Source organism: Cognatiluteimonas sedimenti, assembly GCF_022808325.1.
Lineage (GTDB): Bacteria > Pseudomonadota > Gammaproteobacteria > Xanthomonadales > Xanthomonadaceae > Cognatiluteimonas > Cognatiluteimonas sedimenti.
Genome location: NZ_JALGCL010000001.1, coordinates 1 through 101,650, shown reverse-complemented (window position 1 = coordinate 101,650; position 101,650 = coordinate 1). Strand labels below are relative to the sequence as shown.

91 protein-coding genes and 2 tRNA genes are annotated in these 101,650 nt (G+C 70.3%); 39 read left to right on the top strand and 54 right to left on the bottom strand.

Annotated features, from left to right (window positions below):
- Positions 1 to 5: 5 nt before the first annotated feature.
- Complete coding sequence (locus MQC88_RS00465) at positions 6 to 335, bottom strand: hypothetical protein (RefSeq protein WP_243318178.1); 330 nt, start codon at positions 333 to 335, stop codon at positions 6 to 8.
- Positions 336 to 558: 223 nt separating this feature from the next.
- Complete coding sequence (gene dksA, locus MQC88_RS00460; protein ID WP_243318176.1) at positions 559 to 1,593, bottom strand: RNA polymerase-binding protein DksA; 1,035 nt, start codon at positions 1,591 to 1,593, stop codon at positions 559 to 561.
- A 107-nt stretch (positions 1,594 to 1,700) separates the two neighbouring features.
- Between dksA and yidD the strand changes: the two genes are divergently transcribed.
- The 3 genes from yidD (at position 1,701) to MQC88_RS00445 (ending at position 4,346) form a co-directional block, all read left to right on the top strand.
- Positions 1,701 to 1,964 carry a membrane protein insertion efficiency factor YidD gene (gene yidD, locus MQC88_RS00455; protein ID WP_243318174.1) on the top strand — a complete coding sequence of 88 codons (264 nt, stop codon included), beginning with the start codon at positions 1,701 to 1,703 and terminating at the stop codon, positions 1,962 to 1,964.
- Entirely contained in the window at positions 1,949 to 3,295 is a 1,347-nt protein-coding gene (locus MQC88_RS00450) for a dihydroorotase (protein ID WP_243318171.1), read from the top strand. Before yidD ends, MQC88_RS00450 begins: the two co-directional genes overlap by 16 nt.
- Positions 3,296 to 3,476: 181 nt before the next feature.
- The gene (locus tag MQC88_RS00445; RefSeq protein ID WP_425491510.1) at positions 3,477 to 4,346 is read left to right on the top strand and encodes a M23 family metallopeptidase; all 870 of its coding nucleotides are present in this window, start codon (positions 3,477 to 3,479) and stop codon (positions 4,344 to 4,346) included.
- A 273-nt stretch (positions 4,347 to 4,619) separates the two neighbouring features.
- On the opposite strand, the gene folE2 is transcribed toward MQC88_RS00445, so the two are convergent.
- From folE2 to efp, 6 genes are all read right to left on the bottom strand, one after another.
- Positions 4,620 to 5,543, bottom strand: coding sequence for a GTP cyclohydrolase FolE2 (gene folE2 / locus MQC88_RS00440; RefSeq protein WP_243318170.1), 924 nt, complete (start codon positions 5,541 to 5,543; stop codon positions 4,620 to 4,622).
- A gap of 329 nt (positions 5,544 to 5,872) precedes the next feature.
- Positions 5,873 to 6,625 carry an isoprenoid biosynthesis enzyme family protein gene (locus MQC88_RS00435; RefSeq protein WP_243318168.1) on the bottom strand — a complete coding sequence of 251 codons (753 nt, stop codon included), beginning with the start codon at positions 6,623 to 6,625 and terminating at the stop codon, positions 5,873 to 5,875.
- The gene (gph, locus tag MQC88_RS00430) at positions 6,622 to 7,299 is read right to left on the bottom strand and encodes a phosphoglycolate phosphatase (protein WP_425491509.1); all 678 of its coding nucleotides are present in this window, start codon (positions 7,297 to 7,299) and stop codon (positions 6,622 to 6,624) included. The genes MQC88_RS00435 and gph overlap by 4 nt, the downstream gene beginning before the upstream one ends.
- Positions 7,296 to 8,015: a bifunctional 2-polyprenyl-6-hydroxyphenol methylase/3-demethylubiquinol 3-O-methyltransferase UbiG gene (gene ubiG / locus MQC88_RS00425; RefSeq protein WP_243318166.1), complete on the bottom strand. Its 720-nt coding sequence runs from the start codon at positions 8,013 to 8,015 to the stop codon at positions 7,296 to 7,298. The genes gph and ubiG overlap by 4 nt, the downstream gene beginning before the upstream one ends.
- A 195-nt stretch (positions 8,016 to 8,210) precedes the next feature.
- A complete protein-coding gene (locus MQC88_RS00420) occupies positions 8,211 to 9,563 on the bottom strand; it encodes a TRZ/ATZ family hydrolase (RefSeq protein ID WP_243318163.1) in 1,353 nt (450 codons plus the stop codon).
- A gap of 4 nt (positions 9,564 to 9,567) precedes the next feature.
- Entirely contained in the window at positions 9,568 to 10,134 is a 567-nt protein-coding gene (efp, locus tag MQC88_RS00415) for an elongation factor P (RefSeq protein ID WP_243318161.1), read from the bottom strand.
- A 92-nt stretch (positions 10,135 to 10,226) separates the two neighbouring features.
- Between efp and epmB the strand changes: the two genes are divergently transcribed.
- Positions 10,227 to 11,273 carry an EF-P beta-lysylation protein EpmB gene (epmB, locus tag MQC88_RS00410; RefSeq protein WP_243318160.1) on the top strand — a complete coding sequence of 349 codons (1,047 nt, stop codon included), beginning with the start codon at positions 10,227 to 10,229 and terminating at the stop codon, positions 11,271 to 11,273.
- A gap of 65 nt (positions 11,274 to 11,338) precedes the next feature.
- The gene (locus MQC88_RS00405; RefSeq protein WP_243318158.1) at positions 11,339 to 13,414 is read left to right on the top strand and encodes an EAL domain-containing response regulator; all 2,076 of its coding nucleotides are present in this window, start codon (positions 11,339 to 11,341) and stop codon (positions 13,412 to 13,414) included.
- A gap of 65 nt (positions 13,415 to 13,479) precedes the next feature.
- Here the strand turns inward: MQC88_RS00405 and htpX are convergent, their stop codons facing one another.
- Complete coding sequence (htpX, locus tag MQC88_RS00400; protein WP_243318156.1) at positions 13,480 to 14,379, bottom strand: protease HtpX; 900 nt, start codon at positions 14,377 to 14,379, stop codon at positions 13,480 to 13,482.
- 96 nt (positions 14,380 to 14,475) lie between these two features.
- On the opposite strand from htpX, the gene gluQRS reads away from it, so the two are divergent.
- From gluQRS to phbB (MQC88_RS00380), 4 genes are all read left to right on the top strand, one after another.
- The gene (gene gluQRS / locus MQC88_RS00395) at positions 14,476 to 15,384 is read left to right on the top strand and encodes a tRNA glutamyl-Q(34) synthetase GluQRS (protein ID WP_243320175.1); all 909 of its coding nucleotides are present in this window, start codon (positions 14,476 to 14,478) and stop codon (positions 15,382 to 15,384) included.
- A gap of 60 nt (positions 15,385 to 15,444) precedes the next feature.
- Entirely contained in the window at positions 15,445 to 16,185 is a 741-nt protein-coding gene (gene phbB / locus MQC88_RS00390) for an acetoacetyl-CoA reductase (RefSeq protein WP_243318154.1), read from the top strand.
- Between the two features lie 271 nt (positions 16,186 to 16,456).
- On the top strand, positions 16,457 to 16,960 hold the full coding sequence (phaR, locus tag MQC88_RS00385) for a polyhydroxyalkanoate synthesis repressor PhaR (RefSeq protein WP_243318152.1): 504 nt from the start codon (positions 16,457 to 16,459) through the stop codon (positions 16,958 to 16,960).
- A 53-nt stretch (positions 16,961 to 17,013) separates the two neighbouring features.
- Positions 17,014 to 17,763 (top strand): acetoacetyl-CoA reductase, encoded by a 750-nt coding sequence (gene phbB / locus MQC88_RS00380; protein ID WP_243318150.1) that lies wholly within the window; start codon positions 17,014 to 17,016, stop codon positions 17,761 to 17,763.
- A gap of 500 nt (positions 17,764 to 18,263) precedes the next feature.
- Here phbB (MQC88_RS00380) and MQC88_RS00375 read toward each other — a convergent pair whose 3' ends face one another.
- Positions 18,264 to 19,178, bottom strand: a complete 915-nt coding sequence (locus MQC88_RS00375) for a M48 family metallopeptidase (protein ID WP_243318148.1) — start codon at positions 19,176 to 19,178, stop codon at positions 18,264 to 18,266.
- A 38-nt stretch (positions 19,179 to 19,216) separates the two neighbouring features.
- The gene (locus MQC88_RS00370) at positions 19,217 to 21,079 is read right to left on the bottom strand and encodes a formylglycine-generating enzyme family protein (RefSeq protein ID WP_243318146.1); all 1,863 of its coding nucleotides are present in this window, start codon (positions 21,077 to 21,079) and stop codon (positions 19,217 to 19,219) included.
- Between the two features lie 178 nt (positions 21,080 to 21,257).
- Here MQC88_RS00370 and rnd point away from each other — a divergent pair, with 178 nt between their 5' ends.
- Positions 21,258 to 22,418, top strand: coding sequence for a ribonuclease D (gene rnd, locus MQC88_RS00365; RefSeq protein ID WP_243318144.1), 1,161 nt, complete (start codon positions 21,258 to 21,260; stop codon positions 22,416 to 22,418).
- Positions 22,419 to 22,444: 26 nt separating this feature from the next.
- Positions 22,445 to 22,520: transfer RNA gene (locus tag MQC88_RS00360), tRNA-Ala, on the top strand.
- 79 nt (positions 22,521 to 22,599) lie between these two features.
- Here MQC88_RS00360 and MQC88_RS00355 read toward each other — a convergent pair.
- The 7 genes from MQC88_RS00355 to MQC88_RS00325 form a co-directional block, all read right to left on the bottom strand.
- Entirely contained in the window at positions 22,600 to 23,637 is a 1,038-nt protein-coding gene (locus tag MQC88_RS00355; protein WP_243318142.1) for a serine hydrolase domain-containing protein, read from the bottom strand.
- A gap of 131 nt (positions 23,638 to 23,768) precedes the next feature.
- Entirely contained in the window at positions 23,769 to 24,485 is a 717-nt protein-coding gene (locus tag MQC88_RS00350) for a M15 family metallopeptidase (RefSeq protein WP_425491508.1), read from the bottom strand.
- Positions 24,486 to 24,501: 16 nt separating this feature from the next.
- Positions 24,502 to 26,109: a serine hydrolase gene (locus MQC88_RS00345; RefSeq protein WP_243318140.1), complete on the bottom strand. Its 1,608-nt coding sequence runs from the start codon at positions 26,107 to 26,109 to the stop codon at positions 24,502 to 24,504.
- Positions 26,106 to 27,374 (bottom strand): dipeptidase, encoded by a 1,269-nt coding sequence (locus MQC88_RS00340; RefSeq protein WP_243318138.1) that lies wholly within the window; start codon positions 27,372 to 27,374, stop codon positions 26,106 to 26,108. Before MQC88_RS00340 ends, MQC88_RS00345 begins: the two co-directional genes overlap by 4 nt.
- A complete protein-coding gene (lysA, locus tag MQC88_RS00335; RefSeq protein ID WP_243318137.1) occupies positions 27,371 to 28,621 on the bottom strand; it encodes a diaminopimelate decarboxylase in 1,251 nt (416 codons plus the stop codon). The genes MQC88_RS00340 and lysA overlap by 4 nt, the downstream gene beginning before the upstream one ends.
- A 187-nt stretch (positions 28,622 to 28,808) precedes the next feature.
- Positions 28,809 to 31,835, bottom strand: coding sequence for a TonB-dependent receptor (locus tag MQC88_RS00330; RefSeq protein WP_243318135.1), 3,027 nt, complete (start codon positions 31,833 to 31,835; stop codon positions 28,809 to 28,811).
- A gap of 46 nt (positions 31,836 to 31,881) precedes the next feature.
- Entirely contained in the window at positions 31,882 to 33,429 is a 1,548-nt protein-coding gene (locus tag MQC88_RS00325) for a transglutaminase-like domain-containing protein (RefSeq protein WP_425491507.1), read from the bottom strand.
- A 179-nt stretch (positions 33,430 to 33,608) separates the two neighbouring features.
- On the opposite strand from MQC88_RS00325, the gene MQC88_RS00320 reads away from it, so the two are divergent.
- The 13 genes from MQC88_RS00320 to MQC88_RS00260 all read left to right on the top strand — a co-directional run bounded on the left by MQC88_RS00320 (position 33,609) and on the right by MQC88_RS00260 (position 47,577).
- Positions 33,609 to 34,763, top strand: a complete 1,155-nt coding sequence (locus MQC88_RS00320) for a DUF819 family protein (protein WP_243318133.1) — start codon at positions 33,609 to 33,611, stop codon at positions 34,761 to 34,763.
- Between the two features lie 19 nt (positions 34,764 to 34,782).
- A complete protein-coding gene (locus MQC88_RS00315) occupies positions 34,783 to 36,210 on the top strand; it encodes a C40 family peptidase (RefSeq protein WP_243318131.1) in 1,428 nt (475 codons plus the stop codon).
- A 76-nt stretch (positions 36,211 to 36,286) separates the two neighbouring features.
- Complete coding sequence (locus tag MQC88_RS00310; RefSeq protein ID WP_243318129.1) at positions 36,287 to 37,396, top strand: dipeptide epimerase; 1,110 nt, start codon at positions 36,287 to 36,289, stop codon at positions 37,394 to 37,396.
- Between the two features lie 10 nt (positions 37,397 to 37,406).
- Entirely contained in the window at positions 37,407 to 38,255 is an 849-nt protein-coding gene (locus MQC88_RS00305; RefSeq protein ID WP_243320169.1) for a MurR/RpiR family transcriptional regulator, read from the top strand.
- A gap of 40 nt (positions 38,256 to 38,295) precedes the next feature.
- Complete coding sequence (locus tag MQC88_RS00300; RefSeq protein WP_243318127.1) at positions 38,296 to 39,078, top strand: L,D-transpeptidase family protein; 783 nt, start codon at positions 38,296 to 38,298, stop codon at positions 39,076 to 39,078.
- Positions 39,079 to 39,135: 57 nt separating this feature from the next.
- Positions 39,136 to 40,410 carry a dicarboxylate/amino acid:cation symporter gene (locus MQC88_RS00295; RefSeq protein WP_243318125.1) on the top strand — a complete coding sequence of 425 codons (1,275 nt, stop codon included), beginning with the start codon at positions 39,136 to 39,138 and terminating at the stop codon, positions 40,408 to 40,410.
- A 59-nt stretch (positions 40,411 to 40,469) separates the two neighbouring features.
- Positions 40,470 to 40,546, top strand: a tRNA-Arg gene (locus tag MQC88_RS00290).
- A 126-nt stretch (positions 40,547 to 40,672) separates the two neighbouring features.
- The gene (amaB, locus tag MQC88_RS00285; protein ID WP_243318124.1) at positions 40,673 to 42,205 is read left to right on the top strand and encodes an L-piperidine-6-carboxylate dehydrogenase; all 1,533 of its coding nucleotides are present in this window, start codon (positions 40,673 to 40,675) and stop codon (positions 42,203 to 42,205) included.
- Between the two features lie 118 nt (positions 42,206 to 42,323).
- Positions 42,324 to 43,382, top strand: a complete 1,059-nt coding sequence (locus MQC88_RS00280; protein ID WP_243318122.1) for a quinone-dependent dihydroorotate dehydrogenase — start codon at positions 42,324 to 42,326, stop codon at positions 43,380 to 43,382.
- Entirely contained in the window at positions 43,375 to 44,445 is a 1,071-nt protein-coding gene (gene murB / locus MQC88_RS00275) for a UDP-N-acetylmuramate dehydrogenase (RefSeq protein ID WP_243318120.1), read from the top strand. The genes MQC88_RS00280 and murB overlap by 8 nt, the downstream gene beginning before the upstream one ends.
- Positions 44,439 to 45,371 (top strand): DMT family transporter, encoded by a 933-nt coding sequence (locus MQC88_RS00270; protein ID WP_243318119.1) that lies wholly within the window; start codon positions 44,439 to 44,441, stop codon positions 45,369 to 45,371. The genes murB and MQC88_RS00270 overlap by 7 nt, the downstream gene beginning before the upstream one ends.
- A 154-nt stretch (positions 45,372 to 45,525) precedes the next feature.
- Entirely contained in the window at positions 45,526 to 46,935 is a 1,410-nt protein-coding gene (locus MQC88_RS00265) for a pectinacetylesterase family protein (RefSeq protein ID WP_243318118.1), read from the top strand.
- A 3-nt stretch (positions 46,936 to 46,938) separates the two neighbouring features.
- Complete coding sequence (locus MQC88_RS00260) at positions 46,939 to 47,577, top strand: hypothetical protein (protein ID WP_243318117.1); 639 nt, start codon at positions 46,939 to 46,941, stop codon at positions 47,575 to 47,577.
- 108 nt (positions 47,578 to 47,685) lie between these two features.
- Here MQC88_RS00260 and MQC88_RS00255 read toward each other — a convergent pair whose 3' ends face one another.
- Both MQC88_RS00255 and ispG read right to left on the bottom strand, forming a co-directional pair.
- The gene (locus tag MQC88_RS00255; RefSeq protein ID WP_243318116.1) at positions 47,686 to 48,420 is read right to left on the bottom strand and encodes a phosphatase PAP2 family protein; all 735 of its coding nucleotides are present in this window, start codon (positions 48,418 to 48,420) and stop codon (positions 47,686 to 47,688) included.
- Positions 48,371 to 49,675: a flavodoxin-dependent (E)-4-hydroxy-3-methylbut-2-enyl-diphosphate synthase gene (gene ispG / locus MQC88_RS00250; protein WP_243318115.1), complete on the bottom strand. Its 1,305-nt coding sequence runs from the start codon at positions 49,673 to 49,675 to the stop codon at positions 48,371 to 48,373. The genes MQC88_RS00255 and ispG overlap by 50 nt, the downstream gene beginning before the upstream one ends.
- Positions 49,676 to 49,850: 175 nt before the next feature.
- Between ispG and xseA the strand changes: the two genes are divergently transcribed.
- The gene (xseA, locus tag MQC88_RS00245) at positions 49,851 to 51,200 is read left to right on the top strand and encodes an exodeoxyribonuclease VII large subunit (protein ID WP_243318114.1); all 1,350 of its coding nucleotides are present in this window, start codon (positions 49,851 to 49,853) and stop codon (positions 51,198 to 51,200) included.
- 158 nt (positions 51,201 to 51,358) lie between these two features.
- On the top strand, positions 51,359 to 52,789 hold the full coding sequence (locus MQC88_RS00240) for an aldehyde dehydrogenase family protein (RefSeq protein WP_243320167.1): 1,431 nt from the start codon (positions 51,359 to 51,361) through the stop codon (positions 52,787 to 52,789).
- Here MQC88_RS00240 and MQC88_RS00235 read toward each other — a convergent pair.
- Entirely contained in the window at positions 52,786 to 55,701 is a 2,916-nt protein-coding gene (locus MQC88_RS00235) for an EAL domain-containing protein (protein ID WP_243318112.1), read from the bottom strand. The two genes, MQC88_RS00240 and MQC88_RS00235, sit on opposite strands and share 4 nt — an antisense overlap.
- A gap of 239 nt (positions 55,702 to 55,940) precedes the next feature.
- Between MQC88_RS00235 and MQC88_RS00230 the strand changes: the two genes are divergently transcribed.
- Genes MQC88_RS00230 through MQC88_RS00215 form a run of 4 tightly spaced genes read left to right on the top strand, consistent with a single transcriptional unit; the run spans position 55,941 to position 59,872 of the window.
- Positions 55,941 to 56,510 (top strand): RNA polymerase sigma factor, encoded by a 570-nt coding sequence (locus MQC88_RS00230; RefSeq protein ID WP_243318110.1) that lies wholly within the window; start codon positions 55,941 to 55,943, stop codon positions 56,508 to 56,510.
- Positions 56,511 to 56,535: 25 nt separating this feature from the next.
- Positions 56,536 to 57,492: a hypothetical protein gene (locus MQC88_RS00225; protein WP_243318108.1), complete on the top strand. Its 957-nt coding sequence runs from the start codon at positions 56,536 to 56,538 to the stop codon at positions 57,490 to 57,492.
- Positions 57,489 to 58,073, top strand: a complete 585-nt coding sequence (locus MQC88_RS00220; RefSeq protein ID WP_243318107.1) for an IMPACT family protein — start codon at positions 57,489 to 57,491, stop codon at positions 58,071 to 58,073. The genes MQC88_RS00225 and MQC88_RS00220 overlap by 4 nt, the downstream gene beginning before the upstream one ends.
- A gap of 44 nt (positions 58,074 to 58,117) precedes the next feature.
- The gene (locus tag MQC88_RS00215; protein WP_243318104.1) at positions 58,118 to 59,872 is read left to right on the top strand and encodes an ABC transporter transmembrane domain-containing protein; all 1,755 of its coding nucleotides are present in this window, start codon (positions 58,118 to 58,120) and stop codon (positions 59,870 to 59,872) included.
- A gap of 53 nt (positions 59,873 to 59,925) precedes the next feature.
- Here MQC88_RS00215 and MQC88_RS00210 read toward each other — a convergent pair whose 3' ends face one another.
- The 10 genes from MQC88_RS00210 to MQC88_RS00165 all read right to left on the bottom strand — a co-directional run bounded on the left by MQC88_RS00210 (position 59,926) and on the right by MQC88_RS00165 (position 70,120).
- Entirely contained in the window at positions 59,926 to 61,560 is a 1,635-nt protein-coding gene (locus MQC88_RS00210; RefSeq protein WP_425491506.1) for an acyl-CoA dehydrogenase family protein, read from the bottom strand.
- 97 nt (positions 61,561 to 61,657) lie between these two features.
- Complete coding sequence (locus MQC88_RS00205) at positions 61,658 to 61,864, bottom strand: cold-shock protein (protein ID WP_243320165.1); 207 nt, start codon at positions 61,862 to 61,864, stop codon at positions 61,658 to 61,660.
- Positions 61,865 to 61,962: 98 nt separating this feature from the next.
- Entirely contained in the window at positions 61,963 to 62,742 is a 780-nt protein-coding gene (locus MQC88_RS00200; protein ID WP_243318101.1) for an S-methyl-5'-thioinosine phosphorylase, read from the bottom strand.
- Between the two features lie 37 nt (positions 62,743 to 62,779).
- Complete coding sequence (locus MQC88_RS00195) at positions 62,780 to 63,367, bottom strand: hypoxanthine-guanine phosphoribosyltransferase (RefSeq protein WP_243318099.1); 588 nt, start codon at positions 63,365 to 63,367, stop codon at positions 62,780 to 62,782.
- Positions 63,364 to 64,362: a beta-N-acetylhexosaminidase gene (gene nagZ / locus MQC88_RS00190; RefSeq protein WP_243318097.1), complete on the bottom strand. Its 999-nt coding sequence runs from the start codon at positions 64,360 to 64,362 to the stop codon at positions 63,364 to 63,366. Before nagZ ends, MQC88_RS00195 begins: the two co-directional genes overlap by 4 nt.
- A 145-nt stretch (positions 64,363 to 64,507) precedes the next feature.
- Positions 64,508 to 65,194 (bottom strand): DsbA family oxidoreductase, encoded by a 687-nt coding sequence (locus tag MQC88_RS00185; RefSeq protein ID WP_243318096.1) that lies wholly within the window; start codon positions 65,192 to 65,194, stop codon positions 64,508 to 64,510.
- A 116-nt stretch (positions 65,195 to 65,310) separates the two neighbouring features.
- Positions 65,311 to 65,823, bottom strand: coding sequence for a CYTH domain-containing protein (locus tag MQC88_RS00180; protein WP_243318094.1), 513 nt, complete (start codon positions 65,821 to 65,823; stop codon positions 65,311 to 65,313).
- Between the two features lie 108 nt (positions 65,824 to 65,931).
- Positions 65,932 to 67,269, bottom strand: a complete 1,338-nt coding sequence (gene rlmD / locus MQC88_RS00175; protein WP_243318093.1) for a 23S rRNA (uracil(1939)-C(5))-methyltransferase RlmD — start codon at positions 67,267 to 67,269, stop codon at positions 65,932 to 65,934.
- A 141-nt stretch (positions 67,270 to 67,410) separates the two neighbouring features.
- Entirely contained in the window at positions 67,411 to 68,022 is a 612-nt protein-coding gene (locus tag MQC88_RS00170) for a YdbL family probable chaperone protein (RefSeq protein WP_243318091.1), read from the bottom strand.
- A gap of 43 nt (positions 68,023 to 68,065) precedes the next feature.
- Positions 68,066 to 70,120 carry an AsmA-like C-terminal region-containing protein gene (locus MQC88_RS00165; RefSeq protein WP_243318090.1) on the bottom strand — a complete coding sequence of 685 codons (2,055 nt, stop codon included), beginning with the start codon at positions 70,118 to 70,120 and terminating at the stop codon, positions 68,066 to 68,068.
- Positions 70,121 to 70,154: 34 nt separating this feature from the next.
- Here MQC88_RS00165 and MQC88_RS00160 point away from each other — a divergent pair, with 34 nt between their 5' ends.
- Entirely contained in the window at positions 70,155 to 70,910 is a 756-nt protein-coding gene (locus MQC88_RS00160) for a response regulator (protein ID WP_243318088.1), read from the top strand.
- Between the two features lie 6 nt (positions 70,911 to 70,916).
- On the opposite strand, the gene recO is transcribed toward MQC88_RS00160, so the two are convergent.
- From recO to rpoE, 9 genes are all read right to left on the bottom strand, one after another.
- Positions 70,917 to 71,666 carry a DNA repair protein RecO gene (gene recO, locus MQC88_RS00155; RefSeq protein WP_243320164.1) on the bottom strand — a complete coding sequence of 250 codons (750 nt, stop codon included), beginning with the start codon at positions 71,664 to 71,666 and terminating at the stop codon, positions 70,917 to 70,919.
- 36 nt (positions 71,667 to 71,702) lie between these two features.
- Positions 71,703 to 72,626: a GTPase Era gene (era, locus tag MQC88_RS00150; RefSeq protein ID WP_243318086.1), complete on the bottom strand. Its 924-nt coding sequence runs from the start codon at positions 72,624 to 72,626 to the stop codon at positions 71,703 to 71,705.
- Between the two features lie 132 nt (positions 72,627 to 72,758).
- Positions 72,759 to 73,424: a ribonuclease III gene (rnc, locus tag MQC88_RS00145; protein WP_243318084.1), complete on the bottom strand. Its 666-nt coding sequence runs from the start codon at positions 73,422 to 73,424 to the stop codon at positions 72,759 to 72,761.
- A gap of 19 nt (positions 73,425 to 73,443) precedes the next feature.
- The gene (locus tag MQC88_RS00140; RefSeq protein WP_243318082.1) at positions 73,444 to 73,827 is read right to left on the bottom strand and encodes a DUF4845 domain-containing protein; all 384 of its coding nucleotides are present in this window, start codon (positions 73,825 to 73,827) and stop codon (positions 73,444 to 73,446) included.
- A 66-nt stretch (positions 73,828 to 73,893) separates the two neighbouring features.
- Positions 73,894 to 74,685: a signal peptidase I gene (lepB, locus tag MQC88_RS00135; protein ID WP_243318080.1), complete on the bottom strand. Its 792-nt coding sequence runs from the start codon at positions 74,683 to 74,685 to the stop codon at positions 73,894 to 73,896.
- A 91-nt stretch (positions 74,686 to 74,776) separates the two neighbouring features.
- A complete protein-coding gene (lepA, locus tag MQC88_RS00130) occupies positions 74,777 to 76,570 on the bottom strand; it encodes a translation elongation factor 4 (RefSeq protein ID WP_243318078.1) in 1,794 nt (597 codons plus the stop codon).
- Between the two features lie 238 nt (positions 76,571 to 76,808).
- Positions 76,809 to 78,338: a Do family serine endopeptidase gene (locus MQC88_RS00125; protein ID WP_243318076.1), complete on the bottom strand. Its 1,530-nt coding sequence runs from the start codon at positions 78,336 to 78,338 to the stop codon at positions 76,809 to 76,811.
- Between the two features lie 76 nt (positions 78,339 to 78,414).
- Positions 78,415 to 79,302, bottom strand: coding sequence for a sigma-E factor negative regulatory protein (locus MQC88_RS00120; RefSeq protein ID WP_243318075.1), 888 nt, complete (start codon positions 79,300 to 79,302; stop codon positions 78,415 to 78,417).
- On the bottom strand, positions 79,299 to 79,916 hold the full coding sequence (rpoE, locus tag MQC88_RS00115) for an RNA polymerase sigma factor RpoE (RefSeq protein WP_243318074.1): 618 nt from the start codon (positions 79,914 to 79,916) through the stop codon (positions 79,299 to 79,301). The genes MQC88_RS00120 and rpoE overlap by 4 nt, the downstream gene beginning before the upstream one ends.
- 194 nt (positions 79,917 to 80,110) lie before the next feature.
- On the opposite strand from rpoE, the gene MQC88_RS00110 reads away from it, so the two are divergent.
- Positions 80,111 to 82,165 (top strand): 3-hydroxyacyl-CoA dehydrogenase NAD-binding domain-containing protein, encoded by a 2,055-nt coding sequence (locus tag MQC88_RS00110; RefSeq protein ID WP_243320160.1) that lies wholly within the window; start codon positions 80,111 to 80,113, stop codon positions 82,163 to 82,165.
- 33 nt (positions 82,166 to 82,198) lie between these two features.
- Here the strand turns inward: MQC88_RS00110 and MQC88_RS00105 are convergent, their stop codons facing one another.
- The 13 genes from MQC88_RS00105 to MQC88_RS00045 form a co-directional block, all read right to left on the bottom strand.
- Entirely contained in the window at positions 82,199 to 82,558 is a 360-nt protein-coding gene (locus MQC88_RS00105; RefSeq protein ID WP_243318071.1) for a PilZ domain-containing protein, read from the bottom strand.
- A 28-nt stretch (positions 82,559 to 82,586) separates the two neighbouring features.
- On the bottom strand, positions 82,587 to 83,567 hold the full coding sequence (locus MQC88_RS00100) for a DNA polymerase III subunit delta' (RefSeq protein WP_243318069.1): 981 nt from the start codon (positions 83,565 to 83,567) through the stop codon (positions 82,587 to 82,589).
- Positions 83,564 to 84,220: a dTMP kinase gene (gene tmk / locus MQC88_RS00095; protein ID WP_243318067.1), complete on the bottom strand. Its 657-nt coding sequence runs from the start codon at positions 84,218 to 84,220 to the stop codon at positions 83,564 to 83,566. Before tmk ends, MQC88_RS00100 begins: the two co-directional genes overlap by 4 nt.
- Positions 84,217 to 85,272, bottom strand: coding sequence for an endolytic transglycosylase MltG (gene mltG, locus MQC88_RS00090; protein ID WP_243318065.1), 1,056 nt, complete (start codon positions 85,270 to 85,272; stop codon positions 84,217 to 84,219). The genes tmk and mltG overlap by 4 nt, the downstream gene beginning before the upstream one ends.
- On the bottom strand, positions 85,269 to 86,105 hold the full coding sequence (gene pabC / locus MQC88_RS00085) for an aminodeoxychorismate lyase (RefSeq protein WP_243318063.1): 837 nt from the start codon (positions 86,103 to 86,105) through the stop codon (positions 85,269 to 85,271). The genes mltG and pabC overlap by 4 nt, the downstream gene beginning before the upstream one ends.
- The gene (locus MQC88_RS00080; protein WP_243318061.1) at positions 86,102 to 87,472 is read right to left on the bottom strand and encodes an aminodeoxychorismate synthase component I; all 1,371 of its coding nucleotides are present in this window, start codon (positions 87,470 to 87,472) and stop codon (positions 86,102 to 86,104) included. The genes pabC and MQC88_RS00080 overlap by 4 nt, the downstream gene beginning before the upstream one ends.
- Before the next feature lie 6 nt (positions 87,473 to 87,478).
- Positions 87,479 to 88,717 carry a beta-ketoacyl-ACP synthase II gene (fabF, locus tag MQC88_RS00075; RefSeq protein ID WP_243318059.1) on the bottom strand — a complete coding sequence of 413 codons (1,239 nt, stop codon included), beginning with the start codon at positions 88,715 to 88,717 and terminating at the stop codon, positions 87,479 to 87,481.
- 92 nt (positions 88,718 to 88,809) lie between these two features.
- Positions 88,810 to 89,049 (bottom strand): acyl carrier protein, encoded by a 240-nt coding sequence (gene acpP, locus MQC88_RS00070; protein WP_243318057.1) that lies wholly within the window; start codon positions 89,047 to 89,049, stop codon positions 88,810 to 88,812.
- Between the two features lie 97 nt (positions 89,050 to 89,146).
- Entirely contained in the window at positions 89,147 to 89,881 is a 735-nt protein-coding gene (gene fabG / locus MQC88_RS00065; protein ID WP_243320157.1) for a 3-oxoacyl-ACP reductase FabG, read from the bottom strand.
- An 11-nt stretch (positions 89,882 to 89,892) separates the two neighbouring features.
- Positions 89,893 to 90,843, bottom strand: a complete 951-nt coding sequence (gene fabD / locus MQC88_RS00060) for an ACP S-malonyltransferase (RefSeq protein WP_243318056.1) — start codon at positions 90,841 to 90,843, stop codon at positions 89,893 to 89,895.
- A gap of 162 nt (positions 90,844 to 91,005) precedes the next feature.
- The gene (locus MQC88_RS00055) at positions 91,006 to 91,986 is read right to left on the bottom strand and encodes a beta-ketoacyl-ACP synthase III (protein ID WP_243318054.1); all 981 of its coding nucleotides are present in this window, start codon (positions 91,984 to 91,986) and stop codon (positions 91,006 to 91,008) included.
- A 130-nt stretch (positions 91,987 to 92,116) separates the two neighbouring features.
- The gene (rpmF, locus tag MQC88_RS00050) at positions 92,117 to 92,311 is read right to left on the bottom strand and encodes a 50S ribosomal protein L32 (RefSeq protein WP_243318052.1); all 195 of its coding nucleotides are present in this window, start codon (positions 92,309 to 92,311) and stop codon (positions 92,117 to 92,119) included.
- A 95-nt stretch (positions 92,312 to 92,406) separates the two neighbouring features.
- Positions 92,407 to 92,958, bottom strand: a complete 552-nt coding sequence (locus MQC88_RS00045; RefSeq protein ID WP_243318050.1) for a YceD family protein — start codon at positions 92,956 to 92,958, stop codon at positions 92,407 to 92,409.
- 122 nt (positions 92,959 to 93,080) lie between these two features.
- Here MQC88_RS00045 and MQC88_RS00040 point away from each other — a divergent pair, with 122 nt between their 5' ends.
- The 3 genes from MQC88_RS00040 to MQC88_RS00030 are packed head-to-tail and all read left to right on the top strand — an operon-like array spanning position 93,081 to position 94,741.
- Positions 93,081 to 93,443, top strand: coding sequence for a hypothetical protein (locus tag MQC88_RS00040; RefSeq protein WP_243318049.1), 363 nt, complete (start codon positions 93,081 to 93,083; stop codon positions 93,441 to 93,443).
- 6 nt (positions 93,444 to 93,449) lie between these two features.
- Positions 93,450 to 94,025: a Maf family protein gene (locus MQC88_RS00035; protein ID WP_243318047.1), complete on the top strand. Its 576-nt coding sequence runs from the start codon at positions 93,450 to 93,452 to the stop codon at positions 94,023 to 94,025.
- Complete coding sequence (locus tag MQC88_RS00030; protein ID WP_243318045.1) at positions 94,022 to 94,741, top strand: class I SAM-dependent methyltransferase; 720 nt, start codon at positions 94,022 to 94,024, stop codon at positions 94,739 to 94,741. The genes MQC88_RS00035 and MQC88_RS00030 overlap by 4 nt, the downstream gene beginning before the upstream one ends.
- Before the next feature lie 34 nt (positions 94,742 to 94,775).
- Here the strand turns inward: MQC88_RS00030 and MQC88_RS00025 are convergent, their stop codons facing one another.
- Positions 94,776 to 96,626, bottom strand: coding sequence for an ArnT family glycosyltransferase (locus MQC88_RS00025; protein ID WP_243318043.1), 1,851 nt, complete (start codon positions 96,624 to 96,626; stop codon positions 94,776 to 94,778).
- 163 nt (positions 96,627 to 96,789) lie between these two features.
- Here MQC88_RS00025 and MQC88_RS00020 point away from each other — a divergent pair, with 163 nt between their 5' ends.
- The 4 genes from MQC88_RS00020 to MQC88_RS00005 all read left to right on the top strand — a co-directional run bounded on the left by MQC88_RS00020 (position 96,790) and on the right by MQC88_RS00005 (position 101,278).
- Positions 96,790 to 97,743, top strand: a complete 954-nt coding sequence (locus MQC88_RS00020; protein WP_425491505.1) for an AAA family ATPase — start codon at positions 96,790 to 96,792, stop codon at positions 97,741 to 97,743.
- 72 nt (positions 97,744 to 97,815) lie between these two features.
- Positions 97,816 to 98,760, top strand: a complete 945-nt coding sequence (locus MQC88_RS00015; protein WP_425491573.1) for a DUF58 domain-containing protein — start codon at positions 97,816 to 97,818, stop codon at positions 98,758 to 98,760.
- Positions 98,757 to 100,778 carry a transglutaminase TgpA family protein gene (locus MQC88_RS00010; protein ID WP_243318038.1) on the top strand — a complete coding sequence of 674 codons (2,022 nt, stop codon included), beginning with the start codon at positions 98,757 to 98,759 and terminating at the stop codon, positions 100,776 to 100,778. Before MQC88_RS00015 ends, MQC88_RS00010 begins: the two co-directional genes overlap by 4 nt.
- On the top strand, positions 100,775 to 101,278 hold the full coding sequence (locus MQC88_RS00005; protein WP_243318035.1) for a Slp family lipoprotein: 504 nt from the start codon (positions 100,775 to 100,777) through the stop codon (positions 101,276 to 101,278). Before MQC88_RS00010 ends, MQC88_RS00005 begins: the two co-directional genes overlap by 4 nt.
- Positions 101,279 to 101,650 lie beyond the last annotated feature (372 nt).

Below are 101,650 nucleotides of genomic sequence, written 5' to 3'. Positions count from 1 at the left end.
GCCCATCACTTGATAAGCCCGGATGTGACTGCTTGCCTGGCTAGAGCGCGATCGAACATCCATGGCAGAACAAAATCTCTCAACTTGAGCAAGGCGAGTGGAAGAGCACCAGCAACCATTGCGAAAAGAAACGCTCGATGGACGAGTGTTGGATGAACGCCAGGAATGTAGTACGCAATGTACGAAGCAGCGCCAAGAAGGACTAGAACAGTTGCGAGGTTTAAGGCGTGAACCTCAGTTTTGTACTGACTCGTTGCCACCGCTAAATCAGAGAGATTCTTGAAGGTGGCATCGTCCAAAGAGTCAAGGATGCGATGCAGTGCTTCTTTGTCCATCCGTCAACTCTCCAATGGGCTCTAACTACCTAATAGACCTCAAAAGAGGCGGTATGCAACGAGTCTGCTCCTGAACGTCAAACCGGGTCAAACCCGGCACGTTCAATGGGTTGCACGGCACCGGACCTGCATATCCGCACAACCAAAGCGGTAACGGGTTTGGAGCCGCAAAAAAAAGCCCCGCAATCGCGGGGCTTTTCATTACCGATGATCCGGCCTCGGCTCAATCGCCAATCTGCTTCTGCAAGTGCTCCCAGCGCTCCTGCTCGTCGATCGTGCGCTCGGCGGTGAGGCGGGCTTCCAGGCGGTCCAGGCCGATCTCTTCGCCCGAGTCCACGCTGTAGCCGTACTCGCCGGCGTCCACGCGCTTGAGCGTGCTGTCGATCTTGCCGATCAGCTTGCGGTAGCGGTCGCGGGTGCGCAGCTCCAGCGAGTTCTCGGTTTCGCGGGTGGCGCGCTCGGCTTCGTCGCCGACGTCGCGCACTTCGTCCTTGAGGTTCTCGATGGTCTGCTTGGATTCCTCGACCAGGTCCGCGCGCCACGACAGCAGGCGCTGGCGGAAGTACTCGGTCATCAGCGGGCCCATGTACTCCTCGTCCGGGCCCGGGCGGTAGCCGTGGGGCAGGATCGGGCGGCCGGCGTCGTCGGTCTTGTACGGGATCACCTTGACCTTGCCGCGCGGCGCGGGCGCGGCCGGCTTGGCGGCCACGGCCACGGCGACCTTGCCCAGCGGGCGCGCGCGGGTCACCGGGCTGGCGGGGTTGCCGGCCAGCGCGGTCTTGACGCCGGCGGCGGTGGGCTTGGGATCGACCGGGGACTTCTTCTCCGGCCGGGCCACGGCCTTGGCGATCGGGCGCGACGGCGCCTTGGCCGCGGCCTTGGCGGCCGGGGCGGCGGCCCTGGCGACGACGGCGGGCTTGGCCGGCTTGCTGGCCGCGGCCGCCTTGGCGGGTGCGGGCTTCTTCGCCGGGGCGGCCTTCTTCGCTGCCGGCTTGCTGGCCGGGGCCTTGCTGGCGGCGGCCTTCTTCACCGGCGCCTTCTTGGCGGCGGCCTTGGGCGCGGCCTTCTTCGGCGCGGGCTTCTTCGCCACCGGCTTCTTGGCGGCGACGACCTTCTTGGCGGGTGCTTTCTTCGCCGCCGGCTTGCTGGCGGCCGGCTTTTTCGCGCTCGGCTTCTTGGCGGCGGCCTTGCTGGCAGCGGGTCTGGTGGTCTTCTTCGCGGCCTTGGCGGCCTTCTTCACTGGTTTCTTCGCTGCCACGAGCAGGTGTTCCTCTTGTTCCCTTGAGGCGGGAAAGCGCGCTGTTATACCCTGACCGGACTACAGCGGCAACCGCGCAAGCCTGCGCCTGCCCGCATTCACGCATCGTGATCGATCGCTTCCTCATCCTCTGCCTGCGCGGTTACAAACGCTGGCTCAGCCCGCTGCTGGGGCCGCGCTGTCGTTTCGTGCCCACGTGCTCGGAATACGCGATGACGGCGATCGCGCGCTTCGGTGCGCTCAGGGGCGGCTGGCTGGCGCTGCGGCGCATCGGCCGCTGCCACCCCTTCCATCCCGGCGGGCACGATCCGGTGCCCGGCGAGGATCCGGTCCCCTCCAGACAAGGAAACCCCGAATGTCCGAGACATTGATCGTCAACGCGCGACTGGTGAACGAGGGCCGCGAGTTCGACGGCGACCTGCGCATCCGCGACGGCCGCATCGCCGAGATCGGCAGTGGCCTGTCGGCGCGCGAGGGCGCGACGGTGGTGGACGCCGCCGGCCGCCGCCTGCTGCCGGGGATGATCGACGACCAGGTGCACTTCCGCGAGCCGGGGCTGGAATACAAGGCCGACATGGCCACCGAATCGGCGGCCGCGGTGGCCGGCGGCCTGACCAGCTTCATGGACATGCCCAACACCACGCCGCCGACGCTGGACGCGGCCGCGCTGCAGGACAAGTACGACCGCGCCGCCGGCCGCGTGTGGGGCAACTACGGCTTCTACATGGGGGCGAGCAACGACAACCTGGCCGCGGTGCAGGCGATCGATCCGCTGGCCACGCCGGGGCTGAAGGTGTTCATGGGCGCGTCCACCGGCAACATGCTGGTCGACAACCCGGAGACGCTGGACGCGATCTTCCGCGACGCGCCGGTGCCGATCATCACCCACTGCGAAGACACGCCCACGATCAACGCCAATCTCACCCGCTACCAGGCGCAGTACGGCGAGGACATCCCGGTGGCATGCCATCCGGACATCCGCTCGCGCGAGGCCTGCATCAAGTCGACGCGGCTGGCGCTGGAGCTGGCGCGCCGCCACGACACCCGCCTGCACGTGCTGCACATCTCCACCGCCGACGAGCTGGCGCTGTTCGAGCAGGGCCCGCTGGTCCGCGCCGACGGCTCGCGCAAGCGCATCACCGCCGAAACCTGCGTGCACTTCCTGCGCTTCGACCGCGGCGACTACGCGAAGCTCGGCAACCTGATCAAGTGCAACCCGGCGATCAAGGACGCCAGCGACCGCGAGGCGCTGGTGCGCGCGCTGGCCGAGGACCGCATCGACGTGCTCGCCACCGACCATGCCCCGCACACGCTGGAAGAGAAGTCGCGGCCCTACGCGCAGGCGCCCAGCGGGCTGCCGCTGGTGCAGTACGCGCTGCTGGCGGCGCTGGAACTGGTGCACGAAGGCCACCTCAGCAACGCCCAGGTGGTGCAGAAGTTCGCGCACGCAGCGGCGCAGCTGTTCGACGTGCGCGAGCGCGGCTACCTGCGCGAGGGTTACGCCGCCGACCTGGTGCTGGTGGAAGACGCGCCGCTGACGGTGCGGCGCGAGGACGTGCTGTCCAAGTGCGGCTGGTCGCCATTCGAGGGCATGACCTTCCATTCGCGGATCGCCTCGACCTGGGTCAACGGCGTGCAGGTGTGGGATGGCACGCGCCTGCTCGGCACGCCGCAGGGGCGGCGTCTGGAATTCTCGCGGTGAAGGGCGGGCGTGCGGTTTTCCGCGCTGGAAGCAGGTCCTTCACTGCGCCCGGGACGACAGTGGGGATTCGCGCATGCACTTGTTGAGTAAGCGCGTCACCTGGCTGCCGGGTGATCGCAATGCACCCCACGTTTGTGTCGTTCCGAGCCGCGGGCGCGGAACCTGCCTGCGCATCGCGCTGATGGCGGCCGCCCTCGCCTGCTGCGGCAACGCGTTCGCGCAGCAGGCCTCTGCGCTGGACGACTACCTGGCGGCATCGCAACCGGCGCCCCGCGTCGGCGACGGCGTCGCGCCCGTGCGCGCCACGCTGTTGCCGGCGAGCGCCTCGCAGGGGGCGCTGGTGATCGGCCGCGCCGATCCGGCGGCGACGGTCACGGTCGACGGCCGCGCGGTGCGGGTGTCGGACGATGGCGGCTTCGTGTTCGGCATCGGCCGCGACGCCACGGACGAGATCGTGGTCGTGGTGCGACCGCCCGGCACCGACGCCGTCGAGCATCGCGTCGCGGTGACGCCGCGCGACTGGCCGGTGGAGCGCATCGACGGCGTGCCGCCGAAGACCGTCAACCCGCCGCCGGCGATCGCCGCGCGGATCGCGCGCGAGCAGGCGCGCGTGGTCGCGCAGCGCGCCCGTGACGATGCCCGCGACGATTACGAGCAGGCGTTCACCTGGCCGGTGCGTGGCCGCATCAGCGGCCGCTTCGGCAACGCGCGCGTGTACAACGGCGTGCCCAAGGCAGGGCATTCGGGCATGGACATCGCCGCGCCCGCCGGCACGCCGGTGCAGGCGCCGGCCGCGGGCGTGGTGACCTTCGCCGACCCGGACCTCTACCTCACCGGCGGCACCGTGCTGCTGGACCACGGCCACGGCGTGAGCAGCAATTTCCTGCACCTGTCGCGGATCGACGTCAAGGTCGGCGAGCGGGTCGAACAGGGCCAGGTGATCGGCGCCGTCGGCGCCACGGGCCGCGCGACCGGGCCGCATTTGCATTGGGGGATGAACTGGTTCGACACCCGCGTAGATCCATTGCTGGTGCTGGAGCGCCCACGCTGAAACATCCGCGGCCGCTTGCCCGGCGTCGCGCGCGGCGGCGCGTTCATCACCATCCCAGCTTCATTTCCGCCTGGCGCGGTTCGACGTGCGCGTCGATCCGCTGCTGGTGCTGGAAGCTTCGGGCGCGCAATAGCGTTCCGAAGCCGGGAATTGTAGGAGCGGCTTCAGCCGCGACCCACGCAGCGGGTAGACCCCGTCTTTGGACGATCCGATCCCGGCCTGGTCGCGGCTGAAGCCGCTCCTACAGGTCTTCGCAGCCGCTTGGGGTGTCGATCAGCCGGCGTTGTGGCCGCTGACCCGCGCCACCGCATCGTGCGGGTGCAGGCTTTCGAAGTGGGCGACGCTGGCGTCGAAGCGCTCGATCCGCGGGTCGTCCGACAAGGTCGCGGCGACGCGGCGTGCGGCGTCCTCGCAGAACATCAGGTTGGCGGCGTTGAGTTCGGCGAAGGCCTGCTCGTCCTCGCGCTTGACCGCCGTCTGCACCGGGGTGCCGAGCGCGGCTTCCAGCGCGTCGACCAGCGCCGCCACCGGCAGTTCGTCGAACGCGTGCCGCAGTTCCACCCGCACTTCGGCGCGGCTGCGCTGGGCGTGCGGGGTCGCGGCCAGGCCGCGTTCGGACGCCAGCCATTCGCGCACGACCTCGGTGGACAACGGCCGCGCGGCGGCGAAGTCGTCGGCGAAGCGTTCGGCGTTGATCTGCCGCGACAGCGCGGCCGACGCCGGGCAGGTGCTGGAATATTCGACCGACAACGACAGCGCCAGGCGCAGGTGCCCGCCCTGCAGGGTCGCCTCGATCGTCACCGGGTAGCGCTTCCAGCCGCTGTGGGCGCTGGCCAGGGCGGCGCGCTGCAGCAGGTGGTCGTAGCGCAGCACCAGCTTCGCGGACGTCGACAGCCCCTGCTGCGATTCGACGAAGCCCTGCAGCACCCGGCGCAGGCCGGCCGGGGTGATGGTCTCGCTGGCGAACGCTTCCTGCAGGCGCAGGTACAGCCGCGACATGTGGATGCCGCGCGCCTGCGCATCGTGCAGGTCGACGGCGACGTCGACCGAGGCGGCCACCTGCATCGGCGCGCCATCGGCACCGGCGATCCGCACCGGCAGCGCGATCCGCTCCATCCCGACCCAGTCCAGCGGCCGCGCCAGCGCGGCGGCGTCGTGGGCGACGTCGGGCAGCGGCGAGGGCGAGGTCGGGGACATGGCCACGATGGCAGGGGCGTGATGCGAGGGGGCGACCATTGTAGCGGCTGGGCCGCGGGCGGCCGTCATGGGCCTGCAACGCTGCGTCGCGGCGCCAACACCTTTCGTTGCTGAAGCAGCGTCTGTGGGAGCAGCGTCTGTGGGAGCGGCGTCTGTGGGAGCGGCGTCTGTGGGAGCGGCTTCAGCCGCGAGCTCTTCCCAAATTATCGCGCCGGCCCAAGAGCTCGCGGCTGAAGCCGCTCCCACAACGGTGCCGGGTGCCGCTCCGCCGCGCCGCCCAGGAGCTCGCGGCTGAAGCCGCTCCCACAACGGCGGCGGTGCCGCTCCGCTCAGCCGCGGGCGGCCCGCCATGCGGTGGCCAGCGCCCGCCAGCGTGGCAGCGGCTGCGCCATCGGCGCGCCGGCGGCGCAGCGGCGCAGGCGTTCGCGCAGCAGCGCGGCGTGGATGCGGCCGGCGCGCGCGCCGTGGTGCGGCGGCGGCCAGCGCTGCAGCAGTTCCCGCGCCCACGCGCGTGCGGCGTCGTGCACGCTGGCGTCGGCGCCGACGCGCGCGCGCACCTGCAGCGGCACCGCGCCCTCGTCCAGCAGCAGGCGCTCGGCGAGCAGGCCGACGATCGCGCCGGTCGCCGGCGCCGGGGTGTCGCTGTCGTACAGGGTCGCCGCGATCCCGGCCACGCCTTCGGCGAAGGGTTCCAGCACCGCGATCGCCTCGTCGATGCCGGCCGCGGGTTCGCGGCTGGCCTGCAGCGCCGGCAGGCAGGCGGCGAGCAGCGTCCACGGCAACTCGAGGCGTTGCAGCACGATGCCGAGCGGGTGCCGGCGACGGCCCTGCGCCCAGCCCTGCAGTTCCTCGGCCCACCAGCCGAGCTTGGCTTCGCCCGGGCGCGGATCGGTGCCGCCCCAGGCGGCGTCGGTCAGTTCCTGGCGCAGCGCGAACCAGGCCAGCGCACGCTCGCGTTCGGCCCGCGGCACGAACACTTCGGCCACGCGCCACTCGGGCCAGCGCGCGCGCCACTTGTCGAGGAAGCTGGCGAGTTCCTCGCTGGCGCTCATCGCGAGTCCAGGGCCGGGATGGGTACTCATCGCGGCCGCGGCCATGCCGCCGGGTCAATGAGGGCGTGCGCGGAGGCCACCAGCGCGTCGCCCTGCCAGGTGGCCGGATCGTCGTGTTCGGGGCGATAGCCCCACAGCGCCACCACCGACGGCATCCCGGCGGCGCGCGCGGCGATGATGTCGCGTTCGTCGTCGCCGACGTAGGCGCAGTCGCCCGGCGCCACGCCGAGCGCCTGCGCCGCGTGCAGCAGCGGCAAAGGATCGGGCTTGCGCAGCGCCAGCGTGTCGCCGCCGACCAGCACCGCGCACCGCGCCTGCCAGCCCAGCAGCGGCAGCAGCGCGCGCGCCAGCGCCTCGGGCTTGTTGGTGACGATGCCCCAGCGGCTGCCGGAGCCCTCGATCGCGGCCAGCAGCGCTTCGACGCCTTCGAACGGCGCGCCGTGGCGCGCGAGCTGCTCGCGGTAGATCGCCAGGAACGGCGGCACCAGCGCTTCGCGCGCCGCCTGGTCGAGCCGAGGGAACGCCGCCGCCAGCATCGCCCGTGCGCCGCGCGAGACGTGCGGGCGCAGCTGGTCGGCGGCGATGGGCGCCTCGCCGCGTTGCGCGCGCAACACGTCGATGGTGGCGACGAAGTCCGGCGCGCTGTCGAGCAGGGTGCCGTCGAGGTCGAACAGCACCAGCGCCGGGAAGCCCGTCGCGCTCATGCCGGTTTCAGGGCGCAGGCGAGGTAGTTCACGTCGGTGCGCTTGCCCACCCGCGCCGCATTGCGCCACGGCTCGTACACCAGGCCGCTGACGTCCTCCAGCTCCAGCCCGGCGGCGCGCAGCCACGCGCCCAGTTCCGAGGGCTTGATGAAGTCGCGGTACTGGTGGGTGCCGGTCGGCAGCAGCCGGGCGATGTATTCGGCGCCGACGATCGCCAGCGCGAATGCCGCCGGGGTGCGGTTGAGCGTGGACACGAACAGGCGCCCGCCGGGCTTCAGCAGCGTGCCGCAGGCGGCGAGCACCGAGGCAGGATCGGGCACGTGCTCGAGCATTTCCATGCAGGTGATCGCGTCGTAGTGGCCGGGTTGCTGCGCCGCCAGGGCCTCGACCGAGCTCAGCCGGTAATCGACTTCGAGCCCGGATTCGAGCTTGTGCAGCCTGGCGATCTTCAGCAGGTCCGGGGCGAGGTCGATCGCGGTGACGCGGGCGCCCTCCCCCGCCAGCGCCTCGCTGAGCAGGCCGCCGCCGCAACCCACGTCGAGCACCGCGGCGTCGCGCAACGCCACGCGCGCGGCGACGTAGCCCAGCCGCGCCGGGTTGAGCGCATGCAACGCCTTCTGCGGGCCCTGGGGGTCCCACCAGCGGTGCGCGAGCTCGTTGAACTTGTCGAGTTCGGACTGGCTGAAATTGTCGTCGGCGGCGGATGGCTGGTTCATCGGATGTTCCGGTGGTCGTCCAGGACGCAGGGATGGACCTGTTTTCCTGGGGGCAAGCGCTCGCGGCTGAAGCCGCTCCCACAGGAGCCGCTCCCACAGGTGCCGCTCCCACAGGAGCCGCCCCCACGGAAGCCGCGCCTGCCATGAGCCGGCGCAAGGCGGCAACGGAGTCCTCGCTGCACTCGGTAAGACATGCTAGTACCCGGTCGCCGCGATCCGCGCCTGCCACTGGCGCGCGTTGGCGACCAGCGCCGCGGCGTCCATGTCCACCAGCGCGCGTTCGCGCAGCTTCGGTTTGCCGGCGATCCACACGTCGGTCACCTGCGGGCGGCCGGTGGCGTAGACCAGCTGCGAGACCACGTGGTGCAGCGGCTGGGTCTCGATCTGCGCCAGGTCGATGCAGGCCAGGTCGGCCTGCTTGCCGGGCTCGATCGAACCGACCAGGTGCTCGAAGCCCAGCGCCTTTGCGCCGCCCAGGGTGGCGGCGCGCAAGGCGCTGGCGGCATCCAGCGCGGACGCGTCGTTGGCCACGGCCTTGGCCAGCAGCGCGGCGGTGCGGGTCTCGCCGAACATGTCGAGGTCGTTGTTGCTGGCCGCGCCGTCGGTGCCGATGGCGAGGTTGACGCCGGCGCGCTGCAGGTCGGCGGCGCGGCAGAAGCCGGAGGCCAGCTTGAGGTTGGACTCCGGGCAGTGCACGACGCTGACGCCGCGCTGCGCGCACAGCGCGATCTCGGCGTCGGTGAGCTGGGTCATGTGCACCGCGATCAGGCGGTCGTTGACCAGGCCGAGCCGGTCCAGCCGCGCCAGCGGGCGCTGGCCATGCTCCTGCTGCGACTCGGCGACTTCGTGCGCGGTCTCATGCACGTGGCAATGCACCGGGATGTCGAGCTGGTCGGACAGCATCCGGATGCGCTCGAAGCTGGCGTCGGACACGGTGTACGGCGCGTGCGGCGCGAACGCGGTCGCGACCAGGCGGTCGCCGCGCCACTGGTCGTGGACTTCGGTGGCGCGGTCGAAATACTCGTCGTCGGTGCGCGCCCAGGCCGAGGGGAAATCGATGATCGGCAGCCCGACCCGCGCGCGGAATCCGTGGCGCTGGTAGGTCGCCGCCTGTACGTCGGGGAAGAAATAGTTCTCGTTGCAGCAGGTGGTGCCGCCGCGCAGCATCTCGGCGATCGCCAGGGTGATGCCGTCGGCGACGAAATCCGGCGCGATCAGCTGCGCCTCCAGCGGCCAGATGTGGCCCTGCAGCCACTCCATCAGCGGCAGGTCGTCGGCGACGCCGCGCAGCAGCGTCATCGGGTTGTGGACGTGGGCGTTGACCAGGCCGGGGATCAGCACGCCGTCGGGGCGCGACACGGTCTCGCCCGCGACGAACCGCGCGCGCGCCTCGGCGACCGGCAGCAGCGCGAGGATGGCCCCATCGCGGACCGCGACGGCATGGTCTTCCAGCACCACCCCGTGCGGCTCGACCGGGACGACCCAGCCCGCCTCGATCAGCAGGTCGCAGGCTTCCGCGCCGCGGGCTTCCGTCGTGCCGGGCGTCATCGCGTTACTTGACGCGCGAGACGTACTCGCCGGAACGGGTATCGACCTTGATCACCTCGTCCTGGGCGACGAACAGCGGCACCCGCACCACCGCGCCGGTTTCCAGCGTGGCCGGCTTGCCGCCGGTGCCGGCGGTATCGCCCTTCACGCCTGGATCGGTCTCGACGATCTTCAGCTCGACGAAGTTCGGCGGCGTCACCATGATCGGGGAACCGTTGAACAAGGTCACCACGCACTCCTCCTCGCCCTTGAGCCACTTCTCGGCGCCGCCCATGCCGGCCTTGTCGGCCTGGAACTGCTCGAAGGACTCCTGGTTCATGAAGTGCCAGTGCTCGCCGTCGGCGTACAGGTACTGCATGTCGGTATCGACCACGTCGGCCGACTCGAGCGAGTCGGTCGCCTTCATGGTGACTTCCTGCACCCGGCCCGAGCGGATCTGGCGGTACTTGACCCGGGTGAACGCCTGGCCCTTGCCCGGCTTGACGTATTCGGTGTCGGTGATGATCGCCGGCTCGTTGTTGACCAGGATCTTCTGTCCGTTCTTGACGTCGTTCATGCCCAGCGTGGCCATGGGAACTCCTGCAGGGCCGCCCCGCGAGGCGGCTAAAATGGTGGGGATCGGGGTCCGGATGCGCCTGGGCACCCCCGGAAAATGAAGCCGACATGATACCCGCTGCCTCCCCCACCCTGCAGCCAGCCTCGCAGGACACCGCCCCGCCGCCGCTCGACTGGCGGCGTGCGTGGCGCGAAGCCGTGCGCGATCCGCGCGAGCTGCTGGCGCTGCTCGGGCTGGATGCGCTGGCCGGGCGCGTGTCCGAAGCCGCGGCCGCGCAGTTCCCGCTGCGGGTGCCGCGCGGCTTCGTGGCGCGCATGCGCCATGGCGATCCGCAGGATCCCTTGCTGCGCCAGGTGCTGCCGCTGGACGACGAGGACCGCATCGTCCCCGGCTTCACCCTGGACGCGGTCGGCGATGCCGACGCCCGCGCCGGCCAGGGCGTGATCCGCAAGTACCGCGGCCGCGCGCTGCTGGTGGCGACCGGCTCGTGCGCGATCCACTGCCGCTACTGCTTCCGCCGCCACTTCCCCTACGCCGAGGAGACCGCGGCAGCGGGCCACTGGCAGGACGCGGTGGCCGCGATCGCGGCGGACCCGGGCATCGAGGAAGTGATCCTGTCCGGCGGCGATCCGCTGTCGCTGGCCACCCCCAAGCTGGCCGAACTCACCGATGCGCTGGCCGGCATCGGCCACCTCCGGCGCCTGCGCATCCACAGCCGCCTGCCGGTGGTGCTGCCCGAGCGCATCGACGCGCCGCTGCTGGCGTGGCTGCGCGGGTTGCCATGGCCGCTGGCCTTCGTCATCCACGCCAACCACGGCAACGAGTTCGACGCGGGCGTGGATGCCGCGCTGGCGCGGCTGCGCTCGGCCGGCACCGCGCGCGGCGGCATCGCGCTGCTCAACCAGGCGGTGCTGCTGCGCGGGGTCAACGATTCGGTCGAGGCGCTGGCGCAGCTCGGCGAGCGCAGCTTCCAGGCCGGCGCCCTGCCCTATTACCTGCACCAGCTGGACCGCGTCGCCGGCAGCGCCCATTTCGAGGTCAGTGATGATCGCGCCCGCGCCCTGCATGCGGCGCTTGCCGCGCGGCTGTCGGGCTACCTGGTGCCGCGACTGGTGCGCGAGGTCGCCGGCGACCCGGGAAAGCGCCCGCTGTAGCACGGCGGGCGGCGATTGGACGCGCTGCCGGGCATCGTGTAGAAAACGGTGATACGGAGACCCGAATGGCGAATGGAACCGACAGCGCACTACGCCTGATGATCGTCGACGACAGCGTCGAGGACGCCGAGGCCATCGTCAGCGCGTTGCGCAATGCCGGCATCGCGGTACGGCCGCTGCGCCCGTCCTCCATCGACGAGCTCAAGTCCATGCTCGGCGCCCAGCCCATCGACCTGGTGCTGGCCGCGCAGCATTCCAGCGGCGTGCCCCTGGACGAGGTGCTGCAGCTGGTGAAGGCCAGCGGCAAGGACCTGCCGGTGGTGGCGGTGGCCGACCGCGTCGACGACGCCAGCCTGAGCCATGCGCTGGCCGCCGGGGTGCGCGGCATCGCCCTGCGGCACAAGCCGCAGCAACTGCTGCAGTCGGTGCGCGCCGAATGGGCCGACCTGGAGGCCCGGCGCGCGCTGCGCCGGCTCGAGGCGCAGGTGCGCGAAACCGAACGCCGCTGCGACGCATTGATCCAGTCCTCGCGCGACCCGATCGCCTACGTCCACGAGGGCATGCACATCCGCGCCAATTCGGCGTACCTGGAAATGTTCGGCTACGACGACTTCGACGACATCGAGGGCATGTCGCTGCTGGACCTGGTCGCGCCGCAGCACGTCGAAGGCTTCAAGGCCCTGCTGAAGGGGCTGAGCAAGGGCGAGCCGCCGCCGCCCCGGTACGAATTGCTGGCCCACGACATCGACGGCAACAGCTTCCCCGCGGTGATGGAATTCACCTCGGCGCTGTACGAGGGCGAACCCTGCCTGCAGGTGGTGTTCCGGCGCCAGGAGCTGGACCCGGAGCTGGCGCGCGAGGTCGAGGAACTGCGCCAGCGCGACCAGGCCACCGGCCTGCTCAACCGCCCGACCTTCCTGCACGCGCTGGAAGGCGCGGTCGCGGATGCGGCGCAGCACCAGGGCCAGCACGGGCTGCTGCTGCTCGAACCCGACCACTACCAGCGCCTGCTGCACGAGATCGGCCTGGATTCGGCCGATGCGCTGCTGCAGGCGATCGCCGAGCGGCTGCGTGGGGTGATCGATGACCAGGCTGTTGCCGCCCGCTTCAGCGAGCACACGCTGGCGGTGCTGGTGCGCGGCGACCACGTCGCCACCATCGGCCTGGCCGAGCGCATCCGCGAGGCCTTCGCCTCGCACGTGTTCGAGGTCGGCCCGCGTTCGGCCGCGATCACCGCCAGCATCGGCGGCGTGCAGATAGGGGAGAAGATCGCCAGCGTCACCCAGGTGCTGGCCAAGGCCAACCAGGGGGTGCAGTCCTCGATCGGGGTCGGCGGCAACCGCGCGGAGATCTTCGACCCCAGCGCGGTCGATCGCGCCGAGGAGGAGCGCGTGCAGGCCTGGGTCGCGCGGCTGCGCGAAGCGCTCGACAACGATCGCTTCCTGTTCCACTACCAGCCGGTGATCAACCTGCAGGGCGAGCCCGGGGCGATGTACGAAACCTACATCCGCCTGGATGCCGGCGCCGGCGAGACGGTGCCGCCGATGAGCTTCCTGCAGATCGCGGAAGAACACGGGCTGTTGTGGGAGATCGACCGCTGGGTCGTCGGCCACGCCATCGACGTGGCGGCCACGCAACAGCGCGCCGGGCAGCCGGTGACGCTGCTGGTCAAGGTGACCCAGGCCTCGCTGTCGGACGACAGCCTGGCCAGGTATGTCGGCGAGCGCCTGGTCGCGGCCGGCATCAACGGCGAGCACCTGGTGCTGCAATTGCCGGAAGCGAAGGTGTTCACGCACTTGCGCGCGGCGCAGGAATTCGCCGCCGCGGTGGCCAAGCACGGTTGCCGGGTGGGGCTCGAGCAGTTCGGCGCCGGCCTGGATTCGTTCCAGTTGCTGTCGCACTTCGATCCGGCCTTCATCAAGCTCGACCGCAGCTTCACCGAGGACCTGCCGAAAAACGCCGACAACCAGCAGCGTGTCCGCGAAATCGCGCAAAAGGCGCAGAAGCTCGGCATCCGCAGCATCGCCGAGTTCGTGCAGGACGCGGCCAGCATGACGATCCTGTTCTCAAGCGGCGTCGATTACGTCGAAGGCTATTTCCTCGCCCCGGCCGGGCCGGAAATGAACTACGAGTTCGAGTAGGCCATTCCCCGCAAAAAAAAAGCCCGCCGGAAGGCGGGCTTTTCGTGACCCGTGCGATGGCGCCGTCAGACCACGACGCCCTGCCGCACCTGGCTGCCGTCGAGCTGCGCGTTGCGCAGCGCGGCGATGCGCTCGTCCAGCGGCGGATGGCTCATCAGCAGGCGGCGCAGGCCGCCGCCGTTGCCGCCGCTGATGCCGAATGCGGCGACCTGCTTGGGCAGCGTGCTCTGGCCGTGGTTCTGGGCCAGCCGCTCTAGCGCGGCGATCATCTTGTTGCGGCCCGCCAGGGTGGCGCCGCCGGCGTCGGCGCGGAACTCGCGATGCCGCGAGAACCACATCGCGATCATGCTCGCGAACAGCCCGAACACCATGTCCAGCACGAACACGATGGCGTAGTAGCCCAGGCCCGGGCCATCGCGGCCACCGTTGAGGTAACCGTCGACCACCCGGCCGACCACGCGCGCCAGCACGATCACGAAGGTGTTGAGCACGCCCTGCAGCAGCGCCATCGTCACCATGTCGCCGTTGGCGACGTGGCTGACCTCGTGGCCGAGCACGGCTTCGGCCTCGTCGCGCTCCATCGCCCGCAGCAGGCCGGTGGAGACCGCCACCAGCGCCTTGTTGCGGTTGGCGCCGGTGGCGAAGGCGTTGATCTCCGGCGCATCGTAGATCGCGACTTCGGGTATGCCGATGCCGGCCTGCTGCGCCTGCCGGCGCACGGTTGCCAGCAACCACTGCTCGGCCTCGTTGCGCGGGGTGTCGATCACGTGCGCGCCGGTGGCGCGCTTGGCCATCCACTTGGAGACCAGCAGGGAGATGATTGAACCGCCGAATCCGAACAGCGCCGCCATCACCAGCAAGCCGCCGAACTGGTTGGCGTTGACGCCCAGGATCGACATCACCACGCTGACCAGTGCCAGCACGGCCAGGTTGGTGGCCAGGAACAGTGCGACTCGCTTGAACATGCTCTATCTTCCGCGGGGCCGCGCGACGGGCGCGACTTTCGACCAAAGTGTGGCAGGCGCGGGTTAAATTCAAGTCCGATGAACGACCCTGCCCCCGTGCCGACGCCGCCGTACCGCGGCCGCTTCGCGCCCTCGCCGACCGGCCCGCTGCACCTGGGCTCGCTGCTGGCCGCGCTGGGCAGCTGGCTGCTGGCGCGCCAGGCCGGCGGCCAGTGGCTGGTTCGGATCGAGGACCTCGACCCGCCCCGCGAAATCGCCGGCGCGGCGGCGGCGCAATTGCGCACGCTGGCGGCGTTCGGGATGCAATCGGACGAGCCGGTCTGGTGGCAAGACACGCGTGGCGATGCCTACCGGGCCGCTCTGGAACGCCTGTTCGCCAGCGGCGACGCCTTCTGGTGCCATTGCAGCCGCAGCGACCTGGCCGCCGATGCCGGCGTCCATCGCCGCTGCGTGGCGATGCGGCATCGCCCGGATCCGGCGGCCCGCTTCCGGGTGCCGCCGTTCACCACACTGGCGTTCGACGACGCGATCCAGGGCCGCGTCGCCCAGGATGTCGCCACCGAAGTCGGCGATTTCGTGCTCCGGCGCGCCGACGGCTGGTGGGCCTACCAGTTGGCGGTGGTGGTCGATGACGCCGCGCAGGGCATCACCGATGTGGTCCGCGGCGCCGACCTGCTCGATTCCACGCCGCGACAGATCCTGTTGCAGCGCGCGCTGGGGCTGCCGACACCGCGTTACGCGCACCTGCCGCTGGTGGTCGATGGCGCTGGCCGCAAGCTGTCGAAGTCGCTGGCGGCATTGCCGGTCGACCCCGACGATCCACTGCCGGCCTTGCGCGCGGCGTGGGCGGCGCTGGGACAGGAGCCGCGGGCCCTGCCCGCGACCGGCTCGATCGCGAACGTGCTCCAGGGGGCGCTACGCGCGTTCGTGCCGGGGGCCATTCCGCGCCTGCCGCAGGCGCCACTCGCCGCAGTGCACAACACGGAAGTCATCGGCCGTGCCTAGAATCCACCACGACAAGACATCGACAACGCAGGCCGCGACGGCGGCGACAGGGAGAAGGCAATGAGCGCACGCGTCGCACTGGTGACCGGGGGAACGGGTGGGATCGGGACGGCGATCTGCAGGCGGCTGGCCGATCTTGGCCACAAGGTCGCCACCAATTACCGCAACGAGGACAAGGCCGGCGACTGGCAACGCCGGATGCAGGCCGACGGCTACGACATCACGATGGTCAAGGGCGACGTCGGCTCGCCCGAGGAAGCCGAGGCCCTGGTGCGCGGCGTCGAGGAAAAGCTCGGCCCGGTCGACATCCTGGTCAATAACGCCGGCATCACCCGGGACACCACCTTCCACAAGATGATGCCGCAGCAATGGAGCGAGGTCATCAACACCAACCTCAACTCGGTCTACAACATGACCCGTCCGGTCATCGAGGGCATGCGCGCGCGCAAGTGGGGCCGGGTGATCCAGATCTCATCGATCAACGGCCAGAAGGGCCAGTACGGACAGGCCAACTACGCCGCGGCCAAGGCCGGCATGCACGGCTTCACCATTTCGCTGGCGCAGGAAAACGCCAGGTTCGGCATCACCGTGAATACGGTCTCGCCCGGCTACATCGGCACCGACATGGTGATGGCGGTGCCCGAGGACGTGCGCGCCAAGATCGTCGCGCAGATCCCGACCGGGCGGCTGGGAATGCCGGAGGAAATCGCCTATGCGGTCGCCTTCTTCATCCCCGACGAAGCCAGCTGGATCACCGGCGCCAACCTGTCGGTCAACGGCGGCCAGTACATGGGTTGGTAGTTCGCGCGTTCATGTGGCGCCCTATCGGCGCCACATGCGCGGACTGCCAGGTGAGGCAAGGATGCCGAACGGTCGTTGGCCATGGATGGCAACGCGGAAGCTCCGCAGCACCGCTATCGAGTGCTGGCGGGGGACAGGTACGGCAACACGGTGCCGCTTGGCGCCAGCTGCAGTGGGCTGCCGCTCCCGTGACTTGCAGCACTCGACGGCCGTGGTTGCAACCGCTGCTGCACTGCGCCATGCTCGGGATTCCACCGGGGGGTTGCAGCGCATGGCCGTTCGCGTCATCAAGAAATATCCCAACCGTCGCCTCTACGACACCGAGATCTCCAGCTACATCACGATCGAGGATGTGCGCCAGTTGATCGTCGAGGGCGAGGACTTCGAGGTCCGCGACGCCAAGAGCGGCGACGACCTGACCCGGCAGGTGCTGCTGCAGATCATCGCCGAGCACGAGCAGGACGGCGAGCCGATGCTGTCCACGCAGCTGCTCAGCCAGATCATCCGCTTCTACGGCGATTCCCTGCAGGGCTTCATGGGCAATTACCTCGAGCGCTCGATGCAGATGTTCATGGACCAGCAGCAGCAATTCCGCCAGCAGATGGGCGGGATGCTCGGGCAGACGCCATGGACGATGATGAACCAGCTGACCGAACGCAACCTGGAGGTCTGGAAGGAATTCCAGCAGAACCTGGTCGGCGGCATGGGCCGCAGCGCCGGCGCCGGCGGGCGCACGCGCGACAAGGATAGCGCCAACAAGCCGCGCGGCAGCTGAGCGTGCCGGCGCAGGCGACCCCCAACCCCGCTTCGCTGCGGGGCGCGCGCTAGATGACGCCGGCAATACCCCGCACGGCCGTCGTCAGCGGCGGCATTGGTGGCCTGGGCACCGCGATCTGCATCGCGCTGGCACGCGCCGGTTGCCGGGTCGTCGCCGCGGACCTCGACGGCCATGGCGGTCGCATCGATGCCTTCGCTCGTGAAACCGGTGGCCTGGACATCGGCTTCGCCGCGCTGGATGTCACCGACTTCGCCGCCTGCGGCGCGCTGGTGCGCGAGGTCGAGGCCGCGCACGGCGCGCTCGACATCCTGGTCAATGCCGCCGGGATCACCCGCGACACCACCCTGCGCAAGATGGAACCGGCGCAGTGGGACGCGGTGCTCGGGGTCAACCTGGGCGGTGTGTTCAACCTCTGCCGGCACGCCGTGGATGGCATGGCCTCGCGCGGTTTCGGCCGCATCGTCAACATCAGTTCGGTCAATGGTCAGACCGGCCAGTTCGGGCAGACGAATTATTCGGCGGCCAAGGCCGGGATGCACGGTTTCACCATGGCGTTGGCGCGCGAAGTCGCGCGCAAGGGCGTGACCGTCAATTCGATCTCGCCGGGTTACTGCGAGACGGCGATGGTGCTGGCGATGCCGCAGGAGATCCGCGACGGGATCGTCGACAAGGTGCCGGTCGGCCGCCTCGGCAAGCCGGAGGAGATCGCACGCACTGTGGCCTTCCTCGCCGCCGACGACGCCAGCTTCATCACGGGCGCCAACATCCCGGTGAACGGCGGGCTGTTCATGAGTTTCTGATTGGGAAGCCGCGATCGCTTGGTCGCTTGATCGCATGCCTCACACTTCGAAACAACGCCGCGGGAAATGCGGAGCCGTCTGCCCGATCGCTTGATTGCATGCCTCGGGGCGACCTGACGGGCCCCGGCGTGACCGCCAGCCCTTGGGGGCGAATGTCCCCCGGCATCCGCCTGCGGCGAAAGCCTCCTCCTTGATTTCGCCCCCAAGGGCTGGCGGCCACACCAGAACGTCGGATCACAGGCTTGCAGAGGAGCAATCTCCCCTTTGCCTTGGCCCCCTTCCGCTCAATTGCTTCTGCAACCGCTCCGCAACCGTAACGCCGGGTGCGGATGCCCTTGGGTGCGAAATCAAGGAGGAGGCGTCGGCCGAAGGCCGGCGCCGGGGGACATTCGCACCCAAGGGCGTCCGCATGCGGCGCCCGACGAATGCCCAAACTGGCCGCCCTACGAGTGCCCGCCCGGGCGCCGAGCTGACGAGGTATCGCGGAATCCGCTATCAGCTCAATCCGCGCCGACCGCTGTCCCCGAGGCGTTGCAGAATTTGGCGCGGTACTGCATGGCCTTCGGCATCCAGGCCTGCAGGTTTTCGATGCGGGTGCCGGGATTGGGGTGGGTGGAGGCGTATTCGGGCTGTCCGCTGCCGCCGCCGGCCTGCTCCATGCGCTGCCACAACGGCACCGCTTCTTCCGGGTTGAAGCATGCCGCCGCGGCCAGCATCAGCCCCATTTCGTCGGCCTGGGTTTCCTGCTTGCGCGCATACGGCAGGGCGCGGCCATAGCCGTAGATCGCCATCACCGCCTGCATCTGCTGCTGGTCCATGCCGCTCATCGCGCCGGCCATCTGGCCGATCTGCGCCAGCTTCTGCTCGCTCATGCGCTGGGCACCATGGCGGAGCAGCGCGTGCGAGATTTCGTGGCCCATCACCACCGCCATCGCATCGGCGTTCTGCGCCACCGGCACCAGCCCGGTGTAGACCGCGATCTTGCCGCCGGGCAGGCAGAACGCGTTGACCTGGTCGGACTGGATCACGTTGACGTCCCAGTCGAAGGCCTTTTCCACGTGCGGCGCCTGCATGTTGTTCTCGGCGGCGAGCGCGTCCTCGACTTCGGGCACCTTCGCGATCAGCCGCTGCGCGATCTCGCGCACCTGCTGCGAAATCTGCGAGTTGCGATCCAGCGCCGGCTCCTGCGCCAGGATCTCCTGGTAGGCCTGCAGGCCGAGCGCCTTCTCGTCCTCCGGGGTGATGCTCTTGTCGATCAGCACGGTTTCGCCGGTGTAGGGATCGGTGCTGCGGTTGGAGAACCAGTAGAACACCGCGTAGCCGGCGAACAGCAACAGCACCCACAGGCGCAGTCCGCCGAATCCGCGCCGACGCGGCGTGCCCTGCCCCTGGTTGCCGAACGGGTCCTGCCTCATCTGCATCACTCCTTGTGCGATCACGGCCGCGACGGTTGCTACAACTCGCGCACTACCCGGAAACCGATCCGGGCGTTGGTCGTCTCCACGCCAGCCGGCGCGCGCCAGGCCGAACGCGTCTGCCCCGGCGCGCTGGCCCAGGCGCCGCCGCGCATCACCCGCGTGCGGCACCCGGGATTGAACCAGGCGACGCCTTCGTCCGGTGCGCGGCGATAGCTGTCGTGCCAGCAGTCGGCGACCCACTCGCCGACATTGCCGGCGAGGTCGTGAAGGCCGTATGCATTCGCCGAAAAACGGCCCACCGGCGCCGGCCCCCAGTAGCCGTCGCCATAGCCGGCGAACGCATTGCGCCAGGCGCGGCCGCTCGGGGATCGATCCCTGGCACCGGTGAAGTTGCCGGCACCGGCCGGCGGCCCGCCCCCGCCCCACGGGAAGCGCGTGTCGCTGCCGGCGCGCAACGCGTATTCGAATTCGGCCTCGCTGGCCAGGCGGTAGCGCTGGCCGCTCTGCGCGCTGAGCCATTCCGCGTACGCGTCGGCATCACGGGCGCTGACGTGCAGCACCGGGAGCTCGTCGCCGGCCCTGTCGCCGTCGTAGGTCGAGCGCCAGTCAATGCCGCTGCGGCGCACGAAGTTGCCGTTGCGCTCCTCGTACACCATCGAATAGCCGCGCCGGGTCGCCGTGGGCCGGTAGCCGCTGGCGGCGACGAAGCGGCGGAAATCCCCGACGGTGACCTCGGTGCGCGACATCGCGAAACCGCGGTCGAAGCGCACGTAGTGCGCGGGCCGTTCGCTGTCGCTGGCTTCGGCCTCCTCGGGCGCCGCGCCCATGCGGAAAGCACCATGCGGCACCACCACCATTTCCGGGCCGCGGGCGCCTTGCTTCAGGCCATCGGTGAATGCCTGGCCGGGATGGAACAGGCCGTAATGGGTGACCAGGTCGATGCGCTGGCGCAGCTCCGCCGCCGCGGCATCGCCCGGCTCGGCGATCCGCAGGATCTCCGCCAGCTTGCCGCGCGCCAGCGCGATGTCCTTGTCGCCGTCGCGTTGCAGCAGCGCCATCATGCCCTGGTCGCGCAGTCCCGCGATCCGCGCGCGCCGCATCCCGGCAATGCGCGCGCGGGCATCGGCGATCGTGTCGCTGCCCGGGCGCACCGTCGCCGCCAGCGCGATCCAGCGCTCGGCATTGTCGAAGTCGCCACGGGCGCCCGCCTCCTCGCCACGGCGGATCAGGCCGCTTTCCACCGCCGCCAGGCCCTGCAGCGCACGCGCCTGCCCGGGACGGATGCGCAAGGCCGCGCGCAGCCTGGGCAGCGCGCCGCTCCCGGATTCACCGAGCTTGCCGGCACGCAGATCGCGCTCGGCCTGGCGATTGAGCTCCCACAGGCGATCGGCCTCGTCCACGCGCCCCAGGAAGGCCTGCACGGCCTCGTCCCGGACCGCGATCGCGCGCGCCACCGAGGCGACGGCATGTGCCTGCCGCAGCGCGTCGAGATCGTCGTCGGCGGCCGCCAGCGCCTGGTCGCCGGTCGCCAGCAGCGCCTCGAGCGCGCGCTGCAGGCCAGCCTTGGCCGCGGCGTCGTCGGGCACCTGCTTCAGGATCGCAAGGTACAGCGGAATCGCGGCTTCGCCGTCGGCGTACAGGCGGCCCTCGGCCAGCGCCTTGGCCGCGCGCCTGTGCGCATCGGGCAGGTCGTCGGCGGCCAGCACCACCTCGGGTGCCTGCCAGGTCAGGCTTGCGGCGATGCGGTCGTCACCCTCGACACTGACCTGCCCCGGCGCCTCGTTGGCGAGGCCAGCCGCGGCACGGGCGGTCGTATCCGCTTCCTTGCGGCCACAGCCGGCCAGCACGAGCGCCAGCGCGATCGCTGCTGCAGCTGTTGCTGGCTTGCCGACGCGCAATCGCTTCTCCCGTCCGTTCAACCCGCCGATCCGTGGTTCGGACGGACCGGTTCCGGCAACTTAGGGCATTGTCGCCGCTGGCGGCAACCGCGCGCATGGCGAAACGCGAATCGATGTTTGACAGCCCCACCACCCACGCAGTTAGGCTCGTCGACCCCCTAAGGAGACCTGCCCGCCCGTGACCGTCTGGATCCGCGACCCCGCCGAGCTCACCGCCCGCCTTGCCGACGCGCCGCCGCGGGTCGGCCTGGACACCGAATTCGTGCGCGAGCGCACCTGGTGGCCGCAGCTGGCGCTGGTACAGATCGCGCTCGACGACGCCCAGGGCAGCATCCTGCTGGCCGATCCGCTGGCCCCCGGGATCACCGATGCGCTTGCGTCGATGCTCGCCGACCCGTCGGTGGTCAAGGTGATGCACAGCGCCAGCGAGGACCTGGTCGCACTCAAGCGCCATTGCGGCGTGGTGCCTTCAGTGCTGTTCGACACCCAGGTGGCGGCGGCGCTGGCCGGGGTCGGCGCCGGCGTCGGCTACCAGCGCCTGGTGCAGGACACGCTGGGCGTCACCCTGCCCAAGGGCGAAACCCGTTCCGACTGGCTGCGGCGGCCATTGTCGCCGGCGCAGCTGGAATACGCCGCCGACGACGTCCGCCACCTGTTCGCGCTGCACGACGACCTCGACGCGCGCCTGCGCACGCTCGGCCGCGAGGCGTGGCTGGCCGAGGATTGCGCGCGGATGCTGGCCAATGCGCGCAGCGTCGAACTCGAGCGCTGGCCGCACCTGTCGCTGCGCGCCGCGCAATTCCTCGACGAACCGTCCCAGCAGCGTCTGCTGCGGCTGCTGCGCTGGCGCGACGCGTATGCGCGCGAGGCCGACCGCCCGCGCAGCTGGATCCTGGACAACGAACTGGCCACTGGCCTGGCCCGCAATCCGCCCATCGACCGCGCCGGCCTGCAACGCCAGCTCGAAGCCACGCCGAAAGCGCCGCGCAGCCTCGGCGATGCGCTGTGGCAGGCCTTGCAGACGCCGCTGCCGGACGAAGCCCAGGCCCCGGCCGCGCGCGCCGACGACCGCGACAAGGCCGCATTGCGCAAGCTGCAGGACGCCGTGGCCGCGCTCAGCGCCGAACTCGGCCTGCCCGACGGCGTGCTCGCCTCGCGGCGCTGGCTGCAGTCCCTGCTCGACCTGCGCGCCGACGGCCATGGCGACGACTGGCCCGGTCCGCTCGCCGGCTGGCGCCGGACCCTGCTGGAACCGCGCCTGGCCCCGCTGCTGCCGATCGCCGGCGATGCCGCACCCGCCGGGCGCATGGCTGGCGGCGCGCGGGGCGCATCCGTATAATCCGCAACCTCCGGCGAGTCCGGAACGGGGCGGTAGCTCAGCTGGGAGAGCGTCGCGTTCGCAATGCGAAGGTCGGGAGTTCGATCCTCCTCCGCTCCACCAATTCATCCCGCGTCAGCGTCATCGAAGACCCCGCGCCCGCGGGGTTTTCTGTCTTTTCCGCCCTGCCGCAGCCGGCTTTTCAGTGATCGAGGAACAGTTCCCCGATCGCCAGCGCCGTGCGGTACGGCTCCGGCTCGTTGCGGTTGCTGAGCAGGACCACGGTCAGGCGGCGCTGCGGCCAGCGCACGATCACGTTGCGGAAGCCGATCGTCTCGCCCGAATGCCAGAGGGTGTCGCCGGTGATGCGCCAGCCGAAGCCGTAGCCGGCCTGCCAGGGCTCGCCGGTGACCTCGACCTGCGCGCTGAAGGCGCTTGCGCGCGAGGCATCGTCGAGCAGGCGGTCGTCGTACAGCGCGGCATCCCATCGCGCCAGGTCCCCGATCGAGGAATAGATGCCGCCATCGCCAAGCACGGCACTGGTGGGGCTCTGGTCGGTGCGGGTCCACCGGCCGCCGGTGGCATCGCTGGCGGCCGCGTCGGCCGGGCTGTAGCCCCAGGCACGATGCGGCACCTCCGGCCCCCCGCTGGCGTAGGCCAGGGTGTCGTGCATGCCCAGCGGCTCGAAGATCCGCCGGCGCAGGAACTGCGGGAACGTTTCACCGGACGCTTTTTCCACCACCAGCGCCAGTAGCGCGTAGCCGCTGTTGCTGTAGCGGTACGCGCTGCCGGGCGTGAAGTAGGTGCGGCCCTCGCGCTCCAGCAGCTGCAACACGCCGGCATCGCGGATCTGGCCGGGATGGTCGGGTGCCATGAGGTCTTCGTAGTCGACCAGGCCCGACGTATGGGTGAGCAGGTGGCGCAGGGTGATCGCGTCGGCGGCAGGCGGCAGCGTTGGCAGCCACTCGCGCACCGGATCGTCGATGCCGAGCCTGCCATCCTGCGCCAGCAGCAGGATCGCCGCGGCGGTGAATTGCTTGGTCAGCGAGGCCAGCCGGTAGTTGGTCGCCGGGCCGGCTTCGATGCCCGCCTCGCAATCGGAAAGGCCGTAGCCGCGCTGCACCACGGCTTCGCCGTCACGGACCACCAGCAGCGATGCGCCCGGGACGGCGCCGTCGTAGCGCTGCATCAGCTGGTCGATCCTGTCGCCGGTCGTGTCGTCGGTGGCGGGTGGTCGCATCGGATTCTCTGTGGTGGGGCAGCCTGCGAGCAGGCAGGTCGTCGCCAGGGAAATGGCGAGCAGGGCTTTGGGGGATCGCATCCGGCCGACCTCCATGTTCGCGACAACGGTGGAAAGGCCGGAGGCCCGGCCTACTGGATGGGCACGTCGTACAGCATCGGCGGCGCGGGTTCCGGGGCGAGCGTGTAATGCCACCACTCCAGCGGATAGTTGCGGAATCCCTGCGCCGCCATCGCCTCGCGCAGGCGCAGCCGATTGGCGCGCTGGGCGGGGGTGGTGTCCGGCGATTCCGTGTGCGCGCGCGGGTCGAAGAAGTCGAAGTCCGTGCCCATGTCCAGCGGCCGGCAATCGCCGCCGCCGGCGCCGCACTGCATCAGCGTCAGGTCCAGGGTCGCGCCGCGGCTGTGGCCCGACACCGGCGCGATGTAGTCCCCGAGCAGCTCCCGCTTGTCCAGGTTGGGGTAATAGCGCGGCTTGCTGCGCTGGTCGGACAGGTCGCCGGCCCAGCGCACGAACTCCGCGACGGCGCGCGCCGGGCGGTAGCAATCGAACAGCTTCAGCCGCAACTGGCGCTCTCGCAGCGACATTTCCACGCGCTGCAGCGCCTGCGCCGCCGGGCCCAGCAGCAGGCACTTCGGGGCGCGATAGCCGTCGACCGGGCCGCCGGTGAAGTTGTCGTTGCCGGCGTAGCGGATTTCCAGCGCCATGTCGGGCACCAGGGTCGTGACATCGACCAGGCCGGCGGCGGCCGCAGTGCTCGCGGCCGCGGGCGTGGGTGCCGCGGGGCCAGGTGCCGTCCCCGCCAGGCCTGCGCACGCACCCAACGACGGCACTGCGATCGCAGCCACCCACGCCTGCCAGCGCTTATTCACAGCCGCGCACCCAGGTGAACGCAAGATCCTCGTAATCGGAGCTGAAATCGCCATCCGGATCGACCTTGGCCATGCGCAAGGTGCGGGCGTTGCCCTCCCCGGCGAAGTCGAGCCACGCATCGACATCGGCCCTGGCCTCGTCCCAGTGCACCAGGTAGCGGTCGCCGAGCCGCGACACCGGCGCCTCCATCGACGGCGACTTGGCCGCCTGGAACTCGACGCCGTCGCCGGCGGGGCAGATCGCCACCTCGCCGAACCAGGGATCGCGCCAGACGCCCAGCCACCGCGCCATTTCCCTGGCGGCCACCGGCCGGCGCCCGGAGATGTCCGGCGCACGCGAACGCGAGGGCGCGGCGGCGTCGCGGGCCAGTTCGTCGGCGTACGAATCGATGTCGCGCCCCTGCCCCGGCGCGGTGAAATGCTTGAGCAGCACTTCGGCCAGCACCGTACGTGCGGCATCGCCGTCGCCATTGATCATGATCACGAAGCCGGACCTGCGGTCGGGCAGCAGCATCATCGCCGAGTACATGCCGCCTAGGGTGCCGGTGTGCGACACGGTCCACTGTCCGTCGACATCGGCCAGCCGGAAGCCGAAGGCGTAGGCGTAGTAATGGGTGTTGTCCCAGTCGCGGCGGCGCTGCGGGATCGGCATCGGCGTGCGTGCGGTCCACAGTGCGCGGCGCTGCCCGGTTCCCAGCCATTGCAGCTGTTGCGGCGTCGGGTCCAGCCAGTTGCGTGCCCAGGCGAGCATGTCGTCGAGGCTGCAGCGGATACCCCCCGCCGCGGCCATGGTGATCGCCGGCACCACCGCTTCGTCCCGGCGGATGACGACATTGCCGTCGCCCTTGCGCATGTGCGGCTGCGCGACGCTGCCGGCCTGGTCGAGGTGGAACTCGCCGACCCGGCAGCGCGACAGGCCCAGCGGCTGGAACAGCTCGCGCCGCACCAGTTCCTCGTACGGCGCACCGCCCGCCGCCGCCGCGACTTCGCCGGCGACCACGTACAGCAGGTTGTCGTAGGCGTAGCCGGCGCGGAAGCCGTAGGCCGGCTTGATGTGACGCAGCCCTCCCAGGATGTCGGCGCGGGTGAACAGGTTGGGCTCCGGCCACAGCATCAGGTCGCCGCCGCCTTCGGGCAGGCCGCTGTTGTGCACCAGCAGGTCGCGCACCAGCATGTGCCGCGTCACCCACGGATCGTGCATGGCGAAATCGGGCAGGTATCGGACCACCGGTGCGTCCCAGTCCAGCCTGCCGGCCTGCACCAGGCGCGCCAGCACGCTCGCGGTCATCGCCTTGCTGTTGGAAGCGATCTTGAACAGCGTGTCGCGGGTGACGGGGTCGCCGGAACCGGCAACGGTTTCGCCGACGGTGCGCGTGTAGACGACCTGGCCGTCCTCGATCACGCCGACCGCGATCCCCGGCAGCCGGTAGCGCGCGACGGTGGCGTCGACCATTGCATCGAACGCGGCCCTGTCGGCGGCTTGTGCATCCCGTACCGGCCCCACGGGCGTCGAAGCCTGCGCCGAAAGGCCCAGCAGCATGCCGCCCAGCAGCGCGGCCGCGCGCAACAGCCACACCCCCATGTGCGGGCGCCGGCTCATGGTGCCGCCGCACCCTCGCGCGCGGCCTCGTCGATCGCGGCCTGCCACACCCGCAGCAGGTTGCCGCCCCAGAGCTTGGCGATGTCGGCCTCGCCGAAGCCGCGCTGGCGCAGGGCCGCGGTGACGTTGCCGGTCTGCGACGCGTCCATCCAGCCGGTGATGCCGCCGCCGCCGTCGAAGTCCGAGGCGATGCCAACGTGGTCGATGCCGGCGATGCGGACCATGTACTGGATGTGGTCCATGTACTGGTCCAGGCTGGCCAGCGGATGCTCCTCCTCGATTCGCGCCATGCCTTCGGCCATCGCCGGCAGGTAGTCGTGCTTGTCGCTGTCGTACTCGGCGTCGCCGGCCTGGCGCGCGACCTCCTCCTGCAGCGCCTTCTCCGCCGCCGCGCGGGCGGGATCGCTCTTCAGGAATTCCTTGTAGGCCACGGCCTGGACCACCCCGCCGTCCTGCGCGATGGCGCGCAGCAGGTCGTCCGGCAGGTTGCGCGGCACGCCTACCAGCGCGCGCGCCGAGGAGTGCGAGGCGATCACCGGCGCCTTCGACGCCGCGATGGCGTCGCGCACGCATTGGTCGGAGGCGTGCGAGACGTCGACCATGATCCCGAGCGCGTTGGCGCGCGCGACCGCGGCGCGGCCGAAATCGCTCATGCCGGCGTCGCCGGGACCGTTGTGCGCCGGCTCGCCGCGTTCGACATCGGGATTGGCACTGCTGCACAGGTCGTTGTTGCCGACGTGCACCAGGCCGAGGTAGCGCGCGCCGTGGGCGTAGGCGGCGTCGATGCGCCCGAGGTCGTGCCCGAGCGAATAACCGTTCTCGACCCCGATCATCGCCGAAAGCAGGCCGTGGGCGTGGTTGTCGCGCACCTGCCGCGGCGTGGTCGCGGCGCGGATGCGATCCGGGTAACGCTCCAGCATCAAGGCGATCGCCGAATACTTGCGATCGGCCTGGGCCGCGGCATCCGCATAGCCTTCGGGCGTCAACGGCCCCTGCCCGACATAGATCACGAAGAACGCCGCATCCAGCCCGCCACGGCGCATCTTGTCCAGGTCCACCAGCAGCACGCTGTCGCCGCCGACATCGAACTTCGGGTCGCGCATGTAGTCCAGCGGGATGTCGACATGGGTATCGATGGTGAGCGGGCGCGGCGGGATGCCCTCGCCTGGCGCGTCGGGAACCGTTGCACAAGCGGCCAGCAGCGTCGCCAGCGCCGTCGTGGCAAGGCCTGCCGCGAGCCTGCGGATGTCGAATGCCCCGTTCATGCCGTCTCCCAGTGCGTCGCCGCCTGTTCGCCGGCGAGCATCTCGTCCAGCGTCTGCCGCCGCCGAACCACGGCGTAGCGACCATGCTCGACCAGCACTTCGGCCGCCAGCGGACGCGAGTTGTAGGTGGAGGCCATCGACGCACCATAGGCGCCGGTGGCGAGGATCGCCAGCAGGTCTCCGGCCTCGCAACGCGGCAATCCGCGCGCCACGGCGAAGGTGTCGCCGGTTTCGCACACCGGGCCCACGACGTCGTAAGTGGTCGTGGTGCGCCCGTTGTCGTCTCCGACCCGGACGATGTCGTGCCAGGCGTCGTACAGGCTGGGCCGCAGCAGGTCGTTCATGGCGGCGTCGACCACCAGGAAGGTGCGTTCGCTGCCCTGCTTGGCGTGCAGCACGCGCGCCAGCAGCAGGCCCGCCTCGGCCACGAGGTAACGCCCGGGCTCGAGCACGATGCGGCCGTCGAAGCCGGCGAGCGCATCGCGGATCGCGGCCACGTAGTCGGCGGCATCGATCGCGCGCTCGCCCTGGCGGTAGCGCACGCCCAGGCCGCCACCCACGTCGATGCTCGCGATCGCATGGCCGGCCAGCGCCAGCTCGCGCCAGAAACGGGCCAGCCGCTGCAATGCGCGCCGGATCGGCTCCAGTTCCAGGATCTGCGACCCGATGTGCATGTGCAGCCCGTCCAGGCGCACGGCCGGCCATTGCGCCTGCGCGGTGAACCATTGCCGCGCCTCCGCGACGGCAACGCCGAACTTGTTCTCCGATTTTCCCGTGGAGATCTTCGCGTGCGTACCGGCATCGACGTCCGGGTTGATCCGCACCGCGGCATGGGCCACCACGCCGCGCGCATGCGCAAGCCGCTGCAGCAGGTCCAGCTCGGCGCGCGACTCGACGTTGAAACGGGCGATCCCGGCTTCCAGGGCCTGCGCGATCTCGTCCTCGCGCTTGCCGACGCCGGAGAACACGATCTTCGACGGCGCAATGCCCGCGCGCAGCGCGCGCCTCAGTTCGCCAGCCGAGACTATGTCGGCGCCGACGCCGGACTTCGCCATCAATTGCAGGATGGCGTGGTTGCCGTTGGCCTTGACCGCGTAGCAGATCGTCGCATCGACGCCCTGCAGCGCCGATTGCAGGCCGTCGATGCGCTGCCGGATCGCGGTGGCCGAATACAGGTGCAGCGGCGTGCCTTCGCGGGCCGCCACCGACGCGAGATCGACACCGTCAAGGGCCAGGAGGTCTTGCATGCCTTCCGGAGCGGCGCCGTGGCCGCCCCGGGCTTGTTCGCCAGGACTCATCGGGTGCAGGTTCATAGCCTCGCGACGGTGCGGGCCGGGCCTGCGCATCCGCCGGCCCCGGCAACACGGGAGCGGCACGCCGGCCACGTACCCGGGGAAATGGCGGCCCGCCGCGAGGGCGGGCCGCCGACGCGCGTCAGAATTCCAGCGACAGGGTCAGCTGGCCGTAGCGTGGCGACTGCAGGTAGCGCTCCTGGCCGAAGAACTCGTCGCGGTCGCCCACGCCCGGCTCCAGGTCCTGGTAGACCCAGGTCGCCTTCTGATTGTTGAGCAGGTTGTAGACCGCCAGCTTCGCCCTGAAATTCGCCGCGCCGAACGAACGTTCGTACTCCAGGCTGGTACCCAGGTCGATGATCCACGGCATCCGGCCCGCGCCGCCGCGACGCGACAACTCGAACACGCGGTCGCTGGTGCTCCAGGTGTCGCCTTCGACCGCATTCTCCGGCAGCGTGCAGTTTTCCACGCAGATGTAGTAGCTGTGGTAGGAATCCCAGTCGAACGGGCTGCCGACACCGAACGCGGTGATCGGGCCGCCCGAGCGCGCATCCAGGGTGGCGCCCACGCGCCAGTTCTCGGCGAACGCGTAACTGCCGCGCAGCTTGATCTGGTGGCGATGGTCGTTGGCCAGCGGGCCGTAGCCATTGAGGTTCACGAACGGGTCGTCGAAGTTCTCGGTGCGACCCGTATCGCCGAAGTTGGTGTCGGTGTTGACCGGGCCCTCGGCGTTGCCTTCGCTCCAGGAAAGGGTGTACGAGGCGTTGAATGCCCACTTGTCGTCCCAGGCGCGGTCGACCTGGAACTCCAGCGCCTTGTAGGTGCGCTTGGGCTTCTCCCAGCCGACCTGCCCGTTCGGGGTGGAGTTGACGTACTCCCACTCGCCGCCGGTGAACTCGTAATGGTCGGTCTCCGTCCAGTACCCCTCCTTGGAGGTGTCGATGGTGACGTAGCCGTCGTCCTCGCCGTCGCAATCGGTGTCGCCCCAGAACGTGACGTCCTCGCCCGGGTTGGCCATGACCCACTGGGTGGAAATGCGACCGCAAGGCGTCGCGGTGATGCCCATGTCGTCGATTGCGTTGTGCAGCTTGCGGTAGACGCCGCGCACGCCCCAGGACCAGGTGGCGTCGATCTGCTGCTGGAAGCCCAGGATCAGTTCGTCCTGGTAGACCGGGTCCATGTCCGCGTCCACTTCCGAGCGCAGGTCGCCGAGCGTGCCGTCGCCCTGGCCGTTGTAGTAGCCGAACTGCTCGCCCAGGATCGGGGACGCGTAGTCCACGCCGTTGTACTGGAGGATTTCCCAGCCGTCGAAGGCGTAATAGGTGCGCTCGTCCAGCAGCGCGCCGCCCTGTTTGATGTTGATGACGTTGGCCACCGGCAGGAAGTAGCGGCCGACGTTGCCGAACACCTTGGTGCTGCCGTCGCCCTTCATGTCCCAGGAGAAGCCCAGGCGCGGCGCCCACATGTCGTCCATCTTGATGTAGCTGCGGCCGAGCTCGTCCTTGTTGTCGAAGCCCTCGTTGCGGATGCCCAGGTTGAGCACCAGGTTATCGCTCACCGACCAGTTGTCCTCCAGGTACCAGGCGCTGTTGGTGGTCTCGAAATTGCCGTTGAGCTCGTAGCGGCGCGCGCGCACGTAGGCGTAGTAGCCGTCCGGCACGATGCCGCCGCCGGAACTGCTGATGAAGGTTCCCGGCTCGGTCGAATAGACGTTGTACTGGTACTGGCCCGGGCCCGGGTAATGCTGGTCCAGCACCGAGGTGTTCTTTTCGCGGTCCAGGCCGAAGCGCAGCAGGTGGTCGCCCAGTGCCCACTCGAAATCCGCCCGCCATTGCTCGCGCTCGTCGGCGCGGTCGTAGACGGAGCTGTTGAAGTTGCAGCCGATCGCAACGCCCGGGTTCGGGACCCCCGAGCCCCTGGTGACGTAGTTGCACTCCGGGTCCGCAGGCGAGCGGCCGACGTCGTTGCGCTTGTTGTCGCCGGCCATCAGCTTCATCGACAGGTCGTCGGTGAGGTACGAGGTCCAGGTCAGGGCCCAGTTGCTGCCGCCGCTCTCCGAGAAGACGTCGCCGATCTTGGCGCCGCGCGTGCCGTTCTCCGGGTCGAAGTCGAACACCTCCGATGCCGTCGAGTTGTCGTTGGAGAACGCCATCAGGCTCAGCAGGTTGTTGTCGGTGACCTGCCAGTCAAGCGTGGTGCCCCAGAACCCATCGTCCGACTTGCCGTCGTAGAAGGGCTCGCCTTCGTCGTCGGTGCGCTGCGGGCGGATGTCGCGCCCTTCGTACATCGCGAAGAAGAACAGCTTGTCCTTCACGATCGGGCCGGACGCCCAGACGTTCAGGCGCTTGGAATCGGTCGAGTCGTAGCTGCGGGTGATGTAGCGCTCGCCCTCGAAATAGCTGTCGCGGCCCTCGGACTCCCAGTCGCGCGGCCCCCAGACGAACTTGCCGCCGTAATGGAACTCGTTGGTACCGGACTTGGCCACGGCATTGACCACGCCGCCGGTGGTGCGCCCGAACTCCACCGAGTAACCGCCGGTCTTGACCTGGAATTCGCGGTAGAAGTCGAACGGCGCTTCGGCGAAGCCGATGCGGTTGTAGAAATCGGTGACGTTGAGGCCATTGATGTAGAACGCGTTCTCGGCGACCGAGGATCCGCCGAAGGAGATGCCGCCGAAGCCGGCGCTGCCGCGGGCGACGCCCGGCGCCAGCAGCGCCACCGAGGAGACGTTGCGCTCGACCGGCATGCGCGCGATTTCCTGGGCGGTGATGTTCGTCGCCGACTCGGTGGAGCTCACGTCGATCGGCGTGACCACGCGCGAACCCACCACCTGCACCGCCGCGAGGTTGGTCGCGCCCGCGCCGACATCGACATTGGTGGCATTGCCCAGCGTCACCGCGATCGGAACCGGCTCGCTGCCTGGCGCCTCGACGTTGTAGTTGCCCACCGGGACGAAGGGGAAGCGGTAGTTGCCGTCCGCGTCCGCCGTCACGCTGCGGCTGAAACCGGTATCGGGGTTGGTGATGGTCACCTCCGAACCCGCTGCCGCATGGCCGGTGACCGAACCGGTGGCGCTCTGCGCCAGCGCCGGGACGACGGCCATGGACGAAAGGCACAGGCCCATCGCGATGCAGAGTACGGACTTGCGCAAATTCCGGGTGCTGCTCATAACCTCTCCCCAATCGGTGCTGGATCTGTGTGGATGGAAACTGCCGTCAATGCCCTTCCGCCCCCGCCGGCAGCAACTGCCAGGCGAAGTCGTAGTCCCACTGGTCGAAATAGAGGTTGCCGCCGCTCCATTCGGCTTCCCCGCGCTGCAGGTCCACCGTTTCGGAACGGAAATGCCGTTTGCGCGGCACCAACGGCCGGCTGTAGTCGTCGTTGAAGGCGATGCGGTAACCGTCGAGGCCGCCGAGGTAGAAGCCCGCGACCGCCGGATCCGGATCGTCGAGGCGGCCGAAGGTGACGTCCATCGGGACCCAGCCATAGGGCGCGATGTACAACTGGCCCCAATCGTGCAGGTTCCAGTAGGCGTCATCGGCCTGCGCGTCGTGGCCGGCGAACATCATCCCCGACTGCCAGCGCGCCGGGATGCCGTTGAGCCGCAGCAGCGTCATCAGCAGCAGGGTCTGCTGGCCGCAGTCGGCATGGCCGGCGTGCAGGGCGTAATCGCTGATGTTGCCGATCGTGGAGTACTCGCGCGCGCCGGCCCAGGGGATGCGGTCGACCGCGGCGTAGAGCTTCTGCGCGATCCGCCACGGATTGGTTTCGTCGCCCACGGCCTTGCGCGAGAACGCGCGCAGGTCGTCGCTGAAGACCACGTGCGGCGCGCGCTGCGCCACGAACGGCGCCAGCTCCGGGCTGATCTCAGCGGCCACGACCCTGGCCGGGTCGATGTCGAAATGGCGCGCGCTGATGGTGACGTCGTAGGTCACCGAAAACGTGGTCTTGCTGCCGGCGACCGCGGGCTGCTCGAAATACACGGTGCGCTGCAGCGTCGATTCCGGGGCGATCTCGTGCGCCGCCGGCACGCTGGAGACGAAGCGGATGTCCGCCTGCTGCCCCGCGATCGCCCGCGGGTACGGGATCCACGCCCGCACGGTCTCGCCCGCCGGCACCGCATCGGCGTCCACCACCAGCGACTGGGTGAAGCGCAGCCGGCGCGGCAGCACGCTGTCGGCATTCGCGGCACGCGCGGCGGCGACCACCGCGCGATGGTGCGGATGCGCCGATTCCAGCGGGCTTTCGACGAATGGCCTGGGATCGGCACGCTGTGCCCTGGCCTCCGCGCTGATCCGGAACAGGTTCGACCCGGTCCGGTTGAAATACAGGCGCCGGCCGTCGATGTCCATGCGCTCGAACAGCCCCTGCGCGTCCCAGCGCGCGAACCCGGCGTCGGTGAGATCCGGGATGTCGCGACGCACCCGCGCCTTGACCTGCTCCGCGGTCTGGTCGAAATCGAGCAGGATCCGGCGCATGCGCTCGCGCTGGTAAAGCAAGGCGTCCCGCGTGCCGGCCGATGTCGCTGGCGTCGCCAGGGCCTGGGCGATCGCCGCTTCGGCGCCCTTGAAGTCACCGGAATCGATCCTGGCGATCACGGCCAGCACGCCGGCGTCGCTCGCCACCTGCGCACCTGCCGCGACCTCGTCCGTGCCCGTATCCGTCAGGTGTTGCGCCGGCACGGCGAGGCCGCGGCCCGTCAGTGCGAGCAGCAACAGCGGCACGCACAGGCACCACCGGCGCTGCCGCGCCGTCGACGCCATGAGAGGGGCTGGAACCACATCCACTCGCCCGTTTTCCCCAGTGAAATCGCCAAGTGAAGGCTGTGTAACATGGCCCGGAGTGCTGGTCAATAATTTATTCTTTTCGTGTATGTTATGAGAATCACCTATTCCGCACTGCACAAAAAGTGGTGCGGCCGACGGGCGCTCGAGGGGACGCGATGATCCACACGGTCTGGCCCTACCTGGCTGTGATGCTGCTGGCCGCCGGCATCTTTTCGATGCTGGAACGGCGCACCGGGTGGAAGCTGTTTTCGGTGTTCCCGCCGATCGTGCTGGTGTACCTGTCGGTCACCGCGCTGGCGGTGGTCGGCCTGTGGCGGGTCACGCCCGCGATCCAGGCCGCGCAGACGCTGCTGATCGCGCAACTGATCCCGGCGCTGCTGTTCCTGCTGATGGTCAATTGCGACCTGCGCGCGATCTTCGCGCTGGGCCCGCGGGTGCTGGCGGTGTTCGCCTGCACCACGATCAGCCTGTCCACCGGCTTCGTCGTCACCTACTTCGTGTTCCGGCACTGGCTGCCGGCCGGCGACGGCTGGCAGCCGCTGGCGGCGCTCAGTGGCAGCTGGGTCGGCGGCACGGCCAACCTGGTCGCGGTCAAGCAGGCGATCGGCATGAGCGACAACAACCTCGCCCTGGCGCTGCTGACCGACGCGATCTGCTATTCGATGTGGGTGGCGATCCTGTTCTCGACGGCGCGGCTGGCGCCGGCCTTCAACCGCTTCACCCGCGCGCGCTCGAGCGCCGACCTCGTCGTCGCGCAACCGCCCGCGACCGGTCCGGTGACGGCGGACACGGTGCTGCTGTGGCTGGGCATGGCGTTGCTGGCCGCGGCGGGGTCGGCGTGGCTGGCGGCCTTGCTGCCGACCTCGGACATGGTCAGCGCCACGACCTGGAAGATCATCATCGCCACCATCGCCGGGCTGGCGGTCGCGCACACTCCGCTGGCGCGGTTTCCCGGCGCCAGCCGCATCTCCGGCGCGCTGCTGATCTTCGTGGTCGCGGTGATGGCCTCGCAGAGCAACTTCAGCGGCATTGCGACGGCGCCGCTGTACCTGCTGTGCGGCGCGTGCATCATCGCCATCCATGCACTGATCATGCTGCTGGCCGCGCGCCTGTTCCATTTCGACCTGTACCTGTGCGGGATCTCCTCGCTGGCGCACATCGGCGGTGTCGCGGCTTCGCCGATCCTTGCAGCGACCTACTCGCCGCTGCTGGTGCCGGTCGCGGTCCTGCTCGCGCTGCTCGGCTATATCCTTGGCACCGGCCTGGGCCTGTTGATGGCCACGGTGCTGTCGTCCATGGCTCCCGCCTGAGGCCAATCGAATGATCCCGATGCGATTCCCTTTGTCGACCGTCTCCGCCGCGCTGGCAATGACGCTGCTGGCCGCGGCGCCGGCGTGGGCGCGCGAACCGGTGGTGCCGATGCAGGTGCCGGCCAGCGGCGTGATCGGCGTCGAAGAGGCCTACCTGTCGCCGGAATTCTGGGTGTCGCGGCTGGCCCAGGGCGATGCGAACGCACCCGACCGCGTGCTGATGGACCGCGCCGCGATCGATGCGCAGAACGCGAAGCTGCTGCGCACGGACGATTCCATGCACGACCTGCGCGCGCTGCCCGCGACCCTGGACCGCGCGACGGTCGCCGGCTGGATCGAAGGCCTGGCATCGGCACCATCGAAGCCGCTGTACGACGAAGGCGGCAAGCCGGTGCCGCAGCCCACGCTCGACGCCATCGTCGCCGGCCGCGCCCTCGACGCGATCCCCGCCACCCAGGCCACCCGGTTCGGCATGGCGGTGCGGCGCGCCGCGCTGCGCGCCTTCCCCACCGACCTGCGCGTGTTCAGCAGCGACGACGACACCGACATCGACCGCTTCCAGGAAAGCGCACTGTTCCCGGGCACGCCGGTGGCGATCGTGCACCGCAGCGGCGATGGCGGCTGGTTGTTCGTGGTGAGCCCGCGCTACGCGGCGTGGGTCGAGGCGGGAGCCATCGCCGAAGGCAGCCGCGAGGCCGTGTTCGCGCATGCCGACAAGGCGCCCTACCGCGTCGTCACCGGCGCCAAGGTGCGCACTGTCTACAGCCACGAGCAGCCGCAACTGTCGGAGCTGCAACTGGACATGGGCGTGCGCGCCCCGCTCGCCGACGTGGCGCCGGACCGGCCGGTGAACGGTCAGCATCCCTACACCTCATGGGTGCTGGAGCTGCCGCTGCGCCACGACGACGGCAGCCTGGGTTTTGCGCCGGCGCTGCTGCAAAGGAACACCGACAGCGCCGGCGACTATTTGCCCCTGACCCCCGCCAACATCATCCGCCAGGGCTTCCGGTTCCTCGGCGAGCGCTACGGCTGGGGGCATTCCTACAACGGGCGCGACTGCAGCGGCTTCGTCTCCGAGGTCTACCGCAGCATGGGCGTGCAGCTGCCCCGCAACACCAGCGACCAGTCCGTCAGCCCGGCGCTGGATCGCACCCGATTCGAACCGGCCGATGGCCGCGACAGGCGCGTGGCCGCGGTGGCGGCGCTGCAGGTCGGCGACCTCGTCTACATCCCCGGCCACGTGATGATGGTGATCGGCCGCATCGGCGACGTGCCCTACGTGATCCACGACACCAACGGCGGCAGCTACCTCGGCGCCGACGGCCAGCTGCGGTCGATGCACCTCAACGCTGTTTCGGTGACGCCGCTGACGCCGCTGATGTTCAACGCCGCGCAGGATTACATCGACCGCATCACCAACATCGTCCGGGTGGCGCCCCGCCCATGAACGCCGCAACGGAAGGCCATGCCCGCATGTACATCCGCGAACTCCGCCGCCACGGCGGGCGCACGAAGGACCTGCCATGAAGATCAGCGACATCCAGTTCGGCATGCTGCGGGTGCCGCTGAAGACGCCGTTCAAGACCGCGCTTCGCACCGTCGAGCAGGTCGAGGACATCGTGGTGATGGTGCGCACCGACGACGGCCACGTCGGCTACGGCAGCGCCCCGGCCACCGCGGTGATCACCGGCGACACCCATGGCTCGATCATGGACGCGGTGCGCCATTACATCTCGCCGCGGCTGATCGGGCAGGACATCGCCAACCTCAACCGCGTCACCCACCTCGTGCAGGGGGCGATGGAGAAGAACTCCAGCGCCAAGGCCGCGGTCGAGATCGCGGTCTACGACCTCTGGGGCCAACTCTACGGCGCGCCGCTGTACAAGCTGCTGGGCGGCGGCGACCCGGTGGTGACCACCGACATCACCATCAGCGTGGATTACATCGACAAGATGGTGGCCGACTCGATCGATGCGGTGGAACGCGGCTTCGAATCGCTGAAGATCAAGGTCGGCAAGGACATCGGCGTCGACATCGAGCGCACCCGGGCGATCCACGCCGCGGTGGAGGGCCGCGCCCTGCTGCGCCTGGACGCCAACCAGGGCTGGACCGCCAAGCAGGCGGTCTACGCGCTGCAGACGCTGGAGGACGCGGGAGTCAAGCTGGAGCTGGTCGAACAGCCGGTCAAGGCCTACGACCTGGAAGGCCTGCGCTACGTCACCGAGCGCGTGCACACGCCGGTGATGGCCGACGAGAGCGTGTTCGGGCCGATGGAGGTGATCGAGCTGATCCGGATGCGCGCCGCCGACATCGTCAACATCAAGCTGATGAAGACCGGCGGCATCTCCAACGCCGTCCGCATTGCCGACATCTGCGGCATGCACGGGATCGAATGCATGATCGGCTGCATGCTGGAATCCAGCATCGGCGTCGCCGCCGCGGTGCACCTGGCGGTGGCCAAGGCCGACGTGATCACCAAGGTCGACCTGGACGGACCGTCGCTTTGCCAGTACGACCCGGTCACCGGCGGGGTGATCTTCAACGAATCGGAGATCACCGTCACCGATGCGCCCGGGCTCGGGATCCGCGAGATCCGCGGCCTGGTCGCGGTGGCCGACGACAAGGCCGCCTGAGGGCATGGCGATGTCGGCGCTGGTCAAGATCCGCTCCGAGCGCGACCAGATGTCGGCGATCGAGCGCCGCATCGCCGACTTCGTGCTCGAGAACGCGCAGCTGCTGCGCGACTACTCGTCGCAGCAGCTGGCCAACGCCGTGGGCATCAGCCAGTCGAGCGTGGTCAAGTTCTGCCAGAAGCTCGGATTCAAGGGCTATCCCGACCTCAAGCTGTCGATCAGCGAGGCGCTGGTGCGCGCCGACAGCGGCAACGCCGCGGTCCCGGCCGAAGCCGCGCCGCAGGACCGAAAGTCGACCCTGGCCTCGAGCCTGTGGCGGCGCAAGTCCGAAGCCGAGGAAGCCACCCGCCTGATCAACCCGCCCGATGCGATCGAAGCCGCCGCCAGGGCGATCGCCGCCGCGGGCAAGGTGTTCATCATCGGCCTGGGCGAGGACGACATCCACGCCCGCGCGTTCTCGCTGAAACTGTCGCTGCTCGGGATCCTGAGCGTGCACAACTTCGATACCGCGCACATGACCGCCAGCATGTCGGCGGCGGGCCCGGGCGACGTGCTGCTGGTGTTCTCCGAGCACGGCAAGCAGCCGGCGCTGTGCCAGATCTGCCGCTACTTCCGCGAGCAGCGCGGGCGCGTCATCACCGTCACCCGCCACACCTCCAACGCGTTGCGCGCGCATGCCGACATCGCCCTGTTGGTCTCAGCGCACGACGAGCGCGCGCACATCGAGCCGCTGCTCTACCATTCGGCGCTGCAGCACCTGCTCGACGGCCTGTTCGTGAACCTGTGCGAAGCCGACGGCGAGCGCCACGCCAGCCTGCTGGCCAACCTCGAGCGGATCCAGCCGCTGCTGGAACCCTGACGCGAAAGCCGGGCATTCCCGGCGCCATCCGAGACTGCCGATGCTCCGATCCTTGCTTGCCGCCGCCACGCTCGCCCTCGCCGCCTGCGCACACGCGCCCGTCGCTGGCGACGGCGACAGCGGCGCGCGCTGGCAACACGCGCGACAGATGGTCGTCGTCACCACCGACGGCTGGGACGACATCCACGGCCGATTGCGCACCTTCGAACGCGACCACGGCGGCACCTGGCGCGAAACCGCTGCCGCCCGGCCGGTGGTGATCGGGCGCAGCGGCGCGGCCTGGGGCATCGGCCTGCACGACATTCCCCCCGACGACGGCCGCGCCGGCGACAGCGGCCCGGTCAAGCGCGAGGGCGACGGCCGCAGCCCCGCGGGCGTGTTCGCCATCGGCCAAGCCTTCGGCTACGCCGCGAGCGGCGCAACCGCATTGCCCTACGCCGCGATGGACGCATCGGACTACTGCATCGACGTGAGCGGTTCGCCGCTCTACAACCGCATCGTCGACGCCGATGACGTCGGCGCCGACGCGGTCCGCGGATCCACCGAGCCGATGCGCCGCGACCTGCATGCCGACGGCGACCAGCGCTATCGCCTCGGCTTCGTGATCGAACACAACCCGCGGGCCCGCCCGATGGCCGGAAGCTGCATCTTCGCCCACCTGTGGAAATCGCCCGATACCGCCACCGCCGGCTGCACCGCGATGCAGGACGCAACGATGCAGGCGCTGCTGGCATGGCTGGATCCGGCGCTGCAACCGGTCTTCGTGCTGCTGCCACGGGCCGAGTACGACCGCTTGCGGGTGCCGTGGGGCCTGCCCCGGTAGCGGCCGCGACGCCCGGACTTGATCCAGACCTTTCCTGCCGACGACGGAACCCCGCGCATGTCGATGACCGCCCGCATCCTCACCGGACTGGCCTCCGGCGCCCTGATCGGCCTGCTGCTGGCCTGGCTGGACCCCGCGCTGGGCACGCGCGTGGCTGACATCGTGCAGCCGTTCGGCAAGCTCTGGCTCAACGCGCTGCAGATGACGGTGGTGCCGCTGGTGCTGGCGCTGGTGATCGTGGGTGTCAACACCGCCAGCGACGCCGCCAGCTCCGGCCGCGTGGCGCGGCGCGCGATCCTGGTGTTCCTGGCGATCCTGTCCGGCGCCGCCGCGTTCGCGGCGATCGCCGCGCCGGCCCTGCTGTCGCTGTTCACCCCGGATCCGGACCTGGCCGCCGCCCTGCACCACGCGTCGGGCGGCGCGGGCGCCACCGCGGCGGTCGCGCCGTCGAGCTGGGCCGACTCGCTCACCGCCATGGTGCCGAGCAACGCGATTGCCGCCGCCGCGGCCAGCGCGATGCTGCCGCTGGTGGTGTTCGCGCTGTTCTTCGGCTTCGCCCTGACCCGGATCGGGCCGGACCATCGCAACAAGATGGTGGATTTCTTCCAGGCCATCGCCGACGCCATGATCGTCATCGTGCGCTGGGTGCTGTGGGCCGCCCCGGCCGGCGTATTCGCGCTGATCCTGGCGGTCTGCGCGCGCTCTGGCCTGGGCATGATCAGCGCCCTTGGCATCTACATCGCCCTCGAGTGCGTGCTGTACCTGGCCGCGACCGTGCTGATGCTCCCGGTGGCGGTGCTGTGGGGCGGCGAACGCCTGCGCCGCTTCGCGACGGCGCTGCTGCCGCCGCAGGCGGTCGCCGCGAGCACCCAGTCCTCGCTGGCCTCGCTGCCGGCGATGCTGCAGAGCGTGGACCGCAACCTGGGCTATCCGCGCGAGGTCGCTTCGCTGGTGCTGCCGATGGCGGTGTCGCTGTTCCGCATCACCAGCCCGATCCAGTACATGGCCACGGCCTGTTTCATCGCCTGGGCGTTCGGCATGGACCTCACCGCAACGCAACTGGCCACCGGCGCCGCACTGTCGGTGCTGATCAGCATGGGTTCGGTGGGGCTGCCCGGCCAGGTCAGCTTCATGGCCACCAACCTGCCGGTGACCACGGCGATGGGCCTGCCGCCGGGCCCGCTGGGCCTGCTGCTGGCGGTGGACACGATCCCGGACGTGTTTGCCACGGTCGGCAACGTCAGCGCGGACATGGCCGCCACCAGCGTGGTGGTGGGGCGGACGCGCGCCGGCTACCCGGTCGTGGACGATGGCAGCGGACCACCGGCCTGACCGTGCCGGGCGGTGGATTGGCCCGCGCAGGGAGGCTCGTGCGAAAATCGCCGGGTTGTGGCCCCGTAGCTCAGCTGGATAGAGCGTCCCCCTCCTAAGGGGAAGGTCGTGCGTTCGAATCGCGCCGGGGCCGCCAGATGCATGCAGGTCCTTCTGCAAGAGCCCGCACATCCATGTGCGGGGGTTCAAATGAAACGCCCGCACGGGCAGGCATCCGTCAGTACTGGCGGTCCTGCGCGAGCGGCATCACCGGAGTTTCGACATGACCCACCCCGTCCTCACCGCCCTCGGCCTCGGCGACAACGAGTCCGGTACCTACCTCGGCAACGGCGAATGGTCGAAGACCCGCGACGCCGGCGTGCTGGAGCCGGTCAACCCGACCGACGGCCAGGTGCTGGCGCGGGTGCAGGCGTCTTCGCAGGACGATTACGACACCATCGTCGAGCGCGCCCAGGCCGCGTTCAAGGTCTGGCGCACGACCCCGGCGCCGCGCCGCGGCGAGGCGGTCCGGCTGTGCGCGGACGCGCTGCGCGCGCACAAGGACGCGCTGGGTTCGCTGGTCGCGCTGGAGATGGGCAAGTCCAAGCCCGAAGGCGACGGCGAGGTGCAGGAGATGATCGACATCGGCGACTTCGCCGTCGGCCTCTCGCGCCAGCTGTACGGCCTGACCATGCATTCCGAGCGCCCGGGCCACCGCATGTACGAGCAGTGGCAGCCGCTGGGGCTGGTGGGCATCATCTCGGCCTTCAATTTCCCGGTCGCGGTCTGGGCCTGGAATTCGTTCGTGGCCGCCGTATGCGGCGACATCTCGATCTGGAAGCCTTCGCCCAAGGTGCCGCTGTCGGCGATCGCCTCGATGCGCATCTGCAACGAGGCGCTGAAGAAGGGCGGTTTCCCCGACCTGTTCTTCCTGTTCAACGACGGCGGCACCGAGCTGGCGTCGAACTTCGTCGACGACAGGCGCATCGCGCTGGTCTCGTTCACCGGCTCGACCAAGGTCGGCCGCATGGTCGGCGAGCGCGTCGCCCGCCGCATGGGTCGCTCGCTGCTGGAGCTGGGCGGCAACAACGCGATCATCCTCGACGAAACCGCGGACCTGAAGCTGGCGATCCCGGGCATCGTGTTCGGCGCGGTCGGCACCGCCGGCCAGCGTTGCACCACCACCCGCCGCCTGTTCGTGCACGAGTCGATATACGCGGACGTACTCGGCAAGCTGGTCGCGGCGTACAAGCAGGTCGAAGGCAAGATCGGCGACCCGACCGACCCGAGGAACCTGATGGGCCCGCTCAACAGCCAGGACGCCGTACAGGCCTACCTCGACGCGATCGCCAAGGCGAAGGCGTCCGGCGGCAAGGTCGAGACCGGCGGCGCCGCGATCGAGCGTGCGGGCAACTTCGTGCTGCCGGCGATCGTCACCGGCCTGGGCAACGACGCCGAAGTGGTGCAGACCGAGACCTTCGCGCCGATCCTGTACGTGATGAAGTACAAGGACCTCGACGACGCGATCGCGATGCAGAACGACGTGCCGCAGGGCCTGTCGTCGTCGATCTTCACCAACAACCTGAAGGCGGCGGAGAAGTTCCTGTCGGCGGCCGGCTCGGATTGCGGCATCGCCAACGTCAACATCGGCACCTCGGGCGCGGAGATCGGCGGCGCATTCGGCGGCGAGAAGGAGACCGGCGGCGGTCGCGAGTCGGGTTCCGACGCGTGGCGTGCCTACATGCGCCGCCAGACCAACACCATCAACTATTCGGACTCGCTTCCGCTGGCGCAGGGCATCAAGTTCGACCTGTAAGGGCGCGGTCGTGCCTGTGCCTGCAGGCATCCGGCGTCCCTTGCGTGCAACCCAGGGCTTGAGCGACAAAGGTTTCCCGCCCCCGCGGGAATGACGACGAGGCTGCGACGAACCAACGATGTATTCCCTCGCCCGCCCGTTCCTGTTCGGCCTGGATCCCGAGCGCGCGCACGCGCTCGGGCTTTCCGCACTGGAGAGCGCGTACCGCTGCGGGCTCAATCCGCTGCTCGCGGCCCGCCCCAACCCGTTGCCGACCAAGGTACTTGGGCTGGTGTTCCCCAACCCGGTCGGCCTCGCCGCCGGGCTCGACAAGAACGGCGCCCACGTCGATGCGCTGCTCTCGCTGGGTTTCGGCTTCGTCGAGGTCGGAACGGTGACGCCGCGGCCGCAGCCGGGCAACCCGAAGCCGCGCATGTTCCGGCTGCCGCTGCACCGCGCCATCATCAACCGCCTGGGTTTCAACAACGACGGCGTCGACGCGCTGGTGCGCAACGTCGAACGCGCCAAGCGCAAGGACGGCCTGCTCGGGATCAACATCGGCAGGAACAAGGACACGCCGAACGAATCGGCGGAGTCGGATTACCTGTTCTGCCTGGAGCGGGTGTACCCGCTGGCCGACTACATCACCGTCAACATCTCCTCGCCCAATACCGCCGGCCTGCGCGAACTGCAGGAGGAGCAGGCGCTGCGGCGGCTGGTCGGTACCCTGCGCGAGGCGCAGGAGCGGCTCGGCGCGCAGCACGGCAAGCGCGTGCCGATGCTGGTCAAGGTCGCGCCGGACCTGTCCGACGACGACATCGACGCCGCCGGGCGCGTGCTCGGCGACCTGCAGGTCGATGGCGTCATCGCCACCAACACCACCGTGTCGCGGATCGCGGTGCAGGACCATCCGCTCGCGCGCACGGCCGGCGGCCTGTCCGGCGCGCCGCTGATGGACAAGTCGACCGCGGTGCTGCGGATGCTGCGCACCCGGCTTCCCGAGTCGATCCCGCTGGTCGGGGTCGGCGGCATCATGACCGGCGCCGACGCGGCCAAGAAGATGGCTGCCGGCGCGTCGCTGGTGCAGGTCTACACCGGGCTGGTCTACCGCGGCCCGGCGCTGATCGGCGAGTGCGTCGAGGCGATGCGCCGGCGCAAGGAAGCCCCCAGCCGCGGCAACCTGCCGCCGCATGACTGAACCCGCCTCCATGGCGAAATACCGGTTGATCGAGAACGCGCGCCTGGACGCGCGCAACACCTTCGGCGTGCCCGCGCGTGCGCCGTTGCTGGTGGAAGTGGCCGATGCCGCCGCGCTGCCGGAGCTGTTCGGTTACCCGATGCTGCGCGAGGGCCCGGTACTGGTGCTCGGCGGCGGCAGCAACCTGCTGTTCGCGGGCGACCCGCCGGGCGCGGTGCTGGCATTGGGCGGGCAACAGATCGGGATCGTCTCGGATGACAACGGCGTTGCGATCGTCCGCGCCGACGCCGGCGTGGAATGGCACGCGCTGGTGCTGTGGACCCTGGGCCATGGCCTGGCCGGGTTGGAGAACCTGGCCCTGATCCCGGGGACCGTCGGCGCCGCGCCGATCCAGAACATCGGCGCCTACGGCGTGGAAGTGCGCGAGCACGTACACGCGGTCGAGGCCTTCGAGCGCGCCACCGCGACGCCACGCCGGCTGTCGGCACGGGATTGCGCGTTCGGTTACCGCGACAGCTTGTTCAAGCGCGAACCGGAACGCTTCGTGGTGACTGCGGTCGAGTTCGCGTTGTCGCGCTCGCCGGTATTGCGGCTGGAGTACGCCGGCCTTGGCGACGAACTCGCGGCGATGGGCATCGACGCCTGCGCCACCGACACAGTGCGCCCGTCGCAGGTGGCCGAAGCGGTGTGCCGCATCCGCCGCCGCAAGTTGCCCGACCCGGCCGTGCTCGGCAATGCCGGCAGCTTCTTCAAGAACCCGATCGTCGCGCTCGCGCAGGCCGAGGCGCTGCACGCCGCGCACCCCGCGCTGCCGATGTTCCGCGGCTACGACGATGCCACCCGCAAGCTGTCGGCGGCGTGGATGATCGACGCCTGCGGCTGGAAGGGCCACCGCGATGGCGACGCCGGCGTCGCTGCCAGCCACGCGCTGGTGCTGGTCAACCACGGCCACGCCAGCGGCGCGCAGCTGCTGGGGCTGGCGCGGCGGATCGCGGCCTCGGTGCATGAGCGCTTCGGCGTGGCGCTGGAGCCGGAGCCGCGGATCGTCGGCGCGCCATGGTGAGCCCCCCCGTGCCGGCGGCCCCGCAACCGGCGCCGTTCGTGCGCGCCGCCGCGCTGATGCTGGCCAGCACGCTGTTCTTCGGCCTGATGGCGGTCACCATCCGCCTGGCCTCGGCGACGCTGTCCACCTTCGAGATCGCGTTCTTCCGCAACCTGTTCGGGCTGGCCGCGCTGATGCCGTTCTTGCACCGGGGCGGTGCCGCGGTGTTCCGCACCCGCCAGTTGCCCCGCTATTTCGTGCGCAGCGCGATCGGCATCGGCTCGATGCTGTGCGGCTTCTGGGCGATCGGCCACCTGCCGATGGCGCAGGCGATCTCGCTGTCCTACTCGACCCCGCTGTTCGTGACCATCGCCGCGGTGTTCTGGCTCGGCGAGGTCGTGCGCCGCCGCCGCTGGACCGCGGTGATCCTGGGCTTCATCGGCGTGCTGGTGATCGTGCGCCCGGGCACCGAGGGCTTCAGCGCGGGCTCGCTGGTGGCGGTCGCCGCGGCGGTGCTCAGCAGCATCGTGGCGATCCAGATCAAGCAGCTGTCGCGGGTCGATCCGCCGGACACGATCGTGTTCTACACCTACGTGTTCTGGGTGCCGTTGTCGCTGCTGCCGGCGTTGTTCGCGTGGACCTGGCCGCAGGGAATCGACTGGTTGTGGCTGCTGGCGATCGGCGTGTTCGGCACCGGCGGGCAGTTGTTCTGGACCCGGGCGCTGAAGCTGGGCGAAGTCTCGGCGCTGACCCCGATCAGCTTCATGCAACTGCCGCTGGTGACCGGGCTGGCGTGGCTGCTGTTCGACGAAACCATCAGCCACTGGACCATCGCCGGCGCGGCGATCATCTTCGGCGCCAATCTCTACATCGCGCACCGCGAGGCGCAACTTTCGTTGCGCGCGCAGACCACGGCGCCGGTGGAGGCCGCCAAGCCCGGGGAGTAGCCGCCGCCCGGGCTTCCCGAATCGCCCCCAACGGGCGCACTTGACCCATGCACGGCCGGGGTGTATCTGCACATCCGAAGCCCGAACGCGGCAGCGGCCCGTGCACCACCGACGGGCCGCGCCCATGCCGCGTCGACTCGACAAGGACAAGCCCATGGCCAGGCAACGCCGTCCCGTCGCAACCGCCGTCGCCCTCGCCGCCGTCGCCGCCGCGGTCTCGCTGGCATTGCATGCCGAGGCAGGCGACTACGGCTACTGGCAAACCCTGCAGAACCTGGTCAATCCGCCACCCGCGGACAGCCCGGTGACGCCCGAACAGCGCCAGGGCCCGTATCCGCTGCTGTCCAATCCCGCCGGTTTCGACGACGGCTTCGTGCCGGGCGACTACGGCGAGTGGCAGACGGTGCAGCTCGCGCCGGAAACCGGCGCCACCTGCGGCAACGGCTCGCCGTACAAGTTCTTCGTCAACCGCGTGCCCGGCACGCGCAACACCCTGGTGTACATGGAAGGCGGTGGCGCCTGCTGGGACTACGCCAGCTGCAGCGGCCGGGACGGCGTTCGCGGCGCACGCAATCCCGACGGCATACCCGACGACTACATGAGCATCGCCAATCCGGCGGCGCGGATGGTCACCCCCTTCATCACCCGCGTCACCCCGTTCGATGCGGTCAAGACGCAGCAATGGAACCTGGTGTACGTTCCCTATTGCACGGGCGACATCTACAGCGGCGACCGCGTCTCGGTGTACGACGACCCGGACGACGCGGAAGAACCCCTGGTCTGGCACCACAACGGCCTGCGCAACAACCGCGCGGTGGTGGCCTGGCTCAAGGACAACCTGCCACGGCCCACCCAGATGTTGTCCGCCGGTTGCAGCGCCGGCGGCGCCGGCAGCCTGACCAACTATGCCGTGCTGCGCCGCGACCTGGCTCCGAGCTACGGCTACCTGCTGGACGATTCCGGCCCGATTTTCGAAGCCCCGCGCGGCAGCGACCCGGAGCAATACCCGCAACTGCCCTTGCAGGAGCACATCCGCGTGGTCTGGGGCCTGGACGCGCCCTCCGGCCCGTTGCAGACGCTGGCGGCGGAAATGCCCGGGTTCGACCTCGACCAGCTGGGCTCGATCTATCCGGCGCTGTCGGCGCGGTTCCCGCGCGACCGCATGGGCCATGCCCACTTCTGGCAGGACCTCAACTACTCCGCCTATTCCTACGAGCGCTTCTTCCCGGAGATCGAAAACGCGCCCGACCAGGCGACGAGGGAAGCGCTGCTCCATGCCAAATGGGCGCAGGACACCACGCGCCTGACCGCCCTGCTCGACGGGCTTGGCAATGTAGGTGGCTACTTCCCGCAGTACCGCTCGCTCAACGAGAGCCATTGCACCACCATCGTCGATTTCCAGAACGGCGACGTGCAGGCGCAGGCACTGGAACTTTCGGATTTCATCGACAGCGTCCTCGACGGCCATGGCGACGTGCTCGACGCCAGCGAGGACAGCGACGCGCAGGACCGCGACAAGCCCTTCAACCTGCTGTACTGGCTGGTCGACCACGTGCTGGGCTGAGGCATGGCCTGCGCCTGCCCGGATCGCCATCGCCGCAGCGCAACCGCCATCGCGCTCGCGGCCGGCATGTTGCTGCTCGCCGCTGGCTGCGGCGGCCGGCACGAAGACGCCGACGTCCCGGACGCAAGCGCCGGCGCGCCGCCCGCGGCGCCCGACCGCGCGCGGGCCCGGCTGCTGCAGTCGCCGCAGGTGCGCCACTGGCAGGAACAGCAACGCTTCTCGCGGGAAGCGCGCGAATTCCTGCGCACCGCCGCGGCGCTCCCGGCGTTCGAACGCGCGCAGCGCGCGGACGTGCTGGAAACGCAGATCACCGAACGCGAACGCACGCGCGAGCTGTCCGCCGGCGAGGCGATGCTGTTGCGCGTGGCCATGGTGCAGGCAATGCCTGGCAGCGATGCGGACCAGGCGCGCCGCCTGGCCACGCTGGCCGAGGCTTACCGCAAGGACGCCGAGCGCCGGGAAGCGGCCTGGGCGGCCCGGCAGCGCGCCGATCCGCGCATGCAGCGGTACAAGGCGCGCGAACGCATCGTGGTGGCCGAGGTGCTGGCGATGGAGACGATCCCCGGCGGCCTGACCCGCGACCAGTACCTGCGCCAGCGCCTGCAGCAGGAACGCGAGCGCGCCTGGGGCAACGGCGGTTGAGGCACGGGCACGGCAACCTGGCGTCGCCCGCAGTCGATATCGCCCTGTCCCGCGCCGTGGGCGAACTGCGCAAGCGCGACGTCGGCGACCGCTGCGGCCAGGGTTTCCTCAGGCCGGACGCCAAGGCCGCGCGCCGGCGCGGAACACCAACAGGTAGACACCGACCGTCCAGGTCGACGCCGCCGCCCAGCCGGCGAGGACGTCGGACGGGTAATGCACGCCCAGGTAGACCCGCGACAACCCGACCAGTCCCGTGAACACGACGGCGGCGCCCGTCGCCGGCCAGCGCCAGCGCGTATGCCAGCACAGCAGCACCACGACCCACGCCAGCGTGATCGAGCCCATGGCGTGGCCGCTGGGGAAGCTGTAGGTGGACTCCGGCGCGATCGACGTCCACAGGTCCGGGCGCGCGCGCGCAAACACGTGCTTGGCGGTGACGTTGAGCAGCAGCGAACCGACGATGGCGATGCCCGCGAACAGGCCTTCGCGGAAGCGCCGCCGCCACGCCAGCGCCAGCACCAGCAACACGTCCACGGGCACCACGCCCCAGGCGTAGCCCAGGGCCGACATCGCCACGAACGCGTGGTCGAAGCCCGCGCTGGCCATGTCGTGGGAAAACCGCAGGATCGGCTCGTCGAAGAAGAACGCTTCGCCTTCGTGCAGGTCCTCGACCAGTGCGCCGAAAGCCCACAGGGGCAGCGCCAGGCCAACGAACACCAGCAGCAGGCGCCAGCCATGCACGCGCAGGAAGGCCGCGCCGAAGCGCGCCTCTTGGCGGATGGCCTGCCTGGCCTCAGCCGGCGTGCGTGGTGGCGTCGGCCTGCCCGTACCTGCGTTCGACATAGTCATCGATGATCGAGACGAAATCCGCCGCGATGCTATCGCCACGCAGGGTGACGGTCTTTTCACCATCGACGAACACCGGCGCCGCCGGCGCCTCGCCGGTGCCGGGCAGCGAAATGCCGATGTTGGCGTGGCGCGATTCGCCGGGGCCGTTGACCACGCAGCCCATCACCGCCAGGGTCAGGTTTTCAGCGCCGGGATGGCTGATCTTCCATTCCGGCATCTTCGCGCGCACGTGTTCCTGCACGCGTTGCGCGAGTTCCTGGAAGAACTCGGAGGTGGTGCGGCCGCAGCCCGGGCAGGCCGTCACCATCGGCGTGAACGCGCGCAGGCCCATGGTCTGCAGCAGTTCCTGCGCGACCACCACTTCCTGCGTGCGCGGCGCGCCGGGCTCCGGCGTCAGCGAGATGCGGATGGTGTCGCCGATGCCCTCCTGCAGCAGTATCGCCAGCGCCGCGCTGGAAGCGACGATGCCCTTGCTGCCGATGCCGGCTTCGGTCAGGCCAAGGTGCAGCGCGAAGTCCGAACGCCGCGCCAGGTCGCGGTAGACCGCGATCAGTTCCTGCACGCCGCTGACCTTGCACGACAGCACGATGCGGTGGGCCGGCAGCCCGAGTTCGACCGCGCGCTGCGCCGAATCCAGCGCCGAGCGGATCAGCGCCTCGCGCAGCACCCGCGCCGCCTCCCAGGGCTCGGCGCGCTGGTGGTTCTCGTCCATCAACCGCGCCGCCAGCGCCTGGTCGAGCGAGCCCCAGTTGACGCCGATCCGCACCGGCTTGGCATGGCGGACCGCGAATTCGATCATCTGCGCGAACTGCGTGTCGCGCTTCCTGCCGAAGCCGACGTTGCCGGGATTGATCCGGTACTTGGCCAGCGCCTCGGCGCAGGCCGGCTCGTTGGCCAGCAGCTGGTGGCCGTTGTAATGGAAGTCGCCGACCACCGGCACGTCCACGCCCATCATCAGCAGGCGGTCGACGATCCTGGGGACCGCGGCCGCGGCCTCCGGGGTGTTGACCGTCACCCGCACCAGTTCGGAACCGGCGCGCCACAACTCGCCGACCTGCTTCACGGTGGAAACGATGTCGGCGGTGTCGGTGTTGGTCATCGACTGCACCACCACCGGCGCGTCGCCGCCGACGCGCACGTGGCCGATGCGCACCTGGCGCGTGCGCCGCCGCGGCGCCGGGCCGAAGGCCCATTCGGTGAGGCTGCGGACGCGGTCGGGATCGTGCGGGTTGTCGGGCGCGATGCTCATGCCGATATTGTAGGGGGCCTGCGACCGGCGCTGCAGGCGCGGCGTCGCGATGCGACCATGGGTTGCCGCGGCCGGATCCAGGGCGATCGGGCCCCGGGCTGCACTGCCGGCGCCCCGTGCATTGCGCGACGGTGCAACCGGCGGGTCTCGTCGCGCCCTGCGCTATCCTGCCTCGATGAACGTGGCACCTACCGGGGAAATCCTCACCCCCAGCCAGCTCAACACCCTCGCCCGCGACCTGCTGGAAGGGGCATTCCCGCTGGTCTGGGTCGAGGGCGAGCTCGGCAACCTGTCGCGGCCGTCGTCCGGGCATCTGTACTTCACCCTCAAGGACGCGCGCGCGCAGGTCCGCTGCGCGATGTTCAAGTCCAGGAGCGGCTGGCTGAAGTTCGCGCCGCGCGAAGGCCTGCGGGTACTGGCGCGCGGCCGGCTGACGCTGTACGAGGCGCGCGGCGACTACCAGCTGGTGCTCGACCACATGGAGGAGGCTGGCGAAGGGGCGTTGCGGCGCGCATTCGAGGAACTGAAGGCGCGGCTTTCGGCCGAAGGCCTGTTCGACGCGGGACGCAAGCGCGCCCTGCCCGCCTACGTGCGCCGGCTCGGGGTCATCACCTCACCGTCCGGCGCCGCGGTGCGCGACGTGCTGAGCGTGCTGGCGCGACGTTTCCCCCTGCTCGAAGTCGAGATCCTGCCGGTCCCGGTGCAGGGCGCCGCGGCGGCGGCACAAATCACGGCCCTGCTGCGCCGGGCCGCGGCCAGCGGCCGCTTCGACGTGCTGCTGCTGACCCGTGGCGGCGGCTCGCTCGAGGACCTGTGGGCGTTCAACGACGAGCAACTGGCCCGCGCGATCGCCGCATCCGGCGTGCCGGTGGTGTCCGCCGTCGGCCACGAGACGGACTTCAGCCTTGCCGACTTCGCCGCCGACCTGCGCGCGCCGACGCCCTCGGCGGCGGCCGAACTGCTGGTCCCCAACGCCGAGGACCTCGGCCGGCGCCTGCGCAACCTCGAGGCGCGCCTGGCTGACTTGCAGCGGCAACGCCTGCGCCAGGCGATGCAGCGCGCCGATCGCGCCGCGTTGCGGCTGCATGCCTTGCGTCCGCAGGCGCGACTGCAACTGCTGCGCCAGCGCCAGGGCGAGGTGCTGCGGCGGTTGCGCGCGGCCTGGCAGCGCCGCGGCGAGCGCGACGCCGCGCGCCTGCGCCACGCCGATGCGGTGCTGCGCGCAGTGCATCCAAAGCGCCGCCTGGCGAGGCTGCACGAGCGCCTGGACGCGCTCGCGCCACGGCCGCGCGCGGCGCTCGCGCGCAAGCTCGCCAGCGACGCATTGCGCCTGCGCGGGCTGGCGCGCTCGCTGGCTGCGGTCAGCCCGCTGGCGACGGTCGCCCGCGGCTACGCGATCCTGCAACACGCGGACGGCCGCATCGTGCGCAGCGCGGCGGACGCGACCGTGGGCGACGCGCTGGATGCGCGGGTATCGGACGGGCGACTGCGGCTGCGGGTGGAAGGAGCGACCCGGGAACCGTAGGCGCGGCGCGAACCGGGTTTTCCGCGTGCCACGGTGCGTTCGCGGGCCGCGCAGCCGTTGCCGCATCGACGTGGCCGCGACCGCGGGACCGACGACCCGGCGTTAACCCGCCAACCGCAATGCTGGCGCCAAGGAGTCCGACAATGCCGAAAGCGCAGGTGCTGCAGAAGTCCTATCCGTACTACCTGGCCAACCGGCCGGTCGCGGCCAACACCGACCTGGACGTACTGGACAAGTATTCCGGCAAGCGCGCCACCCGCGTCGCCTTCGCCGATGCCGCCACCGTCCGCAAGGCGATCGTCGCCGCGCACAGGGCGCGCGGGGCGATGGCGAAGTTCCCACCCGACGCGCGCCGCGACGTGCTGGAGCATTGTGTCCGCCGCTTCGACCAGCGCCGCGAGGAGCTGGCGCTGGCGTTGTGCATCGAGGCCGGCAAGCCGATCAGCGACGCGCGCGGCGAAGTCGCCCGCCTGGTCGATACCTTCCGCATCGCCGCGGGCGGAGCCACGCGCATCGACGGCGAGGTGATCGAGCTGCAGGTCTCCGAACGCAGCCGCGGCTACCGCGGCATGGTCAAGCGGGTGCCGATCGGCGCATGCGCTTTCATCACCCCGTTCAACTTCCCGCTCAACCTGGTCGCCCACAAGGTCGCGCCGGCGATCGCGGCCGGTTGCCCGTTCGTGCTCAAACCCGCTGCGAAGACACCGGTCGGCGCCTTGATCATCGCCGAGGTGCTGGCGGAGACGGTACTGCCGAAAGGTGCGTTCTCGGTATTGCCCTGCTCCAACGAGGACGCCGGGCTGCTGGTCGAGGACGAGCGCATCGCCTTGCTGAGCTTCACCGGCGGGCTGGTCGGCTGGGAGCTCAAGGCCCGCGCCGGGCGCAAGAAGGTCGTGCTGGAACTGGGCGGCAACGCCGCCTGCATCGTCGACGCCGATCCCGGCCGGCCGCTCGACGAGGTCGTGGCGCGACTGGTTTCCGGCGCCTACTACCAGTCCGGCCAGAGTTGCATCGGCGTGCAACGCATCTACGTGCACGCCAGCCAGTACGACAGGCTGAAGAAGAAGCTCAAGGCCGCGGTCGGCAAGCTGCGCATGGGCGATCCGCGCGACGAGGACGTGTTCATCGGGCCGATGATCGACGAGGCGGCGGCAGAGCGCGTCGCGGGATGGATCGCCGCGGCGGTGAAAGGCGGCGCGAAGCTGCTTGCCGGCGGCAGCCGCCAGGGCAACCTGTTGCCGGCGACACTGCTGGAAAAGGTCGCGCACGACAGCGATCTGTATCGCCGCGAAGCCTTCGGCCCGGTCGCCTGCCTTGAACCTTTCAGCGACTTCGACGATGCCCTGGATCGCGTCAACGACAGCGACTTCGGCCTGCAGGCCGGCGTGTTCACCGGCGACCTCGCGCACGCCATGCGGGCATGGGACCGGCTCGAGGTTGGTGGCGTGATCGTCGGCGACATCCCCAGCTTCCGCGTCGACAACATGCCTTACGGCGGGGTCAAGGGATCGGGGATCGGTCGCGAAGGGGTGCGCTACGCGATCGCGGACATGACCGAACCGCGGCTGCTGGTGTTGCGCGATCCCTAGGCCTGCGCCGGCTGCGTGGTGCCCGCCGGGGGGACGACCGGGGCCGGATGCCCGTACAGGTAGCCCTGGCCGAACGGACAGCCCAGTTCGACCAGGATGTCGCGCTGCGCGGGCGTCTCGATGCCTTCGCCGATGGTGTCGATGCCCAGCGTCCCGGCCAGCGCAAGGATCGCGCGCACCAGCGCCAGGCTTTCGGCGCGGGTCTCGCCATCCAGGCCGGAGACGAAGCTGCGGTCGATCTTCAACGACTGGATCGGGAACCGGTGCAGGTACGACAGCGCCGAGAAGCCGGTCCCGAAATCGTCCAGCAAGGCCAGCACGCCGCGCCCGCGCAGGGTGTTGAGCATGCGCAGCGCGCGCGGCGCGTCGTCCAGCAGCGCGACTTCGGTGATCTCGATGCGCAGGCGGTGGGGGTCGGCGCCGGCCGCATCGAGCATCCGCAGCAGGCGCTCGGCGAAGTCGTCGGAACGGAAATGCCGCGGCGAGACGTTGATCGACACGTAGCCGTCGCGCTGGTCGCGCAGCCACGCGATCACGCGCTCGTAGATCAACCAGTCGACCTGCTCGATCAGGCCGCTGTCCTCGCCCACGCCGATGAATTCGCCCGGGGGCAGCGCGCCGTGCAGGTCGTGGTTCCAGCGCAGCAGCGCCTCGTGCCCGACCACCACGCCATCGGCCAGGCGCACGATCGGCTGGAAGTGGGGCACGAAGGCATCGCCCATGATCGCGCGCCGCAGGTCCGCCTCCAGGTCCAGCAGCCGGATCGCGTGCGCGCGCATCGCCTCGTCGAACAATGCGCTGCGGTCCCTTCCCTCGGCCTTGGCGCGGTACATCGCCGCGTCGGCGTCGCGCAGCAGTTCCTCGCCCAGGCGGTAGCGCGGCTGCCATTGCGCGATGCCGATGCTTGCGGACGGGAACAGCTCGCGCCCGCCCAGCCACAGCGGCTTGCCCAGCGCCTCGAGGATCCGCGTCGCCAGCGCGATGCTGGCCGGCCCGTCGGCGACGCCTTCGGCCAGGATCGCGAATTCGTCGCCGCCGAAGCGCGCCACGACGCCGTCGTCGCCAAGCACGCCGGCGATGCGGCGGCCGATCTCGACCAGCATCTCGTCGCCGGCGGCGTGGCCGATGCTGTCGTTGATCAGCTTGAAGCGGTCGAGGTCGAGGAACAGCACCGCGAACGCGCCCGACGCGCTGCCGCGCGCCCGCTCGATCGCCGCGTCCAGCCGCTCCAGCAGCTGCGGGCGGTTCGGCAGCCCGGTCAGGGCATCGTGCCGGGCCTGGTGGGTCAACCGCTGCTCGGCGCGCACGCGCTCGCCGATCTGCGCGCGCAGTTCGCGGTTGGCGCCGGCCAGTTCCTGGGTGCGCGCCTCGACCCGGAATTCCAGTTCCGAGTGCGCGGCCTTGAGGTGCTCCTGCGCGCGCTTGCGCCCCAGGCCGCCGCCGATGTGGTGGGCCACGAAGGTCAGCAATTCCTGGTCGCTCGGGGTGAAGGCGATGTCGGACGTATAGCTCTGCACCGCGATCGCGCCGACCACCGTGTTCTCGCGCGACAACGGCACGCCGAGCCAGCAATGCGCCAGCGCGCCGTGGCTGCGCACGTCGCCGACCGCTTCCAGTTCGGCGATGCGGGCGCGATCGGCGAGCAGGGCCACGCCATGCGTGATCACGTACTCGGTCAGGCCCTTGCCTATCTTGCGGGTGACGCGGGTGGAATCGCGCTCGTCGACCGAATACGGGAACTCGATCTGCTCGCCGTCCGGCGTCAGCAACGCGATGTAGAAGTTGCGCGCGTACAGCAGCTCGCCGACCACCTCGTGCACGTCGGCGTAGAAGTGCTCCAGGCTGCCGGCGGTCACCGAAAGCTCGGTGATCCGGTACAGCGCGCGCTGCAGCTTTTCCGCGCGCTGGCGCTCGACGATCTCGGCCTGCAGCACCAGGTTGGCCTGCTGCAGCTCCAGCGTGCGCTCGTCGACGCGGCGCTCGAGCTCGACCTGGGCGTGCTTGCGGTCGAGCGCGGTGAGGATGTGCTGGGCCACGTATTCCAGCAGTGCCCGGTCCTCGTCGCTGTAGCTGGCCGGATGGTCGTAGCTCTGCACCACGATCGCGCCGCTGACGCGGTCGTCGCGGCGCATCGGCACCCCCAGCCAGTCGGCGCTGTCGGGGCCGTGCTCGATGTCCAGGTGCACGCCCATCTCGTGCCGCAGCCGCGCCGACGGCCCCAGCAGCGGATGGCCGTGGCGCAACAGCGCGGCGGTCAGGCTGTTGGGCATCTCGTCGAGCGAGATCGCGACCTCCGGCTCGGCCACGTAGGGGTCGAGGCGATCGGCGAAGTACAGGAAGCGAACGCTCTCGCGGACGTCGTCGTAGAGCACGATGTAGAAATTCTCGGCATACATCAACCCGCCGACCACGGCGTGGATGCGCCCGAGCATTTCCTGCATCTCCAGCCCCGAGCCGGCGAGGTCGGCGATCTCGTAGAGCGCCTGCTGCAGGCGCTGGGATTTCTGCAGCGACTCGATCCGCGCCTGGGCATGCTCCGACGCCAGGGTCGCGGCGACCGTGCGCCGTGCCAGCGCCACCCAGGCCGCGCGCGAAGCCGGTGGCAGCGCTTCCGCCAGCCGCGCGGCCAGCGCGATCCGGGTGCCGCGTTCGTCCCATGACTCGTTGATCTCGGTCGCCGACAGCGGCGGGCGGCGGCCATCCAGGATCGCCTCGGCATGCGCGCGCAACCGCATCGATGCACCCGCCGCCGCCGATACCCCGTCTCCATCCGCGCCCTGCCAGCGCACGACCACGAACGACCCCGTCGGCAGGGTGTCGGTCAATGCCCCGGCGAGGCTGTCCAGCGTCGGCGCCGCGGCCGCCGTGCCAGCCACCTCCACGACGTCCGCGCTGCTATTCCCCCTGCTCATGGCCGCAGGATAACGCCACGAATGGCCGCCGCAGCAACCCCACCGGCCTGTCCTGGACGTTCGTGCGTGGCATGTGGCCGGTTTCCGGCCGGAAATGGCAGTCCGAGACGATGCAGGTGCGATGCGGCGCTTCCCCCCCGGCAACCGTCACCGCCAACCCTGGCGGCCGGCGCGGGCATGGGGCGGGCGGGCGCCCCCGGGGGTTCTCGCGGCCCCGCGCAGCGCTTACCCTGCCGGCAATGGACGGACCCCGTGCGGACGAGAGCATCGACGCCAGCGACGAGGCATTGATGCTGGGCTATGCCGGTGGCGACGTGGCCGCATTCGAACAGCTCTATGCGCGTCATCGCGGGCGCCTGTACCGGTTCCTGCTGCGTCAGCTGCGCGAGCCGGCGCTGGCCGACGAGCTGTTCCAGGACGTGTGGCAGCGGGTGGTGTCGGCGCGCGCCGGATGGCGACCGGATGCCCCGTTCGGCACCTGGCTCTACCGCATCGCCCACAACCGCCTGGCCGACCACTGGCGCGCACTGCAGCATCGCCCGCCGGCACCGGTCGACGGCGACCAGCGCACTGCCCGCATACCCGACCACGACACGCCCGAGCGCACCCTTTCGGAATTCGAGCAGCGACGCCGCCTGCAACTGGCGCTGGACGAGTTGCCGCCGGAGCAGCGCGAGGTGCTGCTGTTGCGGCTGGAGCAGGAGCTCACCCTGGAGGAGATCGGCGAAATCACCGGCGTGGGGCGCGAAACGGTGAAATCGCGGTTGCGCTATGCCATGGACAAGCTGCGCGCGCGGCTGCCGGAATGACGTTGACCCAATCGAACCAGGATCGATGACCCCACAAGACCCGACATCGCTGGATCCCCAGGAACACGCGCTGGCGCAACGCCTGTCGCGCGTGGGGCCCCATGGCGAGCCGTCGCCGGCCCTGGATTCGCGCATCCTCGCCACCGCGCATGCCGCGGTGACCGGGCATCGCGATGCCGGCCCGCGGCGGTCGCGGCGCTGGCCCCTGGGCCTCGGCGTGGCGGCGTCGCTGGCGCTGGCCCTGGGACTGGCATGGCAACTGCGGCCGCTGCCGCAGGTCGCCCCGGCCTATCGCTCCGAAGCCGACTCCGCGTTGCGCAACGCGCCAGCGGCGGCCAGTCCCGGTGGCGCCGCCACCGATGCGGCCCCGCCGCCAGCGGCGATCGCGAGTGCCGAACGCGTGCAGGGCGAAACCGCGGCAGCGGCCTTGCCGCCCCCGGCCAGCGCCGGCAAGCCCGGCACGGCCGCGGCGAAATCCGCGCGTCCGCCGGCACCGCCTCCGCCACCCGCACCCGCACCCGCGGCGCCGCCGCAGGAGGCTCCGATCGTGTTCGATGCACCCGCTTCCATGCAGGCACGGCCGGCGCCGGAGCCGGCGAACACAGCGAAGGCAGCCGCAACCGCGCAATCCCGGGCTGCGGACACCAGCGCCGCGTCCCCGTCCGCAGCCGCGCCGCAGGCGTTCGGGACCGCCCGTACCGCCGCCGAAGCCCAGGGCAGCGCAGCCGACACCGTGGCCATGCCCACCGAACCCGCGCGCCAGCAACAGCCAGCGGCAGCCGTCGTCCGCGAGGACATGCCGCTGGAGGATGTCCCGCCGGCCACGGTGGCCTCGCCCGAGGTGCGCGACGCCTGGCTGGCGCGCATCCGCGAACTGGTGGCCGGCGGCAAGCTCGAGGACGCCCGCGCCAGCCTGCGCGAATTCCAGCATCGCTATCCGGACTATCCGTTGCCGGAAGACCTGCGCACGCTGCTGCCATGAGCGACACGCTGGCCGCGCCGGCAACGTACGCGCTCGAAGCCAGGCACAGCCGCTTCCTCGCCCGCGCCGCGGCGGTCGAAAGCGCCGAAGCCGCAATTGCCTTCCTCGCGGAAGTCGCCGATCCGGCGGCCACCCACAATTGCTGGGCCTGGCGGATCGGCCCGGCCTACCGATCCAGCGACGACGGCGAACCCGCCGGCACCGCCGGGCGCCCGATCCTGGCGGCGATCGATGGCCAGGACTGCGATCGGGTGATGGTCGTGGTGACGCGCTGGTTCGGCGGCACCAAGCTCGGCGCCGGCGGCCTGGTGCGCGCCTACGGCGGCGCCGCCGCCGAGTGCCTGCGCACCGCATCGCGCGTGCCACTGGTCGCCATGCGCACGCTGCAGCTGCAAGCCGGCTTCGACGACACCGGTGCGGTGCATGCCGCGCTCACCGCCTTCGGTGCGGAGAAACTCGAGGAAGCGTTCTCCCCCGACGGCCTGCGCCTGTGGCTGACGTTGCCCGCCGATCGCGCCGAGGCACTGCAGGCGCACCTGCGCGACGCCACGCGCGACCGGGTGCGCTTCGCGCCCGCGTAGGCGTGGTGGTCGCGCCAGGCACGGCAAACCCTCATCATGGCCGCATGACCGGAACGACTCCCGCCAAGGCCCCGATCGGCACCCTGCGCGCGCTGTGGCCGTTCGTCAGGGCGCATCGCGGGCTGTTCGCCGCCTGGCTGGCGGCACTGGCCTGCTCCTCGACCGCCACCCTGAGCCTGCCGGTGGCGTTCCGTCGCATGATCGACCAGGGCTTTTCCAGCGGTGCCAACATCGACCGCGCGTTCGTATTCTTGTTCCTGGTCGCGCTGGCGCTGGCGCTGGCGACCGCGGCGCGCTTCTACTTCGTCACCCTGCTCGGCGAACGCGTGGTCGCGGACATGCGCAATCGCCTGTACGCGCACCTGCTCGGGCTGGACGCCGGCTTCTTCGATCGCAACCGCAGCGGCGAGCTGGTTTCGCGCCTGACGGCCGACGCCGAACTGCTGCGCAGCGTGGTCGGTTCGAGCATGTCGGTGGCGCTGCGCAGCCTGGTGACGGTGGTCGGTTCGATCGCGATGCTGTTCGTCACCAGCCCCCACCTCGCAAGCTACGCCCTGTTCGGGATCCCGCTGGCGGTGCTGCCGATCGTGGTCGGTGGGCGCCGGCTGCAGAAGATGTCGCGCGCCAGCCAGGATCGCGTCGCCGACGCCAACATGCTCGCCACCGAGACCCTGGGCGCGGTGCGCACGGTGCAGGCGCACGCGCGCGAGCCCTACGAGCGCGGCCGCTTCGGCAACGCGCTCGCGGTCGCGGTCGAGACCGCGCGCAGGCGCATCCGCGCGCAGGCGGTGGTGACGGCGGTGGCGATCGTGCTGATCTTCGGCGCGATCACGCTGGTGCTGTGGTCGGGCGCGCACGACGTAGTCGGCGGGCGCATGAGCGCGGGCACCCTCGGCCAGTTCGTGCTGTACGCGCTGATCGGCGGCGGCTCGGTCGGCGCGCTGGCGGAGGTGTGGAATGAACTGCAGCGCGCGGCCGGCGGCATGGGGCGCATTTCCGAACTGTTGCAGGAAACCGCAGGCATTTCCGCGCCGGCGCAGCCACGGCCGATGCCGCAACCGGTGCGCGGCGCGATCGCCTTCGACGCCGTCACCTTCCACTACCCGATGCGCCCCGACCTGCCGGCGCTGGAGGCCTTCGACCTGCACGTGCGGCCGGGCGAGACCGTGGCCCTGGTCGGCCCGTCGGGCGCCGGCAAGAGCACCGTGTTCACGCTGCTGCTGCGCTTCCACGATCCCGACAGTGGCGGCATCGCGCTCGACGGCATCGACGTGCGCACGCTCGACCCTGCCGCGCTGCGCGACGCCATCGCACTGGTGCCGCAGTCGCCCACGATCTTTGCCGCCAGCGCCGCCGACAACATCCGCTACGGCCGGCTCGAGGCGACCGATGCCGAGGTCCGCGCCGCCGCCGCCTCGGCCGAGGCCGACGAATTCCTCGACGCCCTGCCGGAGGGCTTCGCCAGCGAACTGGGCGAACGCGGCGCGCGCCTGTCCGGTGGCCAGCAGCAACGCATCGTCATCGCCCGCGCCCTGCTCAAGGACGCGCCGGTGCTGCTGCTCGACGAAGCCACCAGCGCGCTCGACGCGCAGAGCGAACGCGCGGTGCAGCACGCGCTGGAAAACCTGATGGCCGGTCGCACCACGCTGGTGATCGCGCACCGCCTGGCGACCGTGCTCAAGGCCGACCGGATCGTGGTCATGGACCGCGGCCGGATCGTCGCCGAGGGCACGCACGATGCGCTGATGGCGCAGGGTGGCCTGTACTCGGAGCTGGCGAAGCTGCAGTTCCTGGACTGACCCGTGCCAACCCGCCTACCCACCGCGCAATGCGCGCGCGGAAGCCGCGCGCCTCAATCCGCGGGCAGGACGCGCTCGAGCACGCCCTCGAAACGCGTGCCCGCCGGCAGGGTGCCGAACGCGAGCCCGCGGCAGCGATCCAGGCGACTGCGACAGAACGCGTCGGCGAGTGGATTCCCGGCGCGCAGCAGCACCGCCGCCTGCAACGCCAGCGCCAGCCGCTCCACCAGCGTGCGCGCATCCGACTCGTCCACGCCGGGTTCCGCCATCCTCTTGCCCAGCGACGCGATCGTCGCATCGAAGGCCGGGTGCAGGCCGCGGGCCACGTCGAGCCCGGCCATGAGCGCGACGCCAGTCGCGGGGTCGCGCAACGCGCGCAGCACGTCCAGGCACTGGATGTTCGCGGCCCCTTCCCAGATCGAATTGAGCGGGGCCTGGCGGTACAGCCGCGGCAACAGCGATTCCTCGATGTAGCCATTGCCCCCGAGGCATTCCTGCGCCTCGGCGACGAACGCCGTCGCGCGCTTGCACACCCAGTACTTGCCGATGGCAGTGGCGACCCGCGCGAACGCGGCTTCGCGCGGATCCTGCCGCGCCGCGTCCACCGCCCGCGCCACCCGAAGCGACAGGGCAAGCGCGGCCTCGGCTTCGATGGCCAGGTCGGTGAGCACGTTGCGCATCAGCGGCTTTTCGATCAGCCGCTTGCCGAAGGCGCGGCGATGCCGGCAATGGTGGACCGCGCACGCCAGCGCCATCCGCATCAGGCCGGCGGAGCCGAGCATGCAGTCCAGCCGGGTCAGCATCACCATCTCCAGGATGGTGGCGATGCCGTGGCCTTCCTTGCCGACGCGCCAGCCGCGGGCGCCGTTGAACTCGACCTCCGAGGAGGCGTTGGACCAGTCGCCGAGCTTGTCCTTGAGCCGTAGGAGGCGGAAGGCGTTGCGCTCGCCATCGGGCAGGCGCCGCGGCACCAGCAGGCAGGTCAGGCCGCCCGGCGCCTGCGCCAACACCAGGAAGGCGTCGGACATCGGCGCGGACAGGAACCATTTGTGCCCGGCCAGCGCGTACTCCGGGTCGCCACCGCGCAGCGGCGTCGCGGTGGTGGTGTTGCTGCGCACGTCGCTGCCGCCCTGCTTTTCCGTCATCCCCATGCCGAGCGTGACGCCGGCCTTGGCGGCGATCGGCAGTTCGCGCGGGTCGTAATGGGGTGCGGCGGCCTTGTCGGCCCATTCGCGCAAGCCGGGTTCCCGCCGCAACACCGGCACTGCGGCGTGGGTCATGGTCAGCGGGCAGCTGCTGCCGGGTTCGGCCTGGTAATGCAGGTAGCCCAGCGCCGCGCGGGCCACGTGCGCACCGGGTTGCGGTTCCCGCCAGGAGAGGCCGGCAACGCCGTGTTCGATCGCCGCCTGCATCACGGCGTGGTAGGCGGGATGGAATTCGACGCGATCGATACGCTGTCCGGCAGCGTCGAAACGCCGCAATCGGGGGCGGTCGCGGTGGGCATCGGCCGCGAGCGCCAGCAGGCGATCGCCGGCGAGCGCGCCATAGGCGGCGATCCGCGGCGCGAATCCCGCCGCGCCTTCGCGCTCGACCGCTTCGCGCAGGGCAAGGTCGTCGCGCCACAGGTCGCGCGGCGCGAACTCCGGCGGCTGGTTGTCGCCGGCAGGGCTCCTGGTCGCATGCGCCATCGGCATTGCTCCGTGCAGGCCAATCGTGATTGTGCTCCCGCGCCACAAAAAAAGCCCCGCCGGAGCGGGGCCTGCAAAGCGCGGTTTCGGGCTGCGCTCAGGCGACCGGCTGCACGCCGGCGGCTTGCGCGCCCTTCGGGCCCTGGGTGACCTCGTAGCTGACCCGCTGGCCTTCCTGCAGGCTCTTGAAGCCGTTGCTGCTGATCGCCGAATAGTGCACGAACACGTCGGCGCTGCCGTCCTCGGGTGCGATGAAACCAAAACCCTTGGCGTCGTTGAACCACTTCACGGTGCCGTACTGCATATCGCTGGTGACCTCGTCTGGATGCGGTGTGCGTGCGTCGGCGCGTGGGGCGGCCTGGCGCACCGCGCGAGTATGCTAAGCGGCCGCGCGGCTTGCAATCACCCCGCCAGCAACGCCGCCAGCAGGCGCGACACGCCGGCGCTGGCCGCGGCGACGTTGGCAAGCACCTCGTCGAGGGTGATGACCTCGTCCGGATCCGGGCCGGCACCGGCGGCCCAGTTGGCGACGATCGCCAGGCACGCGTACTCGAGCCCCAGTTCGCGCGCCAGGCCCGCTTCGGGCATGCCGGTCATGCCGACCAGGTCGCAACCATCGCGGCGCATGCGCAATATTTCGGCCTTCGTTTCCAGCCGCGGCCCCTGGGTCGCGCCGTAGCAGCCACCGTCGACCAGCGCCACCCCTGCCCCGCGTGCGGCAGCCAGCAGTTGCGCACGCAGCGACGGCGTGTACGGATCGCCGAAATCCACGTGCAGCACCGCATTGCCGCCGCCATCATCGACATCGCCTTCGCACAGCGTGGAGACGCGCCCCCAGGTGTAGTCGATCAGCTGGTCCGGGCAGCCGAGCGCACGCGGCGCGTAGGCGGCGTCGATGCCACCGACGGTGTTGAGGGCAAGCACGCGCGCGGCGCCGGCCTGTTGCAGCGCGGCCAGGTTGGCGCGGTAGTTGATGCGGTGCGGCGGCACGCTGTGTCCCTCGCCATGGCGGGCGAGGAAGGCGACGCGGTGGCCAGCCAGGGTGCCGATGCGGATGGGCCCGGACGGGGCGCCGTAGCGGGTCGCAGTGGCCACGGTTTCGACGTCGGCGAGTTCGGCCAACGCATAGACGCCGGTACCGCCGATCACGGCGAGGTCGATGGCGGGATGCGTCGGGCTCACGTCGGCTCCATTCCGGCCAATGGCCGGCTGCACGGGCTTATTCCGGAAGGGCATAGATCACGGGCAGGTTGCGGCCCTGCTCGTGGTAGTCCATGCCGTAACCGAAGACATAACGGTCGGGGACGTCGAGGCCGGCGTAGTCGGCACGCAGGCCGGGCACGCAACGGTCGTGTCGTTTCACCGCCAGCGCCGCGATGCGCACGTCGCGCGCGCCCTGCCCCAGGCACCAGGCACGCACGGCGGCGAGCGTATGCCCCTCGTCGACGATATCGTCGACCAGCAGCACGCGGCGGCCGCGCAACGGCGTTTCCGGAAGGTGCTTCCAGGCGAGCTGGCCGCCGGTGGTCGCGCCTCGATAGCGGGTGGCGTGCAGGTAGTCGAACTCCAGGTCCAGGCCGCGCGCGCCGATCTCCAGCGCCAGTTGCGCCGCGAACGGCAAGCCACCATGCATGACCGTCAGGAACACTGGCCTGGAGCTCACGCTATCGCTTGAAGCCGGCACGCTGCAGGCGTAGTCGTTGCGGATGCGCACGGCCATCCGCGCGATCGCGCGCTCGATGGTCGCGCGGTCGTGCACGACTTCGGCACGGGCCAGCGCAGTCGCGAGATCGGGAACCACGCTCATGCGATGCCCCCCGAAAGCCGCGACTGCGCATTCCCGTGGCGCGTCCCGGCCAGCAGTCCGTCCCAACCCATCGCACCCCGGCCGATGAGTCCGACCAGCGCCGCGGTGTTGAGTTTGCGGCCGGCGACGGCGGCGAGCGACTCCTCGACCAGTTCCGGATGGCACACCAGCACGACGTCGCAACCGGCATCCAGGTGCGCGTCGATGCGCGATTTCACCCCGCCGGCCGAGAACGCGGCGGCCATGCCGATGTCGTCGCTGAAGACCACGCCGCGGAACCCCATCTCCCGGCGCAGGATGTCCTCGATCCAGCGCCTCGAATAGCCGGCCGGCTCCGGCGCCACCTGCGGGTAGACCACGTGCGCCATCATCACCGCGTCGGCCCTGGCCTCGATCCCGGCGACAAATGGCACCAGGTCGAGCGCGCGGATCTGCTCGAGCGTGCGTTCGTCGACGGCATCGTCGAAGTGGGTGTCTTCCAGCACCGAGCCGTGCCCGGGGAAATGCTTCAGCGTAGCCGCCATGCCGGCCGCGTGCATGCCGCGCACGTAGGCCCTGGTGAACTCGGCGACCACCTGCGGATCGGCGGAAAACGCGCGATCGCCGATCGCGCGATTGCCGCGCCCCAGGTCGACCACCGGCGCGAAGCTCAGGTCGACGCCGCTGGCGCGGATCTCGCTGGCCATCAGCCAGGCGTGTTCCTCGGCGAGTTGCAGGGCCGCGGCCGGATACGCGGCATGCAGGCGGCCGAAACCCTCCAGCGACGGCAACGCGCTGAAGCCGTCGCGGAAGCGCTGCACCCGGCCGCCTTCCTGGTCGACGCAGACCAGTTGCGGCCTCGGCGCTGCCTCGCGGATCGCCTGCGACAGCTCGGCGACCTGCGCCCTGGACGCGAAGTTGCGGGTGAACAGGATCACTCCGGCACAGGCGTCATGCTGCAGCCAGTCGCGCTCCTGCGCGGTGAGTTCGGTACCGGCAACGCCGATCACGAGCATGCGGACAATCTCCAGTCGGTCTGAACGGGGGCGTGAACCAGGTGGCGTGAACCGGGCGACCCATTGTCGCGCACTTGCCTGCCTGGCGGCGGGCGGCAGTCGCCAATCGCCGATCCGCGCGCCGGTGGCGGTGCGCAATCCCGTGCTAGACGCTGCAGCCCTCGGGCCCGCGGGCATCGGCCGCAGGCGATGCCTGCCCCACGCGCGCCCCGGCCTGCGCGAACGCCTGCAGGAAGGCTGCCGGCGATTGCGCGCCCTGCACCAGCACGCAGCCATCGATCACGAAACTGGGCACGGCGCGGATGCCCAGTTGCCGCGCCTGGGCGAGTTGCGCCTGCACCTCGGCGCTGCCTTCGTCGCCGGCGAACAAGGCGCGCACGCGATCTTCGCCGAGCCCGCCGGCAACACCGGCATCGACCAGCGTCTGCAGGTCGGCGAGGTTGCGGCCTTCGGCGAAGTGGACGCGGAACAGCGCCTCGCCGACCGCATCGGCATCGCCTTCGCGGCCGGCCAGCCACAGCAACCGGTGGGCCTTGAACGTGCCGACGCGTACCTGGTCGCGATCGAAGTCGAACGGCAGGCCCTCGGCGCGGCCAGTGTCCTGGGTCTGGCGCAGGATCTGTTGGGTGCGCTCGGGGCCGCCGAACTTGCGTGCGTAGGCCTCGCGCAGCGGGACCGGCGCATCGCCCGCTTCCGGGTCGAGCTGGAACGCGTGCCAGTGGACCTCGGCGTCGCGGCCGGCGACGCCGGCCTGCGCCAGCGCGGCGCGCAGTCGATGCTTGCCGATCCAGCACCAGGGGCAGACCACGTCGGACCAGATATCGATGCGCATGCGTACCACATGGGGATGCGGCGAGGCCGGCTCAAGCATCGGCGTCACAGTGCGATGTGGATCGCGACGGCTTCTCCGGGCATTGACGCCGCCGGGCAACGCTCCCTGCGGCGCTGCTACGCTGCCGTTCCGCGCTCTACCGCGGTCCACTGCGCATACGGGCGCGTCGCGAGCGCGAGGTTGTAGTAGCGCACCGACTGGGTGACTTCGTCGCCCAGCCAGTCGGGACGGGCGAATGCTTCGTCCGCGGCCTGCAATTCGATTTCCGCCACCACCAGGCCGGCGTTGTCGCCGAGGAATTCGTCGACTTCCCACAGGTGGCCACCATGCTCGACGTGATGCCGGCGCTTCTCCACCAGGCCACCCACGCACATCGCCAGCAGCGCGCGCGCATCGGCGACCGGGATCGGATAGTCGAATTCCTGCCGGGTATGCCCCAGCTGGAGCGACTTGAGGTTGAGGTAGGCCGCTTCACCGGCGATGCGCACGCGCACGGAGGCACGCATCGCCCCACTGTCCATCGTCGCCAGGTCGTTGAGGTAGCCCTGCGCCATGGGCACGACCTTGCGCGCCGCCGCGCGCCAGGCGTCACTGGTGACCAGGAACTTGCGTTCGATTTCGATGGCCATGTTTGGCTTGCTCGATTCCTTGTCGCCGATACGGCATCCGTCGCCTTCCGGCACCGCAAGCGAGTATCGCAGCGCGCGGCGGCGCGTTGTGATCCATCAGAAGCGCGTTCAGTCCTTGCGCGGTTCGAACATCGCGATCGACTCGACGTGCGCGGTGTGCGGGAACATGTCCATCACCCCGGCGGCCCGCAGTTTCCAGCCGCGCTCGTTGACGAGGTAACCGGCATCGCGCGCCAGCGAGCCCGGATGGCAGCTGACGTACACGATCCGCTTCAGGCCTTTCAACGGCAGCTGCTTCAAGGCCGCGTCGGCGCCGGAGCGCGGCGGGTCGAGCAGCAAGCGATCGAATCCGGCGCGCATCCAGGTGTGCCCGCCCAGGTCCTTGGCAAGGTCGGCGGCGTGGAATTCCGCGTTGGCGATGCCGTTGTGTCGGGCATTGTCGCGCGCGCGCAGCACCAGCCCGGCATCGCCTTCCACGCCCACCACCTCGCGCACGCCGCGCGCCAACGGCAGGGTGAAGTTGCCGAGGCCACAGAACAGGTCGAGCACGCGCTCGTCGGGTTGGGCGTCCAGCAGTTCCAGCGCCCGCACGATCATCTTCTGGTTGAGGCCGGCGTTGACCTGGATGAAATCGAGCGGGCGGAACTGCAGTTCGACATCCCATTGCGGCAGGCGGAAGGCCAACTTGGGGTCCTGGGGCCACAGCGGGTGCACGGAATCGATGCCACCGGGTTGCAGGAAGATCGCGAAGCCGTGCGCCTGCGCGAAAGCCAGCAGCGCTGCGCGGTCGCCCTCGGCCAACGGCTGCAGGTGGCGGAACACCAACGCAACCGTGTCATCGCCGGCGATGAATTCGATCTGCGGGATCTCACGACGCGCCTGCAGGCCATCGACCAGCGCAGCCAGCGCATCGACCTTGAAGCCGATCTGCGGGATCACCGTGTGGCATACCGACAGGTCGGCGACGAAACGCGGATCCTGTTCGCGGAAGCCGACCAGGGTCTTGTCCTTCTTCTCCACCCTGCGCACCGAGAAGCGGCCCTTGCGGCGGTAGCCCCAGGCGGCGTCGGTCAGCGGCGGCAGCACCGCCTCCGGCGCCACGTGGCCGATGCGTTCCAGGTTCTCCAGCAGCACGCGTTGCTTGGCGTGGATCTGCCGCGATTCTTCCAGGTGCTGCAGTGCGCAGCCGCCGCAGGTGCCGAAGTGCGGGCAGCGCGGCTCGACACGGTCGGCGGAAGGCCGCAGGACCTGCAGCGTCCTGGCCTCGTCGAAGCTGCGCTGGCGGCCGGTCTGCTGCGCCAGCACGCGCTCTCCCGGCAATGCGCCGGAAACGAATACTGCCTTGCCGGGGTTGGCCTGGCCTTCGGCGCGGCGGGCGACGCCGCGGCCGTCGTGGCTCAGGTCGAGGATGTCGATCTCGAAGGGCGTCTGGTCGATGCGGGCCAACTTGGGTCACGGGGTTGCGCTGGGGGCGCGTATTGTCGCGCATGGCATCTCCCGCGGCGTGCCTGCCACCGCGTGGTGTCGGCGGAAGCCGAAACGACGACGGCCCGCCAGGGCGGGCCGTCGTCGCGGAAACCGCGCCGCCTACTTCTGCTTCCAGGCGCCGCCGGACTGGTACCACCAGCCGCTGCGGGCGCTGGCGATCCATTGCTTGGCGAACACCCCGCGGATCTGCGCTTCCCATTCCGGATGGCCGTTGGCCACCGCGACCTCGCGGTAGACCGCCTTGCGGTCGCGGTTGTCGTCGGCCACCGCCTGGTTGACGGCGACGCGATCCTTGAGGCCGAGCTTGCCGGCGTCGCGCACCACCACCAGGCCGTCGCTGGTGAATCCCAGCGCACCGGAATCGAAGCCGGCGCGCAGGCTGGCATCGAAGCGCGATTCCATCCGCGCCTGGATCGCCTGGATCGCGGGCGTCTTGATGGTGATGTCGGGCTTGCCCTGGGCGTACGCCGGGGCAATGCCGATCAGCATCAGCGGATCGAAGCGGAGCGCGGGCAACGCGCTTGCCATGCCGCCACTGTCGTTGCCGTCGTCGTTCTGGTCCGACGCCCGCGGCTGCGCCTCGTCGCCGATCACCTTCTCGACGAACTGCTTGGCCGCTTCCTTGGCCTCGGCGGCCGGGAAGTAGACGTTGATCGTCACGCACGCGGTCAGCACCAGCGCGGCGACCGGCATTCCCATCCAGCGTTTCATCTGCATTTCTCCTGTGCGGACCATGGCGGCTCGTGGATCGCGATCATTGCACGACCGGCTTGACGTCGCCCTTGCCGGCGGCCGCCAGCCGCTCCAGCAAGGTCGGCCAGTCGACCTGGCGGTTGAAGCCGACCACCGTGAGGCGCGGCAGCGATGCGCCTTCGACGATAGTAAAACCACCCGTCTCTGAACCGGGATTATCGGCGGGATCCAGGCCACCCATCTGGCAGACCTCGTTGGCGAGGCGACAGGAAATGCCGATCCGGCGATAGCCGAAGTCGTCGAACAGGCCGATCAACTGCCCCTGCAGGCTGCTGACGAAGGAACTATCGCCGACGCTGGAGATGTTCTGCACCGCACGCTGGCTGATGCGCTGGCGCACGTTGGCGGCGCGGGCGGCCGCGCGGTCGGTATGCAGCTCGGCATCGAAGGCGGTCGCGCCCCAATCGACCAGGCGCAGGCCGGAGATGCGGCCATCGAGTTTTCCGCTGATGCTGCCGAAATCGAACACCCCGGTCAGCGCCATCAGGTCGAGGTCGTCGAGCGCCAGGTCGGCGGTCAGCGACGGCGCCACCCCGAACGGCCGCTCCAGTGACAGCTTCGACACCTGCACCTGGCCGCCGAACAGCTGCACGGTCAGGCCGCCATCGAACTCCAGGCGCTCATCGGCGTAGCGCGCGGTCGGGATGCGCCCGCTGAGCTCGCCCTGGAACGCGGGCCATCCGAGCGACTGCGCCAGCTTGCCGATGTCGAGCTGGTCGAGCGCGAGGCCGAACTGCATGCGCATGCCGGCGCCGGCCGCCGGCGGCCGCAATACCAGGTCGTCGAAGCGCAGGCTGCCGCCGAAGGCGGGGACGGTGACGCTGTCGCGCAGCCGCAGTTCGCCGTCGCGGCTGTCCAGCGGCAAGGTGGCGGCGGCGAAGTCGAGCCCGTACAGCTCGCCACCGCGCCAGCGCAGCTCACCCGCCACCGGCGCCTTGGCGGAAAAGCGTGGCGTGCCATCGAGACCCTCGAAGCGGAAACGACCCTTGGCGTCGACCAGGTCGATGTCGTGCAGGTCGGCGCTGGCCGATTGCAGCCGGCCGTCGGCAACCCGCAGCTGCGCGTCGAACGCGCCGCGCATGTCGAGCTCGCCGAGCCCGGCCAGGCCGAGCCAGCCGGACAGGTAGCGATCGCGCAGCGGCGCGACGTCCCGGCTGTGCAGTTGCAGGTCCAGCGCACGCAGGCTGGCGTCGCTGGCGAAGGCGGCGCTGCCATCGGCCTGCAGTACGTTGCCGTCCCGCCAGGCGATCGTCGGCAGCTGCCAGCCGGCATCGCCGGCCTGGCGTCCGGCCAGGCGAACGCCAACCGGGGTGTCGGGCAGCGCGACATAGGCGTTGCCGGCGAGGATTTCACCGCCGTGGAGGCTGCCGTCGATCGACACCGTCGCCAGCTGCGGCGTCTTGCGCCAATCGATGGCAAAGCGGCCGTCGAGGCCCTGCCCGGCGACGCTGGCGTCCGGCGTGTCGAAGCCGGCGCCGGCGATCGCCAGCGTCCCGGCGACCTGCAGCGGCGCGGCGGTGGGCGCGTGCACGCGCAACTTGCCATCCAGGGTACCGGCCTTGATCTGCCCGGCAGGCCAGGCGCGCGCCAGCAGGGCCTGCGCCCAGGCCAGCGGAACGCGGGTGAGGTCGATGCCGGTGTCGTCGGGCGCCGCGGCCAGCCGGTGCAAGGCCAGGGTCGAGCGGCCGCGCGAAAGGACCGCGTCGGTGCTGGCGGCTCCAAGGTCGACAGACAGCCGCAATGGCGCCCCACGGGCACCGGCGGCCAGTACGCCGTCGCAGCGCCAACCCCCGTTGCCGTCGCGCTGCAACGGGCAGCGCCAGCGCAGGTCGCGGTAGCGGTAGCCCAAGTCCGGGGCATCGACGCGCCCGGCGCTGAGCGTCAGTTCGCCGTGCCCTGCACGGGCCGGCCAGTCCAGGCGCACGCGCACGTCATCGAGGGTCGCGACGGCCGTGGTCACGCGCGCGATCCGCACCTCCATCGTGCGCGCGTGCGCAGGTGCCAGCGCGAGCAGGCAGGCGGTGCACGACAGCAGCGTTACCATCAGGCGCGACATGGGCCAGAGCATAACCACCAGGGATGGACGTGCGATGAAACCGACAACGATGCCGCGCATCCTGCTGGTCGAAGACGATCCGGCCAGCCGCGCCTTCCTCACCGCCGCTGCCCAAGCGCTGCCGTCCGTGGTCGACGCCGCCAGCGATTGCGCGCATGCGCGGCACCTTGCGGCACGTTCGGGCGCCCACGACCTGTGGCTGTTCGATGCCAACCTGCCTGACGGGACCGGCGCCCAGTTGCTGGCGTCATTGCGTGCGGCTGCGCCGCGGGTGCCGGCGCTCGCACATACCGCGAGCCATGAACGCGCCGACCTCGACCCGCTGCTCGCTGCCGGCTTCCTGGAGGTCCTGGTGAAACCGATCACGGCGCCGGCCTTGCAGGGCACGCTGCGACGCGTGCTCGCCCAGGCGCTCGCGGCCACCACCATCGATGCCGCCCGGACGGATGCCGACACGGCCGATGCCGCCTGGCCCACCTGCGGAAAATTGCCGAACTGGGACGACGCCGCAGCGCTAGCGGCACTCGGAGGCGAGCAGGCGCACGTCGACGCCCTGCGGCGCCTGTTCCTCGACGAGCTGCCTGGCCAACGCCGCGCCGTCGCGGTTGCGGTGGTGGCAGGCGACGTCGAGGGCGCCGGGCGCGAGTTGCACCGGCTGGGCGCCAGTTGCGGATTCGTCGGCGCGGCCAGGCTTGCTGCAGCGGTCCGCTGGCTTCAGGCACAGCCGCGTTCGGCCGACGCGCTGCAGCGCTTCGACGCGGCCGCGGGCGACCTGCTCGCCCCGGCCTGAGCGCATTCAACCGCGCGGAGCCAGCCGGCCCAGTTCGCCGAGCAGGTCCCAGGACTTGAGTCCTCGCCCGCCCAGGTGGTGTTTCAGTACCGGGCGCAATGCGCGGCGCAGTCCGGCGAGATCGTCGGCGTCCAGCTTCGGGCTCGACGACGGGTCATCCTCCGCAGCCAGTGCCAGCAGCGCGCGGCCGGTCGCGGCATCGCTGCGGTCGCCATGGCCGCGATCGCTCAGCAGGCGCCGCGGGCCGTGCTCGGGGTCGATGCGGTAGCGCGCGGCCGGGTCGATCGCCACGCCATCGCCATCGACGGCGCAGTCGAACCCGAAGCCGAGCGCATCGAGCAGCTCGTGCTCGAAGCGCCGCAGGCTCCAGCCCAGCGGCTCGCCCGCGCCCAGCCGCGCGCGGGTACGGGCATAGGCGGCGAACAGGTCCGGCTGCGGATCGCCGCGTGGCGCGAGGCGCAGGACGAGTTCATTGACGTAGAACGCCGCCAGCGTGGCCTCGCCGGCAAGTTGCGGCGCGGCATCCAGGGCCTCGGCCGCGCGCAGCTGCGCCAGCTCGCCACGTTGCACCGCATCCAGGCGGATGTACTGCAATGGCTGCAGGGCAGCCCGCAGGACGTGCCGCTTCGGCCCCTGCACGCCGCGCGCCAGCAGGCCGATGCGGCCGTGGCTGGCGCCGAGCACTTCCACCAGCAGGCTGCTTTCGCGCCAGACGCGCGCGTGCAGCACGAAGGCCGGTTCGTCGTCGATCCGGATCACGGCAGCGGCGCGACCACGCGGCAGGCGCCCGGATCAGTCGTGGTAGCCGAGGGTGCGCAGCGCGCTTTCATCGTCCGACCAGCCGGCGCGCACGCGCACCCAGGTTTCCAGGAACACCTTGCAGCCGAACAGGCGCTCCATCTGTTCGCGGGCCCGCGTGCCGATCTCGCGCAGGCGCGCGCCGCCCTTGCCGATCACGATCGCCTTCTGCCCGTCGCGCTCGACCCAGATTACCGCGCCGATGCGCAGCAACGGGCCGGACTTGCCGGTGTCGTCCTCGACGAAGCTTTCGATCTCGACCGTGGTCGCGTACGGCAGTTCGGCACCCAGCTGCCGCATCAGCTGCTCGCGCACCAGTTCCCCGGCGAGGAAGCGCTGGCTCTTGTCGGTGATCTCGTCCTCGCCGTACAGCGGCGGTTGTTCGGGCATCAGCGCGACCAGCGAATCGACCAGCGCGTCCAGGCCCTTGCGCTTGAGCGCCGACACCGGGTGCACCGCGGCGAATTCGCGGCCGGCATTGACCTCGCCCAGGAACGGCAGCAGCGTCGCCTTGTCCTTGATCCGGTCGACCTGGTTGACCACCAGCAACACCGGCACCCCCGCCGAGGCGAGCGCGTCGTAGGCCAGCGCATCCTCCTCGTCCCAGCGCCCGGCCTCGATCACCAGCAGCGCGGCATCGACGCCTTCCAGCGCGCCGCGCGCCGCGCGGTTCATCCAGCGGTGCATCGCCGACGACGAGGCCTTGCCCTGTTCGCGATGGATGCCGGGGGTATCGACCAGCAGCAGTTGCCCGTGCGGGAAGGTGGCGATCCCGAGCAGGCGATGGCGCGTGGTCTGCGGCCGGTTGGAGACGATGCTGACCTTGGCGCCGACCAGGGCATTGACAAGGGTCGACTTGCCGACGTTGGGGCGGCCGATGACGGCCACGTGGCCGGCGCGATGGGGGGCTGGATTCATGCCGGCATTGTAGGGGTGGCGTTGTCGTGGGAGCGCCTTCAGCCGCGCGACCTTCTTCCGGTGCCGGGAAAAGCCAGGTTCACGCCGGCAACCGCTGCCACAAGGCAGGACGCCCCATCGAACTGCGGACGGCTACGTACCCTGCAGGCCCGCCAGCACCGCCTCGGCCGCGGCCTGCTCCGCGGCGCGGCGGGAGCTGCCGCTGCCTTCGCTGGCCGCCGCGGGTTCGGCCAGGGTGCAGCCGACGCGGAAGGTCTTGTCGTGGTCGTCGCCGGTCTCGCCGAGCAATGCATACACCGGCAGCGGCAACTGCCGTGCCTGCAGCCATTCCTGCAGGCGGGTCTTGGCATCCTTGCCGACCCGGTGCAGCGGTGGCAGCGCCGCGAGCAACGGTTCGAACCACGGCAGCACCGCCTGCCGGCATGCATCGAAACCGCCATCCAGGTACAGCGCCGCGATCACCGCTTCCAGGGCATCGGCGAGGATGGAGTCGCGGCGGTGGCCACCCGACTTCATCTCGCCGGGCCCAAGCGTGAGTCGCGCGCCCAGGTCGAGGCCGCGGGCGACGCCGGCCAGCGCGGATTCGCGCACCAACTCGGCGCGGGCGCGGGTCATCGCACCCTCGTCGGCCTTGGGCCAGCGCGCGTAGAGCTGTTCGGCGACGATCAGGTTGAGCAGCGAGTCGCCGAGGAATTCCAGCCGCTCGTAATGCGGGCTGCCGGCGCTGCGATGGGTCAGGGCCTGCGCCAGCAGGCGCGGCTCGGCGAAGGCATGGCCGCCGAAAGACGCGCCGGCCATGTCGATGCGCGACGGCTGGCTACTCGCCACCCGCGCCCTGGTTGAGCAGGTTCTCGGAAGCCGAGAACTTCCCGACAACGTCGAGGTTGCCGATGATCGGCTTGCGGACTTCATAGTCGACGTCCATCTGCCAGCCGCGGTCGATGCGCTTGATCTTGACGTTTTCCGGCTTCACGTTCTCGGCATAGCTGATGTACAGCCGGCGGAAGAACAGGTCCTGGATCTTGCCCGGATCGCGATTGGCGATCCCGGGTTCGGCCTGCAGTCCCTTCAGCGCCTGCTTGACCGAGTAGTACTCCGAATACATCGGGATCAGTTTCATGCCGACGTAGGCGAACAGGCCGACCACGCCCAGGACGATGATGAACGCGATCAGGGTCATGCCGCTTTGCGTACGCTTCATTGCCTTTCCCCTTGGTGGTCGAATATCGGTGGCCCGGGGCCGAGTCTACGAAATCACGGAACCCGCCTACGGAACCCGGCTGCCGATCCGCTTGAAATCCACCCCGCCCGCGCTGCGGTCCCAGTGCATCCAGATCAGGAATGCCTTGCCACGCAGGTCCGCCTCGGGCAGGAAACCCCAGAAACGGCTGTCCTCGCTATTATCACGATTGTCGCCCATGACGAAATAGTGGCCGGCCGGGACCGTCCACTCGCCTTCGCCCTGGATGAAGAACGGCAGGTCGTCCCGCTCAAGCACCGCATGCGGGCGGCCGGGCAACTGCTCCACCAGCAGCCGTGCGCCGCTGGCGTCCGCGCCCTGCCCCTTGCCCACGTAGCGGCCACGGCTGTCATAGCGCAGCGGCTGCCCGTTCAGGTAGACCGTGTCGTCGCGGTAGGCGACGGTGTCGCCGGGCAGCCCGACCACGCGCTTGATCCAGTCCTGGTCCGGGTGCTGCGGCGGGTGGAATACCACCACGTCGCCGCGCGCCGGCTCGCCGGTGGCGATGACCTTCTGGTTGCTGATCGGCAGGCGCAGGCCGTAGGCGAACTTGTTGACCAGGATGAAATCGCCGATCAGCAAGGTCGGCATCATCGAGCTGGACGGGATCCGGAACGGTTCGGCGACGAAACTGCGCAGGCACAGCACCACCGCCAGCACCGGGAAGAAGGCACGCGAATAGTCGATGACCAGCGGCTCCTTCGCCTCCAGCAGCCCGGCATGCGCCTCGCGCCGCTTGCGCAGCCACAGCTTGTCCAGCAACCAGACGGCGCCGGTGAACAGCGTGAGCCCGACCAGGGCGATCTCGAACCAGCGCATGCACGTTTCCCTTGTTGCGCCGGAACCCGGCGTTGACTGCCAACCTGGCCACCATCATCCCCGGCGCGGCGGACGAGCGGCGAACACCCGCCTACTTGTTGTCCACCTGGAGCACCGCGAGGAAGGCCTCCTGCGGGATCTGCACCGAGCCGACCTGCTTCATCCGCTTCTTGCCTTCCTTCTGCTTCTCCAGCAGCTTCTTCTTGCGCGAGGCGTCGCCACCGTAGCACTTGGCCAGCACGTTCTTGCGCAGCGCCTTGACCGTGGAGCGGGCGATGATCTGCGCGCCGATCGCGGCCTGGATGGCGACGTCGAACATCTGTCGCGGGATCAGCTCGCGCATCTTCTCGACCAGGTCGCGGCCACGGCGGTCGGCATGGGCGCGGTGGGTGATCAGCGACAGCGCATCGACGCGGTCGCCGTTGATCAGCACGTCGACCCGCACGAACGGCCCGGGCTGGAAGCGCACGAAGTGGTAGTCGAGCGAGGCATACCCGCGCGACACCGATTTCAGCCGGTCGAAGAAGTCCATCACCACCTCGGCCATCGGCAGCTCGTAGCTGATCTGCACCTGGCTGCCCAGGTACTGGATGCCGACCTGGCTGCCGCGCTTTTCCTCGCACAGGGTAATCACGTTGCCGACGTAATCGGGCGGCGTGAGGATGTTGGCGCGGATGATCGGTTCGCGGATCTCGTCGATGAAGTTGGCCTGCGGCAACTTGGCGGGATTGTCCAGCGGCAGCACCGTGCCGTCGGTCTTGAGCACCTCGTAGATCACGGTCGGCGCGGTGGTGATCAGGTTGAGGTCGTACTCGCGCTCCAGCCGCTCCTGCACGATCTCCATGTGCAGCATGCCCAGGAAGCCGCAGCGGAAGCCGAAGCCCATCGCTTCGGAGCTCTCCGGCTCGAAACGCATCGCGGCATCGTTGAGGCGCAGCTTCTCCAGCGCCTCGCGCAACGCCGGGTAGTCGTCGGCATCGACCGGGAACAGGCCGGCGAACACCCGCGGCTGCATCTCCTGGAAGCCGGGCAGCGGTTTCGACGCGGGATCCGACGCCAGCGTCAGGGTGTCGCCGACCGGGGCGCCGTGCACGTCCTTGATCGAAGCATTGATCCAGCCGACCTCGCCGGCGCCGAGCTTCTTAAGCTCCTTGCGCTTGGGCGTGAACACGCCGACGTTGTCGACCTGGTGGGTACGCCCGGTCGACATCACCAGGATCTTGCTGCCGGGCACGATTTCGCCCTGCATCACCCGCACCAGCGAGACCACGCCGAGGTAGTTGTCGAACCAGGAGTCGATAATCAACGCCTGCAGCTTGTCGGTGTCGCGCGGCTGCGGCGGCGGGATCCGCTCGACGATCGCCTCGAGCACGGCCTCGACGTTGAAGCCGGTCTTGGCGCTGATCGCGACCGCGTCGGTGGCGTCGATGCCGATCACCGCCTCGATTTCCGCCTTGACCTTGTCGACGTCGGCGGTCGGCAGGTCGATCTTGTTGAGCACCGGCACCACTTCCAGCCCCTGCTCGACCGCGGTGTAGCAGTTGGCGACCGACTGCGCCTCGACGCCCTGCGCCGCGTCGACCACCAGCAGCGCGCCCTCGCAGGCAGCCAGCGAGCGGCTGACCTCGTAGCTGAAGTCGACGTGGCCGGGAGTGTCGATGAAGTTGAGGTGGTAGACCTGCCCGTCCTTCGCCGTATACGGCAGGGACACGGATTGCGCCTTGATGGTGATGCCGCGCTCGCGCTCGATCGGGTTGTTGTCGAGTACCTGCGCTTCCATTTCGCGCGCGGTCAGGCCGCCGCACAGCTGGATGATGCGGTCGGCGAGGGTCGACTTGCCGTGGTCGACGTGGGCGATGATCGAGAAGTTGCGAATGTTCCGCATCGGACCGGACTGGATGCTCGCGCGCCTGGCCGGCGCGTACTGGGAGGGAGCGGGCCACGCTGAGCGCGGCCGCAGGAATCCCGGGCGCGTGCCGCGTCGTTGCCGACGCGCCCTGCGGACCGGGGTAAACGTTGCATTATCGCACGCCGGCCGCGGCAGCCGGGCGGCCGGCGCCGATCGCACGGGCCCGCCGGGAGGGGCGGCGCGAGGCTCCGGTGCCGTCGCGCCGCGCATGCGCCTACCGCGCTTCGTCCGCGCGTGGCGTCACCGCCACGAATTGGCTGCTGCCCTTGCGGCTGATCAGCAGCATGATGGTCTGCCCAGGCTTGGCGTCGCGCAGCGCGCGATCGAGCGCGGCGGGGCTGCCCACCGCTTCGCGGCCAACCTTTAGCACCACGTCGCCGGCGCGGACGCCGGCACTGCGGGCAGCCAGGCCTTCGACCCGGGCGATGCCCACGCCTTCGCCCGGCTGCAGGCCCAGTTGCCTGCGGTCATCGGCATCGATTGCCTCGCCGACGAGGCCAAGCGGGTTGGAGGACGCGCGCGCGGGCGACGCCGGTGCGGCGTCCGGGCCCCCGCCATCGTTGCCGGCCAGCAGGCCTTCGTCCAGCGGCGCCAACACCACGTCGACATCGCGCAGCCTGCCGTCGCGCAGGATGCCGAGGCGGACACTGGTCCCGGGCGCCATCGCGCCGATGATCGGCGGCAGGTCGCTGGACTGGTCGACGGCACGGCCGTCGGCGCTGCGGATGACGTCGCCGGTCTGCAACCCGGCCTTCTCGCCGGGGCTGCCGGCGCTGACCTCGCGGATCAGCGCGCCGCGCGTATCCGGCAGGCCCATGCCGCGCGCGGTATCGGCATCGATCGCCTGCAGGCCGACGCCGATCATCCCGCGCTGCACCTTGCCGGTGGCCTTGAGCTGCTTGACCGCGCCCATCGCCAGGTCGATCGGGATCGCGAAGCTCACGCCCATGTAGCCGCCGGAGTTGCTGAAGATCTGCGAATTGATGCCAACCACCTCGCCGCGGGTGTTGAGCAGCGGGCCGCCGGAATTGCCCCGGTTGATCGCCACGTCGGTCTGGATGAAGGGCACGTACTGCTGCCCGGCGTAGGGATTGCTGCGGCCGACCGCGCTGACGATGCCGGCGGTGACCGAATGGTCGAGCCCGAACGGCGAACCGATCGCCACCACCCACTGCCCGGGCTTGAGCTGGTTGGAGTCGCCCAGGCGCAGCGCCGGCAGGCCGCTGGCATCGATCTTGAGCAGGGCCACGTCGGACTGCTCGTCGCTGCCCACCACCGTGGCGGTGAACTCGCGGCGATCCGACAGCTTCACCTTCACCGAATCGGCACCGTCGACCACGTGGTGGTTGGTGAGCACGTAGCCATCGCCGGAAATGATGAAACCGGTGCCTTGCGAAACCCCGCGCGGACCAGCCCCACGCGGATCCTGCGGCATCCCCGGGAACGGCATCCCGGGGCCGAAGAAGCGGCGGAAGATCTCCGGCATCTGGTCCTCGTCCGGCAACCGATCCGGCCCACGCGCCTGCGGCCGGCCGCGGCTGCCGCCCATGGTGGCCTCGACATTGACCACGCCCGGGCCGACCTGCTCGACCAGGTGGGTGAAGTCGGGCAACCCGACCACCATCTGCGGCGCCGGCGCCTGCGATTGCGCGGTGGCGACGGGCAGCACCACGGCCGTGGTGGCGGCGGAAACGGCGGCGACCAGCGCCAGCGCGCCAACGCGCGTGCGTAGCGGTGTGTTCATCGGGGATGACCTCGGGAGGAAGGAACGAAAACCGGTGGCGTACCGCCCGGCGACGCGACGTATCGCCCGCCTCGGCTCAACGCGGGGTATGGCCGTCATCGCCGCCTGCGGCGGGCGCCTGTTGTGGCGTCACGGGCACGGCCACTGCCCTGGGCTGGAACGGATAGAACGTGGTCGCCGGGGCCGGGGCACTGCCGTAGTCGACATTGAATGCCCCTGCGCCCGGTGCCCCGGGCAGCAGCGCGCGCGGCCATGGCCGCGTGGTGATCGTGCTGGCGCGCGGCGCGAAAGGATTGGCGGGATCGGTGGCGATGACCGGCGCCGCCGCCGCGACGGCAACCGCCAGCTGCGGCTCGACGCTGCGGCGGACCGGGGTGCGGATCGCCGCGCGTTGGCTCTGTGCGCGCGATCGGCGGACGGCGGCGCGGCGCGGTACCTCCGCCACCGCGGCAACGGCGGCGACCCGTGCCGCGCCGTCCGGGGCCTGTGGGGCCGGCGCCGGGCCTGGGGCCGCGGGCCGCGCCGGCATCGGTCGCGGTGCCACCGCGGCGCTTGCGATCTCGGTCGGTGCGGTCTGGGCCGCCGGCGCCCCTTCCGGCAATTGCCGGGTGACGAACAGCGCGATCGCAGCGACCGAAGCGGCCGCCAGGGCCGCGCCCGGGCCCCATTTGGTCCAGCGCGCGGGGCCGCGCGCCGCAGCCGGGCTTTCCGCGGCGACCGCGACGGCCACGCGTTGCGAGAATCCGGCGGACACCGTGGCCCCGCCCTGCCCGCGCAGGATGTCGCCGGCCAGTTGCCAGCGCGACCAGCAGCCGGCGAGTTCTTCATCGTGCTGCAACCGGCGCAGCAGGAAACGCGCCTGGTCGGGTGCCAGAGCGCCGTCCAGCATCGCCGACAGCTGCAGGCGGTTGTGGTCAAGGACCTTGTCAAAGGCGTCCTGTGGCATGTCCTGTCCGGAAGTCATCGTGTTGCCCGCTCCGGTGCATCCTGGTTGTCCATCAGTGGTCGCAGCTCCAGGTCGATCGCTTCGCGGGCGCGGAAGATGCGCGAACGCACCGTGCCGATCGGGCAATCCATCCTGGCGGCGATCTCCTCGTAGCTCAGGCCGTCGACCTCGCGCAGCGTGATCGCCGTACGCAGGTCTTCCGGCAGGGCTTCGACCGCCCGCATCACCGTTTGTTCCATCTGCTGGCGCATCAGTTCACGCTCGGGCGTGTCGTTGTCGCGCAGGCGCAGGCCGGATTCGAACTGCTCGGCGTCGCCGACGTCGATGTCTTCGGTGGGCGGACGGCGGTTGCCGGCGACGAGGTGGTTCTTGGCGGTGTTCACGGCGATCCTGTGCAACCAGGTATAGAACTGCGCGTCCCCGCGGAAATTCCCCAGCGCGCGGTAGGCGCGCAGGAAGGTTTCCTGGGCCACGTCCTGGCACTCGCTCCAGTCGGCGACATACCGCCCGATCAGCGCGACGATCCGGTGCTGGTACTTGCGTACCAGCAGGTCGAACGCCGCACTGTCGCCGCGCTGGACACGCTTCACCAGCTCGTGGTCCAACTGCTGGGACAACTCAACCTCGGCCATGCCTTGCCGGCGCTCCTGCGTGTCGGCCCGGCACTGGCCGGGCAGTGGGACAACGTGCTGGCGGGAAAGTTCCACCCCTCATACCCTCATGGGGGCGCATTGACGGCATTCAAATGCGGCCGGGATGATACTTTTCACTCCCGTACCGTAGCGGATGGCATTCCATGACGGCAGTTCCCGTGTCGCCGAGCTCCATGATCGCAGGCTTCGACGGCTTGCGCTTCCGCCACTGGCAGGTGCAATCGCGCGGCGACGGCGTGGCCGTGGTCACCATCGACCGCGACGGGCAAGCGGTGAATGCGCTGTCGCAGGACATGCTGATCGAGCTGGACACGCTGCTGGAGCGGCTGGCGATCGACCCGCCCAGGGGCGTGGTGTTCCGCTCCGGCAAGCCGTCGGGCTTCGTCGCCGGCGCCGACATCAGGGAATTCCAGGAGTTCGACGCCCGCGGCACGGTCAAGGACGCGCTGTTCCGCGGCCAGCAGACGCTGCAGAAGCTCGCCGAACTGCCCTGCCCCACGGTCGCGGCGATCCACGGCTATTGCATGGGCGGCGGCACCGAACTGGCGCTGGCCTGCCGCTACCGGGTCGCGACGAACGATGCTTCCACCCGGATCGGACTGCCGGAAGTGAAGCTCGGCATCTATCCCGGCTGGGGGGGCAGCGTGCGGCTGCCACGACTGGTCGGCGCGCCGGCGGCGATGGACATGATGCTGACCGGGCGCGCCCTGTCGGCGAAGAACGCGCGCGCCATCGGCCTGGTCGACAAGCTGGTGGACGCGGCCGGACTGGTCGATGCCGCCGCTGCATTGGCGACGAAAGGCGCGACGCGTCCGTTCAAGCAGCGCTTCCTGGCCTGGGCGACCAACTGGTGGCCACTGCGGCAGGCGCTGGCACCGATGCTGGCGAAGCGGGTCGCGGCCAAGGCGCCGAAGGCGCACTACCCGGCGCCGTATGCGCTGATAGAAGCCTGGCGCCGCAGCGGCGGCGGCATCCAGTCACGCCTGGCGGCCGAACGCAGGGCAGTGGTGAAGCTTGCCGGCACCGCCACCGCGCGCAACCTGATCCGCGTGTTCTTCCTGCAGGAGCGGCTCAAGGGCCAGGGCGGAAAGGATTCGGGGATCGCCCGCGTGCACGTCGTCGGGGCGGGCGTGATGGGCGGTGACATCGCGGCATGGTCGGCGTACAAGGGCTTCGAGGTGACGCTGTCGGATCGCGAGCAGCGCTTCATCGACGGCGCACTGGCGCGGGCGCAGGAGCTATTCGCGAAAAAGTCCAGGGACGAGGCGAAACGCGCCGCAGCGGCGGCCCGGCTCAAGGGCGACCTCCCCGGCGACGGCGCCGCCGACGCCGACCTGGTCATCGAGGCGATCATCGAACAGGCCGAAGCCAAGCGTGAACTGTATGCGCAGGTCGAGCCGCGGATGAAAGCCGACGCGCTACTGACCACCAACACTTCCTCGATCCCGCTGACCGACCTGCGCGGGCACATCCAGCGGCCAGCGCAATTCGCCGGCCTGCATTACTTCAACCCGGTGGCGCTGATGCCGCTGGTGGAGATCATCCACCACGACGCGATGGCGCCGCAGACGCAACAGCGCCTGGCCGCCTTCTGCAAGGCGCTGGACAAGCTGCCGGTACCGGTCGCGGGCACGCCGGGCTTCCTCGTCAACCGTGTGCTGTTCCCGTACATGCTGGAGGCGGCAACCGCCTTCGCCGAAGGCATCCCGGGCGCGGCGATCGACCGCGCGGCCAGGAAATTCGGCATGCCGATGGGGCCAATCGAGCTGATCGACACCGTTGGCCTGGATGTCGCGGCGGGCGTGGCGAGGGAGCTGGCACCGTTCCTCGGCCTCGACATCCCCGACGCGCTCGCCATCCCGCCGGAAGCCGGCAGGCGCGGCAAGAAGGACGGCCAGGGCCTGTACAAGTGGACCGATGGCAAGCCGGTCAAGCCGGCGCTGCCCAAGGACTACCAGGCGCCGAGCGACCTGGAGGACCGCCTGGTGCTGCCGCTGCTGAATGAAGCGGTGGCCGCGCTGCACGACGGCGTGGTCGCCGATGCCGACCTGCTCGATGCCGGCGTGATCTTCGGGACCGGGTTCGCGCCGTTCCGCGGCGGCCCGATCCAGTACGTGCGCGAGGCCGGCGCCGATGCGCTGGTGGCGAAGCTGCAGGCCTTGCAGGCACGTTACGGCGACCGGTTCGCGCCGCGCCCTGGCTGGGACATGGCGGCGTTGCGTCCCTGAACCGGGCCCCGGCGGTTTCCCGCCGCCAGCCGGTTACATCGTGTGCGTCGGCTTGTCGGCGTTGAGCGTGCCGGCCAGCAGCGCTTCGATCTTGCCCTTCACCGCCTCGCCTTCGTTGCTGTCGGCGAACTGCACGCCGATGCCGGCGGTGCGGTTGCCCTGCGCACCGGTCGGCGTCACCCAGATCACCTTGCCGGCCACCGGCAGGCGCTCGGTGGATTCGGGCAGGGTCAGCAGCAAAAAGACCTCGTCGCCGAGGAAGTAGCGCTTGGCGGTCGGCACGAAGATGCCTCCGGCCTTCAGGTACGGCATGTAGGCGCCGTAAAGTTGCGCCTTGTCCTTGACCGCCAGCGACAGGATGCCCTGGCGTGCACCGCCCGCGTTTGCCGCCATCAATGCGCTCCCTTGTCCATTCCTGCATTCACTCCGTTGCCCGGACCGCATCGGATTGCCAGGCAAGCAGCAATTCGGCGACCGCGAGGTCGGCGCGAACCGTCGTGCGCAGCAGCGCGCGGGTGCGGTTGGCGGCGTCGAACCACGCCGCCAGCCTGCGTGTTCGCCCGGCGTCGGTCAAGCGCGTCGCGGCCAGGCCGCTGGCCTCGTGCAGCGCCAGGTCGGTCGCGAAACGCAAACGCAGCGCAGCGTGTTCATCGGCCACCCAGCGTTGCGCCGTCGCGGCCGCGGACACCTGTCCGCGGGCGAGTTGCGCCAGGTCGGTGGCGACTTCGCGGCGCAGCGCCAGGCCGCCATCGCGCAACCAGGCGTCGGCCAGGCCGGGATGGCCGCGCGCGGCATCAAGGGCTTCGCCTGCGGTCGACGCGTCGTGTCCCTGCGCCTGCAGCCAGGCCAACGCTTCTTCCGGCCCCGGGAGGCGGATCTCGAGCTTCTGGCAACGGCTGCGGATCGTTGCCGGCAACCGGCCCGGGTCGGCGGTAACCAGCCACAGGAAGCGGCCGGGCTGCGGCTCCTCCAGCGTCTTCAGCAGGGCATTGCAGGCGGCGTGGTTGACCGCATCGGCCGGGTCGATGATCGCCACCTGGGCGCCGCCGTACTGCGGGGTCAGCGCCAACCGCGCGGACAAGTCGCGGATCTGCTCGATCACGACCTCGGTGCGCAGCCGCGTACCTTCCTTGTTGAAGGCGAACGTGACCAGGCTGTAGTCGGGGTGCGAACCGGCAACGAACAACTGGCACCCGCGGCAGTGGCCGCAGGGCTCGCCTTCGCTGTCGCGATCGCGGCAAAGCAAGCGCTGCGCAAGGCGCTGCGCGACTGCGAGCTTGCCCAGTCGCGCGGGGCCGCACAGCAGCAGCGCGTGGCCCATGCGCCCATGGTCCAGCGCGTCGGCGGCCTGCGCGTAGGCGCGCTGCTGCCAAGGCGCGAACCCGGCGACCTTGCCCGTCACTGCGCCGCCTTCCAGGCTTGCAGCAGCGCCCGGGCTTCTTCCGCGACCGCGACCGCCGGCCGCGCCGCGTCGATCACGCGGATGCGTCCAGGTTCGGCGGCGGCGCGCGCGAGGAAGGCGGCTCGCACCCGCTCGAAGAAGTCATCGTGCTCGCGCTCGATCCGGTCCGGTCGATTGCCGGGGTCCTCCTGCTCGCGGCCGCGGGTGCGCTCGCGCCCCGTGCCGACGCCCAGGTCCAGCAGCAACGTCAACCCCGGCTGCAGGCCGACCACGCGCCGCTCGAGTTCGGCGATGAAAGCCGCGTCGAGCCCGCGCCCGCCGCCCTGGTAGGCATAGCTGGAATCGGTGAAGCGGTCGCTGAGCACCCATGCGCCGCGTTCCAGCGCGGGCAGGATCGTCTCCCGCACGTGCTGCGCGCGCGCGGCGAACATCAGCAGCAATTCGGTTTCCGGCGCGGGCGGCTCGTGCGCCGGGTCCAGCAGCAGCCCCCGGATCCGTTCGGCCAGCGGCGTGCCGCCGGGCTCGCGCGTGCACACGACTTCTCGCCCGTCGTCCTGCAGCGAGGCCCGCAATGCCTGCAGCACGGTGGTCTTGCCGGCGCCCTCGCCGCCTTCCAGCGTTACGAAATGCGGATGCGCGGGAAGCTGTGTCATTGCGCCTGCCGCCGCTGTTGCCGGTAGCGCTGCAGGTACTCGCGCACCGCGGCCTGGTGCTCGGCGAGGGAACGCGTGAACACGTGGCGACCGCTGCCATCGCCGACGGCGACGAAATACAGCGCGTCGCCCTGCGCCGGATGCGTAGCCGCCTGCAGCGCCGCGGCCCCCGGCATCGCGATCGGCGTCGGCGGCAAGCCGGGACGGGTGTAGGTGTTGTAGGGCGTGTCCGTGGCGAGGTCCGCGCGGCGGATGTTGCCGGCGTATTGCTCGCCCATGCCGTAGATCACGGTCGGATCGGTCTGCAACTTCATGCCCAGTTCCAGGCGGCGCACGAACACGCCCGCGATCCGCGGGCGCTCCTCGGCGATCCCGGTTTCCTTTTCCACGATGGAAGCCAGCACCAACGCTTCCTCCTTCGAGCGCAGCGGCAGGCCGGGCACGCGCGACTCCCAGGCCGCATCCAATGCCTCGGCCATCGCCGCGCGCGCGCGGCCGAGCACGTCGAGGTCGCTGTCGCCGCGGGTATAGACATAGGTTTCCGGCAGGAAGCGTCCTTCCGGGTGCACGCCGGGCTGGCCGAGCGCCGCCATCAGCGCCGCGTCGTCCAGCTGCGCGGTTTCGTGCTCCAGCGGCTGCGCCCTCGCCAGCGCCGCGCGCAGTTCGCGCATGTTCCAGCCTTCCACGATCGTGATGCGATGGCTGATGACCTTGCCTTCGCGCATCCGCAACAGCAGTTGCCGCGGCGTTGTCCCCGGGTCGAGCGCGTATTCGCCGACCTGCAGCTTGCCGGCGGCGCCGAGCTGGCGCGCCAGCAACTGCCACTCGACCCGCTGGCCAGCGGGAATGCCGGCTTCATGCAGCTTGTCGAGCACCCTGGCGAAAGAGTCGCCGCGCTCGACCCGGACGCTGTCGCCGGCGTCCAGCCCCGCCAGCGGCACGTCGGCAAACCCAAGGTAGCGGTTGACCGCCCAGTAGCCGAGCGCGCCCGCGAGCAACGCGGTGGCGACGAACAACAGGCCGAAGCCGTGCTTGCGTTTTTGCGGGCTCACGGGTGCTCCACGTCCAGGGCAAAAGCGGGATGCCGGCGCGCGAGCGCGACGCGCGCCGCCGCGATCGCGGGATGCGCAGGCCATGCGCGCGCACCGAGCCTGGCCAGCGGCAGGATACCGCGCACCGCATTGCACAGGAAAACCGCATCGGCGGCCTCGAGCGCGGCCGTGTCCAGCCGCGCTTCCCGCGCCTGCAAGGCCGGCAGCAGTTGCGCGCGGCAGACGCCGGCGACACCGCAGCGGTCCAGCAGCGGGGTCAGCCATCGGCCGTCGCGAAACACGAACAGGTTGGCGCTGGTGGCGGAAACCACGTTGCCATCCAGGTCGCGCATCAGGCCCTCGTCGACGCCGGCTTCGATGCATTCGGCGCGCGCCAGCACCTGCTCCAACCGATTGCAGTGCTTGATCCCGGCCAGCAAGGGTTGCGACGCCAGCCGCGTTTCGCACCAGCGGGCGCGCAATCCGTCCGCGACGGCCACCGGGACCGGGTAGCGCGACAACAGCCAGGACGGCTCCGCTGCAGCCGGCGGCGCGTAGCCGCGGCCGCCGCCGCCGCGGGTCACGATCAGCTTGAGCACGCCGCCGCGGTCATTGGCGGAATCGTCGTTGGCGAACAGGTCCGCGGCCTCTTCGCGCACCTGCCGCGGCTCCGGCAGGCGCAGGTGCAGTCGTTGTGCACCGTGCTGCAACCGCGCCCAGTGCGCGTCCCACCATGGCACGGTGCCACGATGCACGCGCATCGTCTCGAACAGGCCGTCGCCATAGGCCACGCCGCGACCGTCGGCCGCGATCGCGTCCACCCGCCGGCGGCCATCGAAGATCCGCGTGGTCATTCGGCCACTCCGAGCGCGCGCAGCATGCCGCGGGCCTTGGCCCTGGTTTCGTCGAGCTCGCGCTGCGGATCGGAGTCGGCGACGATGCCGGCGCCGGTGCGGAAACGCAGGCGGCTTGCGCCGGCCGCGTCGCGCTCCAGCTCGGCGCTGCGGATCAGGATATTGAGGTCGAGGTCGCCGTCGCGGTTGAGCCAGCCGAACGCGCCGGTGTAGGCGCCGCGACCCTGGCCTTCAAGCTCGGCGATGACCTGCATGCAGCGCACCTTGGGGCAACCGGTGATGGTGCCGCCCGGAAAGGTCGCCCGGATCACGTCGCCCGGGGTGGCATCGGCACGCCGGCGGCCGCGCACGTTGCTGACGATGTGGTGGACGTGGGCGTAGCTTTCGACCGTCATCAGCTCGTCGACCTCGACGCTGCCCGGCGTGCAGACGCGGCCGAGGTCGTTGCGCTCCAGGTCGATCAGCATCACGTGCTCGGCGCGCTCCTTGGGGTTGCCGACCAGGTCGTGGATGCGCGCGGCATCGTCGTCTCCTTCGAACCTGGGCCGGGTGCCTGCGATCGGGCGCGTCTCGACCACGTCGCCACGGACCGACACCAGCCGCTCCGGCGACGCGCTGACCACGGCCCAGCCATCGCCCGCGAACAGGCCGGCGAAGGGCGCCGGATTGTGGCTGCGCAGGCGCGTGAAAAGTTCCGCCGGATCCAGCGCGCGGTCGAATCGCGCCTCCCAGCCGCGCGACAGGTTGGCCTGGAACACGTCGCCGGCGGCCAGGTAGTCGAGGATCCGGGCGGCGCCGTCGGTGAAGCGACGTGGCGCGTCTTCCGCCACCGCCACCGGTGGCCTCCACGCCGGCAGCGGCGGCAAGGCCTGCGCGGCCGGGAGGTCGGCGGCGATCGCATCGAGCATGGCCGCATTCGCGGTCTCGGCGACAGCGATGCAGTCGCCGCTGGCGCGGTCGTGCAGGATCGCGCCCGGGCAGCGCAAGGCCAGCGCCACCGGCAGGCGGCCCGGCGCGGGCGGCAGGCGCAATACCGGTTCGACCTGCGCAGCGAGTTCGTAGCCCAGCAACAGCGCCCAGCCGCCACGGAACGGCCAGCGCGGCTCCTCGCGCGGCAGGCGGCACGCGCGCCACTGCGCGTCCAGCGCAGCGAGGAAATCGCCGTCGACGACACTGCCGTCCTGGCGGCGCGTCATGCCTTGGGCATCGAGTGCCAGCGACTCGCCGTTGGCCACCAGCAGCAGGTCCCAGCGGCCCTGCGCGGTCCCTGCGGCCGAGGATTCCAGCAGCAACGGGTAGCGCCGGGGCGACAGCCGCTGCAATGCCAGCAGGTCGGCGCCGGAGGCGAGGTTGCGGGTAACGAGCATGCGCCCTCAGGCGCGGCGGAAGATCAGCGTGCCGTTGGTGCCACCGAAGCCGAACGAGTTCGACATCGCGATCTCGATTTTCGCCTCGCGCGCGACATTCGGCACGTAGTCGAGGTCGCAGCCTTCCGACGGATGCTCGAGGTTGATCGTCGGCGGGATGATGCCGGTGTGCAGCGCCATCGCCGAGAACACGGCCTCCGCGCCACCGGCGGCACCGAGCAGGTGGCCGGTCATCGACTTGGTCGAACTCACCATCGTGGTGTACGCGGCGTCGCCGAGCGCGGACTTGACTGCGTTGGTCTCGGCGAGGTCGCCGGCGGGGGTCGAGGTGCCGTGGGCGTTGATGTAGCCGATCGCCGACGGCTCGATCGCCGCGTCCTTGATCGCGTTGCGCATGCAGCGCGCGGCGCCGTCGCCGCTCTCGCTGGGCGCGGTCATGTGGTAGGCGTCGCCGCTCATGCCGAATCCGACCAGCTCGCAGTAGATGCGCGCGCCGCGCGCCTTCGCGTGTTCGTATTCCTCGATCACCAGCACGCCCGCGCCATCGCCGATGACGAAGCCGTCGCGGTCCCTGTCCCACGGCCGCGAGGCCTTCTCGGGTTCGTCGTTGCGGGTGGACAGCGCCTTCATCGCGCAGAAGCCGGCCACCGCGGTCGGCGTGACCGCATACTCGGCGCCGCCGGCGATCATCGCGTCGGCTTCGCCATACTGGATCATGCGCATCGCCAGGCCGATGTTGTGGGTGGCGGTGGTGCAGGCGGTGACCGCGGCGATGTTGGGGCCCTTGGCGCCGGTGATGATCGAGACCTGCCCGGCGATCATGTTGATGATCGTGCTGGGCACGTAGAACGGCGAGACCTTGCGCACGCCGCCCTCGGCGTACTTGAGCGTGGTTTCCTCGATCCCCTTGAGCCCGCCGATGCCGGCCCCGATGGCGACACCGATGCGCTCGGCGGCCTCGCCGGATATCTCCAGCCCGGCATCGGCGACGGCCATCATCGATGCGGCCACGCCGTAGTGCACGAACGGATCCATCTTCTTGACGTCCTTCGGCGGGAACCACTGGCCCGGATCGAAGTCCTTGACCTGGCCGGCGATCCTCGAGGGGAACGTGGATGCGTCGAAATGGGTGATTGGCCCGATCCCCGAACGGCCGTGGACGATGCCCTCCCAGCTGCTCTGCAGGTCGTTGCCCAGGGGCGACAGGATGCCGAGGCCGGTGACGACGACGCGACGTTTGGACATGTCGGGAACTCCGTGCTGCGCTGTTCGACGGGTGCTCTACAAATGCGCAGGGCCGCGTATGCGGCCCCGGCTTGCCACGATGCGCGGAAGGCTCAGGCCTTGACGTGCGCCTTGACGTAATCGATCGCCTGCTGGACGGAAGTGATCTTCTCGGCTTCCTCGTCCGGGATCTCGCACTCGAATTCCTCTTCGAGGGCCATGACCAGTTCGACGGTATCGAGCGAATCGGCGCCGAGGTCATCGACGAACGAAGCGCTGTTGCTGACCTCTTCTTCCTTGACGCCCAGTTGTTCGACGACGATCTTCTTGACGCGCTCTTCGATGCTGCTCATGGGTGCTTGCTCCTCCCGGGAGACTGTTCAGACGGATAGTGTAAGGGAAAGCCGGGGCGCCCGCGCACGGGCAGGATTACCCTTCCGGCTCAAGCGGTTACGGCATGTACATGCCGCCGTTCACGTGCAGGGTTTCGCCGGTGATGTAGGCCGCCGACGGGCCCGCCAGGAAGGCCACCGCGCGGGCGATGTCGGCCGGCTCGCCAAGGCGACCAAGCGCGATCTGGCCGAGCAGCCCCTCGCGCGCTGCTTCCGGCAGCGCGCGGGTCATGTCGGTGTCGATGAAGCCGGGCGCGACCACGTTGACGGTGACGCCACGGCTGCCGACTTCCTTGGCCAGCGACTTGCTGAAGGCGATGATCCCGGCCTTGGCCGCGGCGTAGTTGGCCTGCCCCGCATTGCCGGTGACGCCGATCACCGAGGCGATGTTGACGATGCGGCCGCGGCGCGCCTTCATCATCCCGCGCATCACCGCCTTGCTGGTGCGATAGACGCTGCTGAGGTTGGTGTCGAGGATCGCCTGCCAGTCCTCTTCCTTCATGCGCATCAGCAGGTTGTCACGGGTGATGCCGGCGTTGTTGACGAGGATGCCGATCGCGCCGAACTCCTTGGCAATGGAATCGACCAGCGCCTCGACCGCGGCGGCGTCGGTGACGTCGAGCTCGCGCCCGTGGCCGCCGGCGGCCTGGAGCCGCTCGCCGATGGCGGCGGCGCCTGGTTCGGACGTCGCGGTGCCGATGACGGTAGCGCCCTGCGCGGCCAGTTCGTCGGCGATCGCGGCGCCGATGCCGCGGCTGGCGCCGGTGACCAGCGCGATTTCACCTTTCAGCATGTGGTGGTGGCTCATGGGTTGCTCCAGTCCGCCAGCGCGGCTTCGAATTCGCCCGGCGTGCCGAGGGCGCGTGCATCCAGCGCCTTGTCGATGCGCTTGCACAGGCCGGCGAGCACCTTGCCCGGGCCGCATTCGGCGATCCGCGTGGCACCGCGCGCCGCCAGCGCCTGGACGCAGCCGGTCCATTGCACGGGCAGGTAGAGCTGGCGCACCAGCGCGTCCCGGATCGCGTGCACGCCGTCGTGCACTTCGGCATCTACGTTCTGCACCACCGGGATCTGCGGCTCGTGCCAGCGCATCCCGGCCATCGTTTCCGACAGCCGATTGGCGGCTTCGCGCATCAGGGGCGTGTGCGAGGGCACGCTGACCGCCAGTTTGACCGCCTTGCGCACGCCGCGCGCGGCAAGCAACGCCAGTGCCCGATCGACCGCATCGGCGTCGCCGCCGATCACGACCTGGCCGGGGGAGTTGTAGTTGGCCGGCACCACGACCTGGCTGCCGGACGCTTCCTGGCAGGCCGCGGCGACCACCGCGTCCTCGGCGCCGAGCACCGCGGCCATCGCGCCGACGCCCGCGGGCGCCGCATCCTGCATCAATTGCCCGCGCAGCCGCACCAGGTGCGCGCCGTCCTCGAGCGACAACGCGCCGGCGGCGACCAGCGCGCTGTACTCGCCGAGGCTGTGCCCGGCCAGGACCGATGGCTGCGCGCCCTCGCGCTGCCGCCACAGCCGCCACACCGCCACGCCCGCGGCCAGCAATGCCGGCTGCGTGTACTCGGTGCGATTGAGCATTTCTTCCGGCCCACCCTGCGACAACGCCCACAGGTCGACACCGGCACCCTCGGAGGCTTCACGGAAGGTTTCGTGCACCAGCGGGTGGAGTCCGGCGAGCTCGGCGAGCATGCCGAGAGACTGCGAACCCTGGCCGGGAAACACGAAGGCGAGCGAAGGCGAGGCGTTCATCGGCATTCTCGACACGGGTCCACGGATGGCGCGGGGCGCGAATGATACGGGCTGGCGGTCGCACTCGTCTGTACCGGTGCGTATGTATCGGGCGCAGCACGGACTCGAAAGCCCGCGGCGCGACACTCGAGCCAGCGCGATGCAGCGCCGGCAAGCGCGATCCTAATACCGCAGCAGCGCCGAGCCCCAGGTGAAACCGCCGCCGAAGGCTTCCAGCAGCAGCAGCTGGCCGCGCTGGACCTTGCCCGAACGCACCGCCTCGTCCAGCGCCAGCGGCACCGAACCCGACGAGGTATTGCCGTGCCTGTCGACCGTGACGACCACCCGCTCCATCGGCAGGTCCAGGCGCTTGGCGGTGGCCTCGATGATGCGCAGGTTGGCCTGGTGCGGGATCAGCCAGTCGATCTCGTGGCGGTCCAGGCCGTTGGCTTCGAGGGTTTCCTCCACGATCGCATCCAGCGCCTTGACTGCATGCTTGAACACGTCGTTGCCGGTCATGTTGATGCGCACGCCGGCATTGGGCTCGTCCGGCTTGAAGCCGACCGAAACGCCGACCGGGTTCCACAGCAACTCCTTCTTGCCGCCGTCGGCATGCAGGTGGGTGCTGAGGATGCCGGTCTCGGCGTCGGCCTTGAGCACGACAGCGCCGGCGCCGTCGCCGAACAGCACGCAGGAAGTGCGCTCGGTCCAGTCGACCATGCGGGTCAGGGTTTCCGCGCCGATCACCAGCACGGTGCGCGCGGCGCCGGAGCGGATGAACTTGTCGGCCACCGACAGCGCGTAGACGAAGCCCGAGCAAGCGGCATTGACGTCGAACGCCGGGCAGCCGTTGGCGCCCAGGCGGTGCTGGACCAGGCACGCGGTGGACGGAAAGATCAGGTCGGGGGTGGTGGTGCCGAGCACGATCAGGTCGAGCTCGGAGGCCTCGACGCCGGCCGCTTCCAACGCCCGCATGGCGGCGTTGTACGCCAGGTCGCAGGTGGTCTCGCCCTCGGCGGCGACATGACGCTCCCGGATCCCGGTGCGCGAGGCGATCCACTCGTCGCTGGTATCGACGAGCTTGGCCAGGTCGTCGTTGGTCAGCACTTTTTCCGGCAAATAACTGCCGGTGCCCGCGATGCGGGAATAGATCCTGTCACTCATGCGCGCGACCCCATGGGATGGTCCGGCCCCGGGCGGCCCGGCATCGGCCTTGCATGGCAAGGACGGTAGCCTTTCCGGGGCCCGGCGACAGCGAAGGGCGTGGCCGCGTCAACGATCCACGCCCGCGGGGTCAATCTTCCTCGACGACCTTGGTCTTGGGCACGATCACCTGCTTGCCGCGGTAGTAGCCGTCGGCGGTGACGTGGTGGCGCAGGTGGGTCTCGCCCGTGGTCGGGTCGGTCGACAACTGCTTCGCGGCCAGGGCGTCATGGGCGCGGCGCATGCCGCGGCGGGACGGGGAAACGCGGGACTTCTGTACAGCCATGGGATTGCTCCAGCCTTCGATTCGTTACTTGCCACGGGGTGGCTTGCCAAAACAGCGGCTCGCGCCGCACTCGGTTGTCTCGTCGCGCGATTGCCTCAATCGCGCTCTTTCTTCAGCCCGGCCAGCGCCGCGAACGGGTGGGCCTTCGCCGCTTCGTCCGCCTGCACCGGCCAGTCCCGCTCCAGCGCCTCGCTGCCGGGCGCGATCGGCACCACCGGGACCGCGAGGATCAATTCGTCCTCGATCAGTTCCGCAGGCCGTACCACGCCATCCTCGGGCACCAGCAGCGGCTCGTAATCGGGCGGCAACCCGGCTTCGGCCGCTTCCACGTCGGTGTCGGCGGGCAGCAGCGCAAGCCGCTGCAACACCTGCACCGGTTGCAGGAATCGCTGCAGCGTGCGCTGGCAGACCAGCGGCAACGCGGCGTCGACCCGCAACTCGACATACGGCACCTGCAATGCGTCGCGATCGAACTCGATCACGTATCGCACCATGCCTTCGTCGTCGCACAGCGCATCGCGCAGGCGCGACATCGACGACAACGGCAGGCTGCCTTCGAATCCCCGCCGCGCGGCCACCATGCGCCAGGCGTCCAGTACCCCGGGCAACCGCCCCGGGCTCCCGGAATCGTGCGATTCGGCAGACATAAGCGGCGAAATGTTAGGGGGCCGCGGCCGCCCTGTCAAACCCAAGTCATTGCCGCTGCGGGGAATTTGCCCCCCGCCCGCCGCCACGGCAGACTGGCCGTTCCACCCGCCCGGACCCGACCTTGGCCACCGTCCTCGCGCTGTTGCTCGCCGCGGCCTTCGTCGTGGCCCTGGTCCTGCTGCTGCGGCAGCGCAGTGGCCGCCGCCAGCGGGCGCTGGCGCAGGTGCTGGACGCCGCGGACGCCCTCGAGGAGCGCCTGCGCACGGCCCGGGCCGAGATCGAGGCGGTGGCCGGCAACGACGACAACCCGGTGCGCGACGCGCTGCAGGAGATGCTGCGCCAGCGCCTGTGGCTGCAACAGCATGGCCACGACGCCTCGCTGGAGCAACTGGCCTCGGTCCGCGACTCGATCGATGCCGGGCGCCGGCGAATCGACCAGCAATTGCTGCAGATCGAGCGCGCGCGCGCCCCTGTGGTGCACTGAACCACGATGCCCCGCCTCATCCTGGCTTCGACCTCGCGCTACCGTCGCGACCTGCTGGCGCGGCTGCGGCTGGTCTTCGACGTGGCCGCGCCCGGCACCGACGAGGCCGCCCTGCCCGGCGAGCCGCCAGCGGCGCAGGCGCGGCGGCTGGCCGCCGCCAAGGCGACCGCGGTGGCGCGCCAGCATCCCGACGCGTGGGTGCTGGGCTCCGACCAGGTCGCCGAACTGGACGGCACCGCGCTGGGCAAGCCCGGCGGGCGCGAAGCGGCGCTGGCGCAGCTGGGAGCGATGTCGGGCCGCAGCGTCGCCTTCCATACCGCCATCTGCCTGGCGCACGCCGACGGTCCCCGCCTAGAGTTCCTGGACACCACCCTGGTCGGCTTCCGCGCCCTGGCCGGCGAGGAGATCGCGCGCTATGTCGACGCCGAGCAGCCCTTCGACTGCGCCGGCAGCTTCAAGTCCGAAGGGCTGGGCATCGCCCTGTTCGAGGCGATCGAGTCGCGCGATCCGACCGCGCTGGTCGGGCTGCCGTTGATCGCGACGGCACGGTTGCTGCGCCAGGCCGGCTTCCTCCTGCCATGACCGCGTTGGCCGCCTTCGCGCGCATCCGCGACTTGCGGCTGCGGCCCTTCCGATGCCCGGGCTGCGGGCCATCGCTGTTGCTGCGCCTTGGTGGCGACGAGATGCAGGTGCGCTGCCTGCGCTGCCGCGGGACGCCGGTGCACCTGTCGCTGCTGGCCGCGCTGGCCACCCACGTCGGGCGCCTTGCGGCCATCGATGCCTACGAACTCTCCACCACCGGCGCGGTGCTGCGCCACCTGCAGCGCCACTGCCGCAGCGTGGCCACCAGCGAATACCTGGACGGCGTGCCGCCTGGCGGCAGCCGCAACGGCATCCGCTGCGAGGATGTCCAGCAGCTGAGCTTTGCCGATCGCAGTTTCGACCTGTGCACTTCCACCGAGGTGTTCGAACACGTCCCCGACGATCGCGCGGGCCTGCGTGAACTGCACCGCGTGCTGCGACCGGGCGGGCGCCTCTTGCTGACGGTGCCGATGTCCGGACAGGCGGCCACGGTCGAACGCGCACGCCGCGACGGGCCACGGGTCGAACACCTGTTGCCACCCGCCTACCACGGCGATCGCCTGAACGGCCCCGGCAGCGTGCTGGTGTACCGCGATTATGGGCGCGACATCGTCGCGCGCGCGCACGACGCAGGCTTCCGCGAGGCCCTGCTGTGGACGCCACCGCTGGCGTTCGCCGGCCACCGCCGCGCAGTGCTGGTTGCCACCCGCGATTGAGCCCGCATTGCCCGCTCTCGCGTTCGACGGCGCATCAGTCGCGAATGCCGTCGACCTCGATCCGCTGCTGCGGCCACGCTTCCCGGCTGCCGTCCTTGCCGTGCAGCACCAGCCCGAGCCAGTGCGTGCCGTGGCTCCCCCGTGACAAGGTGACTTCGACCTCGAATCCGACATCCGGGTGCGCCGGGTCGGTGGAGATCCGCCAGAACGGCGCGACATAATCGCGCCGTCCGCCATAACGCGCCTGCACCAGCGGCCGCCCGTCCAGCGTCACCTCGACCCGGTCGATGCCGACGCCATCCTTGAACGCCCAGCCGACCACCAGGAAGCTGCGGCCGACGCGGGCGCCGGCGGCCGGCGCATCGAACCAGGCCATGGCCGGCGTGGTGCAGGGGCCGGGGCGCTTGCGCGGCGGCAGCCTGAACAGCAGGAATCGCTGGCTGCCGTGGTCGACGTTGACCACGCGCGGCGGCGGCAGCGGCCCCAGCCGCTGGCACAGGTCGTGGTAATGGGCGAGCAGGTTCTTGTATTCGACCTCGCTGGCGCCGACCACGAGCAACAGCGGGCGCCGCCCGAGCGCGGCGCGCTCGTCGGCGCGCAATCCCCACAACGCCAGTTGCGGAGCGCGACCGTGCTTGCGGTTGAGCGGGTGCGGCAGCACCGCGATGTCGGGGTCGCCGAGCGCGAAGCCGAGTTCGGCACCGACCTTGAAGTTGTCGGCGACGATCCGGGTCCGGGCCGGCATCGTCGCGCGCATCCCGCGCACCGCCCGTGCCAGCGGGTCCCAGCCGGCGAAGTTGCCCGGGTACCACTTCGCACCCGCCGTCTGCGCGCGCAGCGATGGCACCGAAACCGCCGCGTAATACCCCAGCAACGCCACCAGCCCGAGCGCGGCGAGCGCGGCGGTCGCGCGCCGCAGCCAGGCAGGCCAGCGCTGCAACACGCCGGGCAGCAGCGGCAGCAGCGCGACATAGCCCGGCAACGGCCAGTGGAAGCTCACCCGCTCGGTATCGGCGAAGAAGCCGAGCACGAAGAACCCAAGCACCACCAGCGCGCCGAGCCAGGCGAAATAGCGCGCCACCAGGTTGTCGTCGCGGCGGTGCCGCCACGCCGCCAGCATCAATGCCGCGAACAGCAGCGGCGTGACCAGCAACGCCTGCACCAGCACGAACCAGACGCCGTCGCCATGGAACGCCCACGGATGCCGGTCGATCAGTTGGAAGCGCAGGCCGGCTTCGGCGTTGTCCATGTTCCAGGCCAGCAATGGCGTCCACGCGGCGATGCCGAACGCGATCGCCACCCACACCCGCGGATCGCGCAGTGCGCGCCGGCCTTCCGGAATGAGCAGCAGGGCGACGCCCCCGACCGCGATCACCGCGATGAAGCGGTAATGGCTGAGCGCGCCGATCGCCAGCCCCGCGGCAAGCTCCAGCGCCGCGGTCGCGCTGACGTTGCGCAGCAGGCGGGTGCCGGCGTCCATGCACAACAACGTCGCCAGCGCCATCGCTACGTCCGGCACAGCGAGCAGGCCGAGGGTGCCGGCCAGCGGCAACAACATGGCGAAGATGCCGGCCTGCCAGCCCAGCGCCGGATCGAATTCGCGCGCGGCGATCCGCGCCACCAGCCACGGCAGGCAGGCGGCGAGCAGCAGGAACGGCGCGCGCAGCGCCAGCGGGGTGTTGCCGCCGAGCGCGACCCCGATCCGGGTCAACCAGGCCGTCAGTCCCGGCAGGTCGGAATAGGCCCACGCCAGGTGCTGCCCTTCCTGCCAGTAGAAGGCTTCGTCGACGAACAGCGGCAACTGCGCGGCGAGCACCAGCTTGAGCACCAGCAGCGACGCCCACAGCACCAGGAACCATCGCCGCGCCTGGAGTTCTTTCCGCATCCGTCCGTGCCTCGCTACACTCGCCGTCACTGGCCTTCGCGGGGCGCGAAGGATGGCAGGTCGGGATGACCCGCCCGTGAAATGGTCCACGTTGCCGCAGCCTTCCCCGGTGCGGCAGCCGGATGAACCGGTCCTTGTCGACCGACTTTCCATCGAGGTGCGCATGTCCGCAACACCCGTGGCAGCCAGCATGCTAACCGACGAACTGCGCGACGCGCTGCAACGGGCGCTGGCCCAGGTCAATACGCTGCTGCTGGGCAAGTCGCAGGAAGTGCGGCTGGCGTTCGTCGCGCTGCTGTCCGATGGCCACCTCCTGATCGAGGACCTGCCCGGGCTCGGCAAGACCACGCTGGCGCACGCGCTGGCGGCCACGCTCGGCCTGGGATTCCAGCGCGTGCAGTTCACCTCGGACCTGCTGCCGTCGGACATCGTCGGCGTGTCGGTGTTCGACGCGCAGGCGCGCCGGTTCGAATTCCATCCCGGCCCGGTGTTCGCGCACGTGCTGCTGGCCGACGAGATCAACCGCGCGCCGCCACGCACCCAGAGCGCATTGCTGGAGGCGATGGCGGAGCACCAGGTCACGGTCGACGGCACGACGCATGCGCTGCCGGACCCGTTCTTCGTGATCGCTACCCAGAACCCGAACGACCTCGCCGGCACCTATCCGCTGCCCGATTCGCAGCTGGACCGCTTCCTGCTGCGGCTGACGCTGGGCTATCCCGGGGAAGATGCCGAGCGCGCGCTGCTGTCGGGCACCGACCGCCGCGACCTGATCGCACTGGCGACGCCGTTGCTCGGCGCAGAGGACGTGCTGGCGTTGCGGCGGGCGGTGCGCGGAATCCACGCCAGCCCGGCGCTGGTCGACTACGTGCAGGCGCTGCTGACGCGCAGCCGGCAGCACCCCGGCGTGCGCGTCGGGCTGTCGCCGCGGGCCGGGATCGCGCTGCTGCGCGCGGCCCGTGCCTATGCCCTGCTGCTGGGGCGCGAGCACGTGTTGCCGGAAGACGTGCAGGCCTTGTTCGCCGCGGTCGCCGCGCACCGGCTGGTGGCCGAAGCCGATGGCGGCAGCCATCCGGCGCTGGCCAAGGCGATCCTGCACGCGGTGCCGGTGGACTGAATGCCGGCGGGCGCGATGCCGGCGAGCGCGACATCCGGCGACGCGCCGCCGCAAGCCGTGCCGGCCGGGCGCCTGCGGCGGCGCTTCGAATCCTGGGCGCGGCCGCGTCGACCGGAATTGCTGCCGGTGCTGTTCGACCGGCGGCGGATCTACGTGCTGCCGACGCGCTTCGGACTGTGGTTCGCGCTGGCGCTGCTGGTGATGGGGATCGGCGCGCTCAACGACAACAACAACCCTGCGCTGCTCCTGGCGCTGCTGCTGGCCGGGGCGGCGAACACCAGCCTGCTGGCCGCGCACCTGCAGTTGACCGGCCTGCAGATCGCCGCGATCGGCGCCGAGCCGGTCGCCGCCGGGACGCCGCTGGAACTGCGCCTGCACGCGCGCGCCGCACCCGGCCGCGAGCGCCGCGGCCTGCGCGTGCAGCGCGGGCACGTGGCGGCCACCCTGTCGCTGTCCGACGGCGCTGGCCAGGCCAGCCTGCTGCTGCCGACCGTCCATCGCGGCTGGTTCGAGCCTGGGCGCCTGCAGGTTTCCACCACGCGCCCGCTCGGGCTCGCGCGCGCCTGGGCGTACGTGTGGCCGGACGCGCCGATGCTGGTGTATCCCGCGCCGGAAGCGCACGGCCCGCCGCTGCCCGAAGGCGCCGGTACCCACGCGCTGGCGCGGCTGCATCCGGCCGGCGACGACGTCCACCACCTGCGGTCTTATCGCCGCGGCGACCCGCGGCGCGCCATCGCGTGGAAACCCTCGGCGCGCCGCGACGCCTTGCTGGTGCGCGCCTATGAACAGCCGCTCGGCGCCGACGTGTTGCTGGCCTGGGGGCAACTGACGGAGCTCGATTACGAGGCGCGCATCCGCCGGCTGGCTCGCTGGATCGACGAAGCCGAGCGCGAAGGCCGCCGCTATCGCCTGCAATTGCCCGGCCAACCCGCGCTCGGCCCGGCCTCCGGCCCCCCGCACCGCCATGCCTGCCTGCGTGCGCTGGCGCTGTTGCCTCCTGCCGGTGGCGCGCGATGAGCACGCCGGCGCCACCGCTCGACCCGCAAAGCCGGGCCTGGATGCTGCTCGCCGGCGGCGCCTGCGTGTTGCCGTTGCTGCTGCAATTGACGCCCTCGCTGGCAACCGGCATCGGGGCAACGGGGGTACTGGTGGCAGCGGGTTCGTGGCGGCGCCCGCTGCCGGCCGTGCTGCGATTGCTGCTGGCGCTGGCCCTGGTCGGCGCGGTGCTGGCGACGACGCGTTTCGCATTCGGCCGCGACACCGGCTGCGCGCTGCTCGCCGCGATGCTCGCGATCAAGCCGGCGGAGACCTTCACCCTGCGCGACGGCCGCAGCCTGCTGGGATTCGCGCTGTTCGCGCCGTTCGCGACCTTCCTGCTCGACCAGGGACCGCTGGCGCTGGCACTGGGGCTGCTCGGGGCGACCCTGGCGCTGGCGGCGCTGCTGCGCCTGGCCGAAGTCGAATCCGGCGACGTCCGCCATCGGATGCCGCCATGGCGCCGCTTCGCGACCGTGTGGCGATTGACCGCGATCGGACTGCCCCTGGCGCTGGCGGCGTTCTGGCTGTTCCCGCGCATGGCCACGCCGCTGTGGGGCGTGCCGCAACGCGCGCTCGCCAAACCCGGCCTGTCCGACCACATGGCGCCCGGAGAATGGGTCGACATCATGAACGACGACAGCACCGCGCTGCGCGTGCAGTTCGATGGCACGCCGCCGGTGCCGACGCAGATGTACTGGCGTGGGCCGGTGTTGTGGAATTTCGACGGCCGCCAATGGACCCAGCCGCGCTGGTTGCGCGAAATCCCGCCCGCCACGGTGCAGCCGGGCGCGACGCGCTGGGACTATGAACTCGAACTCGAACCAACCGAAGGCCACCAGCTGGTGGCGCTGGAATTGCCGACCGCCGCGCCCGCCGGCGCCAGGCTGTCGCTGGACTATGGCCTCTACAGCGCGAAGCCGCTGACCAGCCTGACCCGCTGGCGCATGCGCTCGGCGCCGCCGGCCGCGTTCGAACCGCGCCTCATGCGCACCCTGCGCCAGTACGCCCTGGCCCTGCCGGAGGGCTACAACCCGCGCACCGTTGCGCTGGCGCGGCAGTGGCGGCGCGAAGCCGGCCCGGGCAATGCCGCCAACGACGCCGCGATCGTGCAACGCGCGATGCGCATGATCCGTGGCGAGTTCAGCTATACCCTCGCCACGCCGCTCCCGGGGCGCAATTCGGTCGACGAGTTCCTGTTCGACTACAAGGCAGGATTCTGCGAACACTTCAGTTCCGCGTTCGTCGTGCTGATGCGCGCCGCCGGCATCCCGTCGCGCGTGGTCACCGGATACGCCGGCGGCTACCGCAACCCGATCGGCGGCTATTGGCTGGTGCGCAATTCCGATGCCCATGCCTGGGCCGAGGTGTGGCTCGACGGCCGCGGCTGGGTACGGGTGGACCCGACCGCGGCGGTTGCACCCGAACGCATCTACGACACCATCGCCGACCGCGCGCCGGGCGCAATCGGCGACTTCACCGCGCTGACGCCGATGTTCGACGCCGGCGACTGGCTGCGCCGTGGCTGGAACGATTTCGTGCTCGGCTTCGATGCCGAGCGGCAGCGGCACCTGCTGCAACCGCTGGGATTGCGCGACATCGATTCCGGGCGCCTGGTCGCCCTGTTCGTCGGCGCCGCATCGCTGGCATTGCTGTGGATGGCGTGGCTGACCGCGCGCGCCGAGCGCGAACACGATCCGGTGCTGCGTGCCTGGCGCCGGCTGGCCGCACGCTACGACCGGCTCGGGCTCGGGCGTGCGCTGCACGAACCGGCGGGCGCCTGGGCTGAACGAGTCAGCCTGGCGCGTCCCGACCTGGCCGGGGAACTGGAGCGGCTCATCCTGCGTTTCAGCAATTGGCGCTACGCTGCGCGGCAACCGGGATCGTCCGGGGAGCGCACGCTGGTACGCGCGCTGCTCGGGCACCGCCCGCGCCGGTTTCCGCCCGCGCTGGCGGGCGTCTCCGCGACATCGCATCGGCAACACGGAGAATCCGCATGACCGCCTCGATCAAGACTCTTCGGCTCGGCGTCTTCGCCGCCCTGTCCGTCGCCCTCCTCGCCGCCTGCGCGACGCAACCGGTGCCGCTGCAGGGCCAATTCAATCCGATCACCCCGCGCGAGGCAGCCGACCACGACAGCACCGGCGCCACGGTGCGCTGGGGCGGCCGCATCGTGCAGGTCGAGCCACAGACCAACCGCACCTGCTTCGAGATGATCTCGACCAGGCTGGGCAGCAACGGCCGTCCGTACTGGGCCAGCGACGACGTCGGCGGCCGCTTCATCGCCTGCCGTTCCGGCTTCTACGATCCGGCGCTGTTCGAGAAGAACCGCGAGGTGTCATTCACCGGGCGCATCGACGGTTACGAAACGCGCAAGGTCGGCGGCTACGACTATCGCTTCCCGCACCTTGCCGCCGACGTCGTCTACCTGTGGCCGGTGCGCGAACGCGTCGACGTGATCACGCGCCCCGCGCCGTGGCCGTGGTGGGGTTGGTGGTGACGGAACCGGCACCGATCGTGCACTGAGCCAATCGCGATCCACGTCAGGGAAGGCCCGTTCGCCACGGGCCTTCTATTTGGTTCTTGTTCCTGGTTCGTCCACCGGGCGGGAAAGCCAACGACCGGTGCGGACATGCGTCGGGCGCCGGATACGGACATGCGTCGGGCGCCGGATACGGACATGCGTCGGGCGCCGGATACGGACATGCGTCGGGCGCCGGATACGGACATGCGTCGGGCGCCGGATACGGACATGCGTCGGGCGCCGGATACGGACATGCGTCGGGCGCCGGATACGGACATGCGTCGGGCGCCGGATACGGACATGCGTCGGGCGCCGGATACGGACATGCGTCGGGCGCCGGATACGGAC

Coding starts and splice junctions, on each gene's coding strand:
- MQC88_RS00465 (WP_243318178.1), bottom strand. CDS start 335: ATGGACAAAGAAGCACTGCATCGCATCCTTGACTCTTTGGACGATGCC.
- MQC88_RS00450 (WP_243318171.1), top strand. CDS start 1,949: ATGTCCGAGACATTGATCGTCAACGCGCGACTGGTGAACGAGGGCCGC.
- MQC88_RS00445 (WP_425491510.1), top strand. CDS start 3,477: ATGGCGGCCGCCCTCGCCTGCTGCGGCAACGCGTTCGCGCAGCAGGCC.
- folE2 (WP_243318170.1), bottom strand. CDS start 5,543: ATGTCCCCGACCTCGCCCTCGCCGCTGCCCGACGTCGCCCACGACGCC.
- MQC88_RS00435 (WP_243318168.1), bottom strand. CDS start 6,625: ATGAGTACCCATCCCGGCCCTGGACTCGCGATGAGCGCCAGCGAGGAA.
- gph (WP_425491509.1), bottom strand. CDS start 7,299: ATGAGCGCGACGGGCTTCCCGGCGCTGGTGCTGTTCGACCTCGACGGC.
- ubiG (WP_243318166.1), bottom strand. CDS start 8,015: ATGAACCAGCCATCCGCCGCCGACGACAATTTCAGCCAGTCCGAACTC.
- MQC88_RS00420 (WP_243318163.1), bottom strand. CDS start 9,563: ATGACGCCCGGCACGACGGAAGCCCGCGGCGCGGAAGCCTGCGACCTG.
- efp (WP_243318161.1), bottom strand. CDS start 10,134: ATGGCCACGCTGGGCATGAACGACGTCAAGAACGGACAGAAGATCCTG.
- epmB (WP_243318160.1), top strand. CDS start 10,227: ATGATACCCGCTGCCTCCCCCACCCTGCAGCCAGCCTCGCAGGACACC.
- MQC88_RS00405 (WP_243318158.1), top strand. CDS start 11,339: ATGGCGAATGGAACCGACAGCGCACTACGCCTGATGATCGTCGACGAC.
- htpX (WP_243318156.1), bottom strand. CDS start 14,379: ATGTTCAAGCGAGTCGCACTGTTCCTGGCCACCAACCTGGCCGTGCTG.
- phbB (WP_243318154.1), top strand. CDS start 15,445: ATGAGCGCACGCGTCGCACTGGTGACCGGGGGAACGGGTGGGATCGGG.
- phaR (WP_243318152.1), top strand. CDS start 16,457: ATGGCCGTTCGCGTCATCAAGAAATATCCCAACCGTCGCCTCTACGAC.
- phbB (WP_243318150.1), top strand. CDS start 17,014: ATGACGCCGGCAATACCCCGCACGGCCGTCGTCAGCGGCGGCATTGGT.
- MQC88_RS00375 (WP_243318148.1), bottom strand. CDS start 19,178: ATGAGGCAGGACCCGTTCGGCAACCAGGGGCAGGGCACGCCGCGTCGG.
- MQC88_RS00355 (WP_243318142.1), bottom strand. CDS start 23,637: ATGCGACCACCCGCCACCGACGACACGACCGGCGACAGGATCGACCAG.
- MQC88_RS00345 (WP_243318140.1), bottom strand. CDS start 26,109: ATGAGCCGGCGCCCGCACATGGGGGTGTGGCTGTTGCGCGCGGCCGCG.
- MQC88_RS00340 (WP_243318138.1), bottom strand. CDS start 27,374: ATGAACGGGGCATTCGACATCCGCAGGCTCGCGGCAGGCCTTGCCACG.
- lysA (WP_243318137.1), bottom strand. CDS start 28,621: ATGCAAGACCTCCTGGCCCTTGACGGTGTCGATCTCGCGTCGGTGGCG.
- MQC88_RS00330 (WP_243318135.1), bottom strand. CDS start 31,835: ATGAGCAGCACCCGGAATTTGCGCAAGTCCGTACTCTGCATCGCGATG.
- MQC88_RS00325 (WP_425491507.1), bottom strand. CDS start 33,429: ATGGCGTCGACGGCGCGGCAGCGCCGGTGGTGCCTGTGCGTGCCGCTG.
- MQC88_RS00320 (WP_243318133.1), top strand. CDS start 33,609: ATGATCCACACGGTCTGGCCCTACCTGGCTGTGATGCTGCTGGCCGCC.
- MQC88_RS00315 (WP_243318131.1), top strand. CDS start 34,783: ATGCGATTCCCTTTGTCGACCGTCTCCGCCGCGCTGGCAATGACGCTG.
- MQC88_RS00310 (WP_243318129.1), top strand. CDS start 36,287: ATGAAGATCAGCGACATCCAGTTCGGCATGCTGCGGGTGCCGCTGAAG.
- MQC88_RS00305 (WP_243320169.1), top strand. CDS start 37,407: ATGTCGGCGCTGGTCAAGATCCGCTCCGAGCGCGACCAGATGTCGGCG.
- MQC88_RS00300 (WP_243318127.1), top strand. CDS start 38,296: ATGCTCCGATCCTTGCTTGCCGCCGCCACGCTCGCCCTCGCCGCCTGC.
- MQC88_RS00295 (WP_243318125.1), top strand. CDS start 39,136: ATGTCGATGACCGCCCGCATCCTCACCGGACTGGCCTCCGGCGCCCTG.
- amaB (WP_243318124.1), top strand. CDS start 40,673: ATGACCCACCCCGTCCTCACCGCCCTCGGCCTCGGCGACAACGAGTCC.
- MQC88_RS00280 (WP_243318122.1), top strand. CDS start 42,324: ATGTATTCCCTCGCCCGCCCGTTCCTGTTCGGCCTGGATCCCGAGCGC.
- murB (WP_243318120.1), top strand. CDS start 43,375: ATGACTGAACCCGCCTCCATGGCGAAATACCGGTTGATCGAGAACGCG.
- MQC88_RS00270 (WP_243318119.1), top strand. CDS start 44,439: ATGGTGAGCCCCCCCGTGCCGGCGGCCCCGCAACCGGCGCCGTTCGTG.
- MQC88_RS00265 (WP_243318118.1), top strand. CDS start 45,526: ATGGCCAGGCAACGCCGTCCCGTCGCAACCGCCGTCGCCCTCGCCGCC.
- MQC88_RS00260 (WP_243318117.1), top strand. CDS start 46,939: ATGGCCTGCGCCTGCCCGGATCGCCATCGCCGCAGCGCAACCGCCATC.
- MQC88_RS00255 (WP_243318116.1), bottom strand. CDS start 48,420: ATGTCGAACGCAGGTACGGGCAGGCCGACGCCACCACGCACGCCGGCT.
- ispG (WP_243318115.1), bottom strand. CDS start 49,675: ATGAGCATCGCGCCCGACAACCCGCACGATCCCGACCGCGTCCGCAGC.
- xseA (WP_243318114.1), top strand. CDS start 49,851: ATGAACGTGGCACCTACCGGGGAAATCCTCACCCCCAGCCAGCTCAAC.
- MQC88_RS00235 (WP_243318112.1), bottom strand. CDS start 55,701: ATGAGCAGGGGGAATAGCAGCGCGGACGTCGTGGAGGTGGCTGGCACG.
- MQC88_RS00230 (WP_243318110.1), top strand. CDS start 55,941: ATGGACGGACCCCGTGCGGACGAGAGCATCGACGCCAGCGACGAGGCA.
- MQC88_RS00225 (WP_243318108.1), top strand. CDS start 56,536: ATGACCCCACAAGACCCGACATCGCTGGATCCCCAGGAACACGCGCTG.
- MQC88_RS00220 (WP_243318107.1), top strand. CDS start 57,489: ATGAGCGACACGCTGGCCGCGCCGGCAACGTACGCGCTCGAAGCCAGG.
- MQC88_RS00215 (WP_243318104.1), top strand. CDS start 58,118: ATGACCGGAACGACTCCCGCCAAGGCCCCGATCGGCACCCTGCGCGCG.
- MQC88_RS00210 (WP_425491506.1), bottom strand. CDS start 61,560: ATGGCGCATGCGACCAGGAGCCCTGCCGGCGACAACCAGCCGCCGGAG.
- MQC88_RS00205 (WP_243320165.1), bottom strand. CDS start 61,864: ATGCAGTACGGCACCGTGAAGTGGTTCAACGACGCCAAGGGTTTTGGT.
- MQC88_RS00195 (WP_243318099.1), bottom strand. CDS start 63,367: ATGAGCGTGGTTCCCGATCTCGCGACTGCGCTGGCCCGTGCCGAAGTC.
- nagZ (WP_243318097.1), bottom strand. CDS start 64,362: ATGCTCGTGATCGGCGTTGCCGGTACCGAACTCACCGCGCAGGAGCGC.
- MQC88_RS00185 (WP_243318096.1), bottom strand. CDS start 65,194: ATGCGCATCGATATCTGGTCCGACGTGGTCTGCCCCTGGTGCTGGATC.
- MQC88_RS00180 (WP_243318094.1), bottom strand. CDS start 65,823: ATGGCCATCGAAATCGAACGCAAGTTCCTGGTCACCAGTGACGCCTGG.
- MQC88_RS00170 (WP_243318091.1), bottom strand. CDS start 68,022: ATGAAACGCTGGATGGGAATGCCGGTCGCCGCGCTGGTGCTGACCGCG.
- MQC88_RS00165 (WP_243318090.1), bottom strand. CDS start 70,120: ATGTCGCGCCTGATGGTAACGCTGCTGTCGTGCACCGCCTGCCTGCTC.
- MQC88_RS00160 (WP_243318088.1), top strand. CDS start 70,155: ATGAAACCGACAACGATGCCGCGCATCCTGCTGGTCGAAGACGATCCG.
- era (WP_243318086.1), bottom strand. CDS start 72,626: ATGAATCCAGCCCCCCATCGCGCCGGCCACGTGGCCGTCATCGGCCGC.
- rnc (WP_243318084.1), bottom strand. CDS start 73,424: ATGGCCGGCGCGTCTTTCGGCGGCCATGCCTTCGCCGAGCCGCGCCTG.
- MQC88_RS00140 (WP_243318082.1), bottom strand. CDS start 73,827: ATGAAGCGTACGCAAAGCGGCATGACCCTGATCGCGTTCATCATCGTC.
- lepB (WP_243318080.1), bottom strand. CDS start 74,685: ATGCGCTGGTTCGAGATCGCCCTGGTCGGGCTCACGCTGTTCACCGGC.
- lepA (WP_243318078.1), bottom strand. CDS start 76,570: ATGCGGAACATTCGCAACTTCTCGATCATCGCCCACGTCGACCACGGC.
- MQC88_RS00125 (WP_243318076.1), bottom strand. CDS start 78,338: ATGAACACACCGCTACGCACGCGCGTTGGCGCGCTGGCGCTGGTCGCC.
- MQC88_RS00120 (WP_243318075.1), bottom strand. CDS start 79,302: ATGACTTCCGGACAGGACATGCCACAGGACGCCTTTGACAAGGTCCTT.
- rpoE (WP_243318074.1), bottom strand. CDS start 79,916: ATGGCCGAGGTTGAGTTGTCCCAGCAGTTGGACCACGAGCTGGTGAAG.
- MQC88_RS00110 (WP_243320160.1), top strand. CDS start 80,111: ATGATCGCAGGCTTCGACGGCTTGCGCTTCCGCCACTGGCAGGTGCAA.
- MQC88_RS00105 (WP_243318071.1), bottom strand. CDS start 82,558: ATGGCGGCAAACGCGGGCGGTGCACGCCAGGGCATCCTGTCGCTGGCG.
- tmk (WP_243318067.1), bottom strand. CDS start 84,220: ATGACACAGCTTCCCGCGCATCCGCATTTCGTAACGCTGGAAGGCGGC.
- pabC (WP_243318063.1), bottom strand. CDS start 86,105: ATGACCACGCGGATCTTCGATGGCCGCCGGCGGGTGGACGCGATCGCG.
- MQC88_RS00080 (WP_243318061.1), bottom strand. CDS start 87,472: ATGCTCGTTACCCGCAACCTCGCCTCCGGCGCCGACCTGCTGGCATTG.
- fabF (WP_243318059.1), bottom strand. CDS start 88,717: ATGTCCAAACGTCGCGTCGTCGTCACCGGCCTCGGCATCCTGTCGCCC.
- acpP (WP_243318057.1), bottom strand. CDS start 89,049: ATGAGCAGCATCGAAGAGCGCGTCAAGAAGATCGTCGTCGAACAACTG.
- fabG (WP_243320157.1), bottom strand. CDS start 89,881: ATGCTGAAAGGTGAAATCGCGCTGGTCACCGGCGCCAGCCGCGGCATC.
- fabD (WP_243318056.1), bottom strand. CDS start 90,843: ATGAACGCCTCGCCTTCGCTCGCCTTCGTGTTTCCCGGCCAGGGTTCG.
- MQC88_RS00055 (WP_243318054.1), bottom strand. CDS start 91,986: ATGAGTGACAGGATCTATTCCCGCATCGCGGGCACCGGCAGTTATTTG.
- rpmF (WP_243318052.1), bottom strand. CDS start 92,311: ATGGCTGTACAGAAGTCCCGCGTTTCCCCGTCCCGCCGCGGCATGCGC.
- MQC88_RS00045 (WP_243318050.1), bottom strand. CDS start 92,958: ATGTCTGCCGAATCGCACGATTCCGGGAGCCCGGGGCGGTTGCCCGGG.
- MQC88_RS00035 (WP_243318047.1), top strand. CDS start 93,450: ATGCCCCGCCTCATCCTGGCTTCGACCTCGCGCTACCGTCGCGACCTG.
- MQC88_RS00030 (WP_243318045.1), top strand. CDS start 94,022: ATGACCGCGTTGGCCGCCTTCGCGCGCATCCGCGACTTGCGGCTGCGG.
- MQC88_RS00025 (WP_243318043.1), bottom strand. CDS start 96,626: ATGCGGAAAGAACTCCAGGCGCGGCGATGGTTCCTGGTGCTGTGGGCG.
- MQC88_RS00020 (WP_425491505.1), top strand. CDS start 96,790: ATGTCCGCAACACCCGTGGCAGCCAGCATGCTAACCGACGAACTGCGC.
- MQC88_RS00010 (WP_243318038.1), top strand. CDS start 98,757: ATGAGCACGCCGGCGCCACCGCTCGACCCGCAAAGCCGGGCCTGGATG.
- MQC88_RS00005 (WP_243318035.1), top strand. CDS start 100,775: ATGACCGCCTCGATCAAGACTCTTCGGCTCGGCGTCTTCGCCGCCCTG.